Here is a 112,649-nt window from a genome sequence, read left to right as displayed (position 1 = left end):
ACCGGCCAAGGTGCGCCGCAAGCTCAAGATCACCCCGGTGGGGCACATGGATCAGCTTTTGCCCCTGGTGCTCTCGGAGTGGCCCATCGCCAAGCCGGCCAAGAAAAAGGCCGCGCCCAAGAAGGCGGCCAAGCCGGCCCCCAAGAAGGCGGCCCCCAAGGCCCCGGCCAAGAAGAAAGCCAAGAAGTGATGGGCAAGCTGCTCTACGTGGACGCCTGCGGCGGGGCCTCGGGCGACATGCTGGCCGGAGGGCTCATCGGCCTGGGCTGGCCGGTGGAAGAGCTGGCCGGGCACCTAAAAGCCATGGGCCTGGAGCAGGTGGAGGTCTCCGCCGCCACGGCCGAGCACCTGGGCATCCTGGCCAACCGCCTGGAGGTCAAGGCCCCGCACGAGCATCACCACCGCCACCTGAGCCACATCCTGAAGCTCTTGGCGCGCCTGCCCGAGAACATCGGCGGCCCGGCGGCCAAGGTGTTCCGCCGCCTGGCCGAGGCCGAGGCTCGGGTGCACGGCACCACCCCCGAGGAGGTGCATTTCCACGAGGTGGGCGCGGCCGACGCCATCGCCGATGTGGTGGCTTTTTGCGCGGGCCTGGTCTGGCTGGGCTCGCCGCGCATCGTCTGCTCGCCCCTGCCCATGGGCTCGGGCACGGTGAAGGCGGCCCACGGCGTATTGCCCCTGCCCGCCCCGGCGGTGCTCAATTTGCTTGAAGGCCTGCCGGTGTATCCCTCGCCCATCAAGGGCGAGACGGTAACCCCCACCGGCGCGGCGATCCTCAGCGCCCTGGCCCACGAGTTCGGCCCGCCCCCGGCCATGAGCCTGGCCAAGACCGGCATCGGCGGGGGCACCCGCCCCAGCGGCGAGCTGCCCAACATCCTGCGCCTGTGGCTGGGCCGGGAGGACGCGGCCGGGTCCGGCGACCGCATCGTGGAGATCGTGGCCCATTTGGACGACATGAACCCCGAGGACCTGCCCCTGGTCATCGCCCGGCTGATGCAGGCCGGGGCCCTTGACGCGGCCGCCGCGCCGTTGATCATGAAAAAGGGCCGCTTGGGCTTCAGCCTGAGCGTGATGAGCCCGCCCGAGCTGGCCGAGGAGCTGGCCGCCCTGGTGCTGGAGCAGACCACCAGCCTGGGGGTGCGCCTCAGGCCCGTGGAGCGGCGCACCCTGCCCCGGGAGGTGATCACCGTGGACAGCCCCTGGGGCCCGGCCAAGGTGAAGCGGGCCTGGGTGGGCGGGGCCTGGCGGGTGCACCCCGAGGCCGACGAGGTGGGGCGCATCGCTCTGGAGACCGGCCTGCCTCCGGCCCAAATCCGGGCCCGCCTGGCCGCCCTCGCCGAGGAGCATGGCTCCTAACACATTGCCTTGACAATAAATTTCGGAAGTTTACAATAAAGAGACATTGGAGGGAACCTGCCCCGCCAAAAAGTCCTGTCCTGTTGGGGGTTTTCATGTTTAGCCGTGTGCTGCGCGCCGCCTTGGCCGTGGGGTTGCTGCTGGTGCTCGCCATTCCGGCCTGGGCCGACAGCATCAGCTTCGACTACAAGTCCGGCATCACCGACACCATGCTCAACAAGTACAGCCCCAACGCCAACTACGGCGACTACGCCTACAGCGGGGTGTACCAGTTCAGCGGCGGCACGGGCTACGAGTCCTTGATGCGCTTTGACGACATCTTCGGCGACGGCAAGAACCAGATCCCCCTGGACAGCACCATCAGCAACGCCACCCTGCGCCTGTACCTCTACACCGGCTCGGGCTCGGGAGAGCGCGCGCTCTACCGCATGACCGAGGACTGGAGCGCCAAGAGCACCTGGAACAGCCTGGGGGATGGGGTGGACATCGGCAAGCAGACCGCGGGCACGGCCGACGCCACCTTCAGCGACCCGGGCAGCAGGGGCTTTTTGGACATCGACGTGACCGCGTCCTTGCAGGCCTGGGCCGACGGGGCCAAGAACCTGGGCTGGGTGATCGTGGGCACCGGCTCCAACTGGAACTACTCCTTTTACGCCTCCTCGGACTACAAGTCCGCCGGTTGGCGGCCCAGCCTGAGCGTGAACTACTCCTCGCCGGTGGCCGGCACCCCGGAGCCGGGCACTCTACTGCTCATGGGCAGCGCCATGGCCTTCCTGGGCTGGCGTCGCCGCCGACGCCGCCGCCGCGCCTGAGCCACCCGCTTGCCCCGCGCCGCCGCCCCGCCTAAAATGGCAGGGTGAGCTTTTTCCCTCCCCATACGCGCACTTGGTTGGTGGGCCTGATCTGCCTGGTTTTGGCCCTGGCCCCGGCCTGTGGCCAGAGCGGCGGCAAGGCCAAGGGCGCCTGCACCCTGGGCAGCCAGCTGGCCTCGGATGAGCTGATCATCGTGCCGCTGAGCGCCTTCACCAAAAAGCGCATCGCCGACGACAAGCTGAACCCCATGGAGCTGCTGGGCCGCCCCTGCCAGGCGCAGGCGGTGCCCCGCCGGGTGGAGATCGACGAGCGCACCGAGTTCTACGTCTTTTACAGCCCCAAGGATCAAAAGGACAACGGCCTCCAGGTGGTGTTCACCTGGTACTTCGGCCGGCCGGCGGCGCTCTACGCCAAGCCCCAGTTGAAGGTTTTGGTCAAGCGGACCGGCTTCGAGCGGCCCCTGGCCATAAGCTGGATATGGTCCAAGCCCCACGGGTCGAGCAAGGTGCTCTCCCTGGGTGGGCTGCACTCGGTGACCAGCAAGGCCCAGTGGGAGGCCAGCCGCATCTACGGGCCGCGCACCCTGGTGATCAGCCGTTTCGCGGGATTCGACCACGGGCGTCCCCTGGCGGGCGAGACCCTGGCCAAGGTGGAATTCGAGATCCACGAGAAGGGCGTGCAAATCTACTAAAAGCGAAACCGCCCCAAGGGGCGGCAACGCGGTATCCCGCCGTCTGGCGAAGCCGCCTCTACGCCTACGGCTTGGGCATCACCTTATCCAGAATATCCTTTTCCATGGCCGGGGCGTCGCCGGCCGGCACCCACTGGCCGTTCACCCGGCGCTCGGCCTTTACCCTGGTTTCGATGCGCGAGCTCTGGCGGTCGGCGCACTGCACCAGCACCGTGGCGCTCCAGCGGCGCTGGTCGCCCTGGTGCTCCGGGGTGATCAGGGCCACGCCCAGGGGAGCCTGGCGCTCCGAGGCCAGACCCAGGCCGGGGTTGGAGCGCATGGCCGCGCGCACCTGGTCCTGCACCGTGGCGCAGGGCAGGTCGAAAATCATGGCGTACTGGCGGTGGCCCTGTTCCGCGGGCTTGCCCGCCGCGCTCTCGTCCTTGCAGGCCAGGCTGCTCAACATGGCCAGGGCCAGAACCGCTATCAGCCAGATGCGCATGTGCCCTCCTATTGGATGGTCAGGGTGTAGGTCTTGTTGCCGCTCTTGTCGTAGGTTCCGCTGGTAACGCGGGACTTGCCCAGGTCGCCGGTGATGTCCGTGCCCGGCCCCAGAGAGTATAGCAAACTCATGAAGCGCGACTCCTGGTCGCTGATGGGCTGGCCTCCGAAGGGGTTCATCAGCCCCTCGCCGTCATGGCCCAAAAAGCCGATGGCGTGCCCCGCCTCGTGGGCCAGGGTGTCCGCCTCGCCGCCCGAGCAGCTGCTCTGGTCGCGCGCGATGTACACCTCCGCGTCGGTGATCTGCCCCGCGCTGTTCCAGCGGACGGTGGTCAGGCCGCACCAGGAGCTGGTGGAGCGGTAGGACACGGTTATGTTGCTGCCCGAGCCGAAGGAGAAGCGCACCCGGCCCCCGGAGGCGCTGTTCCAGCGGTTGAAAGCCGCCGGCGCGCTGGGGAAGGCCCCGGCCGACACGCTGATGGGCAGGTTGGCCCAGCGGATGGTGTGGCCGCTCAGGCGCGAGGCGTTGTAGGTGTAGAGAAACTGGTAGTCCTGGCTGGAGAAGCCGTCGCCCCCGCCGCCGCCCCCGCCGCCCCCGCAGGAAACCAGGGCAAGCAAAAGGGCCAGGCAAGCGGCGGCCAACAGGCTCTTGTCTAGCTTGGAGCGCCGGGGCATAGGCAAGACCTCGCTGTTAAAACAAAACCATGAATTTCCCGGACCATGATAACCGGTTTCGGGCGGAGCAGGCCATGGTTACCAGAGCAGGGCCAGGGCTTGGTCCAGGCGCGGGGCGCCGAGGATTTGCAGGCCCTTGGGCGGGGCGGTCTTGCCCGGAGCGCACAGGGCCTGGCCAAAGCCCTGGCGGGCGGCCTCGGCCATGCGGGCGGCCGAGCGCCCCACGGCGCGTAGCTCTCCGGCCAGTCCCACCTCGCCGAAGCACACCGCCGAAGGCGGCAGGGGGCGGTTGGCCAAAGAACTGGCGATGGCCGCGGCCACGGCCAGGTCCGCGGCGGGCTCGGTGAGGCGCACCCCGCCGGTCACGTTGACGAACACGTCGTGGCCCCCCAGGTCCAGCCCGGCGTGGATGGCCAGCACGGCGCAGAGCATGTGCAGGCGGCCGGGGTCCACGCCCAGGGCCTGGCGGCGGGGCATGGCCAGGCCCGAGGGGCTCACCAGGGCCTGCACCTCCACCAACAGGGGCCGGGTGCCGCTCATGGCCGCGCACACCGCGCTGCCAGGGGCCGAGGCCGGGCGGTGGGCCAGGAGCATGGCCGAGGGGTTGCTAACCCCGGCCAGGCCGCGCTCGCCCATCTCGAACACGCCCACCTCGTCGGTGGCCCCGAAGCGGTTCTTCACCGCCCTGAGCAGCCTGAGGCGCATGGAGGGCTCTGCCTCGAAGTAGAGCACCGTGTCCACCAGGTGCTCCAGCACGCGGGGACCGGCCAGGGCGCCTTCCTTGGTCACATGGCCCACCAGAAAAAGTGCGCTGCCCGTGGCCTTGGCCGCGCCGGCCAGCTCGGCGGCGCAGTGGCGCACCTGGCCCACCGCGCCGGGGGCGCTGGCCAGCTCACCGCTTTTGAGCGCCTGAATGGAGTCCACCACCACGGCGGTGAAGCCGCCCTCCACGGTGGTGGCCAGAATCGTCTCCAGGGAGGTGTCGGCCAACAGCTCCACCCCCGCCCCGGCCAGGCCCAGGCGCGCGGCCCTCAGGCCCACCTGGCGGGCCGACTCCTCGGCGGTGACATAGAGCACCCGCCCGCCGGAGCGGCCCAGGGACTCGGCCGCCTGGAGCATGAGGGTGGACTTGCCGATGCCCGGCTCGCCGCCCACCAGGACCACCATGCCTCCCACCAGCCCGCCGCCCAATACGCGGTCCAGCTCCTCGATGCCCGAGGCCAGGCGATGCTCCGGGCGCTCCAGGGTGCCGGTGAGCGGTTGGGTGCGGCCGGGCGGGGCGGCCTTGCCCTTGGCGGCGGGGGAGGCGGCCTCCTCCACCAGGGTGTCCCAGCTCTCGCAGGCCGGGCACTGGCCCAGCCACTTGGGCTGAGAGGCCCCGCAACTCTGACAAACGAAAATAGTGGCGCGTTTGGCCAAGTCAACCTCCCGTTGCCCCACCATAATACCCGAGGCGGCGCCCGGGGGACAGCTTTGGTGGAAACCGCCTGTTACATTGACAAACCCCTGGCCAACGCATATAAAATTAAGCGACCCCAAAGGGCTAGGAGCAATAATGGGCGCGGGGAGGTACGCGTCTATTCCACGGTTCGGGTAAAGGAGCATTTCTGGCATGTCTGACAACGTCTTGCAGGTGACCGACGACAGCTTTGAGACCGAGGTTCTGAACAACGCGACCCCCACCCTGGTGGACTTCTGGGCCTCCTGGTGCGGTCCCTGCCGGGCCATCGCCCCGGTGGTGGAGGAGCTGGCCGAGCAGTACGCCGGCAAGCTGAAGGTGGCCAAGCTCAACGTGGATGAGAGCCCCAAGACCCCCGGCCAGTACGGCATCCGGGCCATCCCCACCCTGATCATCTTCAAGGACGGCAAGGTGGCGGACCAGATCACCGGCGCGGTGAGCAAGTCGCACCTGGAGGCGGCCATCAGCAAGCAGCTGGGCTAAGCCCGGGCGCGGCACATGCACACCCACGACATGATAATAGTGGGCGGGGGGCCGGCCGGCCTCACCGCCGGGCTCTACGCGGCCCGCGCCCGCATGGACGCGGTGCTTCTGGAGCGCCTTAGCCCCGGCGGCCAGGTGCTCACCACCGACATGGTGGAGAACTGGCCCGGCGACGTGGACGGCGTGACCGGTTTCGACCTGGCCGACCGTATGCGCGACCACGCCCTGAAGTTCGGCCTGGTGATCGAGAACAAGGAGATCATCAAGGTCGTGGCCGACGGCAAATGCAAGGTGCTCACCACCCCGGACGGCGAGATGCGCACCAAGGCTGTAGTCCTGGCCGTGGGGGCCCAGCCCAGGAAGCTGGGCGTGCCCGGCGAAGAGCTCCTCACCGGCAAGGGCGTGTCCTACTGCGGCACCTGCGACGGGCCCTTCTACCGCGATCAGGTGGTGATATGTTTCGGGGGCGGCGACACCGCCGCCGAGGAGGCGGTGTTCCTCACCCGCTTCGCCTCCAAGGTGTACCTGGTGCACCGCCGGGACGAGCTCCGGGCAGCCGGGGTTTTGGCCGAGCGGGTGCTTAGCAACGAAAAAATCGAGGTGCTCTGGTCGCAGGCTCCCCTGGAGATCGTGGGCGAGAACAAGGTGGAAGCGGTGCGCCTGAAAAGGCTCAAGGACGACACGGAGTACGAGCTGCCCTGCGACGGGGCATTCGTCTTCGTGGGCACCACGCCCAACACCGAGTTCCTGCGCGGCACGGTGGACATGGACCGGCAAGGGTTCATCATCTGCGACCGCACCCAGCACACCAGCCTTAACGGCGTTTTCGCCGCGGGAGACTGCTGCAGCAAGCTGCTTCGGCAGATCGTGGTGGCGGCCGGCGAGGGGGCGGTGGCCACCTACGCGGCCCAGCGTTATCTGGAAGAGGTCCATGACTAAGAAATTCAGGTTGGCGGTTCTGGGCCTGCTGCTGGTTCTGCTGGCGGCGGGGGGATGCGGTTGGTTCGGGGGGCAGAAAAGCGCCACGGACGATGCCTTCGACACCCCGGCCCAGGTGCTGGCCAACGAGGCCGAGACCCTCTACCGCGAAGGGCAGTACGACGAGTCGGCCAACCTGTTCCAGGCCCTCAAGGACCGCTTCCCCTACAGCCGCTTCGCGCTCTTGGCCGATCTTCGGGTGGGCGACGCCTACTTCAAGTCCAAGCGCTACGAAGAGGCGGTGCTGGCCTATGAGGACTTCATCCGCCTGCACCCCAAGAACGACGCGGTGCCCTACGCCATCTACCAGATGGGCATGGTCTACTTCGACCAGATGCTGACCCCGGACCGCGACCCGGAGAACGCGCGCAAGGCCATGCAGACCTTCCAGCGCCTGATCAAGCAGTATCCCCAGAGCGAGTGGGCGGTGCGCTGCCAGCCCCGGCTGCAGGAAGCCACCCGCCGCCTGGCCGCCCACGACATGGTGGTGGGCAAGTACTACTTCCAGACCAAGTCCTACCGCGCGGCCATGGGCCGCTTCAAACGGGTGCTCACCCAGTACCCGGACGTGGGCCTGTATAACGAGGCCATGAACTACCTCAGGCAGGCCCAGGAAAAATGGTCCGCCCTGCCCGCCAAGGAGCGCGAAGGCCAAGGCATCGACCGCCGCGACCTGACCACGCCCATCCCCGGCGTGGAGGCTCCGGACGTGCTCACCGGCCCGGAGGCCAGCCCGCTCTAGGCGAAGCACATAGCAAAAAGCGAAGGGACGCCCGAGTGGGCGTCCCTTTTTTGTCGGGGCATTGTTTGGTCGGGGAGCAGGGTGGGTAGAACCCGGCCCGGCCGGCTATCCCTTGGCCTGCTCCCGGACCAAGTCCGGCACCTTGCTCAGGGCGTCTTCCAAGCCGCCGGGGTTTTGGCCGCCGGCCTGGGCCATGTCCGGCCGGCCCCCGCCGCCGCCGCCCACCATGGGGGCCAGCACCTTGACCAGGTTGCCCGCGTGGTAGCGCCCGGCCAGGTCCTTGGTGACCAGGGCCAGCAAAAGCGCCTTGCCGCCGCTTTCGGCGCCCAACACCGCCACGCCGGAGTCCAGCTTGTCGCGCACCGTGTCGGCCAGGTCGCGCAGGGCCTTGGGGTTGTCCACCTCCACCTTGACCGCCAGCACCTTCACGCCGTCCACGTCCACCGTCTCGGACATGAGGTCGCGGCTGGAGGCCCCGGCCAGGCGGCCCTTGAGCGTCTCCACCTCGCGCTCGCGCTCCTTGAGGCTGGCCATGAGCTTGCCCACCCGCTCGGCCAGCTCGGAGCGGCTCACCTTGAGCGCGCCGGCGGCCTTGCCCACCTCGGTCTCCAGGGCCTGCACCGCCTCCACGGCGGCCCCGCCGGTGAGCGCCTCCAGACGGCGCACCCCCGCGGCCACGGATGACTCGGAGACGATCTTGAAGTAGCCGATGTCGCCGGTGGCTCCGGTGTGGGTGCCGCCGCAGAGTTCCTTGGACACGCCGGGGATCTGCACCAGGCGCACCCGGTCGCCGTAGCGCTCTTCGAACAGGGCCATGGCGCCGGTGGCCATGGCCTCGTCGATGTCCATGACCTTGGTGTCCAGGCTGATGTTGGCCCGCACGCCTTCGTTGACCGTGCGCTCCACGGCCCGAAGCTCCTCGGGGGTCATGGCCTCGAAGTGGCTGAAGTCGAAGCGCAGGCGCTCGGGGCTGACCATGGAGCCGGCCTGCTTCACGTGCTCGCCCAGGTGCTCGCGCAGGGCCGCGTGCAGCAGGTGGGTGGCGGTATGGTTGGCCGCGGTGGCCGCGCGGGCGCCGGTGTCCACGGTCAGGGTCAGCTCGTCGTCCTTGGCGATCTGCCCTTCGCTCACCTCGATCTGGTGCACGATCAGCTCGCCGCCGGGCTTGAGGGTGTCGATAACCTTGGCCTTGCCCCGGGGGCCCTCGATGAAGCCCACGTCGCCCACCTGGCCGCCCGCCGCGCCGTAGAAGGGCGTGGCCGGGGCCACCAGCTCGGCCTTTTGGCCTTGGGCCACCGCGTCCACCGGCTCGCCGTCCACCAGGAGCAGGGCGGCGGTGCTGGTCCCGCCAAGGCCTTCGTAGCCGGTGAAGGCGGTGGTGAAGCCCTCGGCCTTTAGCTTGGCCAGGGCGGGGGGAAGCTGCTGCTCGCCGCTGCCGCTCCAGGCAGCGCGGGAGCGGGCCCGCTGCTGGCCCATGGCCGCCTGGAAGCCTTCCTCGTCCACCCCCAGGCCCTCTTCGGCCACGATGGTCATGGTCAGGTCCAGGGGGAAGCCGAAGGTGTCGTAAAGCTTGAAGGCCACCTCGCCGGCCAGGGCGTCCTGGCCCTTGGCCTTGGCGTTGGCCACCGCCTCGGAGAGAAGCTTGAGGCCGGTGTCCAGGGTCTCGCCGAAGCGCTCTTCCTCGCCGGAGATCACCTTGTCCACGAAGGCGCGGTTGCCGTAGAGGCCGGGGTAGGCGTCCTGGAACTGCTCCATGACCACGCCGGCCACCTTGTGCAGGAAGGGCCCCTCGAAGCCCAGCTTGCGGCCGTGGCGCGCGGCGCGGCGGAGGATGCGGCGGAGCACGTAGCCCCGGCCCTCGTTGGAGGGCATTACGCCGTCTCCCACCAGCACCGTGCAGGCGCGGGCGTGGTCAGCGATGACCCGGAGGCTCACGTCGCTCTCGGCGTCGTCCCCCCGGCGCACCCCGGCCAGCTCGCTGGTGTAGTCCATGATGGGGGTGAACAGGTCGGAGTCGTAGTTGCTGGTGAAGCCCTGCACCGTGGCCGCGATGCGCTCCAGGCCCATGCCCGTGTCGATGGAGGGCTTGGGCAGGGGAGTCATCTTGCCGGAGGCGTCGCGCTCATACTGCATGAACACCAGGTTCCACAGCTCAAGGTAGCGGTCGCAGTCGCAGCCCACGGCGCAGTCGGCCGCGCCGCAGCCATGCTCCGGGCCCTGGTCGATGTGGATCTCCGAGCAGGGGCCGCAGGGGCCGGTGTCGCCCATGGCCCAGAAGTTTTCCTCCTCGCCCAGGCGCACGATGCGCTCGGAGCGCACCCCGACCTCGCTCTCCCAAAGGCGGGCCGCCTCGTCGTCCTCGGTGTACACGCTCACCCAGAGGCGCTCCGGGTCCAGGCCGTAGCCCTGGGTGAGGAGCTCCCAGGCGAAGACCACCGCCTTCTCCTTGAAGTAGTCGCCGAAGCTGAAGTTGCCCAGCATCTCGAAGAAGGTGTGGTGGCGCGGGGTGCGGCCCACGTTCTCCAGGTCGTTGTGCTTGCCCGATACCCGGAAGCACTTCTGGCAGGTGGTGGCGCGGCTGTAGGCGCGCTTGTCCTGTCCGGTGAAGACGTTTTTGAACTGCACCATGCCCGCGTTGGTGAACAGCAGGCTGGGGTCGTCGGCCGGCACCACGCTGGAGCTCTTGACCACCTGGTGTTGATGCTTGGCGAAATAGTCCAGAAACTGGCGGCGGATTTCGTTGCCGGTCTTGGCCATGGGATGCGGGCTCCTTATTCGGCGTCCGGGGCGGCTTCCGCTTCGGCCGGGGGCAGGAGCCCCAGCTTGGTCTTGAGCCGGGTTATCACCTCGTCGAGCACCTCGGGGGTGTCGGCCAGGAAGTTGATGGCGTTCTCGCGGCCCTGTCCCATGCGCTCGTCGCCATAGGAGTACCAGGCCCCGCTCTTGGTCACGATGTCCTGCTCCACGCCCCAGTCGAGCACCTCGCCCAGGCGGTTGATGCCTTGGCCGAAGGTGATATCGAACTCGGCCTGCTTGAAGGGCGGGGCCACCTTGTTCTTGACCACCTTGACCCGGGTGCGGTTGCCCACGTCGGCGTCGCCGGACTTTATCTTGCCGATGCGCCGGATGTCCAGGCGCAAACTGGCGTAGAACTTGAGCGCGTTGCCGCCGGTGGTGGTCTCGGGGCTGCCGAACATCACCCCGATCTTCATGCGGATCTGGTTGATGAAGATCAGCGCGGTGCGGCTCTTGGCCACCACGGAGGTGAGCTTGCGCATGGCCTGGCTCATCAGGCGGGCTTGCAGGCCCACGTGGCTGTCGCCCATCTCGCCTTCCAGCTCGGCCTTGGGCACCAGAGCGGCCACCGAGTCGATGACCAAGACGTCCACCCCGCCGGAGCGCACCAGGATCTCGGCGATGTCCAGGGCCTGTTCGCCGGTGTCCGGCTGGCTCACCAACAGATCGTCCACGTCCACGCCCAGCTTTTTGGCGTAGGACACGTCCAGGGCGTGCTCCGCGTCGATGAAGGCGGCCACGCCGCCCAGCTTCTGGGCCTCGGCGATCACGTGCAGGGTGAGTGTGGTCTTGCCCGAGGACTCTGGGCCGTAGATCTCGGTGATGCGGCCCCGGGGCACGCCGCCGATGCCGGTGGCGATGTCCAGGCCCAGGGAGCCGGTGGAGATGGCCCGCACGTCCTGGGCCACCTCCTGGCTGCCCAGGCGCATGATGGCCCCCTTGCCGAAGTTGCGCTCGATCTGCTTGAGGGCGCTATCCACCGCCTTGTCGCGTTGGTCGCGGGCGTTATTGTCAGCCATGGTTCCAGCTATCCTCCCGCGCCGTCCCCGAGGGTGGCGCCGAAAAGGGGCTTATAAATCGGCCCTGAACTGGTCAGGGTGCTTTGCATCAATACGGCCCGGTTGGCCGCGAACTCCGGCCCCCGGTGCCCGGCCAGGCCGGCCAGCTCTCGGCTGAGCGGCCCCAGGGGCGCGGCCTTTTTCTTGCCGCGCCGCTCGCGCACGCGGCCCAGGGTCAGGTGGGCCTTGAAGGCCCGCGTTTCGGGCTCGAAGCCCAGGGGCTGGTTGGCCGCCTGTATGGCCTTGGCCTGCTCAGCCAGTTCCTCGATCATGCCCGCCAGGCCTAGCCAAATCACCCGGGGCTTCTTGATCCCCGGGAAGGCTCCGCAGCCGGTAATGGCCAGCTTCAGGGGCGGACGGCCCGCGCAGGCTCGAGCCAGGGCGGCCTCCAGGCCCGGTTGCCGCTCCGGCTCCACCTCGCCCAAAAATTGGAGCGTGAGGTGCAGGTTCTCCGGGGCCACCCATTTCACGTCCGCCCCGGCGGACTTGAGCTCTTTGATCAGCCCGGCGGCGTGCTCCTTCACCGCCGGGGGCATCTCAAGGGCGATGAAGCAGCGCATGGTCTTCCAAATAGCGCCGCAGCAGGTCCAGGGCGGTGTGGGCGCTCAGCTGCTTTATCTGCGCGCGGCTGTCCGCGAAGGCCAAGAAACGCCGGTGCAGGGTCTTGACCCCGCCCTCGGCGGCCAGGCCGAAGAACACGGTGCCCACCGGCTTTTCCGGTGTGCCGCCGTCGGGCCCGGCGATGCCGGTGACCGACAGGCCTATGTCCGTGCCCGCCTCGCGGCGCGCGCCCTCGGCCATCTCGGCCGCGGTCTCGGCGCTCACCGCGCCATGGGCCTCCAGGGTCTCGGGACTCACGCCCAACAGCTCCATCTTGGCCCGGTTGGAGTAGGTGACCAGGCCGCGCTCGAAAAAGGCGCTGGACCCGGCCACGCCGGTGACCAGGTGGCCGATGAGACCGCCGGTGCAGGACTCGGCCAGGGCCAGGGTCAGCTTCTCGGCGATCATGCGTTGGGCCACCACGTCGGCCAGGGTGTCCGCGCCGTGAGCCACCACCAAACCTTCCAAACGGTGGGACGCCTCGTCCACCAGGCGTTCCAGCAGGGCGGCGGCTGCCTCCGGTTGGCGGCTACGGGTGCTCAGCACCACCTGCTCGCAGGGGAACACCGGGTAGAAGCCCACCGTCACCTCGGGGTAGCCCGAGGTGAGGCCCGCCAGCCTGAGGCCGATCTGGCTCTCGCCCAGGCCGAAGACGGTGAACTTGCGGCTCACCGCCACCTGCTCGGGCGCGAAGCGCTGCACCAGGGCGGGCAGCACCAGCCGCTCCAAAAGGCGGCGGTTCTCCTCCGGCACCCCGGGGAGGAAGTATACCGGCTGGTCGCCCGGAGTGGTGAGCCGGAATCCGGCGCAGGCCTTGTCCAGCACCTCGGCCCCTTGGGGCAGCTGGGCCATGCGCTCCACCCCGGGCGGCAGGTTGCGCCCCACCGCCGCGAAGCACTCGCGCAGGTTGTCGATCATGCGTCGGCTCTCGGCCAGGGCCAGGCCGAAGTGGCGGGCCGCGGCGGAGGCGGTTATGTCGTCTTCCGTGGCCCCCAAGCCGCCGCTGACCAACACGAAGTCGGCCGAGGCCAGGGCCTGGTCCAAGGCCCCGGCGATGGCTTCCATGTCGTCGCCCACCATGAGCACCGAGCCGAAGCGGAAGCCCAGGGGGCTTAGGCGGCTCAGGGCGAAACGGGAGTTGGTGTCGGCCACCCGGCCGCTGACCAGCTCGTCGCCGATGCAGATGATCGCCCCGCGCATAGCGCCTCGCTCCGTGTTGCCCCGCCCCCGGATAACCGGCTCCAAACCGCCGGTCATTCTCGAAAATTCCAGCTTTTCAAGCTATCAAGGGGGGTGGTCTTTGTCAACCGGCGGAGGGGCCGGGGCCTCGCCTGGAACGGCCCTTGTCCGTGGCCGCCGTACCTTCCCGCCGTTGGGGCCCGCACCGGATCAATCCTCGCTCTTGACCGATTCCTCCAGGTCTAGAATCGAGGCTTGGCCTACGTAGGGCTTGTTCTTGTAAGTTTTGATTTTGTCTAATTTATTTATTATGCTGGCGAGCTTGCGCGCGGCAAGGCCGATCTGCTCCAACTGCTCTTTTCCCTCCAGGGAGAAGGAGAGGTCGAGTTGCATGATTTCCGACATGCCGAGTATCACTTGCAGGGGTTGGGTGAGTTCGTGATAGACCATGCCCACGGTTTCCAAGGCGGCGTTCAGCTTTTCTTGTTCGAGCAGGGCCTGATGCTCTCTTGCGATGGGGGTGAGGTCCTCGAAGATGATTATGGTCCCGGTGAATTTATCGCTGATGTCGAGGCTCTTGGTTATGGTGACCCCCAAGAGCTTGGTTTGGTCCAGGATGTTGATCTCTTTCGTAAAATGAGTGTTTTTCAGGCCTTCATTTTTGCAACGGTCCAGCTCCCGGGGCAGCCAAGGCAATAGGTCGAACAGGGCGACCGCGTCCAGGCGCCCCTGGTCGGCGGCCGCATGTTTTGGGGATATTTCCTCGGGCGGGGCGTAATAATGCCCCCCGGCCAGGGCCTCTCCCCGTAAAAACATGGCCGCGGCCAGGTTCATGTTGTCGATGGTTTCGTCCGGGTTGAGGATGATTACCGGCAGCGGAATGCTCTCGAAAATGGTCAGGTACTTGTTTTTTTCGTTGGTCATGAACCGGTTGCCGGCTTGCAACTCACTCAACGACTGCCCCGGGCTTTTGTCCGCCCATTCGGCGACAAAGCTGATCTCAATGCGATCGAAGACCCGGTTGAGGAAAAGGGCGTGGCGCGCCAAGGTGTCAGGCGGCCAGTCCTGGGCGGCCAGCAAGTCCAGGTAGGATTGGCGGTAGTACTTCATCAGCCCCAGGAACATGGGCAGAGGCACGCCCCGCCGGCGGTGTTTTTGGGCTTCATAAATGCCGAAGCGGGCCACCGGGTCGTCGGCAAACTCCTCTTCGGGCGAGAGCTCCGGAATATCCGGGTAATTTTGGATGGCCGTTAGAATAGATTCCGAAAGCCCGGATATGGACAAGCGCCAGGCCTCCATCAGGGTGGAGGTGTACATGGTATAGTCGTGTTCCTTGGCATAGGCAAGGATCCGGGCCATCAGCCATTCTTCATTATTGGCAATAATCTCTGATAATTTTTTCATCTTATGCAATCCGTGGACAGGCAGTTGCGTAGTTATTAATATGATGACATTTCCCGGCGGGAAGTTGTGAACTATATCTTGTCTAGATTTTGGGGAGTGGGTATGCGTTGGTGCGATCTCAGCTGTCCGGAAGCCAGCTTCCCCCGCGACGAGGCGGTGGACGGCGCGGGTTCCTGCCGCACCTTCGCGGCCCTCTACTGCGCCAAGCTGAAACGTCTGGTAGCCAAAAACGCGCCCTGCGCGGCCGAGGCGGCCGGGCAGGGCAGGCAAAAGCCCCGGGAGACCGAGACCTAGTCGTCTTCCTCGCTGCTGTCGCTTTGGGGCGGCGCCTCGGTTCCCACCTTGAAGAAGTCCACGCCCTCTTCTTGGAGCATTTTCTCTTCCTCGCTGGTGGAGACCCCCCGGATGTTGCGCGACTCGCTGACCCCGTAGTGGATCTTGAGCGCCTCCTTGGCGAACTGCGGCCCCACGTCCTCGAAGTTTTCCTGGAAATAGCGCTGCAAGGAGCGGCCCAGCATCTTGGCCGCCTTCTCGTGGTCCGCCTGGCTGCGTCCCTTGGAGATGGCAAAGGCCGAGGGCACCCGTTTCACCGCTTCGCTGCCGCACACCGGGCAGGCGACCAGCTTCTTCTTTAGCTGCTTTTCCAGGTCCTTGAGGTCGTCGAACCAACCTTCAAAGGCGTGACCCTGGTCGCACTGGAGGTCAAAGACGATCATAAACCCTTTATATCACGGACAAGCTGCCCTTCCCAGCCTATTCGGGGCGGGGAGGCAGCCAGCGGCGGCGGCCCAGGATGATGAAGCCGGTGTGGCCGCGCATGGCGTGGGAGGGGCGCACCGAAGGCGGCCGCACCTGCCAGTAGCGCTGCATGGCCTCGAAGGAGCTGGGCAGGCAGAAGGCGCGCTCGTTTTGCAGGGCCTCCATCTGGCGCATGAGCTGCATGGCCGTGGGAAGATAGGCCGCCCAGATGCCGCCGGGCCGCACCGCTTCGGAGGCGCCCTCCATGAGGGTCCAGGGCTCGGGGATGTCACTAAACATGCGGTCGCAGTCGTATTCGCCGAAGCCGTCTTCCACCGGGTTGGCCATCACCGGCTCCCAGCGCTCCAGGAACTCCTCCCCCAGATAGGCGGCCACGTTCTTCTTGGTGCGGTTGAGGTGATCGCGGCGCACGTCGAAGCTGATCAGGCGTCCGGTGGGCCCCAAGGCTCTGAGCAGGGACATGGTGAGGGCGCCGTGGCCGGTGCCCACCTCGATCACGGTCATGCCGGGCGCCACGTCGCCGAAAAAAAGTAACAGGGCCAGGTCCTTGGGGAAGATCACCTGGGCCTGGCGGGGCATGTTCATCACCACCTGCTCCAGGGTGGGCACGAACACCAGGTAGTGGCGGCGCTGGGGGGTGACCAGCAGCTCTCCGGAGTGCAGGTTGGCCAGGGTGGGGTGGTCCAGCATCTCGCCCTTGAGGCGCACCTTGAGCAAAGGGTCCGGCACCTGGATCAAATATTGCCGGTCCTTTTCGTCCACCAGGAGAAGATGGTCTCCCGGCGCGTGCAGGCTTTGGTTTTCTTCTGGCGGCAAGGGCGGCTCCGGGTTGGGGTTCACGCCGCTTTATAGCCTATGCGGCGTCGGCTTGCAAAGCCCGGCGCAAAAAAACCGGGGAGCCCCGAAGGGCTCCCCGGCGGGATGCTTGCATAGAGCCGAAAGCTACAGGATGGAGAGGTAGCGGTCCAGCTCCCAGTCGGTGACGTACAGACGGAAGGCGTCCCACTCGGCGGTCTTGTTCTCCAGGAACTTCTCGAACACGTGATCGCCCAGGGTTTCCTTGACCAGCGAGCTCTTGGCGGTCAGCGCGATGGCGTCGCCCAGGGTGGCGGGCAGGGCGCTGATCTTGTGCTTCTTGAGCTGCTTGGCGTTCATCTCGAAGATGTCTTCCTCGACCGGAGCGGCCAGCTCGTAGCCCTCTTCCATGCCCTTCATGCCGGCGGCCAGCATGACCGCGAAGGCCAGGTAGGGGTTGCAGGCGGGGTCGGGGCAGCGCAGCTCGCAGCGGGTGGCCATCTCCTTGCCGGGCTTGTACATGGGCACGCGCACCAGGGCGGAGCGGTTGCGGCGGGCCCAGGCCACGTACACCGGGGCCTCATAGCCGGGCACCAGGCGCTTGTAGCTGTTGACCCACTGGGCGATGATGGAGGTGAACTCCGGGGCGTGCTTCAGCAGGCCCGCGATGTAGCTCTTGCCTTCCTTGCTCAGGCCGAACTCATCCTTGGCGTCGAAGAACAGGTTCTTCTTGCCCTTGAACAGGCTCTGGTGGGTGTGCATACCCGAGCCGTTCTCGCCGAAGACCGGCTTGGGCATGAAGGTCGCGTACACGCCGTGCATCATGGCGATCTCTTTGACCGTCAGGCGGTAGGTCATGGCGGCGTCGGCCATTTGCAGGGCCTCGGCGTAGCGCAGGTCGATCTCGTGCTGGCTGGGGGCCACCTCGTGGTGGGAGTACTCCACGGTGATGCCCAGCTTCTCGAGCGCCAGGATGGTGTCGCGGCGAAGGTCGCTGGCCACGTCCAGGGGGGTCAGGTCGAAGTAGCCGCCCTCGTCCAGGTACTCGGTGCCGTAGGCGTCCTTGAAGTAGAAGAACTCGAGTTCCGGGCCCACGTACATGGTGTAGCCCTTGTCGGCGGCCTTTTTCAGCTGACGCTTGAGCACGTAGCGGGGGTCGCCCTCATAGGGGGTGCCGTCGGGGTTGAGCACGTCGGTGAACATGCGGGCCACGGCGCCGCTTTCCTGGTTGCGCCAGGGCAGCAGCTGGAAGGTGGAGATGTCGGGCATGGCGATCATGTCCGACTCGTCGATGCGCGCGAAGCCTTGGATGGAAGAGCCGTCAAAGCCCATACCCTCCGAAAGCGCCGTCTCCAGCTCGTTGGGGGTGATGGCGAAGCTCTTCATCACGCCCAGAATGTCGGTGAACCATAGGCGGATGAACTTAACGTTGTTGTCCTTTACCGCCTTAAGGACGCCTTCTTTGGTCATTTTTGCCATGCTCGTATTCCTCCTTGAGATCAAATGGGCTTGACCTTGGCCGCGGGTTTCGCCCCGAAGGCCAACCTGGCCAGGGCTTATCGGAGCGGCACTTTACAAATTTGGTAGCTCTGGAATGACTAAGCAATTTCCGAGCCAAACCAGGTGCCGCTGCCTAACTGTGTGAATTGCTGGCTATATCTCCAGAAAGCCCCGGAAAGAGGCCTTCGTAACCCTACCGATCGGTATGCTGAATTTAGGCTAAAACTACCAAATGGTAGGTGCCCTCAATGCGGGGCGACCAACCAGTTGTTAATCCCCAGCATATACGGGCCCGGGAGGCCATGCAAGCCTCCCGAGCCCGGTAAGTGGTTCAGGTTTCGGCCCTAGCCCATGGCGGGCGGGCCCTGCTCGCCGGTGCGGATGCGGATGGATTCCTCCATCGGCAGCACGAACATGACGCCGTCGCCGATCTCGCCGGTGCGGGCGCCCTTGATGATGGCCGCCTTGGCCGACTCCACGAAGTCGTCGTTGAGGCCGATCTCGATGCGCACCTTCTTGAGGAGGTTTACTTCCTGTGCGACGCCGCGGTAAGTCTCGGAGAAGCCGCGCTGGCGGCCCGAGCCCACGATGTTGGTGACCGACATGTTGAACACCTCGGCTTCGTACAGGGCCTGCTTCACGTCGTTCAAGCGCTCGGGCTTGATGTAGGCGATTATCATTTTCATTGACCTTCCCCTCCTTTCTACCTGGTGGTGAAGATCTGGAAGTCGGAGTAGGCTTCCATACCGTGTTCTTCAATGTCCAGACCGCGGACTTCCTCTTCCTTGGTCACGCGCAGGCCCATGATGGCCTTCACCGCCAGGAATACCACCGCCATGCACACCATGGCAAACACGGCGCAGACAACGGTGCCCATGATCTGGATGCCCAACTGGGTGAAGCCGCCGCCATGCAGCAGGCCGTCGTTGCCCAGGCCCAGGGCCTTCTGGCCCCAGATGCCCACCGCAATGGTGCCCCACATGCCGTTGAAGGCGTGGACCGGCACCGCACCCACCGGGTCGTCGATGTGCAGCTTGTCCAACAGGCTCACGCCCATGACCACGATGCCGCCGGCGATGAGGCCGATGACGATGGCGGCCCAGGGGCTGACCACGGCGCAGGGCGCGGTGATGGCCACCAGGCCCGCCAGGGCGCCGTTCATGCACATGGTGAGGTCAGGCTTGCCGTACATGGCCCACACCAGGAACATGGCTCCCATGGCGCCGGCCGCGGCGGCCAGGTTGGTGTTGATGGTGATAAGGGCGATGGCCATGGCGTTTTCGGTGCCCGAGGCGGCCAGCTGGCTGCCGGGGTTGAACCCGAACCAACCGAACCACAGGATGAACACACCGAGGGCGGCCAAGGGGATGTTGTGACCGGCCAGGACGCGGCTCTTGCCGTCCGGGCCGTAGCGGCCGATGCGGGGGCCGAGGATGATGGCGCCGACCAGGCCAACCCAGCCACCGGTGCCGTGCACGATGGTGGAGCCGGCGAAGTCGAAGAAGCCCATCTCGGACAGCCAGCCGCCGCCCCAGGTCCAGTGACCGATGATGGGGTAGATGATGGCCGTCAGCAGCGCGGTCGCTATCAGATAGCTGGGGAACTTGGTGCGCTCGGCCATGACGCCCGAGACGATGGTGGCGGCGGTGCCGCAGAAGACCGCCTGGAACATCCAGGAGGCCCAGATCGGCAGGCCTTCACTGGCCAGGCCGGAGAGGCCGAAGCCGCTCATGCCGATAAAGCTGTTGCCTTCGCCGAACATGAAGGCATATCCTACGAGGAAGTAGAGAATGCTGGCGAACGCGAAGTCCATGAAGTTCTTGGCGAGGATGTTGGCCGCGTTCTTGGCCCGGGTTAGGCCGGCTTCCACCATGGCGAACCCAGGCTGCATGAAGAAGACCAAGTAGGCCGCCAATAGCACCCAGACCGTGTCCAGGTCGTTTACCTTGGGTGCTTTGGCGGCCTCTTCTGCCCAGGCGGGCAGGGCGGTCAAGAGCCCCACTCCCGTCAGGGTGATCAGAGAAGCCATCACGCGCTTGATCATTTCCCAACTGCTCCTTTGGAAACGGCCCGGCCGGGGTGCCTATCCGGCCGGGCCTCGGTTTCTAATCCGTCTTTAGAACGAGGCGCCCAGCACCACGCCGAAGTAAACGTTGTTGTCGTCCTGGAGCGGCTTCATGTTGTCCTTGATGTCGCCGTCGACCAGGCCGGTGAAGACCACCTGCGGGGTGACCGTGAAGTACTCAGCAAAGCTGAAGGGCAGGGAGATGTAGCCGCTGTAGTCGGTGAAACCGCTCTTGTCGGTCCCGTTGTAGTAGAACTCGTTGTTGTCGTCGCTGCCGTAGGCAATGCTGGCGCCCACGTTCAGGGCCCAGGTGATGCCGTCGCCGAGCTTGGGAAGATCCAGGGCGTAGTCCAGGGCGCCCAGGACGTAGAAGCCGTTGGACTCCTGGACGTCCTTGTAGATGGTCAGGCTGGGGGTGACGATCCAGTTGTAGCTGACGCCAGCGTAGAACTCGGTGGTGTCGGCCAGGGTGCTGCCCGGGAAGGTGTAGCGGATGACGCCCACCGGGATGGAGAAGGCGCCCAGGTCAAAGGTGTAGTCCACGGTCAGGTCGATCTCGTCGATCTCGTTCTGGCGGCCGTTCTGGTCGGTCAGCATGTAGTCGGCCCAGGCGTTGAAGCTGAAGCCGCCGACGCCCGCGGTAAAGGAGGGCTGGGCTACCCAGTCGTCCACCACCACGATGCCGCGCCACACGTACTTGCTGTTGAAGCCGACCTCGAGGTCAACCGTGGGGGTCAGTTTGGCTTGGGCCGGGGTGGCGGCGGCGAAGGTGCCAGGGATCGCCAGGCTCAAGGCCAACAACATACAGATTACCAACTTCTTCATAACTCATTTCCTCCTGATGTGCTCTGTGCTCTCTAGTTAAGGCCCTCGGCCAGCCAAGCCTTTGGGCCGTTTATCTGTCCACTGGGGAACGCTTCTGGGGTTTCCTAATGGCAAAGTGTGTGCCAGAGCTGCACAGGAGGCGATCAAGTTATATAACTTGTTAAATTATCACGCGAAAAAAAATCGCCCCCAAAATGGGGGCGAGATTGGCGGGCCCGGAAAGGCTACCGATTGGTATGAAAAGAGGGGTTAATCTACTTTTTCGTACGGAAGCGCCGAGGGTCGATGCCGTACTTTCTCACCCTGAGACCCATGAGCCGCTCGCTGATTCCCAGGCTGCGGGCGGCCGAGGCCTTGTTGCCCCGGGAGTTCTTCAGCGCGTCGGCGATTAGCTCGCGCTCCACGTTCTCCATGGTGGACTTGAGGGTCCCCTGGTGGATGGTGCCCGAGGCCTCGGCGGTTTGCAGGGTGGGGGGCAGGTGGTGCCCGTGGATCACCTCGTCGGAGGACAGGATCACCGCGCGCTCGATGTAGTTCTCCAGCTCGCGCACGTTGCCCGGCCAGTGATAGGACATGAGCATGTCGATGGCCGGGGTGGAGATGCGCCGGATGGTCTTGCTGTTGGTCCGGCTGAAGCGCTCGGAAAAGTAGTTGGCCAACAGAAGCACGTCCGTGCCGCGCTCCCTGAGGGGCGGCACGTGGATGGGGAACACGTTGAGCCGGTAGTAGAGGTCCTGGCGGAAGGTGCTGGTTTCCAAGAGCTTTTCCAGGTCGCGGTTGGTGGCGGCGATGACCCGCACGTCGCTCTTGATGGTCTCGGTGCCGCCCACCCGCTCGAACTCGCGCTCCTGGAGCACGCGCAGCAGTTTGACCTGGGTGGCCGGGGAGAGGTCGCCCACCTCGTCCAGGAAGATGGTGCCCCCGTCGGCCAGCTCGAAGCGGCCCTTGCGCTGGTTGTGCGCCCCGGTGAAGGCGCCCTTTTCGTGGCCGAATAGCTCGGATTCGATGACGCTTTCCGGCAGGGCCGCGCAGTTCACCTTGATGAAGGGCTTGGAGGCCCGGAGGCTGTTGTAGTGGATGGCGTGGGCCACCAGCTCCTTGCCGGTGCCGCTTTCGCCCCGGATGAGCACCGTGGTGCCCACTTGGCAGACCTGGGCGATGAGGTCGTAGACCATCTGCATGGCCTTGGACTTGCCGATGATGTTGGCCGGGTGGAAGCGGTCCTTGAGGCTTTCCTGGAGGCGCAGGTTCTCCTCGCGCAGGCGTTGCTGCTCCTCGGCCACTTCCTGCCTGAGGCGCACCGCTTGGGCGATCATGGAGCCGATCACCGACAACAGGCGCACGTCCTCTTCCAGGCTGATGGCGTCGGAGAACAGGCGGTCGGCGCTGAGCGCGCCCACCACCTCGTTGCCCAGCTTGATGGGCACGCAGATGAAGGAGATGTCGTTCTTGTCCAGCTTGGAGCGCGCCCCGGTGCGGTCCAGGAAGTGGGGCTCCTCGTTGATGTGCTCCACAACCATGGGCCGGCCCGACTGCACCACCTGGCCGGTGACGCCCTCGCCGAGCTGGTAGCGGCCGCGCTCACGCTGCTTGGCGCTGAGGCCGTGGGCCGCCTCGATCATGATCTCCCCGGTCTCGCGGTTGAGCAGGGTGATGGTGCCGCGCATCATGCCCATGTGGTTGGCCATGAGCTCCAGGACCGGGGCCACCACGTCCCTCAGGTCCATGCTGCGTTCCAGGGTGGTGCTTATGTCGAAAAGCAGAGACAGCTCCTTGAGCTGCCGCTGATAAGTCCCGTTAGGGGCGGTTTCAGGTGACATTCGCCGCTCTCATTTTGCTTGTGGCTACTGCTTGGTACGAAATAATGGGCAAACGTACCACTAGGTAGGCACAAATTCAACGCATAACATTTTTGTAAATAAGAATTTTCCCACCTAGGGGTGGGTTCGGGCCTCAGCGCCTTAGTTTCGGCGGTCGAAGCCGGGGCGGTAGTGGTTGGTGATGGGCAGGCGGCGGTCGCGGCCAAAGGCCTTGGGCGTGATCTTCACCCCGGGCGGGGCCTGGCGGCGCTTGTACTCGTTGATGTCCACCAGGCGGATGATGTCCCGCACCATGGCGAAGTCGTGGCCCAGGGCCACGATCTCGTCCAGGACCATGTCCTCTTCCACGTAGGCCCTGAGGATGGGATCGAGCACTTCGTAGGGGGGCAGGGAGTCGCTGTCCTTTTGGTCGGGCCGAAGCTCGGCCGAGGGCGGCCGCTCGATGGTGCTGGCCGGGATCAGCTCGCGCCCGGCGGATTCGTTTACATGGGCGGCCAGCTCGTAGACCAGGGTCTTGGGCACGTCCTTGATCACCGCGAAGCCCCCGGCCATGTCGCCGTACAGGGTGCAGTAGCCCACCGCGGTCTCGCTCTTGTTGCCCGTGGTCAAGACCAGCCAGCCGAAACGGTTGGACAGGGCCATGAGTATGTTGCCCCGGATGCGCGCCTGGAGGTTTTCGTGCTCCACCCCGGGCGCGCCCGGCCCGAAGGCTTCGCGCATCTCGTCCAAATAGATGTGGTAGATGTGGGCCACGGGCACGGTGATCAGCTGGATGCCCAGGTTGGCGGCCAAGAGCTCGGCGTCCGAGCGGGTCTCGTTGCTGGTGAACTGGCTGGGCATGGTCACGCCGGTGACGTTTTCCACCCCCAGGGCCTCCACGGCCACCGCCGCGGTGAAGGCGCTGTCGATGCCCCCGGACAGGCCCAGCACCACCCGCTTGAAGCCGTTCTTCTTTATGTAATCCCGGGTGCCCAAAACCAGGGCCTGGTAGGTCTCGGCCAGGTAGCCCATCTCCGGGGCGCACACCGGGGCCAGGGGAGCGGCGGGCCGCTCGCCCTCCAGGGGCAGCTCCACCACCCGCACCCGTGGGTCGCTGGTCAGGCTGGGCAGCTCCGCCGCCGGGGGCAGCTCCAGGTCCACGATCTGCAAATCTTGAACAAAGCGCGGCGAGCAGGCCAGGGTATGGCCCTCCGGGCTCTCGGCCAGGCAGCCGCCGTCGAATACCAGCTCATCCTGGCCGCCCACCAGATTGTTGTAGAACACGTAGGACCCGGTGGCCGCCGCGAAGCGGGCCACGATGTCCTTGCGTTCGTCCAGCTTGCCCGCGTGGAAGGGCGAGGCAGAGATGTTGAGCGTCACCTGAGCCTGGTGCTTCCGGGCGCAAAGCTCGCACTCATCGCCGGCCACCCACACATCCTCGCAGATGGTGAGCATGAGGCGCGCGCCGCCCAGGTCCAGGAGCAGGCAGTCATTGCCCGGCGCGAAGTAGCGCTTCTCGTCGAACACCCCGTAGTTGGGCAGCTCCTTCTTGCGGTACACCGCCCGGACCTCGCCTTTGCTGATCACCGCGGCGGCGTTGTAGCACAGCCCCTGCTCCAGGTCCGCGTCGGCAAAGCCCACCACCAGGTTGATGGGCGGGCACTGGGCGGCCAGCTCCCGCACCGCGGCCATGGAGTCCATGAGGAAGCGCGGCTTGAGCAGGAGATCCTCGGGCGGATAGCCGATCACGGCCAGCTCGGGGAAGGTGACCAGATGGGCCCCGGCCTGATGGGCCCGGCGGGCGTAGTCAAGGATCAGCTCCTGGTTGGCGCTGATGTCGCCCACCGTGGGGTTTATCTGGGCTTGGGCGATGCGGAGGGTGGGCATTGGCTAGTTCACGCGAATAGCGAGGCCGGCTGTGCCAGCCACCGGCATACTGTGTTGCCGGCTGCGCTCCAACCTCGACGTAGCTTCAGCTACGCCTCCGGTTGTCGCTTGCCGGACGCCTTGTCTGCCGGCGCCTGGCTTCGCCGATTTGGATGAGGTTTTCATGAACATTCGATCGGCTGCTGAGCCTGCTCCACGATAAAGGGCCGCTAGTCGTTCTTGCGCACGAACCAGAAGCAGGGCTTGTCTTCCGGCGCGGGCAGGGGCAGCTCCAAATAGCCCTGGGAGTAGTAAAGCTCCTCCCAGGCGGCCTCGGCGGCCACGTCGGCATTGGTGCAGCGGATCAGCTCCTTTTCCAGATCCAACTCTTCGCAAAACAAACACTGGGGACAACGCAGGTTGGTCATGGCAGAAATCGGCGGACCCTTCCCTATGGCCGGAGCCTAGCGCTCCAGCATCTGCTGGAGGTTGATCATCTTCTGGCGCACGTTTTCCAGGGTGGCCATCAGCTTGAGGCTGTGGTTGGCGAAAATGCTGTCCCGCGATCCGTTGAGCACCACCAGGGGCTCGAAGTGGGCCAGCCTGAGCTCGTCCACGATGGTGTCCATCAGCTCGCTGGAGCGCTTGAGCTCGATCACGTCGCGGAACTCCCAGCGCACCGCCAGCATCGCCTCGTACATGGCGTAGGCCACGCCCCGGCCGAAGTAGAAATTGTCGTCGATCTGGGACCAGGGCACCGCCACCCTCATGCGCTTCTCGCCCTGCTGGGTTGCGTCGCCGGCGGTCTCCTCGCTCAGGCGCTCCCCCACGTCGCGGGGGGCGTTGGCCAGCCGGGTGTCCACCCCGCCCAAGAGGCTGGTGAACTGGTCCAAGAGCTCGATGAGGTTGTCGACCCGGGGGTAGAAGTGGCTGGTGCCCTTGATCAGGCCCTGGCGGTAGAGCCCCAAGGCCCGCACCCCGTCGCTGAGCTTGCTCTCGGCCGCCGGGAATATCCACAGATGGGGATTGTTGGAAAAATCGGTGAAGGCCCGGTCCGCGTGCTTGTCGATGCGGTCGGTGGTGCGCTGGCGCGATAGCTTATCGCGGAGCGCCCGGGTGCAGTAGCGCAGAACTTCCAACTCGCCGAGCTGGAAGTTCTGGGGATTGTCCATGAGCACCGAGGGGTAGATCACGTCGTTGGGCAGCCAGGCGCCCAGCATGTTGTTGCCCAGGGTGACAAGGGTGTCGCTGAACACCACGCCCGAGGTATTGAGGGCCGGCATCTCCGAAGGCGCGTTGGCCGGGGGGGCGGGGTTGAAAAACTCGGGGAAGGCGCGGTTGTACTCGTACCACATGACGAAGGGCGCGCAGACGAAGTAGAGCACCACCACCAATAGTACGGCCCGCCAGACGCGGCCGCCGGGGCCCAGGCCGGAGCCGAAGGGATTCAGCCACCCGGCGCGCCGGGGCTCGCCGTCATTCAGCTTGTCCTTGGCCATGAGCTTTCCTCCCCTTGCTTTCGTCCCGGCGGGTCTTCTCTATTGTCCCGCCATCTGGGGGCTTGTCAAGGGCGGGGCTTAGTGAGCTTCTCCACCAGGCCGGTGGTGGATAGGCCTTCCACCAGGGGCAGGCTGTACACCTCGCCCCCATGGGCCCGCACCGTGTCGGCCCCCACGATCTTGTCCTCGGGCCAGTCGCCGCCCTTGACCAGCACGTCGGGCAGCACTTCGGCGATGAGCTCGGCCGGGGTGGACTGGCCGAAGATGACCACCGCGTCCACCGAGGCCAGCCCGGCCACCACCCGGGCCCTGAGCTCCTGGGGCACCACTGGGCGCTCCACGCCTTTTTCCAGGGAGCGCACCGATTGGTCGCTGTTGAGGCCCAGCACCAGATAGTCGCCCAGCGCGCGGGCCCGCTCCAGGATGTCCACGTGACCCGCGTGCAAAAGGTCGAAGCAGCCGTTGGTGAAAACCACCTTGCCGCCCCGGGCCCGCACCGCGCGGGCCGCTTCGGCGGCGGCCGCCGCGTCCATGATCTTGGTTTGGCTGCTAGGCATGGCTCCCCGCCTCAGCGGATAAGGTGGCCCGAGCGGGACCAGCGCAGGCTCACCGGAAACTGTTTCCAGGACCACAGCACCACCTCGGCCCGGCCCACGATGTCCCCCCGGGGCACGAAGCCGCCCTGGCCCTGGTTCCAGAAGCGCGAGTCATAGGAGTTGTCCCGGTTGTCGCCCATCATGAAGTAGCTGTCCTCCGGCACCCGGAAGGGGCCGAAGGCGTCGCCCTGGTGGGAGCGTCCGCTGTAGCGCCCCCAATCGGCCTCGAGGGCCTGGCCGTTGATGTAGACCTGGGTGCCGATCATGGCCACCGTTTCGCCGGGCAGGCCGATGATGCGCTTGACCAGGTCGTCGCCCTGGCCCTTGGGGTTACGGAACACCACCACGTCGCCGCGCTGGGGCTCGCCCAGGGGCAGCAGGGTAATGCTCGTGAAAGGCAGCTTGAGGTCGTAGCAGAGCTTGTTGACCACCATGTGGTCGCCGATGAGGAGCGCGGGCTGCATGGAGCCGCTGGGCACCCAGGAGGCCTGCACCACCCCGGCCCGGAGCACCGCGCTGAGCACCAGGGCCCAGAGCAGGGCCCCGCCCCAGCCGCGCAAAAAGGCCCTGAGCTTCTCAGTGATCTCGCGTTTGGCGTCCTGCGCCTGGCTCTGTTTCGCGCCGCGCTTCATGCCTCGCCTCCCGTGGCCCGGGCCAGGGTGAGCACCTCCACCCGGGCCGCGCCTTTGTCCTTGAGCACCCGGGCGCATTCGGCTGCCGTGGCCCCGGTGGTGAAAACGTCGTCTATTAATAATACCCAAGCTCCGGCCAGACGTCCCTCCCAAGCCGGATTCACCCCAAAGGCCCCGGACACGTTGGCCCGCCGCTCTTCGGGGGCCAGGCCCACCTGGGGCCTGGTGTGGCGCAGGCGCAGAAGCAGGTCCGGGGCCAGCTCCGGGCCCTTGTCGCCCAGGGGCAGGCCCTTGGCCAGGCTCAAAGCCTGGTTGAAGCCCCGGCTGATCAGCCGCCGGGGATGCAGGGGCACCGGGGCCACCAGGTCGGCGGTGGCCCAATGGGAGCGCGGGGCCGCGCCCAGACGCCGGGCCAGGCCCGCGCCCAGCCAATAGCGGCGCTGATACTTGAAGCCGCGCACCAGCTCGGCCAGGGGGCCCTGGTGGCGCACCAGGGAGCGGGCCGCGTCAAAGGGCGGCGGGTCGCTCTGGCAGGAGGCGCAGAGCCAGGCCGCGCCGGGGCGGCCGCAGCGCTCGCAGGCCTGGCCGGCCAAGGGCTCCACCTCGGCCTCGCAGGCAAGGCACAGCAGCTCGCCGTCGTCCACCGGCCCGCCGCAGGCGGCGCAACAAGAGGGGAAGAGAAGGGAGCGCAGGCTGCGGCCCAGGTTGCGCAGCGCCTTGGCCCCCCCGTGCATGGCCTTTACAAGCGCTCCGCCACCCGCGCGGCGAAGATGGAGCAGGGCACCTCCCGCGCGCCGGGGATCTGGCGGGCCAGGTCGTAGGTGACCTCGCCGCCTTCGATGGCCCGGCTCAGGGCGGGCGCGATCTTTTCCGCTGCCTCAACCCAGCCCAGGTGCTCCAGGAGCATGGCCCCCGACAGGATCACCGATCCTGGGTTAACCTTGTCCTGGCCCGCGTACTTGGGGGCCGAGCCGTGGGTGGCCTCGAAAACCGCCGCCTCGTCGCCGATGTTGGCCCCGGGGGCCATGCCCAGCCCGCCCACCTGGGCGGCCAAGGCGTCGGAAAGATAGTCGCCGTTCAGATTGGGCGTGGCCAGCACCGCGAACTCCTGGGGCCTGAGCAAAGCTTGCTGGAACATGTTGTCCGCGATGCGGTCCTTGAGAACCACCTGGCCCTGGCTCAGCTCGTCGCCCTCATTCACGCAACGCCCCGCGTATTCCTCGCGGGCCAGCTCATAGCCCCATTCCTTGAAGGCGCCTTCGGTGAACTTCTGGATGTTGCCCTTGTGTACCAGGGTGACCGACTCGCGGCCCCGGGCCAGGGCGTAGTCCATCGCCCGGCGGATGAGCCGCTGGGAGCCGAACTTGCTCATGGGCTTGATGCCGATGGCCGATTGGTCGCGCAGCTTGGCCCCCAGCTCGTCGCGCAAAAAGGCGATGAGCCGCTCGGCCTCGGCCGAGCCCGCCGCCCACTCGATGCCCGCGTACACGTCCTCGGTATTCTCGCGGAAGATCACCATGTCCACCAGCTCGGGCTGCTTGACCGGGCTGGGCACGCCGGGGATGTAGCGCACCGGGCGGATGCAGGCGTAGAGGTCCAGGATCTGCCGAAGGGCCACATTGATGGAGCGGAAGCCGCCGCCCACCGGAGTGGTCAGGGGGCCCTTGATAGCAACCTTGAGGGCGCGGATGTCGGCCACGGTGGACTCGGGCAGATACTCGCCGGTCTGCTCAAAAGCTTTTTCCCCGGCCATCAGCTCGTACCACTTGATGCCCCGCGCCCCTCCGTAGGCCCGCTCCACCGCGGTGTCCAACACCAGGCGGGCCGCCCGCCAGATGTCCGGGCCAATGCCGTCGCCTTCGATGTAGCCCACCGCCGGAAAGGCGGGGACGCTCAGGGAGGCGTCGTCGTTCAGGGCGATGAACTCGGCCCCTTGGGGCAGGGCGCGGCTGAGTTGGGGGCGGCTCATGATGTGCTTTCCTCGCTGTAGCCCAGCTCGCGGGCGAAGGCCACGAAGTCCTCGTAGCTCACCTCGTCGTCGATGCCCGGGCAGCCTTGGCGCGCGTCCTCGAAGGCGGTGCGCTTGGCCAGGATGTTGGGGAAGAATGGCCACAGGCGGCAGATGGCCGGCTTGGCCTGGTGCACCCGGCAGCCCTCTGGTCCCAGCAGGCGGCAGGCCCCGTCCTCGTCGCAGAGCACCTCCCAGCGCCCGTCCTTGGGAGCCAGGTAGGCGGCGGTGAACTCCTCGGGGCTCATGTCCAGCAGGGCGGCGGCGGCCGGGATGCCCTCGGTCTCGAAGAATATGCCGCCCCAGCCCTGGCAACAGATGTTGCAGCGCTTGCAATCAAAGGGCGGACGGTCGGTTTGGGCTTGTTTTGAGGTCATTATGCCGTGAGATTACAACGGGAAGGGCCTTGAGGCAAGCTTAGGCCCCCAGAATGGGGAAATGGTTTTTCTTGATGAACTCCACCGCCTCGGCGGCGTCGCGCTGGGCGCGGTGCCAGTGACGGCCCCGTAGCTTGGTGTCGTCGTCCAACAGCTGGCTCTCGTCGCCGCGCAGCATGTGGCGCAGCGCGAAATCGCCGGGCAGCTCCACGGGCAGGCGGTCCTCCTGGTCGCTGAGGATGGCCCAGAGAAGGGTCCAGGCGCGGGCCACGTTTACCAAATGGTAACCGCCCCCGCCCAGCACGATCCAGCGGCCCCAGGCCAGGTTCTTGAGACGCCGCGCCGCGTGACCGAAGCCCCGGGTGGTGAGGTTCAGGTTGGCCAGGGGGTCGGCCAAAAAGGTGTCCACCCCCATCTGGCTGACCACGTAGTCGGGCTGGAAGGCCTCGATCAGCGGAGGCACCACCTGCTCGAAGGCGATCATGTACACGTCGTCGTCGGTATCGGGCCACAGGGGCAGGTTCACGCAGTAGCCCTTGCCCTGTTCGCGGCCCATCTCCTCCAAAAAGCCGGTGCCCGGGAACAGGGTGGCCGGGTGCTGGTGCAGGCTGATGGTGAGCACCTGGTCGCTGTCGTAAAAGGCCCACTGCACCCCGTCGCCGTGGTGGGCGTCCAGGTCCACGTAGGCCACGCGCTTGCCCTTGGCCACCAGGCGGCGGATGGCCAGCACCGCATCGTTGATGTAGCAGAAGCCGGCGGCCCGCGCAGCCAGGGCGTGGTGCATGCCACCGGCCATGGTGAAGGCGGCGGGAGCGCCTTCTTCGGCCACCAGGCGGGTGGCGGCCAGGGTGGCTCCGGCCAGCAGGGCCGACCAGTCGTAGACCCCGGGGAACACCGGGTTGTCGCCCGGCCCCAGGCCGAAGGCGATGTAGCCCGTGGTCTCGGGGCAGGCCGAAAGCTCCCTGAGGGTCTCCAGGTAGCGGCGGTCGTGGTAGAGCATCATCTCGGCCATGCCCGCCGGGGAGAAGGGCTCGCAGGGCGGCTCCATGCCCAGCAGGCCCAACAGCTCGTGAGTCATGGCCAAACGGCGCACCCGCATGGGATGTTCCGGCCCATAGTCGAAGCGCTGGAACTCGTCGCTGTAGAGGTAGGCGGGCTGGTCCCTTGACGGGTTGGGGGCCATGAAAAAATACCTCGCGGGGTGTGAAAAATAGACGGCACAGGATAGCATTAGAGCACCCGGGGGGGCAAGGTTCGCACCTCTGGTCCGGTTGACAGCCCCCCGGGGCGCTGGTATGCTGGACAGCATCCATTTATTCAGTTTTTTGGAGCCCTTGGGCGGGGAGGACGTTCCCGTGAGTCTGGCTCAAACCGTCGAGGCGGACTATAAAACCGCCTTCAAAGCCAAGGATGAGTTGGCCACCTCCTGTCTGCGGCTGATCCGGGCCGCCCTGAAGAACCAGGAAAAGGAAAAGCGCGAGCCTCTGACCGACGAGGAGGAGCTGAAGGTCTTGGCCTCCATGGCCAAGCAGCGCCGCGACTCCATCGACCAGTACGAAAAGGGCGGGCGCCAGGACCTGGCCGACCGGGAGAAGGCCGAGCTGGCCATCATCGAGGCCTATCTGCCGGCCCAGCTCGACGAGGCGGCCGTGGCCAAGGCTTTGGACGAGGTGTTCGCCGAGGTGCAGCCGCAGGGCATGAAGGACATGGGCGCGGTGATGAAGGCGGCCATGGCCAAGCTGGGGGGACAGGCCGACGGCAAGCTGGTTAACCAACTCGTGCGCCAGCGTTTGCAGTCCTGAACAAGCCGGTTGCCATCCGCGAGAGGCTTCCTGGCCGGTCGTATATGCACTATTACTCAGGCCCCATAGATAAAGGCCCGGGCCGGGGCGATCCCGGGGCCGGGGCGGAGCCCTGCGCCGACGCCCAGACCCTGGCCGTCTTGGAGCTGGCCCCCCTGCTGGACCGGGTGGCCTCCTTGGCCGTGAGCCCCCTGGGGGCGGAGCGGGCCAGGGCCCTGCGCCCCTGCCCGGACCGCGCCGTGGTGGAGCGCCGCCTGCGCCGCCTGAGCCAGCTCCGCGAGCTCATGGAAGAGTACGGGCGGCCCTCCCTGGACGGCCTGGACGACGTGCGCCCCCTGCTGGGCCGCCTGGGTCCGGTGGGCGCTTTCCTGGTGCCCGAGGAGCTGGAGGTCATGGCCGACTTCCTGGGCGCGGCCGGGCGCGCGGTCTCTTTCCTGGCCCCCAGCGAGGGCGTGCACGACGAGCTTTTCCGCCTGGCCAACCAGATCACCCCCTTGCCCGCCCTGGCCAAGGAGCTGCGCGCCATCATCGGGCCGGGGCACTCGGTGTCCTCGGCGGCCAGCCCGGAGCTGGCCCGGGTGCGCCGCGAGGCGGGCCGGGCGCGCGAGAGCCTCCGGGCCGAGCTAATGGGCCTGGTGGGCGACAGCGGCCTGGGCAGCGCCTTTTCGGATCAAGTGGTGACCCAGCGGGCCGGGCGCTTCGTGGTGCCGGTGAAGGCCGACGCCAAGGGCCGGGTGGCGGGCATCATCCACGACACCTCGGGCTCCGGGGCCACCTGCTTCGTGGAGCCCCTGAGCGCGGTGGAGGGCAACAACCGCCTGGCCCTCTTGAGCGCCCAGGAGCGCGAGGAAGAGATCCGCGTCTTGCAGCGGGCGGCGATGCAGCTGGCCGAGCAGTCCCAGGCTCTCAAGGAGAACGTTTCCGCCCTGGCCAAGCTGGACTGCCTCTTGGCCCAGGCCCGCCTGGCCGAGCGTTTGGATTGCTCCGAGCCCCGGCTGACCGAGGGCGAGGTGGAGCTGATCAAGGCGCGGCATCCCCTGTTGGCCTGGCGCGCCTCTCTGGGCAAGGGCGCCTGCGTGCCCATCGATCTGCGCCTGGACCCGGAGAGCCGGGTACTGGTGATCTCCGGGGCCAACGCGGGCGGCAAGACCGTCACCCTGAAGACCCTGGGCCTGGTCACCCTGATGACCATGTGCGGGATGCATCCGCCCCTGGACCGGGGCAGCCGGGTGGCGCTCTATTCCTGGGTGGCGGCCGAGGTGGGCGACGACCAGGATTTGGGCCGCGACCTCTCCACCTTCACCGCCCACGCCGGCCGCTTGGCCGACATGGTGCGGCGGGCGCGGCCGGGGGCCCTGTTCCTCATCGACGAGATAGGCAACGGCACCGACCCCAGCGAGGGCTCGGCCCTGGCCACGGCGATTCTGGACTGGCTGGCCCAGCGGGGGGCCACGGTGCTGGCCACCACCCACTATCACCGGCTCAAGGCCTACGCCAATTTGCACTCCCACGCCCAGAACGTTTCCGTGGCCTTTGACCGGGCCACCGGCGCGCCCACCTTCCAGCTGCACTACGGCGCGCCGGGATTCAGCGACGCCCTGGGGGTGGCCGCGCGCCTGGGCTTCCCCAAGGGCATCATCGCCGCGGCCGAGGCGGACCTGGACACCGCCGAGCGCCAGACCGTGGCCCTCCTCAGGGAGGCCGAGGCCGCCCGCCAGGAGGCCCGCCGCGAGCGGGCCGCCGCCGCCAGCGAGCGCCTGGCCGCCCAGAACGAGCGCAACGAGGCCAAGCGGCTCAAGCGCCAGGCGGCCCAGGAGCGGGCCGGGGCCCTGGCCGAGGGCAAGCGCCGGGTGCGCGAGGTGGCCGCCCGTCTGGAAAAGCAGCTATCCGAGATCTTGCAGCAGGCCGAGGAAAAGAAGGAAGAAGGCGAGCAGATCAAGGCGGGCGCGGTGCGCCAGGATCTCTACGCCGCGCGGCGCGAGGCCTTGGGCGCGGTGGAAAAGGCCGCCGGCGCTCCCGAATCCCCGGCTGCGTCCGATTCCGGCGAGGTGAAAGGCCTCAAGGAAGGCAGCCCGGTGCGCCTGCTGCGCCTGGGCCAGCAGGGAGTGCTTTTGGAAGCGCCCAGCAAGGGCCGCGAGGCGGTGCCGGTTTCGGTGGGCGTGGCCGGGGTGCGGGTCATGGTGCCCCTGGCCGAGCTGGAGGCCCTGCCCGACGGGGCCCACACCCAGCCCAGCGCGCAGAAGCCCCGCCCGGCCAAGGGCGTGGCGGTGCAGGCCAGCGGGGGCGACGGCCTGGAGCTCAAGCTCATCGGCAAGACGGTGGAAGACGCCCTGCCTCTAGTGGATAAGGCCCTGGACCAGGCCCTGGTGGCCGGCCGCCGCGAGGTGAAGCTGGTGCACGGGGTGGGCACCGGCCGTTTGCGCGCGGGGGTGCGGGCCTATCTGGAGAAGCACCCGGCCGTGGCCTCCATCCGGGCCGGGGTGCGGGGCGAGGGCGGGGCCGGGGTCACCGTGGCCGAGCTGAGGGACTAGCCTATGAATGACGGCCGCATACCGGAACATAAGATCGACGAGGTGCGCCAGGCGGCCAACATCGCCGAGGTGATCGGCCGCCGGGTGAAGCTGATCTCCGCGGGCAAGACCCTGAAGGGCCTCTGCCCCTTCCACGGAGACACCGACCCCAGCTTCATCGTCAACCGCGAACGGGGCACCTGGCATTGTTTCGGCTGCGGCGAAGGGGGCAACGTCTTCACTTTCCTCATGAAAGACGAAGGCATCAGCTTCCCGGAGGCGGTGAAGGAGCTGGCCGCCCGCTATGGGGTGAAGCTGCCCGAGCGGAAGCGCACCCCGGCCCAGAAGCGCCAGGACGAGCACCGGGCCCGCCTATTGCGCGTTATGGAATTAGCCGGTACCTTTTTTATTCAGCAGTTGGCCGCGCCCTCCGGGGAGCCGGCCCGTCGCTACCTGGCGCGAGACCGGGGGCTCAGGCCCCAGGTCATACAGGAGTTCGGCCTGGGCTGGGTTCCCGACGCCTGGGAAGGCCTCCGGCGCTTCCTGGGCTCCAAGGGCGTGCCCGAGGAGCTGGCCATCGAGGCCGGGCTTTTGGTGCCCCGGGACAAGGGCGACGGGTGTTACGACCGCTTTCGGGGGCGGGTCATGTTTCCCATAGCCGACGTGTCCGGAAGGCTGGTCAGCTTCGGGGGGAGGGTCTTGGGCGAGGGTGAGCCCAAGTACCTGAATGGGCCGGAAACGCTTCTGTTCAAAAAGTCCGCGACGCTTTACAACCTGGAACGCGCCCGATCCTTCATGCGCAAGAAGGACCGGGCCCTGGTGGTGGAGGGCTACTTCGACGTGATCACCCTGGCGGCTATGGGCTTTGGCGAAACGGTTGCTCCCATGGGCACCGCGCTGACTCCCCAGCAGGTGCGCCGCCTCAAGGGCCAGGCTTCCCGCCTGGTCCTGGTGTTCGACGGCGACGAAGCCGGCCGCCGGGCCGCCCAGCGCAGCCTTCCCATCTGCCTGGCCGAGGGGGTGCAACCCTCGGTCCTTCTTTTGCCCAGTGGAGAAGACCCCGACACCTTTGCCCGCGAGCACGGCCCCGAGGGCCTGGAAAAGGCCATCGCCGCAGCGGGTTCGCTCATCGAGGCGGTGATCGACGCCATCATCGGCCAGGGCGACCTGGGCACCCCGGAGGGAAAGAGCCGGATCGTGGCCGAGGCCGGGAGCGTGATCAAGCAGATCAACGATCCGGTCACCGCCTGGCTCTATCTGGGCCGCTTGGCCGCCCGCCTGGGCTTGCCCACCGAGGTGGCCGCCGCCCGTTTGGGCATGCCCGCCCCGGGCAGCCGGGGACGCGGACCCGCCCCGGCCCCCCGGCAGACGACGCCCCCCGCCCGTTCCGGCCGCCAGTGGCAGGAGGCCGCGGTGCAGCTGGCCCTGGCCCAGCCCGAGGCGGCCCAGGTCTTGGCCGAGGCCGGGGTGCTGGACTGCCTGCCCGACCCCGAGTTGGCCGCCGTGGCCGGGGCCATCCGGGACATTCTGGCCGATGGCGGCCGCCCCGAGGCGGCGGCGGTGATCAGCCGCCTGGAAGAGCCCGGGCTGCACCGCCTGCTCAGCCGCCTGAGCCAGGACGGCCTGAGCCTGAGCCCGGAGCAGGCCGCCGTGCAGGCCCAGGCCCTGGCCGGCAAGGTGAAGCTCCAGCGGAACCGCCAGCGGGGCCGCGAGCTGACCGTCCAAATCGCCGAAGCCCAGCGGGTGGGCGATTACGAGCTGGTCCAGCGCCTTCAGGCCCAGCGCCAGGAAATTTTCGACATCTCTTCCCCTGAACCCTTCCGAAAGGACTAGAGCATGCTCGAGGAAAAAAATCTCGCCGAGTTGCAACGGCTTATCTCCAAAGGTAAGTCGCAAGGCTACCTGACCTACGACGAGATCAACGACACCTTGAGTGAGGAGGTCACCTCCGAGCACATGGACGACATGATCATGGTGCTCGACGAGATGGACATCCAGCTCATCGATAACGAGACCAAGGCCAAGCTCCAGGCCAAGAAGGCAGCCCTGGATGACGGCGACGAGGAAGAGGAAGACGATACGCCCCCGGTGGTGGACGAGGGCCGGGTCAACGACCCGGTGAAGATGTATCTCCGGGAGATGGGCATGGTCTCCCTGCTCACCCGCGAGGGCGAGGTGGAGATCGCCAAGCGCATCGAGGCCGGCGAGCGCACCATCATCGACGCCCTGCTGGAGTGCACCCTCTGCGCCAAGGAGATACTGCATCTGGGCTCGGCGGTGGAAGAGGGCGCCATGCGCATCCGCGAGGTGGTGGCCGACCTGGACGAGGAGGCCGGGCCCACGGCCGAGGCCAAGCGCACCAAGGAGTTTTTGGACCTCATCGCCAAGGCCCGCCGCCTGGACAAGAAAAACACCCGCGACTACGAGAAGCTCAACTCCCGCTCCTCGGGCCTCAAGGCCGACCAGCGCAAGAAGATGCGCGGGGCGCTCAAGAAAAACCGCACCAAGGTGGCCGAGCAGCTCTCCGGGCTCAAGCTGGACAAAAAACAGGTGGACCAGCTTTGCCTCACCCTGGAGGAGCGCCAGGAGATGATCGACCGCTGTCAGGCCATCATCACCATGGCCATGATGGAGACCGGCCTGCCCAAGGCGGAAATCACCAAGACCGCCCGCTTGGTCAGAAAGGCCAAGGGCAAGAAGGTCAAGGAGATGTCCTCCTGCCGCTGCGACGCCGAGCGCCTGCTGGAGCTGGAGCAGGCCATGAAGGAGTCGCGGGCGGTGATCCGCGAGGTGGAGAACGAGTGCAAGATGTCCGGGGCCAGCCTTCGCAAGCTGGTGATCCGGGTGCGTGACGGCCGCGTACGGGCCAAGGCGGCCAAGCAGGAGCTGGTGGAGGCCAACCTTCGCCTGGTGGTGTCCATCGCCAAGAAATACACCAACCGCGGCCTCCAGTTCCTGGACCTGATCCAGGAGGGCAACATCGGCCTGATGAAGGCGGTGGACAAGTTCGAGTATCAGCGCGGCTACAAATTCAGCACCTACGCCACCTGGTGGATCCGCCAGGCCATCACCCGGGCCATCGCCGACCAGGCGCGCACCATCCGCATTCCGGTGCATATGATCGAGACCATCAACAAGCTGATCCGCACCAGCCGCTACCTGGTGCAGGAGCTGGGGCGCGAGCCCACCCCCGAGGAGATCGCCGAGAAGATGGACTTCCCCTTGGAGAAGGTCCGCAAGGTCCTCAAGATCGCCAAGGAGCCCATCAGCCTGGAGACCCCCATCGGCGAGGAGGAAGACAGCCATCTCGGCGACTTCATCGAGGACAAGAAGGTGGTCAGCCCGGCCGACGCGGTGATCAGCCTGAACCTCTGCGAGCAGACCAGGAAGGTGCTGGCCACCCTGACCCCGCGCGAGGAAAAGGTGCTCAGGATGCGCTTCGGCATCGGCCAGAAGGCGGACCACACCCTGGAAGAGGTGGGCCGCGACTTCGACGTGACCCGCGAGCGCATCCGGCAGATCGAGGCCAAGGCCCTGCGCAAGCTCAGGCACCCCAGCCGGGCCAAGAAGCTCCGCTCCTTCATCGAGAACTGATACGCGCCGCCCCAGCCGGGAGACCTACATCATGAGACGCATCCTGGCAGGCTGCCTGCTGGCCCTGGCCCTGCTGGCCGCCCCTGCCTGGGCCCGAGGGCTGCCCCCGGACCAGCCGGTGGCCTCTGGCGTTGCCTGGTCGGCCCAGGGGGTGAACGTGTTTCTGACCCGCGCCGCCATCGGGGACTACAAGCTATTCGTGGCCAACGGCCCGGGTCTGGAGGTCTCCTACCTCACCCGGGTCAACAGCTCGCGCGAGGTTAGGCGCAAGCTAAAGCCCCTGGCCGAGTCCAACCCCTGCCTGAAACTCTACCGCTTCAGCCACAACTTCAGCCGCACCACCATCTGGATGGCCCTGCGCTTCGAGCGGGACGGCAAGCCGGTCTCCGAGCTGGGCCGCGCCTTTTACGGCGAAATCAAGGCCAGCGCCCCGCCGGCCGCCTCCCAGGGCAACCGACCCGGGGCCATGCTCCCGCGCATTCCCGATCCGGGCCGCAAGTAGGCCGCCCATGCCCGTGGCCGTGGTGCACCTTAGCGAGAGCCTGCCCCTTGAGGGCCGCGCCGCCCTGGCCGATGAGCTGCGCCACGCGGTGGTGGAGAGCCTGGGGGTGCCGCCCCAGTTCGGCAAGGTCATCGTCTATGCCGCGCCCCAGGCCCAGCGCAGCGTGCACCCGGAGCGCGACCCCGGTTTCGTGCTGGTGGAGCTGCACCTGTTCTCCGGCCGCACCCGCGAGGTCAAGGCCCGCCTGGTGGCCGCCCTGGACGCGGTGGTGCGCCGCCATACCGGCCTGAGCCCGGAGAACGTGTTCGTGCATCTGATCGAGTCGCCCAAGGAGAACTGGGGCCTGCGGGGAGGCCGCCCGGCCGACGAGGTGGATTTGGGCTAGGGCGGCGCGAAAGATTTCTTGCGCCTAGGGCGCCCCGATAGCAGAGCTATCGGGGGCAGCAGAGATAAGGAAAGTTTGTTGAGGGCGGCCCCGGCGCATGATGCCGGGGCCGCTGTTTTTTATTGAGCAGCCGGGAAGGCGGGCGCGGCCAGCTTGCGGGCGAACTCGCGCACCCCTTGGGGCCAGGGCTCGGTCAGCTCGTTGAAGCGGCCCGCATCGCCCGCGAACAGGGCGCGGGTGGACTCCTCGAAGCCGGGCAGGTCGCCGGCCATGGCCGACATGAAGCCGTAGGCCGCCTCCTGGGCCCGGCGCACCGCCTCGCGGCCCTGGTTGGCCTTCTTGGCCTGCTCCACCAGCTTGCGCAGAGTCACCGAGGCCCCCCCTGGCTGGGCGTTCAGCCAATCCCAGTGCCGGGGCAACAGCGTCACCTCCCGCGAGACCACCCCCAGCTTGGGGCGTCCCGGCCCGCGCTTGGCCGGGGCAGGGGCCTCGGCGGGCGCGGCGTCCGGCGTGGCGGGCTCCAGGCGGGCCAGGACCTCGGCCTCCGTGCCCCGGAAGTCCAGCTCCACCGGCTTGCCGGTCTCGGCGTCGAAGATGAGCACCGACACATTCTGGTTGCTATCCAAAAAGCCCTTCACCTCGCGGGCCACCTGGTGCAGCTCGCCGCTGGCCAGGCAGCGGGAGCCTTCGAAAGCGGCGCACTCGCTGCTTTGCCTCTGTTGCATGACGCGAAACCTCCGTGATGAGTAGGAGGCATTTTTACCAGGGTAAAATTCGACTGTCAATATTGCCCGGGTAAATTAATTGGGGCGAGGGAAGATTTCTTGTGGCTGCGCCACCCCGATAGGCGAGCTATCGGGGGCAGCAGGGAGGAAGAGGGAGAAGAAGAGGTTTGGAATGAAGAAGAGTCCGGGTGGCCCCGACAGCTTGCTGTCGGGGTTGCGGAGCGCAGCGGAGCAACAGGAGGTTGGGCGGTGTGGTGCGACTAAACAGACGGTTCGGTAGGTGCGAGGGGTTGTACTGAACCTTTTTTTGCCTGCGGCACCCAGACAGGCGAGCTGTCTGGGCCACCCATGTCAGGCGGATCGCTTATACCCAACCACCAGGTACAACACCCCCACCGCCAGGGGCACCAGCATGTGCACCACTAGCTCGCCATCCATGGCCAGGCCCAATACCATGCCAACCGCTATGGGCGCGCAGACCAGCCAGCCGCCTAGCCTTTCATACTTCCAGCCCAGGATGAGCCCCAGGAACATCAGGGGAAAGATGCACAACCAGGCGTTGTCCAGGAGGGAGTAGGCCGGGTTGAGGAAGGGCAGGGGGTTGCCGTAGCCAAAGTAAAAGGGCAGGCCAAAAGCCAAGATAGCTAGCGACAGGATGCGGGCTGTCCAGCGGATGCGCTTGAGGCTTTTGGACCCCATCCCCATCTACCCCCCGAAGCGCACCGCGATGGTCTCGCCCTTGGCGGTGACCTTGCCTTCGGCGCTCAGCTCGCAGAGCACCACGGACTTTTTGGGGCCCGCCTCCTTGATCCAGGCCTTGAGAGTCAGCTCCGGCCCCAAGGGGGTGGGAGCGAGGTAGGACACGTTGAGGTTGCCGGTGACGTAGGTGATGCCGGGCTCCGTGTCCATGGCCCGGCCTTCGGACTGGTAGGCGGCGGCGATGGCCGTGGCGATGGAGTGGCAGTCGATGAGGCTGGCGATGAGCCCGCCGTAGACCACGCCGGGATAGGCCGTCTGCTCCGGCCCGGGGGTGAAGGCGCAGGTGGCGATCTCGCCGTCCCAGTAGCTATGGATTTGCAGGCCATGGGGGTTGGACGGGCCGCAGCCGTAGCAGGTGGCCTCGGCGGGGTAATAGGACTGGATATAGCTCATGGCGGCGCTTCCCGGATGAAGGTTGGTCGGCGCGGCCATTTTTTCAGGGAAGCGGGGCCATGGCAAGGGGATTCAACGCCTCAGTCTCTCATCCTGTGCCAGCGGATGACCAGGCCCCAGGCAAAGAGCAGGCCCAGCAAGAGGGAGAAGAGCGAGAAGCTCAGCTCCTTGCCCGTGCCGCCGCCGCCCAACCAGCTTACGCCCTGGGGCACGGCCAGCGCGCCGCGCACCAAAAACACGGCGCAGACCCCCAGCAGCATGGGCCGCAGCCAGGGCAGGCGGCGGATGGCCCCGCCCCCGGCCAGGGCGTAGGCCCCGAAGATGGCCAGGAGCAGGGCTACCAGGGCGGTGAGCAGCCCGGGCAGCCAGGATCCCTCCCGGGCCAGCTCGGCCATGCGCTCCCCGGCCCCGAAGTAGACATAGGCCGGGGCCCCCATGATGATGATCTCCAGGTGCAGCAGGGCCAGGGCCAGGCACATCAGGCCGGCCAGGATCAGGGGCGTGGTTTGCCAGTCGGCCTTCACGCCGCCTCTTGCGCCGGGGCTACCGGCCGCTCGTCGCCGGTCTCCCGCTTGACCCCCAGGACCACCTTGTAGAGCACCGTGACCATGAGCGCGCCCAGGGAGTAAATGCCCAGGGTGATGACCAGCTCCACCCAGGTGGGGGAGTATTGCGTCACCTCGTGCAGGGGGCTGGGGATGAAGCCGCCGGCCATCATGCCCAGGCCCTTGTCGATCCAGGTGCAGCCGAAGACCATCACGCAGGCCAGGGCCAGGAGGCCATGGCGCCCCCGCCAGCGCGGCACCAACAGAAGCGTCACCGCGCCGAAGCCCATGACCAGGGCGGCCCACATCCAGCCCACCAGGTTGCCTTCGCCGTGCAGCCCGAAATAGAGGTACTTGAAGTGCGCGGTGTGAGAGGGGATGTCCGAGTAAAAGACCGTGAACACCTCCAGGAAGAAGAAGAACAAATGCAGGATGATGGCGTAGGTCACGATCTTGGCCAGGGTCTGGATGGCCCGGCGGCCGCAGTCGAAGCCGGCCACCCGGCGCAGCACCAGGGCCAGCAGGATGAGCACCGCCGGCCCGGCGGCAAAGGCCGAGGCCAGAAAGCGCGGGGCCAGGATGGCGGTGAGCCAGTATCCCCGGCCCGCCAGGCCCGCGTAGAGAAAGGCGGTCACGGTGTGGATGGACACCGCCCAGGGTATGGACAGGTAGATGAGCGGCTTGACCCAGCCCGGCGGGGGCAGCTGTTTGCGGTTGGCCTCCAGGGTCACCCAGCCGATGATCAGGTTCAGGATCAGATAGCCCTGGAGCACGTTCACGTCCCAGAACATCACCGAGCCCGGGGTGGGGTGCAAAAATATGTTGAGCACCCGGCTGGGCTTGCCCAGGTCCACGGTGACGAAGAGCATGCACATGATCACCGCGGCGATGGCCAGGAACTCGCCCAGGATGGTGATGCGCCCGAAGTCTTTGTAGTGGTGCAAATAATAGGGCAGCACCAGCATTACCGCGCTGGCGGCCACGCCCACCAGGAAGGTGAGCTGGGCAATGTACAGGCCCCAGGACACGTCGCGGCTCATGTCGGTGACCATGAGGCCTTGGTGGTACTGGTAGAGATATACGGCGAACCCGGTCAGGACCAGGGCCGCCAGGGCGCACAGCCAGGTCCAATAGGCTCGGTTGCCTTTCAGGGCCAACTCCAACATTGCATTCCCTCTCTTTGCCGCGGGGCAGGGTCCTTTCCGCGGCGGCTCGCCGTCAACCTCGGGGCGTAACCAGCGCGCCCTGCAAGGTCAGGTCAATCAGCTTGGCCAACATCCGGTCCATTTCCTCGACATCGGGCTCCGGCTGGCCGAGCCCCCACAGGCAGACGAAGACGTAGTTGGAGAACATGGCCTGCATCAACACCGGACAATCAACTTCAGGTTTGATCTCGCCCTGCTCCTGGGCCAGGAGCAAGGCCTCCGAACCCGCCGCTATCATGGCCTCCTCCTGGGCCCTCATCCAGGGGCTGCGCACCTCGGGGGTGAAGAAAACTTCCTTTAGCAAGTTGCGCGAAAGGGAGGGCCGACGGAGGTAATACTCGAAAAAGACCCGCGTGGCGTGCAGGAACTGGTCACGGACACTAGCGCCTTGGGGCAGGGTGGTCCGGGCCTTCTCGCGGGTCAGTTCCCAGTCCTCCACCATGGCGGCGGAGAGTAGCGAGGCCTTGTCCTTGAAGTGGCTCATCACCGTGCCCACCCCCACCCCGGCGAACTTGGCCACCGCCCGGATGGTGGTCTTGCCGTAGCCCAGGGTCTCGAACAGCTCCTTGGCCGCCTCCAGGATCAGCTCCCGGGTATGGGCCTTTTGCTGGGCCCGGCGATTGCCGAGGGGATTGTCCGGGGTGGGTGGGGTCATGGGCGCTCCTGGGATTACAGAACATGTTCTATTAATGAACGCATTCATTTAATGAACGTGTTCAATAAGGCGCAGATTATAACAGCCTCCCAAGACTGTCAAGCAAGGTTTGGGGGGGCAATGCCCTGAAATAAGCACCATGCGCGGGATTTTTTTGCGCCGCGAGCGTGCATTACGAGCCGAGCGGTAGTATTTTCTAAGAGTGAGGACGGCCGACCCCGCCCGGGTTGGCCGTTCCTATTTTTTTGCACTAACCCCGCCCAGGCCCTCGGGGCCGGCGGGCGGGCCCACGGCCCGGGACTCAAGACCATGCGGATCGCAATCGGCAAGCTGAAGCCTCCATCCCTGACGCAGACGCGCCGGGTGGCCTATAACCTATTCCTGATATCTCTGGGCTGCGGCCTCATCGGCCTGGCGGTTAACGGTATCCTACTAACCCACCATTTCGTGGGCGGGGGCATCGTGGGCCTGGCCATGCTGGTCTACTACCTGGCCCCGGTGTGCTCGGTGGCCGTGTTCAGCATCCTGCTCAACATACCCGTGTTCCTGGTGGGCTGGCGCCTGGTGGGGCACCGCTTTTTCTTCTACAGCCTGGCGGGTGCGGTCATCCTGGCCGCCGCGCTCAAGTGGGTGGTGATCCCGGTGCCGGTGGAGGACAAGATCCTCTCGGCCATCCTGGCGGGCATCACCACCGGCACGGGCATGGGCCTGGTCATGCGCTCCTTGGGCTCGGTGGGCGGGGTGAGCATCCTCTCGGTGGTGCTGCGTTATCGCTGGTCCATCCGGCCGGGAACCACGGCCATGGCCTTCAACGTGTTGGTGCTCCTGGGCGCGGCATATACCGCGGGCCTGGACGAGGCGCTCTACACCTTCATCTACCTGTTCGTGAGCGCCAAGGTGACCGACGTGGTGCTCACCGGCCTGAGCCAGCGCAAGGCGGTGTTCATCATCTCGCCGCAGTGGAAGAGCATCTCCCAGGGCATCCTGCAAGGCCTGGGGCGCGGGGCCACGGTGATCCCGGCCCGGGGAGCCTTTACCGGCGACGAGCAGAACATGCTCTATTCGGTGGTGAGCATCCAGAACCTGGGGCGGCTCAAGGAACTGGTGCGCGCGGTGGACCCCAACGCCTTCGTTGTGCTCTCCGACACCCTGGAGGTGATGGGCCGGGGCATCGGCAACCAGCCTTTTGATTAAGCGGGAAGAGCAAGAAAAGAAAAAAGAGAAGAGGTTTGGAAGGGAAGAAGGGGGGCAAAGAGCAGCGGCAGGCTTGGCTGCGGTGACAAGCGGTTTGGAGATTGCCGCCCGCTGAGTGCGGTCATGACCGGGCGTCCGGCCTGATCGAAGCCCCCGCCCCCGGCTCGGCTCCCTTATTCCAAACTTCTTTTGCTGCTCCGGGGTGGCCCAGATAGCTACGCTATCTGGGTGCCGCAGGCGCAAGAGGTTCAGCACAGCTTATCGCTCCACCGTATCATCACGGCGAAATCGAAGCGCCTAGCCGAACCTCTTGTTGCTCCGCTGCGCTCCGCAACCTCGACAGCCGAGCTGTCGAGGCCACCCGGATTCTTTTTCATTCCCAACCAGCTCTTATTCTCTGCTGGCCCCGATAGCTCGGCTATCAGGCGTGCCGCGGGCACAAGAAATCTTTCCGGCCTCGGTTTCCCAGAAACGCGGAAAGCCCCCGCTCCCGGCTACGGCCGGAGGCGGGGGCTTCTTGTTTCAGCCGAAGCTGTCTTAGATTTTCTTGCGGCCCAGCCTAAGCGAGTTGGTGACCACGCTCACCGAGGAGAAGGCCATGGCCCCTGCCGCCAGCACGGGGTGCAGGTCGCGGATGTAGATGGGCAGCCACATGACTTGGTGCAGCACGCCCGCCGCGATGGGCACCAGGGCGGCGTTGTAGAAAAAGGCCCAGAACAGATTCTGTTTGATGGTGACCATGGTGGCCTTGGAGAGCTTGATGGCCCGGCTCACCCCGCTGAGCTCGCCGCCCACCAGAGTGATGTCGCTGGCCTCCATGGCGATGTCGGTGCCGCTGCCGATGGCGATGCCCACATCGGCCCGGGCCAGGGCCGGGGCGTCGTTGATGCCGTCGCCCACCATGGCCACCACCGAGCCGTCGGCCTGGGCCTCGCGCACCTTCTGGTCCTTGTTCTCGGGCAAGACCTCGGCCACCACCTCGCTGATGCCCACCCTGGCGGCCACCGCCTGGGCGGCGCGGGCGTTGTCGCCGGTGATCATCACCGGGGTGATGCCCATCTCCTTGAGCTCGGCGATGGCCTGCTCCGCGCCGGGCTTCTCCTGGTCGGCCACGGCCAACAGGCCCGCCAGCGCGCCGTCGATGGCGGCCAGCATCACCGTCTTGCCCTGGCCGGAAAGCTCGGCCACCTGCTGCTCCAGCTCGGGGCCGCATTGATCAACGAACCAGCCCGGCTTGCCCACCTTGAGCTGGTGCCCGTCCACCACGGCCTCGATGCCGAAGCCGCTGTGCGCGGTGAACTCGCCGGGTTGCCCCAGGGACGCGCCCTGAGCCTTGGCCCCGTCCACCACCGCGCGGGCGATGGGGTGCTCCGAGCCGCTCTCGGCCGCCGCGATGAGGCCCAGGGCCTCGTCGCCGGCGCTCCCCAGGGGCTCCCAGTCGGTTAGCTGGGGCTCGCCCTTGGTGATGGTGCCGGTTTTGTCGAACATGACCTTGGAGAGCTTGTGGGCCGTCTCCAGGGCCTCGGAGTTCTTGTAGAGGATGCCCAGGCTGGCGCCCTTGCCGGTGCCCACCATGATGGCGGTGGGCGTGGCCAGGCCCAAGGCGCAGGGGCAGGCGATGACCAACACGGCCACCATGCGGATCATGGCCGGCACGAACTCGCCGCCCAATATCCACCAGGCCGCGAAGGTGCCCAGGGCCACGATGATGATCACCGGCACGAACACCGCGGCCACCTGGTCGGCCAGGCGCTGGATGGCCGGCTTGGAGCCTTGGGCCGCGCGCACCAGGCGGATGATCTGGGCCAGGGCGGTGTCGGAGCCCACCCCGGTGGCCTCGATGCGCAACAGGCCCTGCTGGTTCACCGTGGCCCCGAAAACCTGGTCGCCTTGCTTTTTGTCCACGGGGATGGACTCGCCGGTCATGGCCGCCTCGTCCACCGCCGAGGCCCCGGAGACCACCACCCCGTCCACGGGGATGGACTCGCCGGGCTTGACGATGACGATCTGGCCCTTTTGCACCTGGCCGGCCGGTATCTCGATCTCATTGCCTTGGTCGTCGAGCACCCGGGCCTTCTTGGGGGCCAGGTCCATGAGCTTGCGGATGGCCGCCGAGGCCTCGCCCTTGGCCTTGGCCTCCAAGAGCTTGCCCAGCTTGATCAGGGTGATGATCACCGCCGAGGTCTCGAAATAGACGTGGGCGCCCAGGCCGGGGAACAGGAGCAGGGCCAAGGAATAGAAGTAGGCCACCGAGGAACCCAGGGCCACCAGCACGTCCATGTTGGCCGCGCCGCCCTTGATGCTCTTCCAGCCGCCCACGTAGAAGCCGCCGCCGGTATAGAACTGCACCGGCGTGGCCAGGGCGAAAAAGAGCCAATTGACCCAGGCGGCATGGGACCAGGCCCCCACCAGGCCGAAGTCGCGGCCCATGGACAAGACGAAAAGGGGCACGGTGAAGGCCACGCCCACCCAGAAGAAGCGTCGCTGGGCGGCCAGCTCGGCGGCCCGGGCCACGGCCTCGGGGTCTTCGGCGCCCTCGCCCTCCACGGGCAGGATCAGCTCGTAGCCCGCGTTCTTCACCGCCGCGGCCATGGCCTCAAGGCTGGTCTTGCTGGGGTCGTAGTCGATGGAGGCGGTCTCGGTGGCGAAGTTGACGTGGGCCTCCACGACCCCGTCCACCTTCTTGTTGAGGGTGCGCTCCACGTTGGCCGAGCAGCGGGTGCAGGTCATGCCCACCACCGGCAGGTCCACGTGCTTGGATTTTTCCGGCACGATGAGCTGGTAGCCCGCGTCCTTGACCGCCGTGGCCAGATCCTCCAGGCTCACCTGGTCCGGGTCATAGTCCAGCGACACGGTCTCGGTGCCGAAGTTCACCGAGGCGCCCGTCACCCCCTCAACCTTCTTGTTGAGGGTGCGCTCCACATTAGCCGCGCAGCGGGCGCAGGTCATGCCCACCACCGGCAGCTCGGCGTGCTGCTGGGCCACGCTATGCTCCTTCAGGTCTTACTTGGGGGGGTAGCCGGCGTCCTTGAGCTGGGCCTCGATCTGGTCCCAGGTGGCAGGGGCGTCCCAGGCGATGGTCACGTCCTTGCTGTTCACGTCGCCTTCCACGCTGCTCACGCCCGCGATCTCGGCGGCTTCGCGCTTGATGGTGGCCAGGCAGTGACCGCAGGACATATCCGGAATCTTAACAGTCTTGGTTTCCATGATTTACTCCAGGTTGATGGTCGCGCGCCGTGCGGCTGGGTTGGCTTAATTGCTTAGTTACAATCATAACCCCCGAGAGCAAATTGCGCTAATGCTTAACATTGTTAGTCGTGCCTAGCATGTCTTGCCCCGGCCGACCAACTGGTTTGGCCAGGGCGCAAGCGCCTATACTTATAGATAATAAGACCATTCTCGGAGGGAACAACCCCATGAGCCGAAAAAGACTACCGCGCCGCTCGATATTCGCGGCCGCTGCGCTGCTCTTGGCCCTGCTGGCCGCTCCGGCCGTCCTGGCCCAGTCGGGGTCGGGCTGGGGATGGGGCATCACCTTCAACTCCATCAGCGTCACCATTATCAACCAGAGCCAGGAAGACATCACGATCATGGGCTATATGCTGCAAGAGGGGCAATGGTCTCCGGGCCAGCAGCCCAACTCGGCGGGAAGCGGCTTTGCCAACGGCTCCACCCTGGGGCCCTATGGCACCGAGTCCCAGCAGATGGGCCAGGGCAACGGCGGGGCCGTGTATTTGAACCTGGGCACCGTTTCCTGGCGGATGGCCTCGGGCGGCCAGCCCCAGCTTCAGGCGCAGCTCTACCACAGCGGCTTGCAGGCCCAGACCGAGGGGCCCTTTGGCAGCGGGCAGAAATACACCTATCGCGTGACCATCAGCAAGCAGTAGGCTTGCGCGCAAAGGAAAACCCCCGGCCTTGGCTGGCCGGGGGCTTTTTAATTATGCGGAGGGGAGGCTACTTGCCGGTCCACTCGGGCTTGCGTTTTTCCAGGAAGGCCTTGAGGCCCTCTTCCGCGTCGTGGGTGGACATGCATTCCTTGAGGTATATCTTCTCGATCTTTTCCAGGGCGTCCTCGCGCTTGGCCTGGTCCAGGCCCTTCACGACGGCCTTCTTGGTCACCTGGAGGATGACCGAGGAGAGCCCGGTGAGCTTGGCCACCAGGGCCTGGGTGGCGCTCTCCAGCTCCTCGGGCGGCACCACCTGGTTGACCAGGCCGAGGGACTTGGCCTCGGCCGCGCCAATCACGTCGCCGGTCACGATGAGCTCCAGGGCCTTCTTGTAGCCCATCTGGCGGGGGAAGACCAGGGCGGCCACCGGCGGGAACACGCCCACCAGAATCTCGGGCTGGCCGAACTTGGCCTTCTCCGAGGCCACCACCAGGTCGCAGTAGGCGGCCACCTCGCAGCCGCCGCCCAGGGCCGCGCCCTGCACCGAGGCCACCGAGATCACCCCCAGCTTTTCCATGCGCCGGAAGATGCCGTGGAACACCTCGATCATCTCGTTAACCTGGTCGCCCAGGTGCTCGCCCACGTCCACCCCGGCGCTGAAGGCCTTGCCCGTGGCGTTGATCAGCAGCACCTTGAGCCCGGCGGGGTCCAGGCTGTCCAGGGCCTGGTTGATCTCTTTCATCATGGCGATGTTCAGGACGTTTAGGGGCTCGCGGTCCAGGGTCAGGGTCGCCACCCCGTCCGCCACCGCCAGCTTGATGTGCTCAAAGGCCATCGCTTCGCTCCTTAAAAAAAAGTAGGCGGGCCGGGCCTGAGGCCCGGCCCGCCGATTGTCTTGGCTATGCAGCCCGGTTTAGTCCTTGGGCTTGCCCATGACCGCGGCGAAGGTCTCGTCGCCGGCCTCGGCGCCCTCGGCGATGAGCTGGCGGAACTTGATGAAGTCGATCACGTCCGAGCCGGTGATCTTCTTGGTGTTGAAAGCGCCGAAGCCCAGGAAGGCCTCGTAGTTCATGTTGGCCATCAGCCAATGGCGGTTGGGCAGCTTGGCCTGGTCCCAGAAGTACTTCTTCTTGGCGCGGATGCCGTCGATGGACTTCATCACGCAGCCGGGGAACAGGTTGGCGAAGGTCCAGATGATCTTGTTGACTTCGCCGTCGAGCATGGCCGCGTCGCGGGGCAGCTCTTTCATCTTGGCCTTGGCCTCGCCCAGGGCCTCGCGGTCCTTGAGGAACTCGCCGTAGACGATCTCGCCGCCGTCCACGTAGCGGTCGGTGATGATCATGGGGTTGCGGATGAACTTGTCGCCGTCCTTGAGCACGGGCACGACCTTGGAGACCAGGTTCTTGGCCCGCATCTTATAGGCGCTCCACATCTCGCAGGAGACGCAGTTCCACATGGCGTCTTCCATGTTGAGCATCCAGGGGAGGAAGTCGGTGGAGCCGCCGTCCGGAGCCGAGCCGTGGCGGGCGCCGGCCTGGCCGAAGATGGCCAAGTCGCTGGTCACGGCCAGGTCGCAGGCCATGCCGATCTCCTGGCCGCCGGCCACGCGCATGCCGTTCACGCGGCAGATGGTGGGCTTCTTGCACATCAGGATGCTGTCCACCATCTCGTTGAACAGGTCCATGTACTCGCCGTACTCATTGGGCCGCTTGGAGTAGTACTCGCTGTACTCCTTGGTGTTGCCGCCGGTGCAGAAGGCGTCGAAGCCGGTGCCGGTGAACACCGTGGCCACCACCGAGCGGTCGCCGGAGGCGGCGCGGAAGCCCGCGATCACGCCCTTGACCATGGTGGTGGTATAGGAGTTGTACTGGCGCGGGTTGTTCAGGCGAACCTCGGCCACGTACAGTTCCGGAACCTCTTCGCCGGTCTTGGGGTTGACCAGGGGCTTTTTGGTGTAGACCACGCAGGGCGCGTCCTCGTCGTTGCCCCAGTAGCGGCCGCGAACCATGTCCTCCTCGAACAGAAGGTGGTTTTTCAGTTCGCTTTCTCTCGGCATCCAGTCAAGAGACATATTTTCCTCCTAGGATTTGATAGTCTTGCTATAAAAGACCGAATTAAAAACTGTCTGGTTAAAAGCTGTCCAGCGGCCTAAAAGTCAGGCTCCAGGACCTGGCGCTTGTCGAACAGGCCGTTGTGCTGCTGTTCGAAGACCTCCTGGATGGTGCTCATGGGCTTGGTCTCCAGGAAGGGCTCGATCTGAACCCGGCCGTCCTGGACCATCTCCAAGACCTTGGGATAGTACTCGGGCAGGCAGCCCCAGGTGCCGATGATCTCGGCGTCGAAGGCCATGAGCTTAGAGAGCATGTACTTGTTGCTCTGCATGCCGAAGCCCACCACCACCATCTTGCCCAGGAAGGACAGGAAGGCCAGAGCCAGTTCCTGGCCCCCGGCGGTGCCGGTGCACTCGAAGATCTTCCAGCCCACGTTCTTGGGAACCCCGGCCTCCTTGCAGATGGCCCCGAACTCGCCCTTGACCTCCTTGACGTCCTTGCCCTTGGAGTTGATCACGTAGTCGACTCCGAAGTTCAGGGCGCGGTCCAGCTTGGCCTGGTTGCGGGCCATGCCCACCACCACCTTGGCCCCCAGGGCCTTGGCGATCTGGCCCATGTACACGCCCACGCCGCCGGTGATGCCGGTGATGATCACCAGGTCGCCGTCCTTCAGGTCGGCGCGCATGGCCGCCTGGTAGGGCGTGGTGCCCGCGTCGGCCACCACCGCATAGTGGCTCAGCGGGAACTTGGGATCGTCCACCACGCACAGGTCGCCGGCCGGGACCGGGATGTGGCTGGAGAAGCCGCCGTAGATGCCCAGGGAGTTGCCCGGCATCTTCTGGGCCAGGCAGCGGTTGCCGCGGCCCTGGTCGCAGATGGGGCAGTTGCCGCAGGGCATGACCGCCGGCACGATCACGTTCTTGCCGATAAGGGCGTCGGGGCCGGCCAGCACGGTGCCCGCGATCTCGTGGCCCAGGGTCAGGGGCGGCTTGCTCACCGTGGGCACGCCATCGTAGAAGTAGCTAAGGTCGGTGTGGCACACGCCGCAGCCGGCCACCTCTACCAGGGCATCGCCCTCGCCCAGCTCGGGCATGGGGATGGTGGTGCGCTCCAGTTTGCCCGGCGCGTCCATCACGAACTTGCCGTTTTCATCCTTCTTGTAGGTGGTGGGGCTCACCATCTGCCAAGTGTCGATTTTGTCGGGTATGGCCGCCATGTCCCTCTCCTAAAGCCTATGGCTCTTTTTAAAATTCACGTTTCATCGATCCCCCCGGGGGAATCAGCTAGATCATGCCGTATCCGCCGTCCACGCACAGGAGTTGGCCGGTGATGTAGTCGGCCTCGTTGCTGGCCAAAAACACGAAGGCCGGGGTGATGTCGTCGGCCTCGGCAAAGCGCTTGAGCAGGATGCGGTTCATGTAGATGTCTTTGAGCTTCTCGTCGGAGCGGATCTTCTCGGTCATGTCCGTGGCCACGATGCCCAGGGAAATGACGTTGCAGCAGACGTTGGAGCGGGCCATCTCGCGGGCCACGGACTTGGTGAGGCTGATCACCCCGCCCTTGGCGGCGGAGTAGTTGATCTGGCCCACCGTGCCCACCACGCCGGCCACGCTGGTCACGTTGATGATCTTGCCCGAGGACTGCTCCTTGAAGATGGGGTGGGCCGCCTTGGACATGAGCCAGGCCGCTTTAAGATGGATGCCCAGCACCTGGTCCCACTGCTCCTCGGTCATCTTGTGGAGCATGGCCGGGCGGGTGAAGCCCGCGTTGTTGACCACGATGTCCAGGCCGCCCAGGTCGTTCTTGGCCGCGTCCACCAGCTTCTGGCAGTCGGCCTCCGAGGCCGCGTCGGCCTTAACGGCCACGGCCTTTTGGCCCATTTCCTCGATCTGTTTGACGATGTCTTTGGCAGGACCCTCGGAGGAGGTGTAGTTGACCACCACGTCGGCGCCTTGGCGGCCGTAGGCCAGAGCCACGGCGGCGCCCACGCCCCGGGAAGACCCGGTTACGATGGCTTTTTTTCCGGCTAGACGCATGCGCTCTCCCTCCAGATGAGCGCCCTGGGAATGGGCGCGAGGGTCTCTGTCCCTCGGGCCCAAGGGCTTGTTAGGGTTGTAATGTAACCGTAATATAGCTACATCGTAACTATTGGCAAAACCCGGGCAAGGTGTCAAGAAAAAACGAGACAGCATGGGCGGAATAGGCGCTTTGACAGGGGCCTCCGGCTGGGCTAGCCTGGGATCTTCGCCCGCAGCGAGGAGAGAGCCATGAGCGACAAGACCGTCTTGATTCAGGACCAGGGCCCCGTCCGGGTGCTCACCCTCAACCGCCCCGAGCAGCTGAACGCGCTTAACCACGAGTTGGGCCAAGAGCTCATGGACGCCCTGGCCGAGGCGGAAAACGACCCCAAGGTGCGCGCGGTGGTGCTCACCGGGGCGGGCCGGGCCTTCAGCGCCGGGGCGGACCTGGGCCGTTTCGCGGCCATGGCCGCCCAGCAGGACAGCGCCGCCCGCGAGAGCTTCACCGGCCTGGGCTTCCCCCGGGCCATGGCCAACTTCCCCAAGCCGCTCATCGCGGCGGTCAACGGCCCGGCCGTGGGCTGGGGCCTCACCGTAAGCCTGATGTGCGACCTTCGGGTGGCCGCCGCCGAGTCCTACTTCTCGGCCGGTTTCGTGCGCATCGGGGTCACCCCGGAGTTCGGCTCCTCCTTCCTGCTGCCGGCCATCGTGGGCCTGGGCCGCGCCCTGGACATGACCCTCACCGCCCGCAAGGTGCCCGCCGAGGAGGCCCTGGCCATGGGCCTGGTGAACCGGGTGGCCCCCGAGGGCCAGCTCATGGAGGCCGCCCTGGAGCTGGCCGGGCAGATCGCGGCCTATCCCGCCACCGCGGTGAGCATGGCCAAGACCCTCATGCGCACCGGGGCCGGGGCCGCCATGGAGCAGGTTCTGGACTACGAGATCCGCTGCTTCCGTTCGGCCATGACCAGCCCGGAGCACAAGGCCGCGGTCAAGGCCATGATGGAGTCCATCGCGGCCCGCAAAAAGGGCTAGGCTTGCGCCTGGGCATCCATCTCTCGGATGCCCGGTGCCGCGTAACCGGGGGTGAGATTAAAGCCGTGAATATGGGCGGGACGCCATCCCGCCTATATTCGGGCGCGTTCGATTTTGTCATCGTACAGGGGGGCCTGTCGCCATGCTCAGGAAAGCTTCCGGTGTTGTATTTGCCTGCTCTTCTCTGCTCATGCTCACCTGCTTCGTGCTGCTGGGGGTCAAGCTGGGCTATCCCGAGATCCTGCGCGAGGAAACCGGGGTGGCCCTGGCCAAGTTCATGGCCAAGGCGGATCTGGCCCGTGCGCTTTACTACGGCCTCATGGTCTCGGCCGTGCTGGTGATAATGGAAGCGGTGCTTTTCCACCGGGTTTTCCGGGGGCCCCAAAACGGGGTCTGGCTGGAGCTGGGCAAGTACAGCGGCGTCTGCGCGGGCCTTTGCTTTATATTCGGTTTCATGCGCTGGGTGTTCCTGGTTCCCTTCATTGCCCAAAGCCACGCCCAGGCCGCCCCGGACAGCGCCCTGGCCCAAACCGGTGCCTTCATGTTTCGCGCTTTCGACACCTATATGGGCACCACCATCGGCGAGCACATGGGCTTTCTCTTCCTGAGCCTGATGCTGTTCTTTTTCGGCATCGCCATGATTCTGAGCGCGGAAGGCTCCTTATGGCCCGCTATTTTGGGCTGGTTGGGCATACTGATCGGGCTCGGCGTGCTCTACGGAAACACCGAGGTGTTCGGCTTCCCTCTGGCCTTTGATATCAACCGGGGGGCCACCAAGCTTTCGCTCCTGTGGATGATCGCGGTGGGGGTGTTCTTGTTGGCAAGCAAACCGCCTCGGGAAGCCTAGGCGTTGCCGGCAAGGTCTTGCTTCACATTTGGCTCGCTGAGCAACTTGCGCCCTCGAAGGTGAAATCAACATGTCTCTCCCCATGACCGCCAGTCTGGATTAGCCCCTTGCGCCTGGGCATCCATCTCTCGGCCGCGGGGGGCCCCTCCCGCGCGGCCGAGGCCGCCGCGCGTCTGGGCCTGGAGTGCCTGCAAATCTTCTCCGGCACCCCGCGCACCTGGAAGCAAAAGCCGCTGACCAAGGCCGAGGCCCAGGCCTTTTGCCAAGCATCCGAGGCCGCCGGGTTGCGGCCCGTGGTGGTGCACGCCCCCTATCTGATCAACCTGGCCAGCCCGGACCACGCCCTGTGGCGGCGCTCCTATCAGGCGCTTGCTTCTCAATTGAAGCGCGCGGCCAAGCTGGGCGCGGACGCCGTGGTGGTGCACCCGGGCAGCCGGGGCCAGCGCGAGGCGGCCTGGGGCCGCGAGCGTGTGGCCGAGGGCGCCCGGAGGGCCATCGAGGCCAGCGGGGGATCGGCCGAGCTGTGGCTGGAGAACACCGCCGGCGGGGGAGGGCATTTGGGCGGCAGCCTGGAAGACATGGCCGCCCTGCTGGACAGCCTCAAGGGCCTGCCCTGCGGCGGGGCCATTGACACGGCCCACGCCTTTGCGGCGGGCTACGACCTGAGCGGCGCGGCCCAGACCAAGGCTTTTCTGGACGACCTGGCCCGGGTGGTGGGCCTGGAGCGCGTCAAGCTGTTCCACCTAAACGACAGCGACTTCCCCCTGGGCGGCCACCGCGACCGGCACACCCACATCGGCCAGGGGCTTATCGGCCAGGACTGCTTCGCAATGCTGGTCAACGACCCGAGACTAAAAGAAGTCGGCGGGGTCATGGAGACCCCCAAGGACACCCGCTGGGCCGACCGGCGCAACCTGGCCCTGCTGCGCCGTTTGCGGCGCAGGGGCGGGCCTTAAGCCCCTGGTTGCCTATACCCGGGAATTGTGATAATTATCTGGCTTATCCGAGCCTTATTACCCGGAGTGGGACTTGAGCAAAGAGAGCACGCCGCCCCCCGACGCCGAGATCATCGAGCTCACCGACGTGGTGCGGCCCGAGGATCCGGGTCAGGCGCCGCCTCAGAGCGCCGTGCCCGATGAATTGGGCGAGCTGGACCGCATCCTGGCCGAGCTCAGCGCCCAGACGCCTCCCCAGCCCGATCCCGGCGAGCTGGACCAGCTCATGACTGAAATGAGCGTGCCCAGCGACCAGACCCAGGCCCTGGAAGAGCCCCCGGCCGAGCCCGAGCCTCCGGCGGCGCAGGAGCCCGAGGCCCCGGGCGCGGAGCTGGAGGACGAGGAACTGCGCAACCTGCTGGCCGAGTTGGGCGCGCCCCAGGCCCCGCCCAAGCCCGGCGCCCCGGCGGAAGGCACCGGCGACCCGGAACTGGACGATCTGTTGGCCCAGTTGGGCCGCCCCCAGCCCAGCCCCGAGGAGCAGGCCGCCCAGGCCGAGGCCGAGGAAAAAGAAGCCGCCGAGGCGGCCGAGGCGGTGGCCGAGGCTGCCCGCCAAGAGGCGCGGCGCATCCTGGCCGACGAGGGTCCCGAGCTGGTGGCCCAGCTGGTGGCCGAGGAGCTTGAGAAGCAACTGGGCCCCCTGGTGCGGGCCGAGGTGAAAAAGCTGCTCAAGATGGCCATGGGCAAGGCCGACCCGGCCCAGCCCGACGACGAAGTAGTAGTAGACTAGCTCACCGGCCCGGGCGGCCGGTGAGAAGGTTGGGAGAAGACTCCCGGCCTTTTTATTTTGCCCCTATAACCCGCATGTTTCATGAGGGTTGGGTGGCGTAGAACAACGAACCTGTATTCATGCGGCCGTGATGAAAATACGCCTGTAGCGCCAAGGTGCGGGTTGTATTCCGGCCCGGCACAGCCAGCCGCCGGCAGACAAGGCGTCTGGCCAGCGAGGGCCGAAGGCGTAGCCGCCGTCTACGTCGAGGCCCGAGCGCAGCCAGCAACACCGTATGCCGGTGGCTGGGGCAGCCGGACACACGGCCTTCATGAAATATGCGGGTTAAACCCCATGAGGAGCCCCCTGATGGCCCAAGAACCGCTCGCCAAATCCTACGAACCGGCCGAGGTGGAGAAGCGCTGGTACGCCTACTGGGAGAACGAGGGCCTGTTCCATGCCGATCCGGCCTCGGACAAGCCCCCTTATTCCATCGTCATCCCCCCGCCCAACGTAACCGGCCAGCTGCATATGGGCCATGCCCTGAACAACACCATGCAGGACATCCTGTGCCGCTACAAGCGCATGACCGGCCATGAGGTGCTGTGGATGCCGGGCACCGACCACGCGGGCATCGCCACCCAGAACGTGGTGGAGCGCCAGCTGGCCAGTGAGGGCAAGACCCGCCACGACCTGGGCCGCGAGGCCTTCATCGAGCGGGTGTGGGAGTGGCGCACCGAGTACGGCGGCAAGATCATCAACCAGCTCAAGCGCCTGGGCGCCTCCTGCGACTGGGAGCGCGAGCGCTTCACCATGGACCAGGGGCTCTCCACGGCGGTGCGCGAGGTGTTCGTGCGCCTGTACGAAGAGGGGCTCATCTACCAGGGCGACTACATCATCAACTGGTGCCCCCGCTGCCACACCGCGCTGAGCGACCTGGAGAGCGAGCACGAGGAGGTCAAGGGCGGGCTGTACCACATCCGCTACCCCTTCAAGAACGCGGACGGGTATCTGGTGGTGGCCACCACCCGGCCAGAGACGCTCCTGGGCGACACGGCGGTAGCAGTGAACCCCGAGGACCCGCGCTACGCCGACCTGCCCGACGACACGGTGCTGTTGCCCCTGTTGGGCCGCGAGCTGCCCATCATCCGCGACCCCTACGTGTCCACCGAGTTCGGCACCGGCGCGCTCAAGATCACCCCGGCCCACGACCCCAACGACTTCATGATCGGCCAGAAGCACGGCTTGGCCGCGATCAGGGTGATGGACGACAACGGGACCATCAACGAGGAGGGCGGCCCCTACGCCGGGCTGGACCGCTTCGAGGCCCGCAAGGTGATGCTGGCCGACCTGGAGGCCCAGGGTCTCTTGGAAAAGCAGGACGACTACATGCACTCGGTCGGCCACTGCTACCGCTGCAAGACCATGGTGGAGCCGATCCTGAGCAAGCAGTGGTTCGTCAAGGTGGGCCCCCTGGCCGAGCAGGCCCTGAAGGCGGTGCAGGACGGGCGCACCAAGATCGTGCCCACCCAGTGGGAAAAGACCTATTACGAGTGGATGAACAACATCCGCGACTGGTGCGTGAGCCGCCAGATCTGGTGGGGCCACCGCATCCCGGCCTGGTACTGCGAGTGCGGCGAGGTGATCGTTTCGCGCACCACGCCGGAGCAGTGCCCGGCCTGCGGCGGCGTCGAGCTGCGCCAGGAGACCGACGTTTTGGACACCTGGTTTAGTAGCGCGCTGTGGCCCTTCTCCACCATGGGCTGGCCGGAGCAGACCCCGGAGCTGGCCAAGTTCTACCCCACCTCCTGTTTGGTCACCGGCTTCGACATCCTGTTCTTCTGGGTGGCCCGCATGATGATGATGGGCCTCAAGTTCATGGACGACGTGCCCTTCACCGACGTGTACATCCACGCCCTGGTGCGCGACGCCTCGGGCCAGAAAATGTCCAAGTCCAAGGGCAACGTCATCGACCCCCTGATCGTGATGGACCAGTTCGGCACCGACGCCTTCCGCTTCACCCTGGCCGCCTTCGCCGCCCAGGGCCGCGACATCAAGATGAGCGAGGACCGCATCGCGGGCTACCGCAACTTCGTGAACAAGATCTGGAACGCGGCCCGCTTCACCCTGATGAACCTGGAGGACCAGGCCCAGGGTGAGCTGCCCGAGGCCCCGGGCCTGGAGGATAGCTGGATTCTCTCCCGGGTGAGCCGGGTGGCCCGCGAGGTGGGCGCGGCCATCGAGGACTACCGCTTCAACGAGGCGGCGGGCGCGGCCTACCAGTTCGTGTGGCACGAGTTCTGCGACTGGTATTTGGAGCTGGCCAAGGGCTCGCTCTATGACGACAGCGACCCCCAGCGCCAGGCGGCCTCCAAGGCGGTCTTGGCCGAGGTGTTCTCGCGCCTGCTGCGCATCCTGCACCCCTTCATGCCCTTTGTGAGCGAGGAGCTGTGGCACCGCCTGCCCGGCACCGAGGGCAGCATCATGAAAGCGCCCTGGCCCGCCTGCGACCGCGAGGACCCCGAGGCCGAGCGCCAGATGGAGCTGGTCATGGGGGTGATCGGCGCGGTTCGGAACATCCGCGGCGAGATGGGCATCAGCCCGGGCAAGCAGGCGCCGGTGGTGCTCATGGCCCACGACGCCGGGGCCAAGGCGATCTTGGAGGCTCAGGCCGGGCGCATCGCCAGCCTGGCCAAGACCGGTGAGCCCGGCTGGGCCCCCGAGGGCCAGCCCCCGGCCAAATCGGCCAGCGCGGCCTTGCCCGAAGTGACGGTCTACGTGCCCCTGGAGGGGCTGGTGGACTTTGGGGCCGAGCTGGCCCGCCTGGACAAGGAGCTGGCCAAGCTGGGCAAGGAAATCATGCCCAGCCAGAAAAAGCTGTCCAACGAAGGCTTCCTGGCCAAGGCCCCGGCCGAGGTGGTGGAGAAGGAAAAGGCCAAGGTGGCGGAAGCCGAGGATAAAATGGCTCGCCTTCGGGAGAGCCGAGAGCGTATGCTAAGCTTCGTGAACGACTAGTGAATGACAGGGGATAGATGCACGGCCCCGGGTCAGGTCCGGCAGCCGCCCTTGGGGTGGCCAGGGCCCGCGCTTGCCAGTTTGTGCTTGACAGTACTTGGGTGAATTGATAGACAGTTCATTGTGCTTACGACCCCCTACGAGAAATAGTGGCCTTCAGGGCCGATTTATAATTGGTAAAGGAGGAAACCCAAGATGCCGACCGTGAGCTTTAAGGGCAAAGACTACGAAGTGGACGAGGACGGCTTCCTGCAGGATCCGGAGAGCTGGGACGCCGACTTCGCTTTCTACGTGAAGGAGCAAGAGGGCATCTCCGAGCTGACCGACGAGCACTGGAAGGTTATCCATTACCTCCAGGACTACTACAAGAAGAACGGCATCGCCCCCATGGTCCGTATTATGACCAAGGTGACCGGCTACAAGCTGAAGCAGATCTACGAGCTGTTCCCCAGCGGCCCCGGCAAGGGCGCTTGTAAGATGGCTGGCCTGGCCAAGCCGACCGGCTGCGTGTAGTCAGCTAGAGTTTCGTTTAGATACGGTGTCCCGCCGAGCAATCGGCGGGCACCGTCTTTTCTGGCGCATTCTATACATTATTTTGGATAGACACCCTCAGGTGCATACAGCGGAGATTGGCCGTGGCCGAAGCCCCCTCATCCTCGGGAATTGAGCTAAAGCCCGCCCCCAAGGGCTACACCGGTGAGCAGGACAAGGCGCGCCCCCCCGAGGACACCGTAACCTGGGTGCGCGGTCGCTTCGCGGCCCTGGGGGCCGAGATTCTGCGCAAGGTCATGCGCATCGACACCGGACGCCTGGACATCCCGGTGTTCATCAGCCTGTGCGGCGACCGGGCCAAGGGCCTGACCGGCACCCAGAAGCAGATGGGCAAGGGGGCCAGCCCGGTCCAGGCCGAGGCCAGCGCCTTGATGGAGCTGGCCGAGCGCTTCAGCTTCTTCTCCTTCATCAAGACCACCGATTTCCCGCTGCTCACCGCGCCCCAGGCCGGGGAAGCGGCCATGTCCTTTGCCCAGGCGGCCAAGGCGGTGTACCACCCCGAGGGCGACTATGAGCGCGCCCAGGCGGTGTATGACCTCTTGCCCCAGACCTGGGCCTGGGCCCGCAACCTGAACCAGGATCGCGACGAGCGTTTGCCCCTGAGCTGGTTCTACGCCATCAACGAGTACAACGGCCCGGCTGCGGGCAATTGCTTGGAAGAGGCGGCCCTACAGAGCCTCTGCGAGGTGGTGGAGCGCCACATCTCGGCCGTGGTCACCCTGGAAAAGCGGCCCACCCCGGCCATCGACCCGGCCAGCGTGAGCGATCCGGTGGCCGCCGAGCTGATCGCCAAGTTCAAGAAGGCGGGCATCGAGGTGTTCCTCAAGGACTTCACCTGCGGCATGGGCATCCCCTCGGTGGCCGCGCTGTGCTACGACCCGGCCACCTTTCCCCAGAGCAGCGAGATCGTCTACGCGGCGGGCACCGCCAGCAGCCCGGCCATGGCCCTGATCCGCGCCCTGACCGAGGTGGCCCAGCTGGCCGGCGACTTCCAGACCCACACCAGCTACCTGGTGAGCGCCCTGCCCAAGTTCCAAAGCCTGGAAGAGGCGGCCTATGTCATGGAGGCGGCGGGCACGGTGCCCCTGGACTCGCTGCCCGACCTGAGCGCCCCGGAATTCAAGGCCGAGCTGGACGCCTGCGTGGCCGCGCTGGATGAGCGGGGCTTCACAGCCTATTGCCTCAACGCCACCCACCCGGAGCTCCAGGTGCCCGCGGTCTACACCATCGTTCCGGGGGCGCACTTTGCCTCGCGCACCACGGGCACCGACGTGGTGTTCCATGCGGCCAAGGCGGCCAGCCAGTTGGACGACCCGGTGGCCGCGCTGGCCATCTTGGAGCAAATGCTTGAAGTAGCCGGGGAGAGCTACTATCTGCAATTCTTTAGGGGCCTGGCCCTGAACGCCCTGGAGCGGCCCGACGAGGCCTTGGCCGCCCTGGACGCAGCCCTGACCCTGAACCCCCCGGCCAAGGACGAGGCCTCCATCCACACCCACCGGGGCGCGGCGCTCAAGGACCTGGCCCGCTACCATGAGGCAAAAGAGGCCCTGGGCAAGGCGGCCGATTTCGAAGAGCCCCACGCGGAAGTGTTCAACTTGCTTGGCTTTTGCCACTTCATGCTCAAGGAGCACGAGGATTCCATCGAGGCGTTCGGCAAGGCCATCGAGCTGGCCCCGGGCGAGGCCATCAACTACGCCAATATCGGCTCCAACCTCCGGGAGCTGGGCCAGATCGAGGAGGCCTGCAAGATGTACGAGCACGCCCTGGAGCTGGACCCCGGCATCGATTTCGCCCGCGACAACCTGGAAAAGCTAAAGCAAAAGCTTTAAGCTAGGGCAGGGCTCAGGCAATAAGAAAGGCCTCGCCGAGCGGCGGGGCCTTCTTTTGTTTTAGAGGTCAACGCCTTAAGCAGGGGCGTCACAAGGGAAAGTTTGGAAATAAAAATGACAGGGTGGCCCAGACAGCTTGCTGTCTGGGTTGCGAAGCAACAAGAGGTTCATAAGGGCCTCCCGAACCACCCCAACGGCGCGATTTATTAACAATATATTGATTACTTGTGCCGACTGCCAAGGCGAAGTCCAGTACCAAACCTCTTGCGCCTGCGGCGCCCAGACAGGCGAGCTGTCTGGGCCACCCAATGCTCTGCCTATCCCGGCATCCCGATATCAATCCCGACCGGTTGTTCAAGTAAATAGTACCTGGCAGAGCTGAAAGGCCAAAGCTCCGGCTTGGCCACCAAGCCTGCCTTTAGTGGATTGTTGTGCATGTAGTCGAGTTTTTCCTTGATTTTGGTTTCTGAATATAAGTTGAAGCAGTAGTAGCGGCGTTGCCATATCGGCTCCTTAGCTCTCACCGCTTTATGATATTGGGGCTGCTTTCCCTCAAGATTTTTCCTGATATAATACGAGCTAAGCCTTTTCCATTGCTTTATAAATTCGGCTAGCTCATCAGGGGCGGGAAACCACACCACGGTATGCACGTGGTCGGGCATGATCACAAACCCCAAGCATCTCCCTTTCCTTTTTTCCAACTGCTCGGACAGCACATTGATCACGATACCCTTGGCCGCGTCGTCGTCCAAAAGACGCCTGCGGTCGTGGCAGGAAAAGGTCAGGAAAAAGGCGTGGCTCATGGAGGCAAACGATTTCTGCTTCGCCTTGGACCTTGGCCAATTATCATTCATGCATCCCCCCAGAGTTACTGTCATTTATATCATAGAATCGTCTAACGCTGGTCATACCTTCCCACCCATTCCTTGACAGGTTGCGCCCCCCGGGGATACCTTAAGGACAGTGAGTACGTCAATTCCCGTGAGGAGGGATAAGTAATGATAGCTATTGAGCAAATCGTAGCCCGCGAGATCCTGGACTCCCGGGGCAACCCCACTGTTGAATGCGATGTGATCCTGGAGGACGGCTCCACCGGGACCGCGGCGGTTCCCTCGGGCGCTTCCACCGGCGAGCACGAGGCCCTGGAACTCCGCGACGGCGACAAGAGCCGCTACATGGGCAAGGGTGTCTTGAAGGCCGTGACCAACGTGGAGGAGATCATCGCGCCGGAGCTTTTGGGCCAGGACGGCCTGGATCAGGTGCTCATCGACTCCATCATGATCGACCTGGACGGCACGCCCAACAAATCCAAGCTGGGGGCCAACGCCATCCTGGGGGTGAGCATGGCCACGGCCCGCGCCGCCTCCGAGGCGCTCTTGATCCCGCTGTACCGCTATTTGGGCGGGGCCTATGCCCGCCTGCTGCCCATGCCCATGATGAACATCTTGAACGGCGGCAGCCACGCCCCCAACAATGTGGACATCCAGGAGTTCATGATCGTGCCCGTGGGCGCGGACAGCTTCGCCGAGGCCCTGCGCATGGGCTCGGAGGTGTTCCACCACCTCAAGAAGGTGCTGTCGGGCATGGACCTGGTCACCAGCGTGGGCGACGAGGGCGGTTTCGCGCCCAACCTGGCGGGCAACGAGGAGGCCATCAAGGTCATCCTGGAGGCCATCAGCCAGGCGGGCTACGAGCCCGGCGCCGACGTGGCCCTGGCCCTGGACGCGGCGGCCAGCGAGTTCTATGACAACGGCAAGTACGTGTTCAAGAAGTCCGATGGCCGCGAGCTGAGCTCCGATCAGATGGTGGAGTTCTACGCCGACCTGGTGGACAAATACCCCCTGGTGAGCATCGAAGACGGCCTGGCCGAGGACGACTGGGCGGGCTGGGCGGCCCTTACCCAGCGCCTGGGCGAGCAGGTCCAGATCGTGGGCGACGACCTGTTCGTGACCAACCCCGAGCGCCTGGCCATGGGCATCGAGCAGAGCAGCGCCAACAGCATCCTGATCAAGCTGAACCAGATCGGCTCGGTGACCGAGACCCTGGCCTGCATCGACCTGGCCAAGCGCAGCGGCTTCACCCAGGTGGTGAGCCACCGCTCCGGCGAGACGGAAGACACCTTCATCGCCGATTTGGCCGTGGCCATGTCCACCGGCCAGATCAAGACCGGCTCCCTGTGCCGCAGTGAGCGGGTGTGCAAGTACAACCGCCTGCTCCGGATCGAGGAGGAGCTGGAGGACACCGCCCGCCTGGCCCAGCCTTTCTAGTTATGACCCGACTCGCGGCGGGGGCCCACGCGGGCTCCCGCCGTTTTCGCCTTTAGCGGAGGAGCGCCATAAGCGAGCCCGGCTTCAGCCCCGACCCCCGCCTGGAGCGGCTGCCCCTCTGGGCGCGGCTCTATGGCCGCCGCTTGCAGCCGGCCCTGGAAAAGGCCAAGGGCAAGTCCACCCCGGTGCTGGAGCAGTTTTTGGCCGCCAGCCAGTGGTGGGATGCCGAGCGCCTGGCCGTCTGGCAATGGGGCGAGGTGAACAAGCTCCTGGCCTGGGCCGTGGTGCAGGTGCCCTTCTACCGCCGCTGGTTCGGCGAGACCGGCATAACCCCCGAAGAGATCGCCAAGGCCCGCGACCTGAGCCCCCTGCCCATAATCCATAAAGAGATGATCCAGGCCGCGCCCCAGGACTTCATGGCCGCGGCTCCGCCCGAGGGCACCTACTCTAAATCCACCGGCGGCACCCTGGGCCAGCCCCTGCACTTCGCGGTGAGCCCCCTCTCGGACCAGTGGCGCAACGCCATGACCCGGCGGGGCTATGCCTGGGCCGGGTGCGTGCCCGGCCGCAAGCAGGTGCACCTTTGGAGCGGCGACCTGGCCCCGCTGCCTTGGAAGATGAACTTGAAGCGCGGCCTGCACCGCCTCTTGCAGCGCCAGCGCTTCGTGGACTACTACCGCATGTTGGGCCCGGCAGAGATCGACCAGGCCATGGCCGTGATCGACAGCTTCCAGCCCGATTGCCTGGTGGCCTATCCCTCCGGGGCCGAGGCCCTGGCCCGCCGGGCCCTGGAGGTGGGCTGGCGGCCCAAGAAGCCGCTCACCAGCGTGCTCACCGGGGCCGAGCGCCTGCTGCCCCACCAGCGGGAGCTGGTGCGCGAGGGCCTGGGCTGCGAGAGCTACCAGACCTATGGCAGCCGCGAGTTCATGCTCTTGGCCAGCGAGTGCCCGGCCCATGAGGGCCTGCACGTATCGGCGGAAAACGTGCTCTTGGAGGTGGACGCCGAGCCGGGGCAGGTGGGCGAGCTCTTGGTCACGGACCTGCACAACTACGCCCACCCCTTCATCCGCTACCGGGGGGGCGACCTGGCCTCCTGGCTGCCCGGCGCCTGCCCCTGCGGCCGGGGGCTGCCCCGTTTGGCCGGGGTGGAGGGCCGGGTCATGGACGCCATCCGCACCCCGGACGGCGGCCGCCTTACCGGCCTGTTCTTCCCGCATCTGCTAAAGGACTTCCCCGCCATCCTGCGCTACCAGGTGGTGCAACCCTCCCTGAACGAGCTCATCCTGCGCCTGGTCCTGGCCAAGCCCTTGACACCAGAGCAGGAAAACGCCATTGTGAGCGCGATCGGCTCCGCCCTGCCCGGGATTTCCCCGCGCCTGGAGCCGGTGGAGGAGATCGAGACCACCCCCAGCGGCAAGGTGCGCATCACCATCGGTCTGGGGCCCTAGGAGCGGGAGAAGCGATTTGTCCAGACGCGGATTGGCACTTTGTCTCGGGGCGGCCCTCACCGCCCTTTTGTTTTGCCTGCCCGGAGCGGGGTTGGCCTCGAACATCACCCCGGCCTGGGTGGTCTATGACCAGGGCCAGACCAAGGCCGAGCCCCGCTGGCTGGCCTTGCCCTACGCCTTTTACAGCGAGACCTACAGCGTGGCCGGCGGCGTGGCCGGCGGCGGCACAGGCTACTACCAGGAGCAGATGGCCTTTTTCGCGGCCGGCCTGGGCAGCACCAACGCCTCCTTCGCGGGCTACTTTTATTTGGTGGACATGCAGGCGCCCATCTTCAAACGCCTGTTCATCACCGCGGACTTCTCGGACGGCTACTTCACCAACCAGCGCCTCTACGCCCAGGGCAACCCCAAGTACCGCTTTCAGCAGGCGGGCTCCAACTCCTCCAACAAGGAGGACTACCTCCAGGGCAAGGGCTGGTACTCCTGGTACGACCTGGTGGGCAAGTACGTGTTGCCCCTGGGCGCGGGGCGCAACAAGGCCATCCAGCGCTATTGGCTCAAGGGCGGCCTCTTGGCCGAGGGCGGCAGCGGCGGCGACGTTTGGAACCCGCTGGTAACCGGCGTGTCCCAGATCCGCTTCCGTTTGTTCGGCCAGCACATGTCCGTGGACGGCGACGACGGGGACTACTCCTCCCGCACCAACGGGATGGAGGCCATGTTCATGTACGACAACCGCGACTACCCCGGCAACCCCAGCAAGGGCTCCTTTCAGAGCTTTTTGATCAGCCACGACTTCGGTTGGTTCGACAGCACCGGCTCCTGGAACAACGTGGAGCTGGATTTGAGGAAGTACTTTTCCCTGGGCACCGACTCCTGGTTCAAGCAGCGGGTGTTGGCCTTGGACTTCTGGACCGCCTACAGCGACTCCTGGCAGAGCCACGAGACCCCGGACGGCATCGTGGTGGACGACCGCACCCCGCCCAACTTCGGGCCCACCCTGGGCGGCTTCTACCGTATGCGCGGCTACCCCCAGAACCGCTTCTCGGACAAGGCGGCCATGTACTACGGCGCCGAGGTGCGCCTGACTGCCCGGGCCAACCCCCTGGGCGAGATAAGCTGGCTCAAGTTCGCGGACGTGGACTGGATGCAGCTGGTGTTATTCGGCGAGCTGGGCCGGGTGTCCGACGACTACCGCCTGGATGATTTCGTCTCGGATTTGAAGTGGGACGCCGGGGTGGGCCTGCGTTTCATGGCCCAGAAGGTGGTGCTTCGCCTGGACATGGGCTACAGCGACGAAGGCGCGGCGGTCTGGGCCATGGTGGGCCATCCCTGGTAAGGGGCGCCTTGGGGCAAAAAGCGGCCCCAGCTAGGGCGGCAAAGCTTGACAACCCACCGCCCCTAAGGATAGCCTCTGGCCAGTACAAAAGGCCCTTTTACGGAGGGATACGTTGAAGCTTCGCACGGCCGCACGCGCCTTTGTCCCGCTATTAACCGGCCTGGCCCTCATGGCCGGGTGCTCCGCCATGGTCACCACGGCCGAGGTCCCCGTGCCCTCCGCCGGGCCCCAGATCAAGGCGGGCCTCAAGGCGGTGATGCCGCCGGTGAACGACAAACGTTTCTGGCCGGTGCCCACCCCCGAAGCGCCGGACCCCAACGTGCATATCTTCGGCCCGGCCATCACCGCCAAGCTGCGCTCGGGCCTCACCTCCACCGGCCTGTTCGCCGCCTTGCCCGCCCCGGACGCGCCGGGCGCGGGGCTCATCGGCGACAAGCTGGATATCACCATCAACCAGTTCGCCCTGGAGAAGCTGGGTAACAACCCCTGGTCCGCCGGGGCCTACATCGTCGACGGCCTGATCCAGCCGGTCAGCGGGGTGGTGCTCATCGCCAGCAAGGGCCAGGTGGACACCGGGGCCTATCTGCTGCCCAGCACCCGCATGGGCACCAGCATCAACGCGGACCTGGCCTGGAGCGTCAAGGGGCTCAAGGAGCCCGCCTTCAAGCGCTCCTATCAGGTGGTGGTGGAGCTGGGCTCGATCAGCGAGCGCGAGCTTCGGACCAGCCTGGCCAACACCCAGGGCTACGGGGTCAAGGTGGGCCAGGCCGAGGGCCAGAAGGCCCTGGACGGCCTGGTGCAGGCCATCTCCCGCGACCCGCATTGGATGTTCCTTAACACCTACGTGCGCATCGCCCAGGCCCGCCAGGTGATCAACGACAAGGCGGCCACCCCCGTTGAGCGCATGGAGGCGGCTCGCTCCCTGTTGGGGCTCCTGACCCCCCTGGCCTACACCCCGGCCGAAGCCAAGGTGCTCAGGGACGGCGTGTTGGATGCCTCGGGCCGCGCCGGCGTGGCCAACGAGCTCAGGGCCCGCTACTTCGGCAAGAACCTGCCCGCCGGGCAGAAGGTCACCCCGGCCCAGGCGGCCAAGCTCTTCAACGACCCGGCCGTGGCCCGCGCCATGGCCCAGGGCGAGCTGAGCCAGGAGATCATGCAGCTCATCATGAGCGCCATGACCCCGCGCCTGACCAAGCCGCTCAGCGCGCCCCCCGCGCCCAAGCCCCTGGTGGGCGGGGGCAGCTCCGCGCCCATGCTGGACAGCGCGGGCGGCTCGCGCAACCCGGCCCCCGGCGCTCTCTCCAGCGCCTTGGCCGCCCCGGCCCCCAAGGCCAAGCCTGGCCCGCCCGAGAAGTTCTCGCCCCAGGCCCGGCAGATGCAGGCCCAGCTGGCCGCTGAGCTGGCCAAGGCCCTGCAAAACCACATCCGCCTGCAAGCGGTCTATCTGGTGGTGGCCGACGAGTCGGTGGGCGTGGCCTGGGCTCCGGCCAAGATGGTGCTCCAGCAGATATCCTCGCCTCAGGTCAAGACCTACCTGACCCAACGCGAGGCTTCCTAGGAAGCCGGCGGGGAGCGCCTGTTGAAGGTAATCAAGCCCTACTACGAGATTCTGTTCCTGCCCGACCCGGAGCAGGTGCTCAAGCTGGTGGAGGCGGCGGGCCGCACCTGCTACAAGTCCGAGCACAAGATCAGCGAGGATTCGGCCGCCGGTTTCGTGGGCCGCATCGTGGCCTCGGGCCACCACAGCGTAATCGAGCACGGCAACCTCACGGTGCGCTTCGTGTGCGACCGGGGAGTGACCCACGAGCTGGTGCGCCACCGCTTGGCCGCCTACAGCCAGGAGTCCACCCGCTACGCCAATTACGCCCAGGAGCGCTTCGGCAGCGAGATCACGGTGATCGAGCCCATGTTCTGGGATGAAGGCAGTGAAGCCTACAAGCTGTGGGAAAAGGGTGTGCTGGCCGCCGAGGCGGCATACCTGGAGCTCTTGGCCGCCGGGGCCAAACCCCAGGAGGCGCGGGCCGTGTTGCCCAACAGCCTCAAGACCGAGATCGTGATGACCGCCAACCTGCGCGAATGGCGCCACGTGCTGGGCTTGCGCTCCTCCAAGGCGGCCCACCCCCAGATACGCCAGGTCATGCTGCCCCTGATGGCCGACCTGGCCCAGCGCCTGCCGGTCTTTTTCGGCGATCTGGCCGAGAAGTACGCCGATGACATAGCGGCCTTCGCGGCCAAGGCCCCCCTGGGCGCGCCGCAATAGCGCCGGGGCAGGGCCCTCAACGCCGAAACCGGAGGCCGCTGCCTCCGGTTTTTAGTTTTGGGCGGGGTTTTTTAGCGGCGGATGAACAGGGCGCTGCCCTGGTCGCGCACGAAGCTGCTGTTGCGCGAGTGCAGCTCCGAGAGGCCCCAGAAGCCCAGGGTGAGGGCCACCACCATGATGCCCAGGCCTAGCCACATGACCACGCCGCGGGGCACCCGGCCGAAAAGAACCGCGCGGGCCGCCTTGCGGCAGCGCTCCATGCCCCGGCACTCGCTATCGGCCGGCAATTGGCATTGGGGTCCTTCTTTGCCGTAATATCGCATATTTGAGCCGGAAAACCCCCTGCAGAAGATTGCAATGCGCCGGACTGGGCATCAGAGGAAAAGTATAGACCAGGCGAGCGGCGGGTTCAATGTTTTGCTGAGTGATTTTGCAAATAATTTCCGCATTGTTCAGCGCCGCCAAAGGGTGCACATGGTTTTGCCGGCGTAGAGCGTCTTTTGGTGGCTCAGGCCCTCGGGCTGGAAGTAGGGCCCATAGACCAGCAAGGAGCCCTCCCAGTCGGGCGGCAGGAGTTTCTCCAGCCAGTTCAGCGGCTTGTCTGGGTATACGAACAGGAGGTCATAGGCGCTCAGGTCGGCCGAGCGGCAATCGGCGCAGATGAACTCGGCCTGGTCAAAGCCCAACTTGGCGGCCATGGCCCGAGCCGCTTCGGTCAGCTCGGGGTCGGCTTCGATGCCCGTGGCGGGCATGAACAGCGAGGCCACCAGCACCGCCCGGCCGTCGCCGGAGCCCAGGTCCGCGAAATGCTTGTAGGGAGTCAGGTCCAACTCGCTCAGGAGCTGGTAAACCTCGTCGGTTTGAGAGCAGGCCCACATCCCGGCCGGGGTGACCTTGTAGGAGGTCTCCAACCCCGCGTGATACTCGGCCAGGGCGGCCTCCACCTGGGCCAGCCCCGCTGAAGGCGCGGCGCTCACAGCAGGCGGGCGTGTTCGACCTTGAGGCAGGCGTTCTGCACCACCATCAGGCCTGCCTCGCGGGCGGCGGCCGCCGCCTGGTCGTGCACCACGTCCAGCTGCAACCAGAGCATCTTGGCCCCGATCTCCGCCGCCTCCCGGGCCACGGGGGGCACCGTCTCCGAGCGCCGGAACACGTCCACCACGTCCACCGGGCCGGGCACGGACTTGAGGTCCGGGTAGGACTTGAGTCCCATCACCTCGTCCAGGGCCGGGTTCACCGGGATGATGTCGTAGCCGCGATCCAAAAGGTAGCGGGCCACCATGTTGCTGGCCCGGTGGGGCTTGTCCGAGAGCCCCACCACGGCGATGCGCTTGGCCCCTTGCAGGGCCTTTTTCACCTCAAGGTCTGGCGGGTTGTCCGGGCGGGAGCTGAGCGACATGGCGTCCTCCAAGGGGTTGGCTCATTCTAGCATGCCTTCCGGGGCGGGACCATGCGGCCGCTCCAGGCGGGAGTGAACCAGGCCCCAGGCGGCCAGCAAGAAGCGCTGCTCCCCCGGAGTGCGCCCGGCCAAGAGCCCGGGCAGCAGGGCCCCGGCTTCGGGCGGCAGGGAGCGCAACAGCCCGGCCAGGCGCAGGGCCTCCCAGCCCTCGGGCGGCAAGGGGGGCAGGGGGCAGGCCGCGCAATCCGGCGCGCCCTCGCCAGCCCGCTCCTGGGCCGCGCAGTCCGCGCAGTCCAGTCCCGGAAAGTCGGCCCGCGCCTCCAGGTAGAGCCGCAACCGCTCAAGGGTCTCCTCTTGGGCGGGAGACAGCCAGGGGGCGCGCAAGGCCTCCAGCAGGGCCGGGACCGCCCCGGCTGGCAGGCGCTCCAAGGCCTCGCGCACCGGCTCCCCGCTCCAGACGGGCGCGGCCAGGGCCAGCAGCTCCAGGCACAGCGAGGCCGCTCCGTCCGCCCGCGCGGCCAGGGGCTCCCACACGCCGGGCTCCAGCGGGGTCAGTTCCAGAGCGGCCCCGCCCAGTTCGATGCGTTTTGTCTCCTGTCTCGCCAACACGAGGCAAGCCTAGCCGCCGGCGCGGCTCCGGCCCAGGGAAGAGGCGCACAATTGCGTCTCCGAGGTTGCTTATAGCAATTACTTTAATTTGTGCGGATTGGGGCTCAGGAGGCGGCGCGCAGGTCCTTGACCACCAGCTCGATGTGGGGCCGCCCAAAGGTGGAGATGCGGGGGATGAAGGCCAGGTCCAGGCCCGCGCCCGCCTTGATCCAAGGCTCCTCGCAGTTGAAGGCAATGGCCGGGATGGTGGCCCCGTCCTGGATCAGCTCCATTTTCAGATGCTTGTCCCCCACCACCCGGGTGGAGGCCACCTTGGCACCCCGCGCGGCCAACAGGGGCTCGGGGTTGGCCTGGCCATAGGGGGCCAGCCGGTTCAGGGGCTTCATCATGCCCGGGCCCAGCTCGGACAGGCTAACCTCGCCTTCGATCACCAGCTCCTGGGCCTGCTGGGCGGGCAGCTCCCGGGCCGCGGCCTCGGAGAGCGCGGCGGCCAGCTCGGGTATGCGCCCGCTGTCCATGGTGGCTCCGGCGGCCAGGGCGTGGCCTCCGTAGTGTTGCAAAAGCTCCGCGTTGGCCGCCAGGGCCCGCTGGAGGTGGAAGCCGTCCCGCGAGCGGCCCGAGCCCACCGCCGTGCCGTTTTGCACGGCAAACAGCATACTTGGCCTTCCGGTCCGCTCCAGGAGCCGCCCGGCCACGATGCCCAGAACCCCCTGGTGCCAGCCCTCGCCGCCCAGGACCAAGGCCCCGGCGCCTTGGAAATTCTCCTCCACGGCCACACGTTCCAGCACTTGCTCGAATATGGCCGCCTCCACCTCGCGGCGCTCGGAGTTAAGGCGGTCCAAATCCTGGGCCAGGCTGGTGGCCTCGGCCTGGGTGGCGGCCAACAAGAGCTGCAAGGCAGGCTCGGGGTGGTCCAGGCGGCCGGCAGCGTTGATGCGCGGGGCCAGATAAAAGCCCAGGTCCATGGTGTCCAGGGTCCCTCTGCGTCCGGCGGCCTTGGCCAGGGCGGCCAGGCCGGGGCGGCGGCCCTCGGCCAAAACCTTGAGCCCCTCGGCCACCAACACCCGGTTCACGTCCACCAAGGGCACCACGTCCGCGCAGGTGCCCAGGGCCACCAGGTCCAGGCAGTTGCGCAGGTTGGGCTCGGGGCGATCGGCGAACCAGCCCGCCTCGCGCAGGGCGATGCGCAACCCGGCAGCCAGATAAAAGGCCACGCCCACTCCGGCCAAATGATCCGATAGGCGGCAGGAGTCCTGCTTGGGGTTCACCACCGCCGCGGCGGGCACCAGGGGCCCGGGGGGCAGCAGATGGTGGTCGCTCACCACCACGGGCAGGCCCAGGCGGGTGGCCTCGGCCACGCCCTCGTGGTCGGAGATGCCGCAGTCGGCGGTGACGATCACCTGGGCCCCGGCTTCGGCCAAGCGGCGGGCCCGGGGGGGCTTGAAGCCGTAGCCGTCGCTCAGGCGGTGGGGCAGGTCGTGTACCACCGGGCAGCCGCAGGCCGCGAAAAACTCCCTGAGCAGGGCGGTGGCGGTCACCCCGTCGGCGTCGTAGTCCCCGGCCACCCCGATGCAGGCCCCGGCCCGGATGGCCGGCAAAAGCACCTCCACCGCCTCGGGCAGCCCGGCCATCTCCTCGGGCGAGGGCAGCTGCTCCAGGCCGGGCGCCAAAAAGCGCCGCGCCTCGTCCGGGTCGCTGTAGCCCCGGTGGCACAATAGCTGGGCGGCCAGGGGCGGCAGACCCAGGGCGCGCGACAGGGCCGCGGCCGCGGTGGGCGTGGGCTCCTTGACCCGCCAGGTCAGGGGTGGGGGAGATGGCACCATGAAACCACTATATCTGGGGGGCTGGGGCCGGTCAAGTTACTTCATGTTGTGTGCTTGTGCCTTTTGCGTGCCCCTGCAAGCGTGACCCGGTCTTGCAGAATGAAACCATTTCCCGCCGCTGCAATCTGCCCAGGCAATTTGCCGCACCTACTTTTGCGCGGCCTCCCGCGTGGCTTTTCGCGCCTAACAGCCTGTTTTGCTTTGCCATTCCCTGCGGATATATGCCTTGGATCCCCCGCCGCCCAGCCGCGATGCGCCAAAATCCGCCCCGCGCATCTTTCATCTTGCAATGCCCCCGCCAGCCCTCTTGCGGAGGCATATTAGCAACATGCTGGTAATACAGGCCAAATTAGCCGACGCCCGCTTGGCACGGGCCTTGTATCTATTTATAGAGACAAAGCTCCGGAGGGGTAGGTTCGGTTTTTCGGAGCCATGGAGGGGGCGATGACCATAGGGACACCAGAGGAGAGGCGGCCCATGCGCCTGGCCATCATCGGCGGCGGCCAACGCTGCCAGTCGGTGCTCAACATGTTGGACTCGCAGCGCCTGAAGCGCTTGCAGGTCCAGGTGGTGGGGGTGGCCGACCTTAACCCCCAGGCGGTGGGCATTCGGCAAGCCCGCGACCGGGGCCTGTTCACCACCACCGAATGCTCGGAGCTGTGCACCTTGGAAGACCTTGACCTCATCATCGAGCTGACCGACGACCAGGAGCTCTTGAACAACCTGGCCGACAACAACCCCGACTCGGCCAAGGTGATCGGCCACACCGCCTCGCGCCTGTTCCACGACATCGTGGCCATCTACCAGGAGCTGGAGGAGCGCGAGGACGAGGTAAGCGTGGCCCACTCCTTTGCCCAGGCTCTCATCGAGGGCACCAGCGAGGGGGTGATGGTGCTGGACCCGGACTACCGCATCGCCCGGGCCAACCAGGCGGCCCTGGACGCGGCGGGCATCGGCCGCGAGGAGGCCCTGGGACGCTACTGCTTCCAGGTCAGCCACCAGTCGCTCACCCCCTGCGACAGCCCGGACACCCCCTGCCCCATGAAGCAAACCCTGGCCACGGGCAAGAGCGCCCACGCCATCCACGAGCACGTGCAGCCCGACGGCAGCACCCACTACTGCGACGTGTCCACCTTCCCCCTGGTCAACCGCCAGGGCGAGGTGGTGCAGGTGCTGGAGCTGTTCCGCGACATCACCGACGACCTCTCGCGGCGGGTGGAACGGCGCGCCAAAGCCATCAAGGCCGACCTGGCCGCCCTGGTGCAGGAAGACAAGCTCATCGCCCTGGGCAAGCTGGTGGCCTCGGTGGCCCACGAGATCAACAACCCCATCGCCTCGATCCTCAACTTCACCAAGCTGATCCACAAGGGGTTGGGGCAGGGCAAGCCTTCGGCGGCGGACATACGTCAGTACCGCGAGTACCTGGGCCTGTGCTCCCAGGAGGCGGAGCGTTGCAGCCGCATCGTGGGCAACCTGCTCTCCTTCGCCCGCCAGAACCAGCTCACCCCGCGCATCGTGGACCTGGGCGAACTGCTCAGGACCACCATCACCCTGACCAACCACCGCATGGAACTGGGCGGGGTGGAGCTTTCCCTGCAATTACAGGACGAGCCCCTGCTGGTCTGGGGCGACTCGTCGCAGCTCCAGCAGGTGCTCACCAACCTGGTGTTCAACGCCATCGAGGCCATGCCCGAGGGTGGCGAGTTGGGCATCTGGGGGGGCAAGGGAAATGACGAGGGCCAGGTGCTCTTGGAGTTCGCCGACAGCGGGGAGGGCATCTCCCAGGAAAACCTGTCCCAGATTTTCGAGCCCTTCTTCTCCACCAAGACCCGGGGCCACGGGGTGGGCCTGGGCCTGAGCATGGTCTACGGCATCGTGCGCGAGCACGGCGGCGAGGTGGAGGTGGAGAGCAGCCCGGGGCAGGGGGCCCTGTTCCGGGTGCGCCTGCCCGCCCTGGAGGCGCGCGAGCAAGCCAAAGGAGGCAAGCCATGAGCGGTAGCCAACCCAGCGTCTTGGTGGTGGACGACGAGCTGGCCATGCGCGAGTCCATCGCCGCCTGGCTTCGGCAAGACGGCTATCCCGTGGCCGTGGCCGACTCCGGGGCCAAGGCCCTGGAGCTTATGGAGGCCCGCGAGTTCGACCTGGCTTTGGTGGACATCAAGATGCCGGGCATGGACGGGCTCACCCTCTTGGAGCGCATCAAGGAACTCCAGCCCGACACCCTGGTGATCATCATCACCGCCTACGGCTCCATCGAGTCATCGGTGCGGGCCATGAAGGCCGGGGCGGCGGACTATCTGCTCAAGCCCTTCGACCCGGAGCAGCTGATGCTGCTGTTGGAAAAGGCGGGCCGCCAGCGGGCCATACTCAAGGAAAACCTGGCGCTCCGCCGCCGCCTGGCCGAAGGCCACGCCGCGGGCTTCGAGGACCTGGTGGGCTCCTCGCCAGCCATGCTCAAGGTCTTCGAGCAGATCGAGGAGGTGGCTGCCTCCGAGGCTCCGGTGCTCATCAACGGCGAGACCGGCACGGGCAAGGAGCTGGTGGCCAAGGCCATCCACAACCTCTCGGGCCGGGCCTACAATCCCTTTGTGACCATCAACTGTGGGGCCCAGAGCGAGAGCCTGTTGGAGAGCGAGCTTTTCGGCCACGAGAAGGGCGCCTTCACCGGCGCGGTCAAGGCCCGGCGGGGCCGTTTGGAGATGGCCGACGGGGGCACCCTGTTTTTGGACGAGGTGGGCGAGATCTCCCAAAAAATGCAAGTGGCCCTCTTGCGCGTGCTGGAAGACAAGAGCTTCATGCGGGTGGGGGGCAACCAGACCCTGACCAGCGATTTTCGTTTGATAAGCGCCACCCACCGCGACCTGGAGCGGGCCATCGGCCGGGGCGAGTTCCGGGCCGACTTCTTCTACCGCATCAACGTGATCTTCATCCCCATACCCCCGCTACGCGCCCGGGTGGAGGACATCATTCCCCTGAGCGAGCATTTCCTGCGGCGCTTCGCGGCCGAGGGGGGCAAGCCCCCGCCCGAGCTGACCCCCCGCGCCCGCCGGGCGCTGAGCGCCTACAACTGGCCGGGCAACGTGCGTGAGCTCAAGAACGTCATCGAGCGGGCGGTGATCGTGTCTTCCGGCCCCACCCTGGACCTGGACAAGCTCACCTTCCTGGCCGCCGGGGGCGAACGCCCGGCCGCGCCAAGCACCCTGGCCGAGATGGAGCTGGGTCACATCCGCCGCACCCTGGAGGCCCACGCCTGGAACGTCACCCAGGCCGCCGCCGCCCTGGGCATCGACCGCTCCACCCTCAGCCGCAAGATGAAGCGGGCCGGGCTCTGTGCGCCCTAGGGCCGCGCTCCGGCCCTTGCCAAACCGGCTTGGCGGTGGCACCTATAGATGATGGATGCTGATCACGGCATGGTCCCCCCCGCCCCGCCCGGCGCTTTGGTGGAGGTGGTGCCCCTGGGCGCGGTCAACCAGACCGCGGCGGCGGTGGTGGCGGCCAACCTCCAGGCCATCCTGGGGCTCGACGCCGACCTGGCCCCCCCCGCGCCCGAGCCGGAGCACGCCCTGGTCCCGGCCCGGGGGCAGTACGACGCAAGCCTGATCCTGCAAGAGCTGGCCCAGCGGCCCACGCCGCCCCCCCTGTGCCTGGGGCTCACCCGCCATGACCTCTGCTTGCCCTTTCTCAGCCACGTTTTCGGCGAGGCCCAGCTGGAGGGCCGGGCCGCGGTGGTCTCCCTGCACCGCCTGGGGCAAGGGGAGGGGAGCCAGCCCGTGCCCCGCGCCCTGCTCCTGGAGCGGGCGGCCAAGGTGGCCCTGCACGAGTCCGCCCACCTCCTGGGCCTCACCCACTGCCGCGCGCCCCGCTGTCTGATGAACTTCTCGGCCGGTCTGGACAAGCTGGACCGCCTGGAGCTTTCCCTGTGCCCCACGTGCCGGGGCCAGGCCGCCCGCAAGCGCCTGGCCCTCATCGGCTAGTTGGGCAGGCGCCCGCCAGGGGCGCCCGCATCTATTACTTCTTGAGGAACCCGTCCACCAGCGCGTCCCAGTCCAGGTGGCTCACCGCGCCGAATACGTCCTCCACCACCCGGCCGCCGGTGGCGGCCAGGCGTTGGCCGGTCTCGGCGGTGATCACGTCCGAGAGGCGCTGAGCCTCGGCCTCCATCCAGTGCACGCTTTCCTCGCCGGTGTGCAGGCCCTTGAGGTCCCGCTGCATGCGGGTGGGCTCCAGCAGGAGCAGCCAGCCCTCCTCGTAGGGGTAGCGGTTGACCGCCTCGGGGTGCTTGAGCACCTCGGGGTTGCGCGCCACCACCACGCCCTCCACCGGGCAGGCGGCGCGGGCCGCGTGGCCCGAGCGCGAGAAGCCCAGCTCCAGGCCCCCGCCCCGGGCGGCCATGCCCAGCTCGGGCAGGCGGTACTCGTCGGCCGGGCCGAACAGGCGGGCGGTCAGGTCGTCCACCCCCACCCGGATGCGGCCGCCGTACTCCACCCGGGCCCAGGTGTGGCCGTCGTGGAAGTAGTAGCTGGGGGGCAGCTCGAAGCCGGCCGCCTCGGCCAGGCGGGGCTTGTCCGCCGCCTCGGACAAGAGCTGCTCGTCGAGCATCTGGTCATAGTGGCAGCTGGCGCAGTTGTAGGCGTTGATGCACAGCTTGCTGGAAACCCGGCCGGTGAGCATGTGGCGGCAGTAGCGCTCCTCGGGCGGGGTGTGCACCCAGTTCTCGCGGGTCCAGTGCTCCTCGCCGGGCAGCTCGTCCAGCCCTGCGGCCACCCTGCCCATGCTCTTCTTGCGCTGCATGGACTTGTCGAACGAGCAGCTCATGCAGTCAAAGGCGTTGTGGCACATACGGGGCGCGGTCACCCCGGCCTTGGACCACAGGCACTCCTGGTCGCTCATGTTGAACACCATGGGCAGCTTGGACTTCTTGATGTTCACTACCTTGGCCATTTTCCGCCTCCCCGCCGTCCCGGCGCATTTGGTTCAATCTTGCCGCTGTATAGAGCAGGAGGCGTGCCAAGGTAATTTTTTATGGCGTAACGCATTAATTATACATGCTAAATTAATTCTGGCGCCTTCGTGCTTACTGTGCGATTATGAGCAAAAGACAGCGTTGGCAAAGGCCCCACGCAGGGCACGGTCCTAATTGGCGTGTGTATTCGGTGGCTTGCCTGGGCATGTGGCGTTTTGGCGCGCTCCGGGGCAAACAACCGCATCCGGGCCCCATGAAGACGGTGCAGTGCAATTCGCCTCAGTTGGAGGCCTTTTGGTTTTCTGATTTTTGAGATTAAGTTTCGTTGCGTTTTGCCCGGGCCGAAGCGGGCGATTGTCTGAACATTAATTCATAGGAAAACGGTTTGTGTTTGTAAGAAAAATCACAAATTGTGCTTGCGCCGGGTCGGGTTTGGGTATATGGAAAGCCAAGGATTAAAGTTAGGTAAACCTTATGTAGGTAATTTAATGCCTACGTAATGAATAATATATAATTTCGACTGGTTAAAAGGTTATTAAAATACTGTTTTAAATGTGGTTTAGTGGAAGGCTACAGGTCGGCCTGCCCGCCGGCCCAACAGGAAGGAAAGCATATGGCCTTTGCGAAGAAGCTGAAGAGCAAAGACTTCTGTTACTTAGCTGAGATGGAGACCCCCAAGGGGGTGGACCTCTCCGCTTTCGTTAACAATGCCGATCGCCTGAAGGGCAGAGTGGATGCCGTTCTGGTGCCGGACCTGAGTCATGCCGTCATGCGTCTGTCCGCATTGGCCGGCGCGCTCATCCTCAAGGACCTCGGCTTGGAGACCATCCTCTCCTTCTCCTGCCGCGACCGCAACCGCCTGGCCCTGCAGGGCGACCTTCTGGCCGCCCACGTGTTGGGAATGCCCAACGTGATGGCCACCGAGGGCGAGGCCCTGGAGCTGGGCGACCAGCCCGGCGCCAAGGCGGTGCAGGATCTTACCCCGGCCCAGTTCCTGGAGGCCGCAGGCGGCCTCGGCCAGGGACGCGACATGGGCGGCCGCGAGCTGCAAGGCACGCCCAGCTTCGTGTTGGGCGCGGCCATCGGCCCCTGGACCGACCAGGCCTCGGCCGCGGCCCGCGCCGCCGAGGCGCGCCAAGCGGTGGAGATGGGGGCCAGCTTCCTCATCGCGCCCCCCGTGTTCTCCCTGGAGGACTTCGCGGTCTTCATGGGCGAGCTGGGCGACTCCGGCGCGGTGGTCATGGCCAGCGTGCTGCTTCTGAAATCCGTGGGCATGGCTCGTTACCTCAACGAGAACATGCCCGGCGTTAAAGTGGGCGAAGAAACCATCCGGCGCATTCGGGGGGCCAGCGACCGGCCCGCCGAGGCCGTGAAGATCGCGGCCGAGACGATCCAGGGGCTCAAGGAGCACTGCCAGGGAGCCCTCATCGTCACCGCCGGGTGGGAAGACCGCCTCCCTGACATCCTTGATTTGGCAACTCGGTAAGGCGCGGGCTACCCGCCAACGCCCATCCTTGCCGGAAAGGCCCTGATACAATGCTTAAAAACGACTCCCCTCGCACCAGCAACGCTGTACTAGTGCTTGGCGGCGGTATCGCCGGAATAAAAGCCTCGCTGGATCTGGCCGAGGCCGGACGCCAGGTGTACATCGTCGAAGAGAAGCCGGCCCCGGGCGGCTTCTTGCCGCTTTTGGACCGCCAGTTCCCCACCAACGACTGCAACATCTGTTACCTGATGCCCGAAGGGGGCGGCAACGGAGGCTTGCAGCGGGTGAGCACCCTGCCCATGAGCCGCCTGAGCGAGCTCCAGGGCTCGGCCGGCGAGTTCACGGCCACCATCGAGACCAAGCCCCGCTTCATCGACACCGACCGCTGCAACGCCTGCGGCGCCTGCCTGGCCGCCTGCCCGGAGGGCGCGGTGGTGTTCACTCCCGGGCTGGACACCAACAGCCCCACTTGCCTGCGCTACCCCCAAGCCACGCCGCAAGCCTTCTCCATCGACATGGACAAGTGCACCAAGTGCGGCGAGTGCCTCAAGGTCTGCCATCCCGACGCCATCGACCTGGAGATGCAGGGCAGCTCCCAGCAGCTGGAGGTGGGCTCGGTGATCCTGGCCAGCGGGGCCAAGGTCTGGGACCCCACGCCCATGGAAGAGTGGTACGGCTACCACCGCTTCCCGGACGTGATCACCAGCCTGGAGTTCGAGCAGCTCATGAGCGCGGCCGGGCCCACCGGCGGCGCCTTCCAGCGCCCCAGCGACGGCCGGCGGCCCACCCGCATCGGCTGGATCCAGTGCGCGGGCAGCCGCACCACCAAGCCCGGCGGCAACGCCTACTGCTCCTCCATCTGCTGCATGATCTCCATGAAGGAGGCCATCTGGGCCCTGGAGCACTTTGACCGCGACATCGAGGCCAACGTGTTCTTCATGGACATGCGGCCCATGGGCAAGGACTACGAGCTCTACTACCAGCGCGCCAAGAACGAGCTGGGAGTCAAGTTCACCCGCTGTATGCCCCACACCGTGGAGCGCAACGAGCAAAGCGGCGACCTGGTGCTGAGCCACCTGGACGACGCGGGCAACCTGCAAGAGGCCCACCTGGACATCATCGTGTTGGCCACCGGCTTCTGCGCGCCCAACGACGCGGCCGAGCAGGCGGCGGTCTTGGGCATCGAGCTGACCCCCGAAAAATTCGTGGCCGCCCCGGACTTCGCGCCGGTGAGCACCTCGCGCCCCGGCGTGTACGCCTGCGGCATGGCCCTGGGCCCGCAGGACATCCCCAGCTCCCTGGTCTCGGCCTCGGCCGCCACCGGCCTGGCCAGCTCCGTGCTGGCCCCGCCCCGCGGCCTGGTCTCCAGCGAGGACCTGCCCCTGGAGAAAAAGGTCACCGGCCAGGAGCCGCGCATCGGCGTGTTCCTCACCGACTGGGGCAACGTGGTCAAGGAATCGGTGGACATGGATGCCGTCCTGGCCGCCACCTCCAAGTGGGACGGCGTGGTCTACGGCACCCAGTTGGAGCTGGCCCACGGCGCCCGCGGCCTGGACAAGCTGGTGGAGGCCATTGCCGAGCACGACCTCAACCGCGTGGTGGTGGCGGGCTATAGCCCCCGCACCCACGGCAACCTCTTCGCCGAGGCGGTGCGCCGCGCGGGGCTCAACCGCGCCATGCTGGAGATGGCCAACATCCGCGACCAGGACGCCCTGGTCCACCGCCACGACCGCACCACAGCCACCGACAAGGCCGTCGCCCTGGTGCGCATGGCCGTGGCCGGCGTGCGCCGGGCCCAGCCCATGCACGCGGTGAAGCTGCCCTTCAACCCCGACGCCCTGGTGGTGGGCGGCGGCGTGGCCGGCATGAGCGCCGCGCTCAGCCTGGCCGCCCAGGGCATCAAGGTCTACCTGGTGGAGCGGGGCCGTCAGCTGGGCGGCCTGGCCAAGGAGCTCTTCCGCACCCTGGAAGGCCGCCCCGTGGCCGACGAGCTCAAGGAGATGATGGCCCAGGTCGAGGCCGCCGAGAACATCGAGGTTCTCACCGACACCCTGGTGGTGGACCATCAGGGCCAGGTGGGCAACTTCATGACCGGCGTGCAGAGCGGCCCGGGCATGTACTACCGCCAGATCGCCCACGGCGTGACCATTCTGGCCACCGGCGCCAAGCGCTACGAGCCCAGCGAGTTCCTCTACGGCACCGACTCCCGGGTGATGACCCAGCTGGAGATGGAGCAGCGCCTGGGCAAGGGCGAGGCCGGCGACGACCTGCTGGACACCGTGGTGATGATCCAGTGCGTGGGCAGCCGCAACGAGCAGAACCCGACCTGCGGGCGCATCTGCTGCCGCAGCGCCATCAAGAACGCCCTGTGGATCAAGGAGCAAAAGCCCGACGCCCAGGTGTTCGTGCTCTACCGCGACATGCGCATGCCCTTCATGGCCGAGCTGTCCTATCGCCAGGCCCGCGAGGCCGGCGTGCTCTTCGTGCGCTACGATCCGGCCAACCCGCCCCAGGTCAGCCAGGAAGGCGGCAACCTGGAGGTGGTGTTCACCGATCCCATCCTGGGCCAGCCCCTGGCGGTGGAGCCCAGCGCCCTGGTGCTCAGCACACCCCAGCTGGCCGCGGACGAAAACACCGAGGAGCTTTGCGACATCTTCCGCCTGCAACAGGGCCCCGGCGGCTTCCTCCTGGAGGAGCATCCCAAGGTCAAGCCGGTGGACACCCCGGCCCCCGGCGTGTTCGCGGCCGGTTCGGTGTTGGCCCCGGCCTCCCTGGCCGAGGCGCGCACCCAGGGCCTGGCCGCGGCGGGCCGCGCGCTCACCCTGGCCAGCCAGCTCAGCCTGGTCCTGGACAACCCGGTGGCCAAGGTGATGCCCGAGCGCTGCGCCGCGTGCCTCATCTGCGTGCGCACTTGCCCCTACTCCATCCCATTCATCAACGCCGACGGTTACTCGGAGATCGACCCCGCCCAGTGTCTGGGCTGCGGGGTTTGCGCCGCCGAGTGCCCGGCCCAGGCAATCCAACTGCAGGGCTACGAGGATGATCGTATGCTCAGCCGCACCGACGCCCTGCTGGAAGGAATTCTGTAATGAGCGACTTCGAGCCGGTGGTAGTGGTCTTCGCCTGTGACTACTGCGCCTACACCGCGGCCGACGTGGCCGGGCGCATGAACCTGGAATACCCCGCCGGGGTGCGCATCGTGCGCGTGCCCTGCACGGGCAAGGTGGACTCGCTGCACGTGTTGCGCGCCCTGGAAAAGGGCGCCGACGGCGTGATGGTGGCGGGTTGCCTGGAAGGCGACTGCCACTTCAAGAACGGAAACCTGCGCGCCGCGGCCAGGGTCAAGGCCCTCAAGCGGCTGCTGGACGACATCAATATCGGCGCGGGCCGGGTGGAGATGGTTCGCATGAGCGCCGGCCAAGGCGCCGTGTTCGCCGAGACCGCCCGCGACTTTGCCGAGACCATCCGCGAGATGGGCCCCAACCCCATCAAACCCGCCGCCCAGGCGGCCTGAAGGGAAAAGCTATGATCACCGCCACACGCAAGCCCATGGAGGAGATCCTCAAATCCGTGGAGCCCTTCAGAAAGATACTCTTGCTTGGTTGCAACGAGTGCGTGACCGTGTGTCACGCCGGAGGCCGCAAAGAAGTGGCCTTGCTCGGCGCGGCCCTTCGCCTGGGCCGCCTGCAAAAGGGCCAGCCCCTCGAGGTGGAGGAGCTCACTCTGGAGCGCCAGTGCGACCCCGAATACGTGGAAGAGCTGGCCCGCACCGTGGACCAGTACGATGCGGTCTGTTCCATGGCCTGCGGCTGTGGAGTGCAGACCATTGCCGAGCGCTATCCCGCCCTGCCGGTGATGCCCATGGTCAACACCGAGTTCATGGGCGCCAGCGAGGCCAACGGCGTGTGGGCCGAGCGTTGCGCCGGTTGCGGAGACTGCGTGTTGGGTTACACTGGGGGCATTTGCCCGGTGGCCCGTTGCTCCAAGCGCATCTTCAACGGACCCTGCGGCGGCTCCACCAAGGGCAAGTGCGAGATCAGCAAGGACGTGGACTGCGCCTGGCAGCTGATCTGGGACCGGCTCAAGGAGCTGGGCCAGACCGAGCTATATAGCAAGCTCATGGAGCCCAAGGACTGGAGCACCGCCCGCGACGGCGGCCCGCGCCGGATCGTCAGGGAGGATATGGCGCTATGAAAAGCGACAGCAATCTGGAAAAGGTCCTGGCCGCTGGTCACTTCGCGGTAACCGGAGAGCTGGGCCCGCCCCGGGGCGCCAACCTGGAAGCGGTCAAGGAAAAGGCCGCCCACCTGGTGGGCATGGTCGACGCGGTCAACGTGACCGACAACCAGACCGCCGTGGTGCGCATGGCCTCCTGGGCCGTGAGCCTCACCATCAAGGAGATGGGCCTGGAGCCCAACTATCAGATGGTGTGCCGCGACCGCAACCGCCTGGCCATGCAGTCCGACATCCTGGGCGCCGCCGCCCTGGGCATCAACACCATGCTCTGCCTCTCGGGCGACCATCCTTCCTTCGGCGACCATCCCCAAGCGGCCAACGTGCACGACATCGATTCCATCCAGCAGCTGGCCATGATCAAGCGTATGCGCGACGAGGGCAAGTTCCTGGGCGGCGACGACATCGACACCCCGCCCAAGATGTTCGTGGGCGCGGCGGCCAACCCCTTTGGCGATCCCTTTGAACTCCGAGTGCTCCGCTTGGGTAAAAAGGTTGCAGCCGGCGCCGATTTCATTCAGACTCAGTGCATTTACAATATGGAGCGCTTCGCCGAGTACATGCGACAGGCACACGACATGGGTCTGACCGAAAACACCAAGCTGTTGGCCGGGGTCACCCCGCTCAAGAGCGCGGGCATGGCCAAGTACATGGCCAACCGGGTGCCGGGCATGGACGTGCCCAAGGCGGTGGTGGACCGCATCGCCGGCCAGCCCAAGGAAAAGCAGGCCGAGGAAGGCATCAAGCTGCTTTGCGAGCAGATCGAGCAGCTGAAGGAAATGCCCGGCGTGGCAGGGATACACCTTATGGCCATTGAGTGGGAGCATCGCGTGCCCGAGATAGTGGAGCGGGCCGGTCTGCTGCCCAGGCCACAAGTATAACCGGACGGCGCGCCTGCCCCGCGTAGAGCCGCGCCCGCAAAGAAGAGGAGGCCAACATGGCCGGTAAGTACGTTCTGGTGGTCGATGACGACCTGGATCTGGTGGAGGCCATCGCCACCAACCTCGGCGCCAAAGGCTACGAGGTGGGCAAGGCCTACGATGGGGAAGAAGGCCTGGCCAGCGTCAAGGAGCGCCGCCCCGACTTGGTGGTGCTGGACGTGATGATGCCTAAGAAGGACGGCTATCAGGTCTGTGACGAGCTCAAGAAGAGCGCCGACTACAAAGACATCCCGGTGATCCTGCTCACCGCGGTGGGCTCGGCGGTCAGCACCACCTCCTACACTCACCGCGACGGCATGACCAACGAAGCGGACGAGTACGTGGCCAAGCCGGTGGACCTGGACCGGGTGGCCGAGCTGGTGGCGGAGCTCCTCTGAGGCCGCTCCTCGGCCTTATGGAAAAAATGGCATGAGCCGCCCCCGCGTCTCCGGCTGGAGGCAGCGCCGCGGCCTGGGCCTGGTGACGATCGATGGCTGGACCTGGGGCGGCGCCGCCGCCCTGGCCCAGACCATAAGCGAATCGCGCCTGAACCTGGCCATGGCGCTCCTTGCGGAGGCCGGGGGCGTTGTGCGTGGCGCCCTGGCCCTGGAGCGCGAGGTTTGCCCCCAGGCGGCCGGCGTGGCCGAGCTGGTGGGCCGTGAGCTTCGCCTGCCCGAGCCCTCGCTCTGTCCCGACGCCGCCGTCCTGACGGCCTATCCCCTGGGAGGCGGCCTGCACCTGCCCGCCCTGGCCCTGGCCGTTTTGGCCGGTCGGGGCATCACCCCCCTGGCCCTGGGCACCTCGCCGGCGGCGCTGAGCCTGGCCTTTCTCACAGCGGACCTGGCCCCGGCCATCGAGGCCCTGGGCCCGGCCTGGGGCCTGAGCGGCCCGCCCCCCCTGGAACAAGTCGCCGTGGTGCAAAGCGCCGCGCGGCGGGAGTCCTGAACCTTGGAAATCGTGGCGGTATACCGGGAGCACCCCATCAGGACCTATGGGGTGCGTCCGCGCGGCGGTCTGGCCCTGGTGGGCCTGGACTGCCCCGCCGCCTCCCTGGAGGCCTTGGCCGCCGAGCTGGCCGAGGCGCCCGCTTCTCTGGGCGTGGAGCTCTGCGCCGCGCCGGGCGGCGAACCGGGCGCGGCTTGGCGGGTGTGCCTGCCCCTGGAGCAGGCCCCGGCCCTGGCCGAGCTGACCCAAAGGGCCGGCGGGCGTTGCGGCCCGGCCCAAGAGGTCAGCCTCATCGCCCTGCAAGGCCCCCACTTCGGCGACCGCTGGGGAATCGCCAGCCAGGCGCTCACTGCCCTGGAAGAAGCCGGGGTGGAGCCCTGCCTGCTCTTGGGGGTCACCCACACCCTGCAACTGGTGGTGCCCGCCTCCGAGGCGGAGCGGGCCCTGGCCGGCCTGGGCCGCCATTTCAGCTCGCCGGAGGCCGGCAATGCCTGAGATGTTGCCCAGCGCGGTCCTGGTGCCCAGCAATCTGCCGGACGAGGCCTTTCGCCGGTTGTTCCACTTTTTACCCATCCCCACCCTGTTCCTGAGCCCGGAGAAGCAGGTCCTGGCCGCCAGCCGCAGCTTTTTGGAGCGCTACGGCCTCACCGACGACGCGGTGCTGGACCGGCCCTGCTACGAGGTCTTCCACCGGGGCGACGAGCCCTGCCCGGCCTCGGTGTGCTGCTTTCCCCAGGTGCTGGAGGGCCGCCAGGGCCTGTTCAACATCCACCAGTACCAAGACCGCCTGGGCAAGCTGGTGGTGGAGGAGGTGCACCTGAGCGCCTGCACCGACGAGAACGGCCGCCTCATGGGGGTCATCGAGTCGGTGCGCGACATCTCCGAGGCCAAGCGCCTGGAGAACAGCCTCAGCGAGACCAACGAGCTGTTCAGCTGCCTGCTCAACAGCATGTTGGGGGTGGTGATAGCCGCCGACCTGCAAGGCCGCATCCTGTTCGTGAACCACAACGCCAAGCCGGTGCTGGGCTACGAGCCCGAGGAGCTCTTGGACAAGACCCTGTGGGAGCTTAGCCCCCATGAGGAGCTCAAGCGCCTGCGCTCCATCCTGGACGCCAGCAACGGCCCGGTGCGCGGGGTGCGCACCCAGGTCACCAAGAGGGACGGCGAGATCATCCCGGTTAAGGTGAACCTCAACTTCATCCACCGCCACGGCACGCCCATCGGCACCCTAGGCATCATCAGCGACCTCAGGGAAATGGTGAAGATCGAGCGCCACCTCAACTCGGCCCGGATGCAGGTGGTGCAGTCGGACAAGCTGGCCCTTCTGGGGCGCATGGCCGCCGGCGTGGCCCATGAGCTCAACAACCCGCTCACCGGCATCACCGTCTACACCGATCTGGTGCGCGAGGCCCTGCCCCAAGACCATCCCTCCCAGCAGGACCTGGCCTACATCGCCGAGGACGTGGACCGTTGCCGCGACATCGTGCGCGACCTTTTGGACTACAGCCGCCAGGGCAGCATCGAGCTGGAGACCCTGGACCTGAGCCAGGTGGTGGAGGAGGCTTTCTCCCTCATTCGCACCGATTCCATGCGCCTGCACGTGGAGATGAAGACCGATTTCGCGCCGGAGCCCCTGATCATCCAGGGCGACCGCAAGCTGCTGCGCCAGGTATTCATCAACCTGCTATCCAACGCCATGGACGCCATGGAGGGCAGCGGACAAATCACTATGAGGACCTACGAGGACGGAGACGGTATGCGCTGCGCCGAGATCAGCGACACCGGCCCCGGCATCCCCCCCGATCACCTGGCCAAGGTTTTCGATCCCTTCTTCACCACCAAGGAGCCCGGCAAGGGCACTGGCCTGGGGCTCAGCGTGGTGTTCGGGGTCATCTCCCGCCATGAGGGGCATATCTCGGTCAAGGAAAGCGGCCCCCAGGGAACCACCTTCCTGGTCAAGCTGCCCGCCTCCGCCCCCAAGACCCTGCAAGATTTCGCCAACAAGATCCAATGGGGCGAGGAAGAAGAGACGATAGGATGAGCCAGCCGGCCAGACGCATATTGGTGGTGGACGACGAGCAGCGGGTGCGCCAGGCCATCCAGCGGGTGCTGGGCGAATCGGGCTACGAGGTGCTGGAGGCCGAGGACGGCCGCCAGGGCCTGGACATGGTGGCCAAGCACACCCCGGACCTGGTGCTGGTGGACCTGATGATGCCGGTGATGGACGGCATGGAGTTCCTGGACCAGGCCCGCCGCCGCTATCCCGGCCTCACCTCGGTGGTCATCACCGGCTTCGCCACCCTGGACAGGGCCGTGGACGCCATGAAGCACGGGGCCGACGATTTCTTGGCCAAGCCCTTCAAGCCCCGCGAGCTCAAGCTGGTGGTGGAGCGCGCCCTCAAGCGGGCGGTCACCCTGCAGGACATGTCCATAGAGAAAAGCCGCACCCGGGCCCTGATCCACGCCATGACCAACGGGGTGCTGGTGGCCAACTCCGGCGGCGAGGCGGCCTTGGCCAACCCGGCCATGCTGGCCCTGCTGGGGCTTGAAGAGGACCAGGTGCTGGGCCGGACCCTAAACGAGGTGCTGCCCTGGCCCATGGTGGCCGGGTGCCTGGGGACTATGCTGGAAGGCGGCGAGCAGGGCCACGAACCGGCCAGCTGCGTGGTCGGCCTGGGAGAGGGCGAGGACGCCCTGCATTTCCAGGTGAGCTGCGCCTGCTTCCACGACGCCCGGGGCACGGTGATGGGCGCGGTGGCGGTGTTCGACGACGTGACCGCCTGGCACCGCCTGGACCAGTACAAGAGCCAGTTCGTGACCACCGTGGCCCACGACATCGTGAGCCCCTTGGGCGCGGTACAGGGCCAGCTGCAGAACCTGGGCCAGGAGCTGCTGGGGCCCCTGAACCAGGAGCAGGTCACCCTAGTGGAGCGCACCCGCACCCGTTTGCAAGGCGTGGCCGACCTGTGCCGCGACCTGTTGGACCTTTCCAAGATCGAGGCCGGGGCCATGGGCGAGCGCACCCGGGTGGACCTGGCCAGGGTGGTGGAAGATGCGCTCAAGGTGGTGGCCGGCCCGGCCGAGGCCAAGGACCAGAGCCTCAAGGTGGAGCTGGCCGAGGGCCTGCCCCCGGTGATGGGCGTGGCCGAGGAGCTACTGGATCTGGTGCTCAACCTGGCGGGCAACGCGGTGAAGTACACCCAGGAGGGCGGCGAGATATCGCTGAGCCTGACCGGAGAGGGCGGCCAGATCGTCTTGGAGGTGGCCGACAACGGCCCGGGAATCGCGCCCGAGGAACAGGAGGCGGTGTTCCAGCGCTTCTATAGGGTGCGCAACGCGGACAACCGCCACATCACCGGCACCGGCCTGGGGCTGGCCATCGTCAAGCGCGTGGCGGAGAACCACGGCGGCAGCCTGACCCTGGAGAGCGCTCCGGGCCAGGGCTGCCTTTTCCGGGTGAGCCTGCCCGCCGCCTAAGCCCGACAGTTTCACGGGGGGCGGGTGGCAATCAGCAAATTTTGAATACTGGCACTGCGTCTAATGAAGGCGCTTGTACCGGCAGAATTCGCTTAGGCGTCACTGCCGGCACAGCCAGCCGCCGGCAGACAAGGCGTCTGGCAAGCGAGGACCGCAGGCGTAGCCGAAGCTACGTCAAGGCCCGAGCGTAGCCAGTAACACAGTATGCCGGTGGCTGGCGCTGCCGGACGCCCGGCGCTGGTGGAACTGCCGGGCTACCCGGCGGCGGCGGATACTTCTTTCAGCTTGCTAATCAGTTTTTCCGCCTCGGCCCGGCCGGGCTGGGGCGGCATCTGGGCCAATACCCCCAGGCCTTCGTAGACCTCATGGAAATCCTCCTCGGCCCGCTGGCTCACCACCGCCGTGTTCACGAAGGCGTTGACCAGCACCAGCCGGTTGAGGAAGCTCCAGGGGCTCATGTCGCGGACCTGCTCGTCCAGCACCACCAGGTCGTAGTCCTTGGCCGCGGCGTTTTCCAGGGCGGCCTCGCCGGTGGTTTCCCAGCTCACGGTCACCTCGGGCTCGGCCAACAGGGCGGCCGATAGGGTGGCCAAAGAGCCCGGAGTGGGGGTTACCAACAATATGCGCAGCATGGCTTCTCTCCTTGGTAGCGTCCCCGGATCATGCCTTGCCGCAGCAAGACCCCGGGCCAGCGCAGCCGGCGTGGCCCGGGGTGGAGCCGCAGCAGGCGGTGTCGCCTTGGCCGGGCAGGTGCTCGGCGCGCCCGCCGGACAAGGAGCTGGGGGCGGACATCAGCTTGTCCACCCGGGAGCTCCCGCAGGAGGGGCAACTCAGGGGTTGGCTGGTGTCCATCACCAGGGTTTCGCCGCTGAATCCGCAGTCCGCGCAGCTTACATCGTATAAAGGCATCTCAACTCCCGGGGGCGGCCGCCGGGGCGCCCGTGCCGGCCCGGCGGTAATGGTCGGCAATAGCCTCACCCAGGGTGTTTACCACCAGGCGGGCGCAGTGCAGATGGTCTTCGGGCAGACCGCCCAACTCCTTTTCCACGTCCTCGGGCCCCAGGTTCAGGGCCTGGTCGATCTCCAGGCCCTGGGCCAGTTTGCCCAGGGCGCTGGCGCAGACCACGGTGTAGAGGCAGCCGTGAGGCACCACCCCGATCTCGGCGATGCGCTCGTCCTCCACCCTTAGCACCACGTCCACCGAGTCGCCGCACTGGCCGGTCTCCGTGGCCTCGCCGGTGGCCCCGGCGGGGCGGGCCTGGTTGCCCGGAGCCTCGGCATGGCGCAAGAAGCGCATGTCCAGAGGCCCGGACGGTAGGTGGCTACGGGCCTGGCTCATTAGTGACCGCCGCCTCCACCGCAGGTCTGCTCCTGGGTGAAGCGGGGCAGCTTGCCCTGCAACAGGGCCTGCACCGCGTCGCCCACCGTGCCCTGGCCGCCCTGGTAGACCTCGATGCCCACCTGGTTGAAGCCCATCAGGGGGCGCATGCCCATGCCGCCGGCCACCAGGACTTTCACACCCTGAGAGGCCAGATAGTGCACCGGGGCCATGCAGCCGCCCTGCTGGTGGGGCACGTTGGGCACGATCTTGTGGCCCGCCACCTCGCCGTCCTTCACCTCCACCAGGGTGTAAAGGTCGCAATGGCCGAAGTGGGCGCCCAGGAAGGACTCCATGCCGCCGGGGGCGTTGGAGGGGAAGGCAATTAGAGCGTTCATTGTGGTCGTCTCCATATGGTTTGGTTCTTTCTCGCGGCCGGTGGGGCGCTTAGGCGCCCAGGCCGGCCTTGTCCGCAATGCGTTGCCAGGCCTCCTTGAGGGCGGAGGCCAGGCCGTTGTCGCTGTACTCGGTTATCACCAGCCCCTTGACCATGGCCTCGGTCATGGCCGGGTCGTAGGGCAAAAGGGCCAGCACCTCCAGGCCCTGCTGCGCACAATAGTCGCTTATGGCCCGGGTCTGCTCGGCGTTGAGGTCATGCTTGTTCACGATCACCCCGGCGGGCACCTTGAAGTGGGTGCACAGCTCCACCACCCGCTCCAGGTCGTGGCGGCCGCTGGGGGTGGGCTCGGTCACGATCACCGCCAGGTCGGTGCCCGACAGGGAGCTGATCACCGGGCAGCCGATGCCCGGAGGGCCGTCGCTTAGGATCAGCTCCAGGCCCTGCTCATCGGCCAGCTCCCGGGCCCGGCCCCGGAGAAGGGCCACCAGGCGGCCCGAGTTCTCCTCGCCGGGAAAGAGCTGGGCGTGCACCATGGGCCCCAGCCGGGTGCCCGATATCTGCCAGTCACCGCAGTAGCGCTGGGGAAAATCCACCGCCTGCTCGGGGCAGAGCACCACGCAGAGCTTGCAGCCTTCGCACTTGAACGGGTCCACCGCGAAAGCCCCGTCCACTTCGCGGATGGCGTCGAAGCGGCATTTTTCCGCGCAGAGCCCGCAGGCCACGCAGCGCTCGGGGTCGATCTCTGCCTGGTTGCCGGAGCGGAACTCGTGCTCCTCCAGGGCCTCGGGGTGGAGCAGCAGATGCAGGTCCGGGGCGTCCACGTCCAGGTCGCAGATCACCTTGCTTGTCGCCAGCTGGGCAAAGGCCCCGGTCAGCGAGGTCTTGCCCGTGCCGCCCTTGCCGCTGATCACCAGCACCTCAGGCATGGGCCGCCTCCTTGCTTTGCGAGGCCAGATACAGCTCACGGGTGTTGGCGGCCAGCTCCCGGAAGGCCTGGTTGAGCTCGGGGGTGGCCTGGGCCACGATCTGCCCTTGGGAATAACTCTCGGCCACCTCCCGGCTGAAAGGCAGCTCGGCCAGGATGGGGATGCCCTTTTCCCGGCAGAAGGCGGCCAGTTTGCCGTCGCCCAGCCCGGCCCGGTTGATCACCGCGCCCATGGGCTTGTTCAGGGGCCCGAAGGCCTCCCAGGCCAGGGTGAAGTCGTAGAGCCCGAAGGGGGTGGGCTCGCTGACCAACAGGATCACGTCGGAGTCCATCACCGCGTTCACCGCCGGGCAGCTCACTCCCGGCGGGCAGTCGATGATCACGTCGCCGGGGCGCTGGGAGTTCAGCTCGGCCAGGCGCTTTTTCACCGCGCGCATCAGGGGAGGGCTCATGGCTTCCCCCACCCGCAGGCGGCCCATGACAAAGCCCATATCCCCGGAGGAGCCCCAAAGCACCTCGCCCAGCTCGCGATGGTCCGGACTCAAGGCGCCCTGGGGGCACACCTCAAGACAGGCCCCGCAACCGTGGCACATCTCGGGAAAGGCCAGGAGCACATCGCCGAAAAGGCTGATGGCCTTGAACTGGCACACGTCCGAGCACTTGCCGCAGGCGTCGCAGAGTCCCTCGTCCAGGCGCGGCACCTCCAGGGTCGCCTTGGCCGAACCGGAAATCTCCGGGCACAGAAACAGGTGCAGGTTGGGCTCCTCCACGTCCAGGTCCACCGCGGTCACCGGCGTGTCCCACACCGAGCACAGGGAGGCCGAGACCGTGGTCTTGCCGGTGCCCCCCTTGCCGCTGGCCACGGCTACGATCATCGCCCGCCGCCCATGGGCCGGTCGTCGGGCTTGAGGGTGCCCTGGCGATAGGCCAACAGGGCCTCCTCCACGCTACCCTCGGCGCCCTGCACCACGGTGATGCCCACCGCCTGCAAGGCTTGCATGGCCTTGGGGCCCACCAGCCCGCTGACCACCACCTTGGCCCCGGAGCGGGCCACCGCCTCGGCGGCCTGGATGCCCGCCCCGCTGGACATGTCGCGCGAGGTGCTGTTGTCCAGCACCACGAAGGCGTCGTCGTTGTCGTCCACCACCAGGAAGTAGGCGGCCCGCCCGAAACGGGGGTCCACTTGGCTTTCCAGATTCTTGCCCTGACTACTAATCGCTATCTTGGCCATCAGCCTTGGCTCCTTTCGCCAAACTCGTCCAACACGCGCTCCACCAGACCGTTCCAGGCGTTGTCCGCCCCGGCCTCGCGGGCCATGTACTGAATCAATCGTCCACCGTCCGCCGCCGCCCGGAGCCCCGGATCCCAGGGCATACTGGCCAGGAGCTTGATGCCGAAGCGCTCCGCCGTGGCCTGGCCGCCGCCGTGGCCCAGGAGGTCGATCTCCCCGCCGCAGTGGGGGCAGGTGAGCCCGGCCATGTTCTCCACCAGGCCCAGCATGGGCATCTCCACCTGCACACAGAAGTCCAGGGACTTGCGCAGGTCGGCCAGGGCGATCTCCTGGGGCGTGGTCACCATCACCGCGCGGGCGTCCTTCACTTCCTGGGCCACGGTGAGCGGCTCGTCGCCGGTGCCCGGAGGGGCGTCGATGATCAGATAGTCCAACCCGCCCCAGCTCACGTCGCCCATGAGCTGCTTGATCACCCCGATCTTCATGGGGCCGCGCCAGATGATGGAGGTCTCCTTGTTGGGGATGAGCAACTCCACGCTCATCACCTTGAGCCCGTCCTCCACCACCACCGGAGCGATGAGCTGCTCGGCCTCGTTAACGCTGGCGTGGCCCATGACCCCCAACATGCGGGGGATGGAAGGCCCGTGCAGGTCCACGTCCAACAGGCCCACCGCCTTGCCCCGCGAGGCCAAGCCCACGGCCAGCTGGGCGGCCACGGTGGACTTGCCCACCCCGCCCTTGCCGCTCATGACGATGAGCTTGTGTTTGATGCCCGCCAGGGAATGGCTTAGGCGCTCGTCCAGGGGGTCGGCTTGGGGTGCGCCGGGGCCCGGCGCCATGGGGATGTCCTGGTTCATGCTGCTCTCTCCAAAGGCCCCGGCTGGGTCCCGGCGGCCGATTCCGCCGGGACCCGGGGCTCGCACAGGCGAATCAAAAGGTTTCGGTCAAGGGTTCTCTCCACCGGTTTACTACGGAGGCTTTTGGCCGGGGCCAAACCGCGAAACCCCGGACAGCCGCCTAATATACAAGTCCCGTACCAAAGCGGGGCTCGTGGGCTAAGCGTCCGGGATCAGGGAGTTATGGCAAATAGAGTCTAGGGAAGGGGTTTGCGTGGGTTAATTGCAAAATGAAAGGGTTAATTGCAATCTGAAATGAAAAGGCAACCCTCAGGGCAACAGGCCATAGCGCTTCATCTTGCGCCACAGGGTGGTGGGCGAGATGCCCAGGGCCGCGGCGGTGCGCCCCCGGTGCCCGCTGTTCAGGGCCAGGGCCTGCTCCATGGCCGCCCGCTCCCGCTGCTCCAGGTTCAGCTGGGGCGCGGCCGCGCCCGCCCCCCCGGAGGCCGCGCTTTGCAGGCCCGCCGGGAGGTGGCGCACCTCCAGGGCCCGGCCCTGGGCCAGCACCAGGGCGTGCTCCAGGGCGTTTTGCAGCTCGCGCACGTTGCCCGGCCAGGGATACTCCATCAGCCGGGCCATGGCCTGGGGGCTGATGCGCCGCACCGGCTCGCCCCGCTCGGCGGCCAGGCGCTCCAGAAAGTGATCGGCCAACAGGGGGATGTCCTCGCGCCGCTCGCGCAGGGGCGGCAGCTTCAGCTCCACCACGTTGAGGCGGTAGTAGAGGTCCTGGCGAAAGGCCCCCCGGGCCATCTCGCCCTCCAGGTCGCGGTGGGTGGCGGCCACCACCCGCGCGTCGGCCTTGCGGGCCTGGTTGCTGCCCAGGGGCGAATACTCCCCGCTGTCCAGGGCCCTGAGAAGCTTCACCTGCAAGCCCAGGGGCAAATCGCCCACCTCGTCCAGGAACAGGGTGCCCCCCTGGGCGGCGGCCAGGCGGCCCTGGCGCTCGCGGTCCGCCCCGGTGAAGGCCCCCCGCACGTGGCCGAAGAGCTCGCTCTCCATGAGCGCCTCGGGGATGGCCGCGCAGTTCACGGCAACGAAAGGCCCCTCGTGGCGGGGGGAGAGATCGTGCAGGGCGCGGGCCACCAGCTCCTTGCCCGTGCCGCTCTCGCCCCGGATGAGCACCGTGGCCCCGGAGCGGGCCGCCTCGGGCAACACCCGGAACAGGGCGCGCATGGGCTCGGACTTGCCCTTCAAGTCGCAGAAGGTGTAGCCCTCGGTGATGCGCTTGAGCAGATGATGCACCTGGCTCAGGTCGCGGAAGGTCTCCACCCCGCCCATGACCCGGCCCGAGCCGTCGCGCATAACCGCCGTGCGGATGCGCACCGGGATCAGCCGGCCATCGGCCCCGGTCACCTCCACGTCCACCTCCAGGCCCGGCTCGCCGGTGGCCATGGACTGCCTGAGAGGGCAGCCGGTGCCGCAGATGCCCGCGCGCAAGATCTCGCGGCACTTCTTGCCCACGGCCTGATCGGCGCTGATGCCGGTGATGTTCTGGGCCGCCTGGTTGAAGCTCAGGATGCGCATATCGGGGTCAACCGTGAAGACCCCCTCGGTGATGGAGTCCAGGATCAGCTCGGTGATCCCCTGGCTGGGCGCGGTCTGGGCGGGCGTGGTCATGGCCAAATCCTCGTTGCGGGTGGGCGGGTAAAAGCTCCCGCGCCCTTGAATTGTACCCCTTTCATTTTGAAATACCATATTGTAGAAGGCGATTCTTGCCTCGGCCCATTATCGGCCCTCCGTGCCTTCTGGTCTTGCTTGACACATATCCCGGCCAGTGATACTGATTATTCAATTCGCGCTAGAAAGCGCGGCGTTTCAGACCGAAAAACCTAGCGAAGCACCGGCCAGAAGGCAGGGGAGACCAAGTTCCCAAAACGCCTTCTGGCTTTTTTTGTACCCGGCGATCAAGGCTGACCATGAAGACGGCGCGCTGGATAAGCCAAGAGAGGGGAGAGGATAATGGCCGGCTTCATGGCGAGGCTGAGCGCCCTGACGGTGCTCTGTATATTGATCGCGGTCCCTAGCGGCCCGGCTTGGGCCCAGGACAAAGACAAGGACGAGAAAAAGACCCATAAGAGCGAGATGGTGGTGGTCTCCTCACCCATCATCGAGGGCAACCAGGTCAACAAACTGGGCAGCGAGATCACGGTGGTCAGCGAGCAGCAGATCGACGACATGAACGCGGGCGACGTGCCTTCGGCGCTGCGGCGCACCCCGGGCGTGGTGATCAGCCGCCACAACCCGGTGGGCTCCTTTGGCGGCGGCGCGGGCGGCGCGGTGTTCGTGCGCGGCATGGGCACCGGGCGGCCGGGCCAGGATATCGTCACCACCATCGACGGCATCCCCATGGTGGTGGGGGTGTGGAACCACTCGGTGATGGACATGCTCTCCATCGACAACGTGCAGGCCATCGAGGTGTACAAGGGCGCCCAGCCGGTGTTGTTCGGCAACAACTCCTTCGCGGTGATCAACCTGGTGCCCAAGTACCAGAAGGACGACGGCTTCGACGGCAAGTTCAAGCTTTCGGGCGGCTCCTTCAACACCCTGGTGGAGGTGGCCAAGACCGGCGGCAAGGTGGAGGGCTTCGACTACTACCTGGTGCAGAGTTACCGCTACAGCGACGGCCAGCGCGACCACTCCGGCGGCTCGCTGCAAAACTACTACGGCAACATCGGCTACAGCTTTGACGACCATCTGCGCTTCAGCCTGCTGGTAAACCACACCAGCAACTGGTCCGACGACCCCGGCCCCGAAGGCCATCCCGAGCTGAGCGACGGCACCTTCAAGACCCGCGACACCGTGACCATCGCCAAGCTGGACAACAAGTACGACTGGGGTTACGGCTATATCAAGGGCTATTGGGACGACGGCCATCTGGACTGGCAGGACCAGAGCGACGGCAGCGACACCCGCACCGATTACAGCAACTACGGGGCCCGGGCCCGCCAGACCCTGACCATGTGGGAGGGCGGGGCCCTCACCCTGGGCCTGGATTTGGACTACATCTCGGGCAAGGTGCTCATCGTCAGGGCCACAGGCAAGCAGAACGGCGGCCAAAAGGAGACCTTCCGCCTCACCCAGCCCTACGCGGCCATAAGCCAGGAGTTCAAGCTGGGCGAGTTCACCTTCATCCCCTCCGGCGGCCTGCGCTACTTCAACCACAGCGAGTTCAGCGACGAGGTCGGCTACCAGGCCGGGGCCATTCTGCGCTACAAGCAGAGCGAGCTGCACGCCAACTTCGCCCACACCTATAACTACCCCGGGGTCTACGTGGTGCAGCAGTCTAACCTGTTCTGGCACAACACCCTGTGGGAGGACCTCAAGCCCGAGGAGCTCAACCACTTCGAGATCGGCGTGGCCCACCGCTTCGCCTCCTGGATCAAGGCGGACCTCACCTACTTCCGCGACCAGGGCAGCGACCGCCTGGTGCTGGTCTATGGCCCGCCCCACTGGGAAAACATCGGCGACTTCGACAACCAGGGCGTGGAGGCCACCCTCACCTTCGACCCCATGCGCGACCTGTCGCTGTTCATCGGCGGCACCTACATGGACCGCAGCCCGGAGGACACCCCTTACGCGCCGCAGTGGAGCGGCTCGGCCGGGGCCAACTGGAACTTCTTCCCCGGCTTCCTGATCAGCGTGGACGCCATGTACGTGGACAACTACTACGTGAGCGACACCCGCTACGCCGGGGCGCGCAACCAGGTGGACGGCTACCTGATCTTCAACGCCAAGCTGAGCTACGAGTTCCCCCTGTGGGGCCTGGACATGAAGGTCTTTGCTGCGGGCGAAAACCTGACCAACCAGGACTACGAGTACAAGCCCGGCTACCCCATGCCGGGCATCAACGGGATGCTGGGCGTGGAGTTCAGCTTCTAAGGACCACGGGCGGGGCGTCCCTCGGGCGCCTCGCCCGCGCCAAAAAGCGGAGAGAGAACATCTAGCATGAAGAGCCACCCCGCCAGCCTGCCCCCCACCGCCGCCGCGGGCCTCACCCAGCGCTACGGCGCGGGCCTTCGGCGGCGCTACCTGCTCCTGGCGGCCCTAGCCGCGGTCACGCTGCTGTTGGGCCTGCAAGCGGTGGCCGTGGGCTCCTACGATCTCTCGCCCTTCAAGGTGCTGATGATCCTCCTGGGCCGGGGGGAGGGCGCTTCCGACGTGGTGGTGTGGAACATCCGCCTGCCGCGCATCACCGCCGCCCTGGTCACCGGCTGGGGCCTGGGGCTCTCGGGCCTGATGACCCAGAGCCTGCTGCGCAACCCATTGGCCTCGCCCTTCACCCTGGGCATGAGCCACGGGGCCATGTTCGGCGCGGCATTCGCCATCGTGTTCATGGGCGCGGGCGAGGTGACCACCGCCGGGCTCTACACCGCGGACACCGGCATGTTCATGTTCTCCAGCCTCTACGCGGTCACCCTCATGGCCTTTGCCGGGGCCATGCTGGCCACCGGGGTCATCCTGCTCCTGGCCCGTATGCGCCAGATGAGCGCCTCGTCGGTCATCCTGGCCGGGGTGGCCATGTCCTCGCTGTTCATGTCCGGCACCATCCTGGTGCAATACTTCGCCACCGAGACCGAGATCGCCACGGTGGTGTTCTGGACCTTCGGCGACGTGGCCCGCTCCAACTGGCAGGAGATCGGCCTGCTGGGGGTGGCCACCCTGCTGGTCAGCGCCTATTTCCTGCGCCGCCGCTGGGACCTGAACGCCCTGTTGGCCGGGGAGGAGACCGCCTCGGGCCTGGGGGTGAACGTCACCAGCCTAAGGCTGGTGGGCATGCTCCTGGCCTCGCTACTGGTGGCCCTGGCCACCGCCTTCCACGGCATCATCGCCTTTTTGGGCCTGTTGGCCCCGCACATCAGCCGCCGCCTGGTGGGCGGGGACCACCGCCTTCTGGTGCCCTGCTCGGGCCTGGTGGGGGCCCTGCTGCTCATCGCGGCCGACACCATCGGGCGCTTGCTGGTGGGCTCGGGCAGCCTGCCGGTGGGGGTGCTCACCTCCTTCATGGGCGCGCCCCTATTCCTCTATCTCTTGCTGAAAGGGGACCGGCGATGACCCTGGAAGCCAGAGACCTGCACTTCGGCTACAACGGCCGCGAGGTGCTCCGGGGCCTTAGTCTTTCGCTCCTGCACGGCGAGACGGTGGGCATCCTGGGCATCAACGGCGCGGGCAAGTCCACCCTGCTCAAGTGCCTGGACCGCATCCTGCGCCCCAGCCAAGGGGTGGTCATGGTGGAGGATCAAAACCTGGCCAAGCTGGGCGGCCAGGCCATTGCCCGGCTCATCGGCTATGTGGCCCAGAGTCAGGAGCGCGAACCGCTCAGCGTGTTCGACGCGGTGCTCCTGGGCCGCAAGCCCCATATCCAATGGAACGCCACGGCCCACGACCTGGAGGTGGTCAGCGGTGTGATCACCCAGATGGGCCTGGAGGATCTGGCGCTCCGGCCCGTGGCCAGCCTGAGCGGCGGCGAGGCCCAGAAGGTGGTCATCGCCCGGGCCCTGGCCCAGGAGCCGCACCTGCTGCTCCTGGACGAGCCCACCAGCAACCTGGACCTGCGCAACCAGTTGGAGGTCATGGAGCTCTTGGTGCACGCGGTGCGCCGCCAAGGCCTGGGCGCGGCGGTGTGCCTGCACGACATCAACCTGGCCCTGCGCTACATGGACCGCCTGGTGCTCATGGTGCAAGGCAAGGTGCACGCCCTGCTCACCCCGCCGGAGCTCACCGGCAAGCACATCCGCGAGGTCTACGGCATCGAGGCGGTGTTGGCCGAGGTGCAGGGCCAGCGGGTGGTGATACCCCAAGCCGCGGCCCGCCGCGCCCCCGCCGCCCCGGCGCCCGAGGGCCCGGCCCATCATCGACACGCTTAGGAGCAAACAAGATGACTCGCTTGAAATCCTACCGCCTGCTGGCCGCCGCCCTGGCCGCCTGCCTGCTGCTCATCGCCGCGCCCGCCCTGGCCAAGGGCAAGACCATAACCGACATGACCGGCCGCAAGGTGACGGTGCCCGCCTCGGTGGAGCGCATCGTGTGCCTGGGGCCGGGCTGTCTGCGCCTGATCGTGTATCTGCAAGCCACGGACAAGGTGGTGGGCATCGAGGGCTTCGAGAAGCGCTTCCCCGGCGGGCGGCCCTATTTCTACGCCCAACCGCAGCTGGCCAAGCTGCCCACCATCACCCCGGGCGGGGTCGCGGCCATCAACAACCTGCCCGACCTGGAGGGGGTGCTGGGGGCCAAGCCCCAGGTGGTGTTCATCACCTACCTGGAAAGGGCCAAGGCCGATCGTCTGCAAGGCCTGCTGAACATTCCGGTGGTGGTGCTCTCCTACGGCCCCTTCGCCTCTTTCAGCAAGGTGGTGCTGGACTCCATGAAGCTGGCCGGCGAGGTGCTAAATAAACAGCAGCGGGCCCAAGCGGTGGTGGACTATCTGCTGGCCCTGCAAAAGGACCTGGCCCAACGCGGCGCCCAGGGCGGGCCCGCCCCGGCGGCCTACGTGGGCGGCATTGGCTTCAAGGGGGTGCACGGCCTGGAGAGCACGGACCCCAACTATCTGCCCTTCCGCTGGTTGGGGGCCAAGAACCTGGCCGCAGGGTTGGCCAAGGGCGGCCACCTGATGGTGGACAAGGAAAGGCTCTTGAAGCTCAACCCGCCGGTGATCTTCGTGGACGGCGGCGGCCTCACCCTGGTGGCGGCGGATTACGCCAAGAAGCCCGGCTATTACCAGACCCTGCGCGCCTTCCAGGACGGCCAGGTGTACGTGCTCTTCCCCTTCAACTGGTACACCACCAACCTGGGCACCGCCTTTGCCGATGCCTACGCCATCGGCAAGGTGCTCAAGCCGAAGGCCTTCGCGGACGTGGACCTGGCCTCCAAGGCAGACGAGCTCTATGCCTTCCTGAACGGCAAGCCGGTGTACGCGGCCATGGCCAAGCGTTACGGTCCCTTGGGGGCCAAACCGTCCTTCATGGAAAAGAAGTAGTCATGAACCAGGATAAGGCCGAGTTCTTCGACGCCCAGGTGGAGGCCGACTGGGCCGCCATCGAATACGGCGAGACTGAGCGCCCCAAGCTGGCCCGTTTGCTGGCGTCCGGGGAACTGGGTCCGGGCCAGGCGGTGCTGGAGCCGGGCTGCGGCACCGGACGCCTCACCGCCGAGCTGGCCTCGGTGGTGGGGCCGGGCGGCCGCCTGCTGGCTCTGGACATCAGCCAGGGCATGGTGGATGTCTGCCGCCGGCGGGTTGCGGGCATGTCCTGGGTGCGGGTGGAGCGGGCCGCGGTGGAGGAGCTGCCCGCCGAGCCTCAGAGCTACCACCGCGTGATCTGCCACCAGGTCTTCCCCCACTTCGACGACCAACCCGCCGCCCTGGAGCGCCTGGCCTGGCTGCTCAAGCCGGGCGGGGTGCTCCTGGTGGTGCACTTCATGCCCAAGGCCTTTATCAACGACACCCACCGCAAGGCGGGCACCGTGGTGGAGCGGGACATGCTGCCCCCGGACGACGAGATGCGCGCCATGATGAGCGCGGCCGGCCTGGTGGTGGAGACCCTCTTGGACGACGAGTTGGGCTACCTGGTCAAGGCTCGTCGGCCCGCCCCCCAAACGGCCTCATAAACATGCAATCCAATACCAACCATCGGAGATGATCCCATGGCTGAATGCCAACTGACCCCCGCGCAGGTAGAACGCGCCATCGACTTCCACGGCCACTGGTGCCCGGGCCTGGCCATCGGCCTTAGGGCCGGCGAGTACGTGGTCAACGAGATGGGCCGCGCCGAGGACGAGGAGATCGTGGCCCTGGTGGAGACCGACATGTGCGCGGTGGACGCCATCCAGGCGCTCACCGGCTGCACCTTCGGCAAGGGCAACCTCAAGTTCATCGACAACGGCAAGCTGGCCTTCACCTTCTACCGCCGCAGCGACGGTTCCGGGGTGCGCCTGGTCTTCGACGCCGGCCGCCTGGGCGGCCCGGAGTCGGAGTTCACCAAGCTCAACCAGCAACTGGCCCAGGGCGTAATCAGCCCGGAGGACAAGAAGCGCCTCATGGCCCTGCGAGAGGAGCGCAGCAGCGACATCATGGACGCGCCGCTGGGCGAGCTGTTCGAGGTCAAGGAGCCCATGGTGCCCATGCCCCATCAGGCCCGCCTGCTGGCCAGCCTCAAGTGCGAGGAGTGCGGCGAGGCGGTGATGGAGTCGCGCACCCGCCGCCTGGAGGGGCGCACCCTGTGCATCCCCTGCTACGAGGGCAAGGGCTAGGCCCCTTTCGCGCGGCTTCGCCCCCGGATCGATCATCTTTGCGCCCCGCCCCGGCGGGGAGGGAGCAGCCTCATGCCCGGCCAGGCCGGAAACGCCACGCCCAATTTTCATCACGGCTTTTTCTATCTGATCGGCTGCGGTCCCGGCGGACCGGCCACTGCCACCTTGCAGGCCCTGGAGGTCATGGAGCGCATGGACGTGATACTGGCTCCGGCCCGCCAGGCCCGTCTGTTCGCGGACTACATCGGCGACACCACAATCGCTTTCGACCCCTGGGAAGGCTTCTGGGATTACGAGGGCAAGCACTTCGCCACCCTGAGCCCGGAGGATCTGCCCCTGTTCCGGGCCAACCGCCAGGCCAAGTTCACGGCCCATGTTGAACAGGTGCAGGAAATGCTGGACCGGGGCCTGGATGTGGGCCTCTTGGAATTCGGCAATCCCTGCCTCTTCGGGCCGGGCCACTCCTACGCCGAGAAGTGCAAACCCCAGGAGGTGATCGTCATCCCCGGCCTGGGGGCCGACGCCGCGGCCCTGGCCGCGCTCAAGGCCAGCATCCTGCCCGCCCACGACGCCCGCTTTCTCATCCAGGCCGCGCCCTTTGTGCTCACCGGCCACGGCCTGGCCCCGGACATGAGCCTGGCCGAGCCTGACCAGGCGGCCCGGGAGCTGCTGAAACTCCTGGCCGGGCAGGAGCACAGCGCCATTTTCTATATGGCCCTGGCCGACGCGCCCCACTTGTTCGAGGTGCTTTCGGACTACCTGGCTCCGGACCTGCCCTGCGCGGTGGTCTATTGGGCCGGAGACCTGGAGCGCCAGCGGGTGCTGCGCGGCAGCCTGGCCGAGATGCCCGCCCTGTTGGCCGAGGACCCGGAGCGCTTCATGGGGTTGTTGCTCCTGGGGCGCTTCTTGGAGGGCAAGCCCTTCAGCGCGGCCCACGAGAACGCCCCGGTTATGAGAGAGCCCGGCGCCGTGGGCGAATAAAACCAGCCTCCTGATAAGGGCGCGTTCGGCCACCCCGCCGGACCCCGCCCCCTCCCCGCAACGGGGCGGCCCAGCCAAGCCGCCCCGTTGTTTTGCCCCGTCCCCATGCGCCCCGTGCGCCCTGGACCCTCCCAAGCCCAGGCAGCCTGGGCCTTTGGTCCCTTGCCGGGCCAAGTTCACCAAACCTTCACCCTTTCGTAACAATTCGGCCCTCATACTGGGGATAGATTAATTGTCAGTTTGCGGCCGGGGGCTTAGGCCCTGGCCGAACCAGGCATCCCGGAGGCGGAAGCCCCGCGGGGCGCGAAGGTGAGTAACGACCTATGTCCGACAACAAGCCCATCCTGACCTCCTGCGCCCCGGCTCCGCCCGATTTGACAGCTTGGGACCTGGACAAAGCCACCCGGGATATCAGCGAAGAGGACGAGCGGACCTACCTGTCCATCGTGGACATCGAGCTGAGCCCCGAGCAGCGCGAAATGGTGCTCACGCCCAGCGCGGTGTATCCCCGCCAGAAGGAGCTCCTGGCCATCCACTGGCATCCCGAGTGGATACCCATGGAGCTCATCGCCGGGCGGGTGGAGGCCATGTTCCCCAATGCTGAGACCAGCCTGATCATCCCCACCCAGCACAACCAGCTGCTCACCTGGGGCGGGTTCGCCGGGGCGGAGATCGACTGCTACTCCTCGGGCTTCCAGCGCAAGGTGCAGCTTCTGCTGCATTTGAGCGCCGCCAAGCTGAAGGACGCCGGGGTGCTTTCCTCCATGCTGGCCCACACCTTCAAATACCGCTCCAGCCAGCTGTTCCAGTTCATGGACACCATCGTCGACCCTGCCTACGAGGGAGACCTGGAAGAGGCGGTGGTGGAGACCGGGGCCGGGCCCGAGGTGGTGGCCTTCGTGCGCTTTTGCACCGCACGCCTGGGCAAGCTCATGGAGCTTTACGAGGACCGCACCCCGCCGGCCATGATCAAGAACAAGCTCCTTAGCGAGTATGTCGAGGCCATGAGTCTCCAGCACCCGGCCATCAACCCGCGCCGGGCGTTGCTGCTGCTCAGCGCGGTCAAGAAGATCGTGAAGAGCAAGTTCTCCCTGGACTACTTCTACCGGGCCTCGGAGGTGATCGAGGAAACCCGCTCCCTGGGCGGCGGGGTGGTCATCCCCCATCCCGAGCAGTTCTGGCCCATCCTGTTGGCCGACTACGACGTGGACGGCTACGAGGTGTGGAACCCCCAGTCCCGCGAGTACACCGAGTTTCTCATCGGCGCCCTGACCCGCAAGAACCGCGAAGGCTGTTTGAATGGCCGCGAGCTGCTCATCTTCATGGGCGACGACACCCACCTGTCGGTGAAGATCAAGGAACCGGCGCGGGTGGAGCGCGCCAAGCTGGAACGCGAGGTGGGCCTGCAACCCGCCTGGGACGAGCTGGCCATCAGCAAGAGCCTCAGCCTGGCCGGGGCCAGCCGCGAGCAAGTAATCGAACAATACCGCGAGCGCCTGGCATAGCCGCCGGGCGGCGCACGGGAGAAGGCATTCGTCATGTCCGAGCAGATGGGGCGATTCAAGCACCAGTCCATGCAGGACCCGCAGTCCATCGTCCGCTACCTCGCCGCGCTGAAAGACGGCTTCCAAAGCGGGGCCCTGGTCTTTTCCACCAACGGCAAGCGCCTGGTGCTCAAGCCCCAGGGCCTGGTGAACCTGGAGGTGGAGGCCAAGCGCAAGGGCGAGGGCATCAAGCTGACCCTCAAATTCCGCTGGAACGAGGAGGAGCCCGCCACCGAAGAGGGCGGGCAGCCTCTGCTCATTGAAACCTATCAAAGCAAGTAGCCGCCGAGGCGGCCGCGGAAATCCGGCCTGATGAGCACACTGGACGAGCTCAGGGAAAACTTCCGCTTCATGGTCAGCGCGGTCACCTCCCAGGTGGAGCAGACCCTGAAGTTCCTGCAAGCCCCCTCCCACCGGGGCATGGACAAGATCGCCTCGGGCGACGACTACATCGACACCCTCAAGAGCCTTATCGAGGAAAAGACCTTCACCCTGCTCATGACCCCCCAGGGCATGAGCAAGCAGCAGGTGGCCCTACTTCGCTCCATGAACACCATCACCAGCAACCTGGAGCGCATGGCCGACTTCGCGGTGAACATCCCCCGCCAGATGAACCACCTCTCGGTGGCGTCCTTTGTGGGGGGCTTCGGTTTCGAGGAGATGTTCCAGGAGGTGCTCTCGGGCCTGAGCCACATCGTGCGCGCGGTGGAGCGCCACGACGCCAGCCTGGCCTTCCGCATCTGCCAGTGCGAGTTCAACCTGGACAACTTGCACCAGGAGCGCTTCGCCAGGGTGCTGAGCGAGCTGCGCGACGGCGGCGAGCCCGGCGACCTGGTCACCGCCCTGTTCATCTCCAACTACCTGGAGCGCATGGGCGACAGCCTGTTGAACATCGGCGAGGCCATCCTGTTCTCGGTGATGGGCGAGAAGATGAAGATTCATCAGTACCGCGCCCTCACCGACGGCCTGGGGGCCAGCGGGGAAAAGCCGCCCATCTCCCAGGTGGAGTTCGAGTCCATCTGGGGCACCCGCTCTGGCTGCCGCATCGGCGTGACCCGCAAGCCCAGCGAGGAAGCGGCCCGGCCGGTGCTGTTCAAGCACGGCAACCTGGCCAAGCTATCCAGCGAGAAGGAGAACACCGAGCGCTGGGACAAGATCATCCCCGGCCTGCCCCCCAAGATATGGGAGTTCCAGCCCGACGGCGAGGGCAACGCCTCGGTGCTCATGGAGTACCTCACCGGCTGCACCTTGCAGGACATGGTGCTCAACGCCCAGGAGGAAGACCTGGGCAACGCTCTGTTCCTTTTGGAGGAGACCCTGGGTCACGCCTGGAGCGTGACCCGCAAGCCGGAGCCGGTGTCCGCCGACTTCGTGGGCCAACTGAGACGCCGCCAGGACGCGGTGTTTCGCATGCACCCGGAGCTAGACACCGGGCAGCTGGGCATCGGGGATTTGCCCCTGCACTCCTTCGGCAGCCGGCTGGGCATGTTGGAAGAGGCCACCGAAGGCCTGATCGCGCCCTTTTCGGTGCTCATTCACGGCGATTTGAATTTGAACAACATCATCTACAGCGGCGACCAGGAGCGCATTCACTTCATCGACCTGCACCGCTCCCGGGAGACCGACTACGCGCAAGACGTGTCGGTGTTTTTGGTCTCCAATTTCCGGCTGCCGGTTTTCCAGCGCGAAATGCGCGCCCGGGTGGAGGCCGCCATCGAAGCCTTCTTGCGCTTCGCCCGCAAGTTCGCCCAGCTCACCGGCGACGAGACCTTCCAGGCCCGCCTGACCCTGGGCCTGGCCCGCAGCCTGTTCAGCTCCACCCGCTTCGAGATGAACCGCCGTTTCGCGCGGGACATGTTCCTGCGCTCGGTATACTTGATGGAAAAGCTCTTGCAGCACCAAGGGCAACCCTGGGCCGAGTTCCGCTACCCGGAAAAGGCCCTGATCTACTAAGCTAACCTCAAGCCATGAGGATGACGGCAGTGACGGCACAGTTGAAAATCGCGGTGGTGGGGTTGCCCGGAGGCTGGTCCAGCGAACGTCTGGCCGACGCCCTGGCCGAGCGCACCGGCTTTCGCCTGCTGGTGGATTTGGGCCAGGTCTCCTGCGACCTGAGCACCGGCAAGGCCTGGTGCCAGGACGTGGAGCTCACCGCCCTGGACGGCCTGGCGGTCAAAAAGGTGGGCCCGGCCTACAGCCCGGAGCTTCTGGACCGCCTGGAGCTGCTGCGCTTCATCGAGGCCCAGGGGGTGCGCATCTTCTCCCGGCCCTCCAAGATCATCGCGGTGCTCAACCGCCTCACCTGCACGGTCAGCCTGGCCGCGGCGGGCATCCCCCTGCCGCCCACCGTGGTCACCGAGGACGTGGAGCAGGCGGCCCGGGCCATCGAGGGCTTCGGCCCCAGCGTGCTCAAGCCGCTCTACACCTCCAAGGCGCGGGGCATGGCGCTCATCGACCCGGCCAACGGGGTGCGCGAGGACCTGGCCAACTTCAAGGCCTCGGGCAACCAGATCATCTACGCCCAGAAGCGCCTGGAGCTGCCGGGCCAGGACCTGGGCCTGGTCTTCCTGGGCGGCGAGTATCTGGCCACCTACGCCCGGGTGGGCAGCCGCGACTCCTGGAACACCACCCACCGCGCCGGAGGCCGCTACGCCGCCTACCAGCCCGAACCGGCGGTGATCGAGATGGCGAGCAAGGCCCAGGCAATCTTCGGCCTGGATTTCACCAGCGTGGACGTGGCCGAAACCGCCGATGGCCCGGTGGTCTTTGAGGTATCGGCCTTCGGCGGCTTCCGGGGCCTCTTGGAGGGCTGCGGCATCGACGCGGCTGCGGCCTACGCCGATCACATCGGCAAGGAGCTGGGCGCATGAGCCTCTTTCGCAGCGTGGCCGAGATGGCCACCCGCCTGAGCGACGAGCTTCCCCCGGAGCATGACCTGGGCCTGTCCCTGGCCGGCTGGGAGATGCGGGTGGCAAGCAACAGCCTCGCCCTGATCGAGGAGCTCAAGGACTATTTCGGCCCCTTCGTGGCCCCGGTGGCGCAGGGAGCCTTGTGCATCACCGCCCTGGAGACCGCGCCCCTAGACACCGGCCTGGCCTTGCAGCAAAAGCAGCCCGACCCGGGCAAGAAGAAGATCAAGGAAGAATGGGCCGATCTGGCCGACGGCCGGGTGGTCAGGAAACGCCTCACCGGCATGATCTTCGCCTTTGGCAAGGAGGTGCATCTGGCGGTGGGGCCCTGCCTGGCCAACAGCAACCAGGTGGTCAACTTCATCAACAGCCGCATGATCCAGCTGGAGCTGGACCAGGGCGCCCTGTTGGCCCACGCCGCCGGGGTGTGCCGCCCGGGGGGCGGCGGCCTGGGGCTGGCCGGTTTCTCGGGCATGGGCAAGTCCACCCTGGCCCTGCACCTGATGAGCCTAGGCGCCACCTTCATCTCCAACGATCGCCTGCTGGTGCGCCGCCGGGAGGGCAGGGCGCGGATGACCGGAGTGCCCAAGCTGCCCCGCATCAATCCGGGCACCGCCCTGAACAACCCCGACCTGACCGGTGTGATCCCGGTGAGCGAGCGGGAGCAGTTCGCCGAGCTGACCGGCAGCGAGATCTGGGATTTGGAGCACAAGTACGACGTGAATGTGGCCGAGTGCTTCGGCCCGGACCGCTTCAAGCTCAGCGGCCCCCTGGACGCCCTAGCCCTGCTCAACTGGCAACGCGAGGGCGGGCCCCTGGATATGCGCCTGGTCGACCTGGCCGCGCGGCCCGACCTGCTGGCCGCTTTTAAAAAAGACTGGGGCCTGTTCTTCCTGAGCAATGGCAACGAGCCAGACCACTCGGACCGGGCCTATCTGGAGGCCCTGAGCGGAGTGAGAGTCTACGAGCTCGGCGGCGGGGTGGACTTCCTGGGCGCGGCCTCGCGGCTCTACGACGCCCTGGGTGAGACGGCGTGACCCGCGACAAGGCCATCCACGTCACCCGCCGGGTGCCCCTGCCCGACCCTCGCAAGCTGGCCCGTTTGGAGCGCGCCCCGGAGCTGGGGCCCAACATCCTGTTCTTCAGCGGAGGCAGCGCGCTGGGCCCCCTGTGCCGGGTGCTGGTGCGCTACACCCATAACAGCACCCATCTGATCACGCCCTTTGACTCGGGCGGTTCCTCGGCCACCCTGCGCAAGGCCTTCAACATGCCGGCGGTGGGCGATCTTCGCAACCGCATGATGGCCTTGGCCGACCGCACGGTGTGGGGCAACCCCGAGGTGGGGCGGCTGTTCGCCACCCGCCTGGACAAGGGCGCCTCGCCGGAGGAGCTGCGCCGCAAGCTGACCGCCCTGGTGGAGGGCTCCGACCCCCTGGTGGCCGACATCCCCGACCCCATGCGCAAGATCGTGCGCAGCCACCTGGGTTTCGCGGCCGAGGCCCTGCCCGAAGACTTCGACCTGCGCGGGGCCAGCCTGGGCAATCTGGTGCTGGTGGGCGGCTACCTCAATCAGGGCCGTCATCTTGACCCGGTGATCTACATGTTCTCCAAGCTGGCCCTGGTGCGGGGCACGGTGCGCCCGGTGGTCAGCCAGGATCTGCAACTGGCCGCTCGCCTGGCCGACGGCTCCCTGGTGGTGGGCCAGCATCTGCTCACCGGCCGCGAGGTGCCTCCGCTGGCCTCGCCCATCCGCGAGCTTTACTTGAGCGGCAGCGACGGCAGCCCGGTGGAGGCTCCCCTGATCCGGGACAAGGTGCGCGGCCTCATCGAGCAGGCCGAGCTGATCTGCTACCCCATGGGCAGCTTCTACTCCAGCCTGGTGGCCAACCTGCTGCCCGCCGGGGTGCGCGAGGCCATCTCGGCCAACGCCTGCCCCAAGGTCTATGTGCCCAGCACCGGGCGCGACCCCGAGGTGGTTGAGCCCAGCGTGGCCTTCCAGACCGCCGAGCTGCTGCGTTACCTGCGCCAGGGGCAAGACATCCCGGCGGGCGAGCTGTTGCATTACGTGCTGGTGGACCGGGACCAAGGCGTGTACCCCGGCGGGGTGGATGCCGAGGCGGTCGAGGCCCTGGGCGTGCGGCTGGTGGACGCCCCCTTGGTGAACCCGCAAGACCCGGAGCGCCTGGACCCCGAGGCCCTGGCCGGAGTGTTGGCCTCTTTGGTGTGACCGCGCCATAACCGGCGGCCCCGCGCCGCGCCCGATACCGGCTAGGGGCGCGGGAGGCAGGCCGAAGCAATAGCGGTGTCAATCTCCAAGCAAGGACAAGCGCATGGGCAAGAATGAAATCTCCTACAAGGCGGGCCTCGGCGCCTCCCAGGCCCTGGGCCATTTGGAGGACTTGGTGCGGAAGCTCAAGGCCGGCTCGGTGTGCCTGCAAGTGGGCGGGGAGCACGTGAGCCTGACCTTGGATTCCGGCGCGCCCCTGGAGCTGAGCCTCAGCGCCTCGCAAAAAAAGGGCAAGAACCGCCTGTCCCTGGAGCTGAGCTGGAAAGACCTGCAACGCGGCGAGGGGGCCGTGCCCGCCATGGTCATCAGCAGCGAGCCCCCGGCCCCGGAGCCGTCTCCCGCGCCCGCCGCGCCGGCCCGGGAGCCTGCGGCTCCCAAGGCCGCCAAGCCCGCCGCGGCCCCAAAGACCGCCGCGCCCAAAACCAAACGAGCCGCCTCGCCCAAGAGGGCCGCTGCCAAGAAAAGCACCCGCAAAAAGGCCGCAAGCGCCAAAACCAAGTGAGGGTATGAGACATGCCGAACGATCCCAACAAGAAAAAGGCCAAGCACGCCTTTAGCCGCGAGGAAGCGGTGGAGTATCTGCGCCGTCTGGCCGACCAGCTGGAGGACGGCTCCATCCAGGTGAGCAACGAGGAGATGGAGTTCGAGGGCCTGATCAAGGTCAAGGAAGAGCTCAAGACCAAAAAGGGCAAGACCTCGGTGAAGGTGCAGTTCAAGGTCTCCACCCAGGAGGTTCTCCACCAGGACGAGGCCGCCGAGGCCCCGGAAGGCGGCGAGCTGTCGGTGAGCGAGCCCGCGCCCGAGGAAAACCAGGCCGACGAGGTGCTGGAGCCCGGCGAGCAGCCTTCTTCCTACAAGAAGCTCAAGAAGCTCATGGGCAAGCGCTTCAAGGAGATCGGTAAGGCCCTGGCCGAGGGCGGCCAGGTCAGCCCGGCCGAGGTCGCGCTGTTCTGCGACAACTGCCTGCACATGATCAGCTTCCAGGACGAGGACAAAGGCGCGGCCATGTATCCCCAGTTCGAGGCCGCGGCCCAGGCCCTCCGGGTGGCCGGCGAGAGCGGCGACCCGGCGGCGATCAAGGAGGCCTACGACCTCTTGGACGCCCAGAAAAAAGCCTGCCACAAGGAATTCAAGTAGCCGCGTCCAGCGCCCACCTGCAATAAAACCGGGGCGGCCGCCTGGCCGCTCCGGTTTGTTGTTTTGGGGGAGTGCCGCTCAGGCCGGGGGGAAGGGAATGTTGTCCACGAACAGGTCGTTGAACAAGGGGTGGCCCGACAGCTCCACGTAGCCCATGGCCTCGGATAGCTCCAGGGCCCGGCGGCGCTGGCGGGTGCTGAGCAGGGCCATCACCGCGCCCACTCCGGCGGCGTTGCCCACGCCCTCGATGGCCGCCGCCGGCACCTCGGGGAACATGCCCAGGCGGCGCGCCTCGGCCGGGTCCAGATAGTTGCCGAAAGCCCCGGCCAACAACACCCGCTCCAGCTTGGCCACGCCCATCTGCTTCATGAGCACCTCGGCCCCGGCCCGGATGGCCGCCTTGGCCAGTTGCAGCTCGGCCACGTCCGCCGCGCTGAGCACCAGGGCTTGGCCGTGGCCGGTGCTCTCGGCCTTGGCGGCCAGGTACTCCGGGCCCCGTTCGCCCTTGCGCAGGTGCTCCCCGGTGCGCTCCTGGTCGAAGCGGCCCGACTCTCCCAAGGCCCCGGCCTCCAGCAGGCAGCTGAGCACAGACACCAGGCCCGAGCCGCAGAAGCCGATAGGCGCCGCGCCTTCGATCACCGCCAGCTCCAGGGGCAGGCCGCCGGTGTCCGCCAGGCGGGCGCGCTCCACCGCGCCGGGAGCGCCGCGCATGCCCTGGCCGATATGCCCGCCCTCCAGGGCCGGGCCCGCTGCCGTGGAGCAGGCCAGCATCTGGCCGTGGGCGGCCAGGACCATCTCGCCGTTGGTGCCCAGGTCCAGGATGAGGGTGGGCTCCTCCAGCCGGTCCGCGCCCACGGCCAGGGCGGCGGCCACGATGTCCGCGCCCACGAAACCGGCCTTGAGCGGCAGCCAGTGCAACCAGGCCTCGGGGGCCAGTTTCAGGCCCAGCTCCCGCGCCTTGAGCTCCACCGGCCGCCGGGCCAGAGGGGCGTAGGGCGCCTGGGCCAGACCGGCGGGGTCCAGGCGCAGGAAGATGTGGTGCATGGCCGAGTTTCCCACCATGACGCATTCCAGGATGCGCCCCACATCGGCCCCGGCCTGGGCGCAGGCGTCGCGGGCCAGCTGATTTAGGCTCTTCACCGCCGCCGCGCTCATCTCTTCCAGGGCCTGGGGGTCGCCCTGGCAGGCGGAGATGCGGCTGATCACGTCCGCGCCCCAGTGGCCTTGCGGGTTCAGGGCCGCGCTCACCGACAATAGCTGGCCGTCGCTCAGGTCGCAGAGATAGGCCACCATGGTGGTGGTGCCCAGGTCCACGGCCAGGCCCAGGGCGGGCGGGGCCCCGGCCGGGCGCAGCGCCACCACCTCGCGGCCGTGGCGCAAGTACGCGCTAAGGCGGCCGTGGCTCTCGGCCAGCAGGCCGGGCAGGGCGCGCATCAGGCCCATGGGCAGCTCGAAGCCGCCCTCGGGCCCATGGCCGCAGGCCTGGGCCAGGGCCGCGAAGAGGCGCTCGCGGGCCGCCTCGGGCGCTTCCAGGCTGGGGGCGCTCAGGCTCAGCTCGTGGCTGGTGATGGCGGGCTCCACCTCCAGGCCCTCGGCGCGGCCGCTGGTGAGGATCACCGCCTCGCCCCGGCGGCTCTCCGGCGGCACGAACACCGTGCCCCCGCCGGGCAGGGCGCACTGGCAGGCCAGGCGCAGGCCCTCGGCCAGGCGCGGGCCTAACAGGGCCTTTTCCCCCGGGGTGGGCGGGGTGGCCTCGCCCTCGGGGCGCACCCGGCACTTGCCGCAGAGCCCCTTGCCGCCGCAGGGCGCTTCCAGTCCCACGCCGGCGGCCTGGGCCGCTTGCAGCAGGTTCTGCTCCGGCCGGGCCGGGGCGCTCTGGTTGGCGGGCTCGAAAATTATCTCAGGCTGAAGATCAGGAGGCATGTCCGCTCCCAGCGAAGAATTAAAATGCGCGCGGGGCGCCGGAGGGGTGGGGTGGACGCCCCGCGCGCTGCTTGGGACCGGGGAAGGGAGGGGTTTTCTAGCTCAGTCCCATTAGCTTCTGGATCGTCTTTACCGCGTCCACCGCGTCGGTGGCGTGACCGTCGGCCCCGCAGGTGTCCACCGCGAACTTGGCGGTCACCGCCGCGCCGCCGCAGACCACCTTGACCTTGCCGCCCAGGTCGGACTCCTTGAGAGCCTGGACCGTGGCCTTGACGTGCGGGTCGCCGGTGGTGAGCAGGCTGGAGAGCCCCACCACGTCGGCGCCCAGCTCACGGGCCTTTTCCACGAAGCTCTCGGGCGGCACGTTCTCACCGATATTGTGCACCGCGAAGCCCGAGCTTTCCAGCATAAGAACCACCAGGTTCTTGCCGATGTCGTGCAAATCGCCGAACACGGTGCCGATGACCACGGTGCCCACGGTCTCCTTCTGGGCGCCCTGGGCGTCCAGCAGGGGCTTGATCACGTCCAGGCCGGTCTGCATGGTGCGGGCGGCGATCATCATCTCGGGCACGAAGATCTTCTTGGCCTCGAAGCGGGCGCCCACTTCTTTCATGGCCTCGATCATGTAGTCGTTAATGATCTCCTGGGGATTGGCGCCGTCGTCCAGGGCGGTCTGCACCAGCCCGGCGATCTCCTTGCGTTTGCCCTTGCCCACTGCCTCTTTGATAGCGTTCAGGTCTGCCACGGTCAGCTCCTCGTCAATTAAATTTGACCCCAGGACCTAGTCGTCCTCGGGGAATTGCTCGCGATAAGCGGTGATGAAGTTCATGGCGAACTCGTCCTTGCCGGTCATCAGGTCGGTAAGGAGCAGGGTCCGCTTAACCTCCCACACCGTGGGGTCGGTGATGGGGCAGGTGAGCCCGGCCATCACCGCCATGGCCAGGAAGGCGGCGTTGATGGAGCGGCGGTCGGGCAGGCCGAAGGACACGTTGCTGGCCCCGATGGTCTGGTTGACCCCCAGCTTGTCGCGGATGCCGCTCAAGGCGCTG

At 66.7% G+C, this 112,649-nt stretch carries 111 protein-coding genes (1 of these 111 running past the window's edge); 56 read left to right on the top strand and 55 right to left on the bottom strand.

Features of this window, described 5'->3' with window-relative positions:
* The 4 genes from lon to KQH53_00540 form a co-directional block, all read left to right on the top strand.
* A protein-coding gene (lon, locus tag KQH53_00555) for an endopeptidase La (GenBank protein ID MCB2225138.1) crosses the window boundary here: on the top strand, positions 1 to 190 show its 3' portion. Its footprint begins 2,291 nt before the window's first position; 190 of the gene's 2,481 nt are visible here — the last part of the coding sequence; its start codon lies off the left edge, out of view; the stop codon is at positions 188 to 190.
* Positions 187 to 1,356: a nickel pincer cofactor biosynthesis protein LarC gene (gene larC / locus KQH53_00550; GenBank protein ID MCB2225137.1), complete on the top strand. Its 1,170-nt coding sequence runs from the start codon at positions 187 to 189 to the stop codon at positions 1,354 to 1,356. The genes lon and larC overlap by 4 nt, the downstream gene beginning before the upstream one ends.
* Positions 1,357 to 1,451: 95 nt before the next feature.
* A complete protein-coding gene (locus KQH53_00545; protein MCB2225136.1) occupies positions 1,452 to 2,168 on the top strand; it encodes a DNRLRE domain-containing protein in 717 nt (238 codons plus the stop codon).
* Positions 2,169 to 2,212: 44 nt separating this feature from the next.
* Positions 2,213 to 2,860 (top strand): hypothetical protein, encoded by a 648-nt coding sequence (locus KQH53_00540; GenBank protein MCB2225135.1) that lies wholly within the window; start codon positions 2,213 to 2,215, stop codon positions 2,858 to 2,860.
* Between the two features lie 64 nt (positions 2,861 to 2,924).
* Here the strand turns inward: KQH53_00540 and KQH53_00535 are convergent, their stop codons facing one another.
* The 3 genes from KQH53_00535 to radA form a co-directional block, all read right to left on the bottom strand.
* Positions 2,925 to 3,341: a hypothetical protein gene (locus tag KQH53_00535; GenBank protein MCB2225134.1), complete on the bottom strand. Its 417-nt coding sequence runs from the start codon at positions 3,339 to 3,341 to the stop codon at positions 2,925 to 2,927.
* Positions 3,342 to 3,349: 8 nt separating this feature from the next.
* Complete coding sequence (locus tag KQH53_00530) at positions 3,350 to 4,015, bottom strand: hypothetical protein (GenBank protein ID MCB2225133.1); 666 nt, start codon at positions 4,013 to 4,015, stop codon at positions 3,350 to 3,352.
* A gap of 78 nt (positions 4,016 to 4,093) precedes the next feature.
* Positions 4,094 to 5,434, bottom strand: coding sequence for a DNA repair protein RadA (gene radA / locus KQH53_00525; GenBank protein MCB2225132.1), 1,341 nt, complete (start codon positions 5,432 to 5,434; stop codon positions 4,094 to 4,096).
* 193 nt (positions 5,435 to 5,627) lie between these two features.
* On the opposite strand from radA, the gene trxA reads away from it, so the two are divergent.
* From trxA to KQH53_00510, 3 genes are read left to right on the top strand one after another with little or no spacing between them, the layout of a single operon-like run.
* A complete protein-coding gene (gene trxA, locus KQH53_00520; GenBank protein ID MCB2225131.1) occupies positions 5,628 to 5,957 on the top strand; it encodes a thioredoxin in 330 nt (109 codons plus the stop codon).
* Between the two features lie 15 nt (positions 5,958 to 5,972).
* On the top strand, positions 5,973 to 6,896 hold the full coding sequence (gene trxB, locus KQH53_00515; GenBank protein ID MCB2225130.1) for a thioredoxin-disulfide reductase: 924 nt from the start codon (positions 5,973 to 5,975) through the stop codon (positions 6,894 to 6,896).
* Positions 6,889 to 7,677 carry an outer membrane protein assembly factor BamD gene (locus tag KQH53_00510; GenBank protein ID MCB2225129.1) on the top strand — a complete coding sequence of 263 codons (789 nt, stop codon included), beginning with the start codon at positions 6,889 to 6,891 and terminating at the stop codon, positions 7,675 to 7,677. Before trxB ends, KQH53_00510 begins: the two co-directional genes overlap by 8 nt.
* A gap of 105 nt (positions 7,678 to 7,782) precedes the next feature.
* On the opposite strand, the gene alaS is transcribed toward KQH53_00510, so the two are convergent.
* From alaS to KQH53_00485, 5 genes are all read right to left on the bottom strand, one after another.
* Positions 7,783 to 10,434, bottom strand: a complete 2,652-nt coding sequence (alaS, locus tag KQH53_00505; protein MCB2225128.1) for an alanine--tRNA ligase — start codon at positions 10,432 to 10,434, stop codon at positions 7,783 to 7,785.
* A gap of 14 nt (positions 10,435 to 10,448) precedes the next feature.
* Positions 10,449 to 11,492 carry a recombinase RecA gene (recA, locus tag KQH53_00500; GenBank protein ID MCB2225127.1) on the bottom strand — a complete coding sequence of 348 codons (1,044 nt, stop codon included), beginning with the start codon at positions 11,490 to 11,492 and terminating at the stop codon, positions 10,449 to 10,451.
* 8 nt (positions 11,493 to 11,500) lie between these two features.
* A complete protein-coding gene (gene thpR / locus KQH53_00495; protein MCB2225126.1) occupies positions 11,501 to 12,091 on the bottom strand; it encodes an RNA 2',3'-cyclic phosphodiesterase in 591 nt (196 codons plus the stop codon).
* Entirely contained in the window at positions 12,069 to 13,331 is a 1,263-nt protein-coding gene (locus tag KQH53_00490; GenBank protein ID MCB2225125.1) for a CinA family nicotinamide mononucleotide deamidase-related protein, read from the bottom strand. Before KQH53_00490 ends, thpR begins: the two co-directional genes overlap by 23 nt.
* Before the next feature lie 189 nt (positions 13,332 to 13,520).
* Entirely contained in the window at positions 13,521 to 14,723 is a 1,203-nt protein-coding gene (locus KQH53_00485; protein MCB2225124.1) for a hypothetical protein, read from the bottom strand.
* A gap of 93 nt (positions 14,724 to 14,816) precedes the next feature.
* Here KQH53_00485 and KQH53_00480 point away from each other — a divergent pair, with 93 nt between their 5' ends.
* On the top strand, positions 14,817 to 15,008 hold the full coding sequence (locus tag KQH53_00480) for a hypothetical protein (protein MCB2225123.1): 192 nt from the start codon (positions 14,817 to 14,819) through the stop codon (positions 15,006 to 15,008).
* Here the strand turns inward: KQH53_00480 and KQH53_00475 are convergent.
* The 16 genes from KQH53_00475 to KQH53_00400 all read right to left on the bottom strand — a co-directional run bounded on the left by KQH53_00475 (position 15,005) and on the right by KQH53_00400 (position 30,618).
* Positions 15,005 to 15,430, bottom strand: a complete 426-nt coding sequence (locus KQH53_00475; GenBank protein MCB2225122.1) for a DUF1178 family protein — start codon at positions 15,428 to 15,430, stop codon at positions 15,005 to 15,007. The two genes, KQH53_00480 and KQH53_00475, sit on opposite strands and share 4 nt — an antisense overlap.
* A 37-nt stretch (positions 15,431 to 15,467) precedes the next feature.
* Entirely contained in the window at positions 15,468 to 16,289 is an 822-nt protein-coding gene (locus KQH53_00470; GenBank protein MCB2225121.1) for a hypothetical protein, read from the bottom strand.
* Between the two features lie 126 nt (positions 16,290 to 16,415).
* On the bottom strand, positions 16,416 to 17,747 hold the full coding sequence (locus KQH53_00465) for a glutamine synthetase family protein (protein MCB2225120.1): 1,332 nt from the start codon (positions 17,745 to 17,747) through the stop codon (positions 16,416 to 16,418).
* A 365-nt stretch (positions 17,748 to 18,112) separates the two neighbouring features.
* Positions 18,113 to 18,454, bottom strand: a complete 342-nt coding sequence (locus KQH53_00460) for a P-II family nitrogen regulator (GenBank protein ID MCB2225119.1) — start codon at positions 18,452 to 18,454, stop codon at positions 18,113 to 18,115.
* A gap of 17 nt (positions 18,455 to 18,471) precedes the next feature.
* On the bottom strand, positions 18,472 to 19,812 hold the full coding sequence (locus KQH53_00455) for an ammonium transporter (GenBank protein ID MCB2225118.1): 1,341 nt from the start codon (positions 19,810 to 19,812) through the stop codon (positions 18,472 to 18,474).
* A 72-nt stretch (positions 19,813 to 19,884) separates the two neighbouring features.
* On the bottom strand, positions 19,885 to 20,658 hold the full coding sequence (locus KQH53_00450; protein MCB2225117.1) for a hypothetical protein: 774 nt from the start codon (positions 20,656 to 20,658) through the stop codon (positions 19,885 to 19,887).
* A gap of 254 nt (positions 20,659 to 20,912) precedes the next feature.
* Positions 20,913 to 22,478, bottom strand: coding sequence for a nif-specific transcriptional activator NifA (gene nifA / locus KQH53_00445; GenBank protein ID MCB2225116.1), 1,566 nt, complete (start codon positions 22,476 to 22,478; stop codon positions 20,913 to 20,915).
* Positions 22,479 to 22,619: 141 nt separating this feature from the next.
* Positions 22,620 to 24,344, bottom strand: coding sequence for an NAD+ synthase (locus KQH53_00440; protein ID MCB2225115.1), 1,725 nt, complete (start codon positions 24,342 to 24,344; stop codon positions 22,620 to 22,622).
* A gap of 209 nt (positions 24,345 to 24,553) precedes the next feature.
* Positions 24,554 to 24,751 carry a hypothetical protein gene (locus tag KQH53_00435; GenBank protein ID MCB2225114.1) on the bottom strand — a complete coding sequence of 66 codons (198 nt, stop codon included), beginning with the start codon at positions 24,749 to 24,751 and terminating at the stop codon, positions 24,554 to 24,556.
* A gap of 36 nt (positions 24,752 to 24,787) precedes the next feature.
* A complete protein-coding gene (locus KQH53_00430; protein MCB2225113.1) occupies positions 24,788 to 25,822 on the bottom strand; it encodes a DUF2333 family protein in 1,035 nt (344 codons plus the stop codon).
* Between the two features lie 65 nt (positions 25,823 to 25,887).
* Positions 25,888 to 26,379, bottom strand: a complete 492-nt coding sequence (gene rfaE2, locus KQH53_00425; protein ID MCB2225112.1) for a D-glycero-beta-D-manno-heptose 1-phosphate adenylyltransferase — start codon at positions 26,377 to 26,379, stop codon at positions 25,888 to 25,890.
* An 11-nt stretch (positions 26,380 to 26,390) separates the two neighbouring features.
* Complete coding sequence (gene lepB, locus KQH53_00420; GenBank protein MCB2225111.1) at positions 26,391 to 27,050, bottom strand: signal peptidase I; 660 nt, start codon at positions 27,048 to 27,050, stop codon at positions 26,391 to 26,393.
* Positions 27,047 to 27,784, bottom strand: coding sequence for a ComF family protein (locus tag KQH53_00415; protein MCB2225110.1), 738 nt, complete (start codon positions 27,782 to 27,784; stop codon positions 27,047 to 27,049). The genes lepB and KQH53_00415 overlap by 4 nt, the downstream gene beginning before the upstream one ends.
* Positions 27,785 to 27,789: 5 nt before the next feature.
* A complete protein-coding gene (icd, locus tag KQH53_00410; GenBank protein ID MCB2225109.1) occupies positions 27,790 to 29,019 on the bottom strand; it encodes an isocitrate dehydrogenase (NADP(+)) in 1,230 nt (409 codons plus the stop codon).
* Complete coding sequence (locus tag KQH53_00405; GenBank protein MCB2225108.1) at positions 29,016 to 29,435, bottom strand: YkgJ family cysteine cluster protein; 420 nt, start codon at positions 29,433 to 29,435, stop codon at positions 29,016 to 29,018. The genes icd and KQH53_00405 overlap by 4 nt, the downstream gene beginning before the upstream one ends.
* A 40-nt stretch (positions 29,436 to 29,475) precedes the next feature.
* On the bottom strand, positions 29,476 to 30,618 hold the full coding sequence (locus KQH53_00400; GenBank protein MCB2225107.1) for an acetoin utilization protein AcuC: 1,143 nt from the start codon (positions 30,616 to 30,618) through the stop codon (positions 29,476 to 29,478).
* Positions 30,619 to 30,790: 172 nt separating this feature from the next.
* On the opposite strand from KQH53_00400, the gene KQH53_00395 reads away from it, so the two are divergent.
* The 6 genes from KQH53_00395 to KQH53_00370 are packed head-to-tail and all read left to right on the top strand — an operon-like array spanning position 30,791 to position 38,228.
* On the top strand, positions 30,791 to 31,237 hold the full coding sequence (locus tag KQH53_00395; protein ID MCB2225106.1) for a GatB/YqeY domain-containing protein: 447 nt from the start codon (positions 30,791 to 30,793) through the stop codon (positions 31,235 to 31,237).
* A gap of 44 nt (positions 31,238 to 31,281) precedes the next feature.
* Positions 31,282 to 33,768 (top strand): Smr/MutS family protein, encoded by a 2,487-nt coding sequence (locus tag KQH53_00390; GenBank protein MCB2225105.1) that lies wholly within the window; start codon positions 31,282 to 31,284, stop codon positions 33,766 to 33,768.
* A 3-nt stretch (positions 33,769 to 33,771) separates the two neighbouring features.
* A complete protein-coding gene (dnaG, locus tag KQH53_00385; protein ID MCB2225104.1) occupies positions 33,772 to 35,580 on the top strand; it encodes a DNA primase in 1,809 nt (602 codons plus the stop codon).
* Between the two features lie 3 nt (positions 35,581 to 35,583).
* Positions 35,584 to 37,341: an RNA polymerase sigma factor RpoD gene (gene rpoD / locus KQH53_00380; GenBank protein ID MCB2225103.1), complete on the top strand. Its 1,758-nt coding sequence runs from the start codon at positions 35,584 to 35,586 to the stop codon at positions 37,339 to 37,341.
* Positions 37,342 to 37,372: 31 nt separating this feature from the next.
* Entirely contained in the window at positions 37,373 to 37,843 is a 471-nt protein-coding gene (locus KQH53_00375) for a hypothetical protein (GenBank protein MCB2225102.1), read from the top strand.
* Positions 37,844 to 37,850: 7 nt separating this feature from the next.
* Positions 37,851 to 38,228 carry a tautomerase family protein gene (locus KQH53_00370; protein MCB2225101.1) on the top strand — a complete coding sequence of 126 codons (378 nt, stop codon included), beginning with the start codon at positions 37,851 to 37,853 and terminating at the stop codon, positions 38,226 to 38,228.
* 119 nt (positions 38,229 to 38,347) lie between these two features.
* Here the strand turns inward: KQH53_00370 and KQH53_00365 are convergent, their stop codons facing one another.
* The 6 genes from KQH53_00365 to KQH53_00340 form a co-directional block, all read right to left on the bottom strand.
* The gene (locus KQH53_00365) at positions 38,348 to 38,953 is read right to left on the bottom strand and encodes a DUF2239 family protein (protein ID MCB2225100.1); all 606 of its coding nucleotides are present in this window, start codon (positions 38,951 to 38,953) and stop codon (positions 38,348 to 38,350) included.
* A 351-nt stretch (positions 38,954 to 39,304) separates the two neighbouring features.
* Positions 39,305 to 39,652: a hypothetical protein gene (locus tag KQH53_00360; protein MCB2225099.1), complete on the bottom strand. Its 348-nt coding sequence runs from the start codon at positions 39,650 to 39,652 to the stop codon at positions 39,305 to 39,307.
* A gap of 6 nt (positions 39,653 to 39,658) precedes the next feature.
* Positions 39,659 to 40,105 carry a PaaI family thioesterase gene (locus KQH53_00355; protein ID MCB2225098.1) on the bottom strand — a complete coding sequence of 149 codons (447 nt, stop codon included), beginning with the start codon at positions 40,103 to 40,105 and terminating at the stop codon, positions 39,659 to 39,661.
* An 80-nt stretch (positions 40,106 to 40,185) separates the two neighbouring features.
* A complete protein-coding gene (locus KQH53_00350) occupies positions 40,186 to 40,629 on the bottom strand; it encodes a hypothetical protein (GenBank protein MCB2225097.1) in 444 nt (147 codons plus the stop codon).
* A complete protein-coding gene (gene nrfD / locus KQH53_00345) occupies positions 40,626 to 41,816 on the bottom strand; it encodes a polysulfide reductase NrfD (GenBank protein ID MCB2225096.1) in 1,191 nt (396 codons plus the stop codon). Before nrfD ends, KQH53_00350 begins: the two co-directional genes overlap by 4 nt.
* Positions 41,817 to 41,868: 52 nt before the next feature.
* Positions 41,869 to 42,510 carry a TetR/AcrR family transcriptional regulator gene (locus tag KQH53_00340; GenBank protein MCB2225095.1) on the bottom strand — a complete coding sequence of 214 codons (642 nt, stop codon included), beginning with the start codon at positions 42,508 to 42,510 and terminating at the stop codon, positions 41,869 to 41,871.
* A gap of 309 nt (positions 42,511 to 42,819) precedes the next feature.
* Here KQH53_00340 and KQH53_00335 point away from each other — a divergent pair, with 309 nt between their 5' ends.
* Positions 42,820 to 43,704, top strand: coding sequence for a YitT family protein (locus tag KQH53_00335; GenBank protein MCB2225094.1), 885 nt, complete (start codon positions 42,820 to 42,822; stop codon positions 43,702 to 43,704).
* 537 nt (positions 43,705 to 44,241) lie between these two features.
* Here the strand turns inward: KQH53_00335 and KQH53_00330 are convergent.
* Both KQH53_00330 and KQH53_00325 read right to left on the bottom strand, forming a co-directional pair.
* On the bottom strand, positions 44,242 to 46,689 hold the full coding sequence (locus KQH53_00330) for a heavy metal translocating P-type ATPase (protein MCB2225093.1): 2,448 nt from the start codon (positions 46,687 to 46,689) through the stop codon (positions 44,242 to 44,244).
* Positions 46,690 to 46,707: 18 nt separating this feature from the next.
* Complete coding sequence (locus KQH53_00325) at positions 46,708 to 46,911, bottom strand: heavy-metal-associated domain-containing protein (protein MCB2225092.1); 204 nt, start codon at positions 46,909 to 46,911, stop codon at positions 46,708 to 46,710.
* 209 nt (positions 46,912 to 47,120) lie between these two features.
* On the opposite strand from KQH53_00325, the gene KQH53_00320 reads away from it, so the two are divergent.
* Positions 47,121 to 47,591 (top strand): hypothetical protein, encoded by a 471-nt coding sequence (locus tag KQH53_00320; GenBank protein ID MCB2225091.1) that lies wholly within the window; start codon positions 47,121 to 47,123, stop codon positions 47,589 to 47,591.
* 67 nt (positions 47,592 to 47,658) lie between these two features.
* Here KQH53_00320 and KQH53_00315 read toward each other — a convergent pair whose 3' ends face one another.
* The 4 genes from KQH53_00315 to KQH53_00300 all read right to left on the bottom strand — a co-directional run bounded on the left by KQH53_00315 (position 47,659) and on the right by KQH53_00300 (position 51,678).
* Positions 47,659 to 48,426, bottom strand: a complete 768-nt coding sequence (locus KQH53_00315) for an enoyl-CoA hydratase/isomerase family protein (GenBank protein ID MCB2225090.1) — start codon at positions 48,424 to 48,426, stop codon at positions 47,659 to 47,661.
* Positions 48,427 to 48,504: 78 nt separating this feature from the next.
* Positions 48,505 to 49,662, bottom strand: a complete 1,158-nt coding sequence (gene oah, locus KQH53_00310) for a 6-oxocyclohex-1-ene-1-carbonyl-CoA hydratase (protein MCB2225089.1) — start codon at positions 49,660 to 49,662, stop codon at positions 48,505 to 48,507.
* A gap of 77 nt (positions 49,663 to 49,739) precedes the next feature.
* Positions 49,740 to 50,858: a 6-hydroxycyclohex-1-ene-1-carbonyl-CoA dehydrogenase gene (gene had, locus KQH53_00305; protein ID MCB2225088.1), complete on the bottom strand. Its 1,119-nt coding sequence runs from the start codon at positions 50,856 to 50,858 to the stop codon at positions 49,740 to 49,742.
* A gap of 67 nt (positions 50,859 to 50,925) precedes the next feature.
* Positions 50,926 to 51,678, bottom strand: coding sequence for a 3-oxoacyl-ACP reductase FabG (locus tag KQH53_00300; protein ID MCB2225087.1), 753 nt, complete (start codon positions 51,676 to 51,678; stop codon positions 50,926 to 50,928).
* Between the two features lie 231 nt (positions 51,679 to 51,909).
* On the opposite strand from KQH53_00300, the gene KQH53_00295 reads away from it, so the two are divergent.
* From KQH53_00295 to KQH53_00265, 7 genes are all read left to right on the top strand, one after another.
* The gene (locus KQH53_00295; protein ID MCB2225086.1) at positions 51,910 to 52,692 is read left to right on the top strand and encodes an enoyl-CoA hydratase/isomerase family protein; all 783 of its coding nucleotides are present in this window, start codon (positions 51,910 to 51,912) and stop codon (positions 52,690 to 52,692) included.
* 142 nt (positions 52,693 to 52,834) lie between these two features.
* Positions 52,835 to 53,539 (top strand): DUF4386 domain-containing protein, encoded by a 705-nt coding sequence (locus tag KQH53_00290; protein MCB2225085.1) that lies wholly within the window; start codon positions 52,835 to 52,837, stop codon positions 53,537 to 53,539.
* A gap of 107 nt (positions 53,540 to 53,646) precedes the next feature.
* On the top strand, positions 53,647 to 54,495 hold the full coding sequence (locus KQH53_00285) for a deoxyribonuclease IV (GenBank protein ID MCB2225084.1): 849 nt from the start codon (positions 53,647 to 53,649) through the stop codon (positions 54,493 to 54,495).
* Between the two features lie 73 nt (positions 54,496 to 54,568).
* Positions 54,569 to 55,264: a hypothetical protein gene (locus KQH53_00280; GenBank protein ID MCB2225083.1), complete on the top strand. Its 696-nt coding sequence runs from the start codon at positions 54,569 to 54,571 to the stop codon at positions 55,262 to 55,264.
* Positions 55,265 to 55,612: 348 nt separating this feature from the next.
* The gene (locus tag KQH53_00275; protein ID MCB2225082.1) at positions 55,613 to 58,258 is read left to right on the top strand and encodes a valine--tRNA ligase; all 2,646 of its coding nucleotides are present in this window, start codon (positions 55,613 to 55,615) and stop codon (positions 58,256 to 58,258) included.
* Between the two features lie 195 nt (positions 58,259 to 58,453).
* On the top strand, positions 58,454 to 58,771 hold the full coding sequence (locus KQH53_00270) for a TusE/DsrC/DsvC family sulfur relay protein (GenBank protein MCB2225081.1): 318 nt from the start codon (positions 58,454 to 58,456) through the stop codon (positions 58,769 to 58,771).
* A gap of 122 nt (positions 58,772 to 58,893) precedes the next feature.
* Positions 58,894 to 60,639 carry a YcaO-like family protein gene (locus KQH53_00265; GenBank protein MCB2225080.1) on the top strand — a complete coding sequence of 582 codons (1,746 nt, stop codon included), beginning with the start codon at positions 58,894 to 58,896 and terminating at the stop codon, positions 60,637 to 60,639.
* Positions 60,640 to 60,956: 317 nt separating this feature from the next.
* On the opposite strand, the gene KQH53_00260 is transcribed toward KQH53_00265, so the two are convergent.
* Complete coding sequence (locus tag KQH53_00260) at positions 60,957 to 61,493, bottom strand: transposase (protein MCB2225079.1); 537 nt, start codon at positions 61,491 to 61,493, stop codon at positions 60,957 to 60,959.
* 144 nt (positions 61,494 to 61,637) lie between these two features.
* Between KQH53_00260 and eno the strand changes: the two genes are divergently transcribed.
* The 5 genes from eno to thyX all read left to right on the top strand — a co-directional run bounded on the left by eno (position 61,638) and on the right by thyX (position 67,950).
* Positions 61,638 to 62,906 carry a phosphopyruvate hydratase gene (gene eno / locus KQH53_00255; GenBank protein MCB2225078.1) on the top strand — a complete coding sequence of 423 codons (1,269 nt, stop codon included), beginning with the start codon at positions 61,638 to 61,640 and terminating at the stop codon, positions 62,904 to 62,906.
* A gap of 143 nt (positions 62,907 to 63,049) precedes the next feature.
* A complete protein-coding gene (locus KQH53_00250; protein ID MCB2225077.1) occupies positions 63,050 to 64,354 on the top strand; it encodes a hypothetical protein in 1,305 nt (434 codons plus the stop codon).
* 91 nt (positions 64,355 to 64,445) lie between these two features.
* A complete protein-coding gene (locus KQH53_00245; GenBank protein MCB2225076.1) occupies positions 64,446 to 65,690 on the top strand; it encodes a BamA/TamA family outer membrane protein in 1,245 nt (414 codons plus the stop codon).
* A gap of 112 nt (positions 65,691 to 65,802) precedes the next feature.
* The gene (locus KQH53_00240) at positions 65,803 to 67,248 is read left to right on the top strand and encodes a hypothetical protein (protein MCB2225075.1); all 1,446 of its coding nucleotides are present in this window, start codon (positions 65,803 to 65,805) and stop codon (positions 67,246 to 67,248) included.
* An 18-nt stretch (positions 67,249 to 67,266) separates the two neighbouring features.
* Complete coding sequence (gene thyX, locus KQH53_00235; protein MCB2225074.1) at positions 67,267 to 67,950, top strand: FAD-dependent thymidylate synthase; 684 nt, start codon at positions 67,267 to 67,269, stop codon at positions 67,948 to 67,950.
* Positions 67,951 to 68,021: 71 nt separating this feature from the next.
* Here the strand turns inward: thyX and KQH53_00230 are convergent, their stop codons facing one another.
* The 5 genes from KQH53_00230 to recJ form a co-directional block, all read right to left on the bottom strand.
* Complete coding sequence (locus tag KQH53_00230; GenBank protein ID MCB2225073.1) at positions 68,022 to 68,237, bottom strand: hypothetical protein; 216 nt, start codon at positions 68,235 to 68,237, stop codon at positions 68,022 to 68,024.
* Between the two features lie 165 nt (positions 68,238 to 68,402).
* Entirely contained in the window at positions 68,403 to 68,927 is a 525-nt protein-coding gene (locus tag KQH53_00225; protein ID MCB2225072.1) for a methyltransferase domain-containing protein, read from the bottom strand.
* A complete protein-coding gene (locus KQH53_00220) occupies positions 68,924 to 69,349 on the bottom strand; it encodes a CoA-binding protein (protein ID MCB2225071.1) in 426 nt (141 codons plus the stop codon). The genes KQH53_00225 and KQH53_00220 overlap by 4 nt, the downstream gene beginning before the upstream one ends.
* A gap of 21 nt (positions 69,350 to 69,370) precedes the next feature.
* Positions 69,371 to 69,958, bottom strand: a complete 588-nt coding sequence (locus KQH53_00215) for a hypothetical protein (GenBank protein MCB2225070.1) — start codon at positions 69,956 to 69,958, stop codon at positions 69,371 to 69,373.
* Between the two features lie 104 nt (positions 69,959 to 70,062).
* The gene (gene recJ / locus KQH53_00210; protein ID MCB2225069.1) at positions 70,063 to 71,781 is read right to left on the bottom strand and encodes a single-stranded-DNA-specific exonuclease RecJ; all 1,719 of its coding nucleotides are present in this window, start codon (positions 71,779 to 71,781) and stop codon (positions 70,063 to 70,065) included.
* A 477-nt stretch (positions 71,782 to 72,258) separates the two neighbouring features.
* Between recJ and KQH53_00205 the strand changes: the two genes are divergently transcribed.
* Genes KQH53_00205 through KQH53_00195 form a run of 3 tightly spaced genes read left to right on the top strand, consistent with a single transcriptional unit; the run spans position 72,259 to position 75,755 of the window.
* On the top strand, positions 72,259 to 73,773 hold the full coding sequence (locus KQH53_00205) for a PAS domain-containing protein (protein MCB2225068.1): 1,515 nt from the start codon (positions 72,259 to 72,261) through the stop codon (positions 73,771 to 73,773).
* Complete coding sequence (locus tag KQH53_00200; protein ID MCB2225067.1) at positions 73,770 to 75,122, top strand: sigma-54 dependent transcriptional regulator; 1,353 nt, start codon at positions 73,770 to 73,772, stop codon at positions 75,120 to 75,122. Before KQH53_00205 ends, KQH53_00200 begins: the two co-directional genes overlap by 4 nt.
* Positions 75,123 to 75,170: 48 nt before the next feature.
* Positions 75,171 to 75,755: an archaemetzincin gene (locus KQH53_00195; GenBank protein MCB2225066.1), complete on the top strand. Its 585-nt coding sequence runs from the start codon at positions 75,171 to 75,173 to the stop codon at positions 75,753 to 75,755.
* Between the two features lie 34 nt (positions 75,756 to 75,789).
* On the opposite strand, the gene KQH53_00190 is transcribed toward KQH53_00195, so the two are convergent.
* Positions 75,790 to 76,722 (bottom strand): hypothetical protein, encoded by a 933-nt coding sequence (locus tag KQH53_00190; protein ID MCB2225065.1) that lies wholly within the window; start codon positions 76,720 to 76,722, stop codon positions 75,790 to 75,792.
* Between the two features lie 635 nt (positions 76,723 to 77,357).
* On the opposite strand from KQH53_00190, the gene KQH53_00185 reads away from it, so the two are divergent.
* The 10 genes from KQH53_00185 (at position 77,358) to KQH53_00140 (ending at position 87,805) form a co-directional block, all read left to right on the top strand.
* Entirely contained in the window at positions 77,358 to 78,230 is an 873-nt protein-coding gene (locus tag KQH53_00185) for a methylenetetrahydrofolate reductase (GenBank protein MCB2225064.1), read from the top strand.
* 92 nt (positions 78,231 to 78,322) lie between these two features.
* Complete coding sequence (locus tag KQH53_00180; protein MCB2225063.1) at positions 78,323 to 81,319, top strand: FAD-dependent oxidoreductase; 2,997 nt, start codon at positions 78,323 to 78,325, stop codon at positions 81,317 to 81,319.
* On the top strand, positions 81,319 to 81,744 hold the full coding sequence (locus tag KQH53_00175) for a hydrogenase iron-sulfur subunit (GenBank protein ID MCB2225062.1): 426 nt from the start codon (positions 81,319 to 81,321) through the stop codon (positions 81,742 to 81,744). Before KQH53_00180 ends, KQH53_00175 begins: the two co-directional genes overlap by 1 nt.
* An 11-nt stretch (positions 81,745 to 81,755) precedes the next feature.
* Entirely contained in the window at positions 81,756 to 82,424 is a 669-nt protein-coding gene (locus tag KQH53_00170) for a methylenetetrahydrofolate reductase C-terminal domain-containing protein (GenBank protein ID MCB2225061.1), read from the top strand.
* Positions 82,421 to 83,344, top strand: coding sequence for a methylenetetrahydrofolate reductase (locus KQH53_00165; GenBank protein MCB2225060.1), 924 nt, complete (start codon positions 82,421 to 82,423; stop codon positions 83,342 to 83,344). Before KQH53_00170 ends, KQH53_00165 begins: the two co-directional genes overlap by 4 nt.
* A gap of 56 nt (positions 83,345 to 83,400) precedes the next feature.
* Positions 83,401 to 83,781, top strand: coding sequence for a response regulator (locus KQH53_00160; GenBank protein ID MCB2225059.1), 381 nt, complete (start codon positions 83,401 to 83,403; stop codon positions 83,779 to 83,781).
* Positions 83,782 to 83,812: 31 nt separating this feature from the next.
* A complete protein-coding gene (locus KQH53_00155) occupies positions 83,813 to 84,328 on the top strand; it encodes a hypothetical protein (GenBank protein MCB2225058.1) in 516 nt (171 codons plus the stop codon).
* Between the two features lie 3 nt (positions 84,329 to 84,331).
* A complete protein-coding gene (locus KQH53_00150) occupies positions 84,332 to 84,823 on the top strand; it encodes a hypothetical protein (protein ID MCB2225057.1) in 492 nt (163 codons plus the stop codon).
* A complete protein-coding gene (locus KQH53_00145; protein ID MCB2225056.1) occupies positions 84,816 to 86,369 on the top strand; it encodes a PAS domain S-box protein in 1,554 nt (517 codons plus the stop codon). Before KQH53_00150 ends, KQH53_00145 begins: the two co-directional genes overlap by 8 nt.
* A complete protein-coding gene (locus KQH53_00140) occupies positions 86,366 to 87,805 on the top strand; it encodes a response regulator (GenBank protein MCB2225055.1) in 1,440 nt (479 codons plus the stop codon). Before KQH53_00145 ends, KQH53_00140 begins: the two co-directional genes overlap by 4 nt.
* Positions 87,806 to 88,059: 254 nt before the next feature.
* Here KQH53_00140 and KQH53_00135 read toward each other — a convergent pair whose 3' ends face one another.
* The 9 genes from KQH53_00135 to KQH53_00095 form a co-directional block, all read right to left on the bottom strand.
* Positions 88,060 to 88,437: a hypothetical protein gene (locus KQH53_00135; protein ID MCB2225054.1), complete on the bottom strand. Its 378-nt coding sequence runs from the start codon at positions 88,435 to 88,437 to the stop codon at positions 88,060 to 88,062.
* Between the two features lie 28 nt (positions 88,438 to 88,465).
* Positions 88,466 to 88,714 carry a zinc ribbon domain-containing protein gene (locus KQH53_00130; protein ID MCB2225053.1) on the bottom strand — a complete coding sequence of 83 codons (249 nt, stop codon included), beginning with the start codon at positions 88,712 to 88,714 and terminating at the stop codon, positions 88,466 to 88,468.
* Between the two features lies 1 nt (position 88,715).
* Positions 88,716 to 89,144 (bottom strand): iron-sulfur cluster assembly scaffold protein, encoded by a 429-nt coding sequence (locus KQH53_00125; protein ID MCB2225052.1) that lies wholly within the window; start codon positions 89,142 to 89,144, stop codon positions 88,716 to 88,718.
* Complete coding sequence (locus tag KQH53_00120) at positions 89,144 to 89,521, bottom strand: dinitrogenase iron-molybdenum cofactor biosynthesis protein (GenBank protein MCB2225051.1); 378 nt, start codon at positions 89,519 to 89,521, stop codon at positions 89,144 to 89,146. The genes KQH53_00125 and KQH53_00120 overlap by 1 nt, the downstream gene beginning before the upstream one ends.
* A 49-nt stretch (positions 89,522 to 89,570) precedes the next feature.
* Positions 89,571 to 90,449, bottom strand: a complete 879-nt coding sequence (locus KQH53_00115) for an ATP-binding protein (protein ID MCB2225050.1) — start codon at positions 90,447 to 90,449, stop codon at positions 89,571 to 89,573.
* Complete coding sequence (locus KQH53_00110; protein MCB2225049.1) at positions 90,442 to 91,323, bottom strand: ATP-binding protein; 882 nt, start codon at positions 91,321 to 91,323, stop codon at positions 90,442 to 90,444. The genes KQH53_00115 and KQH53_00110 overlap by 8 nt, the downstream gene beginning before the upstream one ends.
* Entirely contained in the window at positions 91,320 to 91,679 is a 360-nt protein-coding gene (locus KQH53_00105) for a NifB/NifX family molybdenum-iron cluster-binding protein (protein ID MCB2225048.1), read from the bottom strand. Before KQH53_00105 ends, KQH53_00110 begins: the two co-directional genes overlap by 4 nt.
* On the bottom strand, positions 91,679 to 92,536 hold the full coding sequence (locus KQH53_00100; GenBank protein ID MCB2225047.1) for an Mrp/NBP35 family ATP-binding protein: 858 nt from the start codon (positions 92,534 to 92,536) through the stop codon (positions 91,679 to 91,681). The genes KQH53_00105 and KQH53_00100 overlap by 1 nt, the downstream gene beginning before the upstream one ends.
* A 309-nt stretch (positions 92,537 to 92,845) precedes the next feature.
* Positions 92,846 to 94,192 (bottom strand): sigma 54-interacting transcriptional regulator, encoded by a 1,347-nt coding sequence (locus tag KQH53_00095; protein MCB2225046.1) that lies wholly within the window; start codon positions 94,190 to 94,192, stop codon positions 92,846 to 92,848.
* 342 nt (positions 94,193 to 94,534) lie between these two features.
* On the opposite strand from KQH53_00095, the gene KQH53_00090 reads away from it, so the two are divergent.
* The 15 genes from KQH53_00090 (at position 94,535) to KQH53_00020 (ending at position 109,677) form a co-directional block, all read left to right on the top strand.
* Positions 94,535 to 96,454, top strand: coding sequence for a TonB-dependent receptor plug domain-containing protein (locus KQH53_00090; protein MCB2225045.1), 1,920 nt, complete (start codon positions 94,535 to 94,537; stop codon positions 96,452 to 96,454).
* Between the two features lie 66 nt (positions 96,455 to 96,520).
* A complete protein-coding gene (locus KQH53_00085; protein ID MCB2225044.1) occupies positions 96,521 to 97,627 on the top strand; it encodes an iron ABC transporter permease in 1,107 nt (368 codons plus the stop codon).
* On the top strand, positions 97,624 to 98,439 hold the full coding sequence (locus KQH53_00080) for an ABC transporter ATP-binding protein (GenBank protein ID MCB2225043.1): 816 nt from the start codon (positions 97,624 to 97,626) through the stop codon (positions 98,437 to 98,439). The genes KQH53_00085 and KQH53_00080 overlap by 4 nt, the downstream gene beginning before the upstream one ends.
* Before the next feature lie 11 nt (positions 98,440 to 98,450).
* A complete protein-coding gene (locus tag KQH53_00075; protein MCB2225042.1) occupies positions 98,451 to 99,548 on the top strand; it encodes an iron ABC transporter substrate-binding protein in 1,098 nt (365 codons plus the stop codon).
* A gap of 2 nt (positions 99,549 to 99,550) precedes the next feature.
* Entirely contained in the window at positions 99,551 to 100,177 is a 627-nt protein-coding gene (locus tag KQH53_00070) for a methyltransferase domain-containing protein (protein ID MCB2225041.1), read from the top strand.
* Positions 100,178 to 100,213: 36 nt separating this feature from the next.
* Positions 100,214 to 100,819: a TraR/DksA C4-type zinc finger protein gene (locus KQH53_00065; protein MCB2225040.1), complete on the top strand. Its 606-nt coding sequence runs from the start codon at positions 100,214 to 100,216 to the stop codon at positions 100,817 to 100,819.
* A gap of 72 nt (positions 100,820 to 100,891) precedes the next feature.
* A complete protein-coding gene (locus tag KQH53_00060) occupies positions 100,892 to 101,800 on the top strand; it encodes a hypothetical protein (GenBank protein ID MCB2225039.1) in 909 nt (302 codons plus the stop codon).
* A gap of 323 nt (positions 101,801 to 102,123) precedes the next feature.
* Positions 102,124 to 103,305 (top strand): hypothetical protein, encoded by a 1,182-nt coding sequence (locus tag KQH53_00055; protein ID MCB2225038.1) that lies wholly within the window; start codon positions 102,124 to 102,126, stop codon positions 103,303 to 103,305.
* A gap of 33 nt (positions 103,306 to 103,338) precedes the next feature.
* The gene (locus KQH53_00050; protein MCB2225037.1) at positions 103,339 to 103,626 is read left to right on the top strand and encodes an amphi-Trp domain-containing protein; all 288 of its coding nucleotides are present in this window, start codon (positions 103,339 to 103,341) and stop codon (positions 103,624 to 103,626) included.
* Between the two features lie 30 nt (positions 103,627 to 103,656).
* Entirely contained in the window at positions 103,657 to 105,297 is a 1,641-nt protein-coding gene (locus tag KQH53_00045) for a phosphotransferase (protein MCB2225036.1), read from the top strand.
* A gap of 20 nt (positions 105,298 to 105,317) precedes the next feature.
* Positions 105,318 to 106,214, top strand: a complete 897-nt coding sequence (locus tag KQH53_00040; GenBank protein MCB2225035.1) for a GAK system ATP-grasp enzyme — start codon at positions 105,318 to 105,320, stop codon at positions 106,212 to 106,214.
* Complete coding sequence (locus tag KQH53_00035) at positions 106,211 to 107,290, top strand: HprK-related kinase B (protein MCB2225034.1); 1,080 nt, start codon at positions 106,211 to 106,213, stop codon at positions 107,288 to 107,290. Before KQH53_00040 ends, KQH53_00035 begins: the two co-directional genes overlap by 4 nt.
* A complete protein-coding gene (locus tag KQH53_00030; protein ID MCB2225033.1) occupies positions 107,287 to 108,480 on the top strand; it encodes a GAK system CofD-like protein in 1,194 nt (397 codons plus the stop codon). Before KQH53_00035 ends, KQH53_00030 begins: the two co-directional genes overlap by 4 nt.
* Positions 108,481 to 108,583: 103 nt before the next feature.
* Positions 108,584 to 109,042 (top strand): amphi-Trp domain-containing protein, encoded by a 459-nt coding sequence (locus KQH53_00025; protein ID MCB2225032.1) that lies wholly within the window; start codon positions 108,584 to 108,586, stop codon positions 109,040 to 109,042.
* Positions 109,043 to 109,053: 11 nt separating this feature from the next.
* A complete protein-coding gene (locus KQH53_00020) occupies positions 109,054 to 109,677 on the top strand; it encodes a GAK system XXXCH domain-containing protein (GenBank protein MCB2225031.1) in 624 nt (207 codons plus the stop codon).
* A gap of 78 nt (positions 109,678 to 109,755) precedes the next feature.
* On the opposite strand, the gene KQH53_00015 is transcribed toward KQH53_00020, so the two are convergent.
* From KQH53_00015 to KQH53_00005, 3 genes are all read right to left on the bottom strand, one after another.
* Complete coding sequence (locus tag KQH53_00015; protein MCB2225030.1) at positions 109,756 to 111,600, bottom strand: DUF4445 domain-containing protein; 1,845 nt, start codon at positions 111,598 to 111,600, stop codon at positions 109,756 to 109,758.
* A gap of 97 nt (positions 111,601 to 111,697) precedes the next feature.
* Positions 111,698 to 112,345, bottom strand: coding sequence for a corrinoid protein (locus KQH53_00010; GenBank protein ID MCB2225029.1), 648 nt, complete (start codon positions 112,343 to 112,345; stop codon positions 111,698 to 111,700).
* Positions 112,346 to 112,381: 36 nt separating this feature from the next.
* The coding region (locus KQH53_00005; GenBank protein MCB2225028.1) for a hypothetical protein at positions 112,382 to 112,649 on the bottom strand (268 nt) is incomplete at its 5' end.

The sequence above is a fragment of the Desulfarculaceae bacterium genome (assembly GCA_020444545.1).
Classification (GTDB): domain Bacteria; phylum Desulfobacterota; class Desulfarculia; order Desulfarculales; family Desulfarculaceae; genus Desulfoferula.
This window is presented reverse-complemented; position numbering and strand designations above follow the sequence as displayed.

Bases quoted from the DNA above. Each gene is read 5' to 3' on its own strand.
- KQH53_00545 (MCB2225136.1), top strand. From the start codon at position 1,452: ATGTTTAGCCGTGTGCTGCGCGCCGCCTTGGCCGTGGGGTTGCTGCTG.
- KQH53_00535 (MCB2225134.1), bottom strand. From the start codon at position 3,341: ATGCGCATCTGGCTGATAGCGGTTCTGGCCCTGGCCATGTTGAGCAGC.
- KQH53_00530 (MCB2225133.1), bottom strand. From the start codon at position 4,015: ATGCCCCGGCGCTCCAAGCTAGACAAGAGCCTGTTGGCCGCCGCTTGC.
- trxA (MCB2225131.1), top strand. From the start codon at position 5,628: ATGTCTGACAACGTCTTGCAGGTGACCGACGACAGCTTTGAGACCGAG.
- trxB (MCB2225130.1), top strand. From the start codon at position 5,973: ATGCACACCCACGACATGATAATAGTGGGCGGGGGGCCGGCCGGCCTC.
- KQH53_00510 (MCB2225129.1), top strand. From the start codon at position 6,889: ATGACTAAGAAATTCAGGTTGGCGGTTCTGGGCCTGCTGCTGGTTCTG.
- alaS (MCB2225128.1), bottom strand. From the start codon at position 10,434: ATGGCCAAGACCGGCAACGAAATCCGCCGCCAGTTTCTGGACTATTTC.
- recA (MCB2225127.1), bottom strand. From the start codon at position 11,492: ATGGCTGACAATAACGCCCGCGACCAACGCGACAAGGCGGTGGATAGC.
- thpR (MCB2225126.1), bottom strand. From the start codon at position 12,091: ATGCGCTGCTTCATCGCCCTTGAGATGCCCCCGGCGGTGAAGGAGCAC.
- KQH53_00490 (MCB2225125.1), bottom strand. From the start codon at position 13,331: ATGCGCGGGGCGATCATCTGCATCGGCGACGAGCTGGTCAGCGGCCGG.
- KQH53_00480 (MCB2225123.1), top strand. From the start codon at position 14,817: ATGCGTTGGTGCGATCTCAGCTGTCCGGAAGCCAGCTTCCCCCGCGAC.
- KQH53_00475 (MCB2225122.1), bottom strand. From the start codon at position 15,430: ATGATCGTCTTTGACCTCCAGTGCGACCAGGGTCACGCCTTTGAAGGT.
- KQH53_00465 (MCB2225120.1), bottom strand. From the start codon at position 17,747: ATGGCAAAAATGACCAAAGAAGGCGTCCTTAAGGCGGTAAAGGACAAC.
- KQH53_00460 (MCB2225119.1), bottom strand. From the start codon at position 18,454: ATGAAAATGATAATCGCCTACATCAAGCCCGAGCGCTTGAACGACGTG.
- KQH53_00455 (MCB2225118.1), bottom strand. From the start codon at position 19,812: ATGATCAAGCGCGTGATGGCTTCTCTGATCACCCTGACGGGAGTGGGG.
- KQH53_00450 (MCB2225117.1), bottom strand. From the start codon at position 20,658: ATGAAGAAGTTGGTAATCTGTATGTTGTTGGCCTTGAGCCTGGCGATC.
- nifA (MCB2225116.1), bottom strand. From the start codon at position 22,478: ATGTCACCTGAAACCGCCCCTAACGGGACTTATCAGCGGCAGCTCAAG.
- KQH53_00440 (MCB2225115.1), bottom strand. From the start codon at position 24,344: ATGCCCACCCTCCGCATCGCCCAAGCCCAGATAAACCCCACGGTGGGC.
- KQH53_00435 (MCB2225114.1), bottom strand. From the start codon at position 24,751: ATGACCAACCTGCGTTGTCCCCAGTGTTTGTTTTGCGAAGAGTTGGAT.
- KQH53_00430 (MCB2225113.1), bottom strand. From the start codon at position 25,822: ATGGCCAAGGACAAGCTGAATGACGGCGAGCCCCGGCGCGCCGGGTGG.
- rfaE2 (MCB2225112.1), bottom strand. From the start codon at position 26,379: ATGCCTAGCAGCCAAACCAAGATCATGGACGCGGCGGCCGCCGCCGAA.
- lepB (MCB2225111.1), bottom strand. From the start codon at position 27,050: ATGAAGCGCGGCGCGAAACAGAGCCAGGCGCAGGACGCCAAACGCGAG.
- KQH53_00415 (MCB2225110.1), bottom strand. From the start codon at position 27,784: ATGCACGGGGGGGCCAAGGCGCTGCGCAACCTGGGCCGCAGCCTGCGC.
- icd (MCB2225109.1), bottom strand. From the start codon at position 29,019: ATGAGCCGCCCCCAACTCAGCCGCGCCCTGCCCCAAGGGGCCGAGTTC.
- KQH53_00405 (MCB2225108.1), bottom strand. From the start codon at position 29,435: ATGACCTCAAAACAAGCCCAAACCGACCGTCCGCCCTTTGATTGCAAG.
- KQH53_00400 (MCB2225107.1), bottom strand. From the start codon at position 30,618: ATGGCCCCCAACCCGTCAAGGGACCAGCCCGCCTACCTCTACAGCGAC.
- KQH53_00390 (MCB2225105.1), top strand. From the start codon at position 31,282: ATGCACTATTACTCAGGCCCCATAGATAAAGGCCCGGGCCGGGGCGAT.
- dnaG (MCB2225104.1), top strand. From the start codon at position 33,772: ATGAATGACGGCCGCATACCGGAACATAAGATCGACGAGGTGCGCCAG.
- rpoD (MCB2225103.1), top strand. From the start codon at position 35,584: ATGCTCGAGGAAAAAAATCTCGCCGAGTTGCAACGGCTTATCTCCAAA.
- KQH53_00375 (MCB2225102.1), top strand. From the start codon at position 37,373: ATGAGACGCATCCTGGCAGGCTGCCTGCTGGCCCTGGCCCTGCTGGCC.
- KQH53_00370 (MCB2225101.1), top strand. From the start codon at position 37,851: ATGCCCGTGGCCGTGGTGCACCTTAGCGAGAGCCTGCCCCTTGAGGGC.
- KQH53_00365 (MCB2225100.1), bottom strand. From the start codon at position 38,953: ATGCAACAGAGGCAAAGCAGCGAGTGCGCCGCTTTCGAAGGCTCCCGC.
- KQH53_00360 (MCB2225099.1), bottom strand. From the start codon at position 39,652: ATGGGGTCCAAAAGCCTCAAGCGCATCCGCTGGACAGCCCGCATCCTG.
- KQH53_00355 (MCB2225098.1), bottom strand. From the start codon at position 40,105: ATGAGCTATATCCAGTCCTATTACCCCGCCGAGGCCACCTGCTACGGC.
- nrfD (MCB2225096.1), bottom strand. From the start codon at position 41,816: ATGTTGGAGTTGGCCCTGAAAGGCAACCGAGCCTATTGGACCTGGCTG.
- KQH53_00340 (MCB2225095.1), bottom strand. From the start codon at position 42,510: ATGACCCCACCCACCCCGGACAATCCCCTCGGCAATCGCCGGGCCCAG.
- KQH53_00335 (MCB2225094.1), top strand. From the start codon at position 42,820: ATGCGGATCGCAATCGGCAAGCTGAAGCCTCCATCCCTGACGCAGACG.
- KQH53_00325 (MCB2225092.1), bottom strand. From the start codon at position 46,911: ATGGAAACCAAGACTGTTAAGATTCCGGATATGTCCTGCGGTCACTGC.
- KQH53_00320 (MCB2225091.1), top strand. From the start codon at position 47,121: ATGAGCCGAAAAAGACTACCGCGCCGCTCGATATTCGCGGCCGCTGCG.
- KQH53_00315 (MCB2225090.1), bottom strand. From the start codon at position 48,426: ATGGCCTTTGAGCACATCAAGCTGGCGGTGGCGGACGGGGTGGCGACC.
- oah (MCB2225089.1), bottom strand. From the start codon at position 49,662: ATGTCTCTTGACTGGATGCCGAGAGAAAGCGAACTGAAAAACCACCTT.
- had (MCB2225088.1), bottom strand. From the start codon at position 50,858: ATGGCGGCCATACCCGACAAAATCGACACTTGGCAGATGGTGAGCCCC.
- KQH53_00300 (MCB2225087.1), bottom strand. From the start codon at position 51,678: ATGCGTCTAGCCGGAAAAAAAGCCATCGTAACCGGGTCTTCCCGGGGC.
- KQH53_00295 (MCB2225086.1), top strand. From the start codon at position 51,910: ATGAGCGACAAGACCGTCTTGATTCAGGACCAGGGCCCCGTCCGGGTG.
- KQH53_00290 (MCB2225085.1), top strand. From the start codon at position 52,835: ATGCTCAGGAAAGCTTCCGGTGTTGTATTTGCCTGCTCTTCTCTGCTC.
- KQH53_00275 (MCB2225082.1), top strand. From the start codon at position 55,613: ATGGCCCAAGAACCGCTCGCCAAATCCTACGAACCGGCCGAGGTGGAG.
- KQH53_00270 (MCB2225081.1), top strand. From the start codon at position 58,454: ATGCCGACCGTGAGCTTTAAGGGCAAAGACTACGAAGTGGACGAGGAC.
- KQH53_00260 (MCB2225079.1), bottom strand. From the start codon at position 61,493: ATGAATGATAATTGGCCAAGGTCCAAGGCGAAGCAGAAATCGTTTGCC.
- eno (MCB2225078.1), top strand. From the start codon at position 61,638: ATGATAGCTATTGAGCAAATCGTAGCCCGCGAGATCCTGGACTCCCGG.
- KQH53_00220 (MCB2225071.1), bottom strand. From the start codon at position 69,349: ATGTCGCTCAGCTCCCGCCCGGACAACCCGCCAGACCTTGAGGTGAAA.
- recJ (MCB2225069.1), bottom strand. From the start codon at position 71,781: ATGGTGCCATCTCCCCCACCCCTGACCTGGCGGGTCAAGGAGCCCACG.
- KQH53_00205 (MCB2225068.1), top strand. From the start codon at position 72,259: ATGCGCCTGGCCATCATCGGCGGCGGCCAACGCTGCCAGTCGGTGCTC.
- KQH53_00200 (MCB2225067.1), top strand. From the start codon at position 73,770: ATGAGCGGTAGCCAACCCAGCGTCTTGGTGGTGGACGACGAGCTGGCC.
- KQH53_00195 (MCB2225066.1), top strand. From the start codon at position 75,171: ATGATGGATGCTGATCACGGCATGGTCCCCCCCGCCCCGCCCGGCGCT.
- KQH53_00190 (MCB2225065.1), bottom strand. From the start codon at position 76,722: ATGGCCAAGGTAGTGAACATCAAGAAGTCCAAGCTGCCCATGGTGTTC.
- KQH53_00185 (MCB2225064.1), top strand. From the start codon at position 77,358: ATGGCCTTTGCGAAGAAGCTGAAGAGCAAAGACTTCTGTTACTTAGCT.
- KQH53_00175 (MCB2225062.1), top strand. From the start codon at position 81,319: ATGAGCGACTTCGAGCCGGTGGTAGTGGTCTTCGCCTGTGACTACTGC.
- KQH53_00170 (MCB2225061.1), top strand. From the start codon at position 81,756: ATGATCACCGCCACACGCAAGCCCATGGAGGAGATCCTCAAATCCGTG.
- KQH53_00165 (MCB2225060.1), top strand. From the start codon at position 82,421: ATGAAAAGCGACAGCAATCTGGAAAAGGTCCTGGCCGCTGGTCACTTC.
- KQH53_00160 (MCB2225059.1), top strand. From the start codon at position 83,401: ATGGCCGGTAAGTACGTTCTGGTGGTCGATGACGACCTGGATCTGGTG.
- KQH53_00155 (MCB2225058.1), top strand. From the start codon at position 83,813: ATGAGCCGCCCCCGCGTCTCCGGCTGGAGGCAGCGCCGCGGCCTGGGC.
- KQH53_00145 (MCB2225056.1), top strand. From the start codon at position 84,816: ATGCCTGAGATGTTGCCCAGCGCGGTCCTGGTGCCCAGCAATCTGCCG.
- KQH53_00140 (MCB2225055.1), top strand. From the start codon at position 86,366: ATGAGCCAGCCGGCCAGACGCATATTGGTGGTGGACGACGAGCAGCGG.
- KQH53_00135 (MCB2225054.1), bottom strand. From the start codon at position 88,437: ATGCTGCGCATATTGTTGGTAACCCCCACTCCGGGCTCTTTGGCCACC.
- KQH53_00130 (MCB2225053.1), bottom strand. From the start codon at position 88,714: ATGCCTTTATACGATGTAAGCTGCGCGGACTGCGGATTCAGCGGCGAA.
- KQH53_00125 (MCB2225052.1), bottom strand. From the start codon at position 89,144: ATGAGCCAGGCCCGTAGCCACCTACCGTCCGGGCCTCTGGACATGCGC.
- KQH53_00120 (MCB2225051.1), bottom strand. From the start codon at position 89,521: ATGAACGCTCTAATTGCCTTCCCCTCCAACGCCCCCGGCGGCATGGAG.
- KQH53_00115 (MCB2225050.1), bottom strand. From the start codon at position 90,449: ATGCCTGAGGTGCTGGTGATCAGCGGCAAGGGCGGCACGGGCAAGACC.
- KQH53_00110 (MCB2225049.1), bottom strand. From the start codon at position 91,323: ATGATCGTAGCCGTGGCCAGCGGCAAGGGGGGCACCGGCAAGACCACG.
- KQH53_00105 (MCB2225048.1), bottom strand. From the start codon at position 91,679: ATGGCCAAGATAGCGATTAGTAGTCAGGGCAAGAATCTGGAAAGCCAA.
- KQH53_00100 (MCB2225047.1), bottom strand. From the start codon at position 92,536: ATGAACCAGGACATCCCCATGGCGCCGGGCCCCGGCGCACCCCAAGCC.
- KQH53_00095 (MCB2225046.1), bottom strand. From the start codon at position 94,192: ATGACCACGCCCGCCCAGACCGCGCCCAGCCAGGGGATCACCGAGCTG.
- KQH53_00090 (MCB2225045.1), top strand. From the start codon at position 94,535: ATGGCCGGCTTCATGGCGAGGCTGAGCGCCCTGACGGTGCTCTGTATA.
- KQH53_00085 (MCB2225044.1), top strand. From the start codon at position 96,521: ATGAAGAGCCACCCCGCCAGCCTGCCCCCCACCGCCGCCGCGGGCCTC.
- KQH53_00080 (MCB2225043.1), top strand. From the start codon at position 97,624: ATGACCCTGGAAGCCAGAGACCTGCACTTCGGCTACAACGGCCGCGAG.
- KQH53_00075 (MCB2225042.1), top strand. From the start codon at position 98,451: ATGACTCGCTTGAAATCCTACCGCCTGCTGGCCGCCGCCCTGGCCGCC.
- KQH53_00070 (MCB2225041.1), top strand. From the start codon at position 99,551: ATGAACCAGGATAAGGCCGAGTTCTTCGACGCCCAGGTGGAGGCCGAC.
- KQH53_00065 (MCB2225040.1), top strand. From the start codon at position 100,214: ATGGCTGAATGCCAACTGACCCCCGCGCAGGTAGAACGCGCCATCGAC.
- KQH53_00060 (MCB2225039.1), top strand. From the start codon at position 100,892: ATGCCCGGCCAGGCCGGAAACGCCACGCCCAATTTTCATCACGGCTTT.
- KQH53_00055 (MCB2225038.1), top strand. From the start codon at position 102,124: ATGTCCGACAACAAGCCCATCCTGACCTCCTGCGCCCCGGCTCCGCCC.
- KQH53_00050 (MCB2225037.1), top strand. From the start codon at position 103,339: ATGTCCGAGCAGATGGGGCGATTCAAGCACCAGTCCATGCAGGACCCG.
- KQH53_00045 (MCB2225036.1), top strand. From the start codon at position 103,657: ATGAGCACACTGGACGAGCTCAGGGAAAACTTCCGCTTCATGGTCAGC.
- KQH53_00040 (MCB2225035.1), top strand. From the start codon at position 105,318: ATGACGGCAGTGACGGCACAGTTGAAAATCGCGGTGGTGGGGTTGCCC.
- KQH53_00035 (MCB2225034.1), top strand. From the start codon at position 106,211: ATGAGCCTCTTTCGCAGCGTGGCCGAGATGGCCACCCGCCTGAGCGAC.
- KQH53_00025 (MCB2225032.1), top strand. From the start codon at position 108,584: ATGGGCAAGAATGAAATCTCCTACAAGGCGGGCCTCGGCGCCTCCCAG.
- KQH53_00020 (MCB2225031.1), top strand. From the start codon at position 109,054: ATGCCGAACGATCCCAACAAGAAAAAGGCCAAGCACGCCTTTAGCCGC.
- KQH53_00015 (MCB2225030.1), bottom strand. From the start codon at position 111,600: ATGCCTCCTGATCTTCAGCCTGAGATAATTTTCGAGCCCGCCAACCAG.